This is a genomic window from Pseudomonas sp. R4-84 (assembly GCF_054130985.1).
Window position 1 is genome coordinate 57,672 of record NZ_CP096390.1, and the last position, 115,343, is coordinate 173,014.

Below are 115,343 nucleotides of genomic sequence, written 5' to 3' on the forward strand. Positions count from 1 at the left end.
AGAAGCTCGCCATAAACAGCTGAAACGTCTGGCCACCCATAAAGCTGACCTGAATCGTTTGTTTGCAGGCTTGCCCACGTTCGACACGGCGTTGAAGAATCTGCTGGTCGATTCGATCAGGAAAAAAATCGAGCCGGACAAATTCCGTGGCGCAGCGCGACAGGCGATCGACCCGGACAATTGTTATGTGAATCACTTCACGACAGATTCACTTGGGGCGCGCTCATTGGTTTCTTCGTTGAGTTTCAGCGAAGTCATGATGGACTGTTTGTCCACTGATGAGTCTCCTGTATACGCCCAGGGAAGCGTGGGTTTTTTCACTCGCTCGGACACGGTGCAAGAGACCGACAGCCTATTCGTCGACCCGGTGGATGCGCATATCCTGACGGTCATGACGTCGGCGTTCCATATCGAGAACCCGACAACCAATAACCAGCTGAGGCGTCAGTTTCTTGATGACCTGGCCGCATTTCGCACGAAGGAGACCCTGAGAGACGCGCTCGACCCGGTTATCCCCTCCACCGCGCAAGATGAGTTGGTCCTCAGACTTTCCCAACGATTCCTGTATTTATTGGATTTATACAAAGCCGATCGAGATCCCACTGCACGGCTAACCCATGGGGAGCGGAACCTGCGCAATGACGAGGATCGCCTGCTGAGCATCATCACGACCCACCCTTCAGAGGCGGCCAGGGGAAGTTTGATAAGGAAGGAGCATCTTCCCCATGTATATAAGGTCATGCTTGAAATGGAGGGCGACTTGTCGCAGAAGTGGCCGGCCGCGATGGTGATAAAGCAACGTGATCAGCCGGCTTTATTCCTGTACTCCATGGAGAGGGGGATAGAGCGGTTCGATGAGTTCCGGGAGTTGGTGAATTCGGTAACCCCGGTCTATCAAGGGCAGGAGCGCAAAATCAAAAGTATTGATCAGGCGCTTCCTGAGCATGTTTTCGAGCGGGCAGCCAAAGACCTGCTTGATCTTCAGTACTCGTCGTTACAAGCCGTTCTGAAAGCACCGGAACTTGTGCAGTTCGATTTGGCCCGCTTTGCTCTGGATGCTGAGAAAGCGCTGGAACTTCCGATGCTGGCGCTTGACGGTGTGCTGGTTGCCCGAAGCGAAACCTTGCTCAAAAACAGTCGCCCGGACGCCTACAGAGCCGCGACGGTTGTACACAAACGCATCTATCGCATCTTGGAAGAGCAGGCGCTGACGGCTGAAAGTGAAATTGCCAAAAGACGCGTTCAGACAATATCGGAATTCAGTCGCGAAAAAATCGTCGCCTATCTCCGGGAGCAACTGCACAAGGAGATTGATCCCGATCCAGACCGGACATTGATTACCTTGTTTCAAGGTCGCGCCTGTACGTTGAACGACTCGCGACTGACCAGCTTGACCCAATTGATGATCGACAATACGCGCCCTGCGCAGTACCCGAATGCAATGAAGGAAATCCGGCCGGTCTATCTTGTCGATAAGGACGGCCAACCGATCAGTCACCCGCTGACCCGTCTTTTGATTCTTTTAACGGGGCCTGAGCTTGCCAGGATGGCGACGAGTCTTGATATCGGTGACCGTTACGAGACGTACCTCAAGGAAAAGATGAATGCGCCGGACTATAAGGAGGCCTGGTGGGATGCTTACCTGGCCAATATGTCCCTCAAGGGCTACGAAGCCGTCCTCAAAGGTGATGATGTACTCAAAGAGACCGTGACGGATGTCAGTGTCCATCCAGCACGCACCGAAAAACGGGTTGTTCTCTGGCAGGATGCGGTTATCAAATCATCCAAGGCAAAGGATCGCGAAAGAGTACAGGGAAGGGAGGTACATGTTTACGGTCTGCTGCTGTGCGGGACCGTAGGCGCGGGAGGACAGCACGGCACCTTGGGCAACGCGACCAGTGTCGACGGTGTGCTGATTTTTTCAGATCAGGACGGGCCGACAATACAGGGAACCGTTGGCGTCTATTTTCCGGACAGTCCCGGTGGAGATGATCTGCATGAGTTTGCCAATCTCAATGACGGTGTCGCGGATCTTCTTCAACGGGAGGAATGGCAGGTCTATTTCGCTTCCCGCATCGCCACCAACAATCCTCAAGAACTGAAGCAGATTTTCGGGACGCGAAGCGGTCGACCGTTGGCGCGTGGCTCGTTGATCGGCGGCGATCTGTCTGAAGCGCTCCATGGGGCGCATGTGAGATTTCGAATTGCCCATGCCGATCATCGTTCCAACAGCAACCGCAACATCCTGCACCAAACCATTTTCAACCTGACCGTGATGGCGTTCGAAACGCTCCTGGACGTGGTTTCGTTTCTGGCACCCGCTTACGCCGCGTTGCAGCTGTACTTGATGGTCGCCAAGACCGGCCAAATCCCGCTTCACCTGAACATTGTCAAATATCTGATCCGCTCCGGCATCGCGCCGCGACCTATCGGCGGTGCGATGGGCACCTCACGAAATAGATCGTTTTCCCGGGAGGTATTGGCCCGTCTAAACCAACAGGAAAAACCGATTGGGTTGCCATTGGAACAAGCAATCTACGGCCCCTACGCGGTGAAGGATGCAACGGTTATACGAGGGCTGACCCCGGACGCTGGTGGGTTTTACCGCGTTACCGTTCGGGATGCCGCGACAGGCGTCGTCACCGCTCGCCCAGTGTATGTGCGACAACCGGGGGCAATGGTGCTCCGCGTGCACGACAATACGAAGCTGAACGCAGCCGAGGCGACTTTGGTCGATCCAGTCTCAGGGTCGAGTATCCGCTCCAGTGGTGTGATGAGGAGCACCGTGGCACGCATGCCAGATGGGGAATGGCGTGCGGTCGGGTTCGGCCGCGGAGGTGGCGGGGAACGTCCAACGCGGCAGGGCCCCTCAAGTTCGAGAACGGGTGGCCAGACGCTCGAGGACATGATCTCTGTGCTGGAACAGCCCGGCCAATGGGATTTTCTCCTGATGGATATCGTTCCCGAACTCGTGCCCCATATTCCAGGCTGGCCGCAGAACAGGGGCTTGGTCATCATGGATGTCAGGCCCGGGAGGCTGCCTTCCACCTTGCGGCTCTCGCGCCAGGCAGGCCCTGAACGTTTGTCGAGCAGTCCGGATTACGCCACGGATGTCGTGGTGAGACGGTCGAGCGACAACCACTATGATCTGGTCCAGGCAGATCGTGTCATCACAATTCGAAGCCCCGGTGACTGTTTCTTCTCGGCTGTTACCCAGGGGTTGGACGAACTTGAGGGGAGGGTCGTTTTCACCCCAACAGAGTTGCGCCTGGCGTCGGCAGGATACATTCGCCAAAACCTCGAATCGTTTCGCCACTTGGAGCTTCAGGACACCTCCCGCCCAATGCGGCAACCGGCTGGTCAGAGCGAGGAGGCGGTCGCGAAGGCGAAACAGGTGTTAGCGAAAACGGAGGCCACGCTTGAAAATCTCCTGGGCAGGGAGACCGTGGAAGTTTTAACGAGCCTGATCGCTGGCGCGCGCAACCCATATAAATTGTTTGGATCGCCTCGGCTACATCTGTCGCTGCGTGCAGGCTTGACAGCTGTCGGTGTCTCCTCGTCGGAGCTCTGGAGGCAAATCGAGCAACTGACTCCGGCCCGGCCTTTGTATGGACTGGCAACCTCTTTCATCCCCTACACGCCCGCCGAAAGAAGCGTTGTCGAAGAGCTCCTGGATATGACGCTGGTCAGCAGCGTGGGTGGGAGAACGATCGATCTTCTGGCCAGGGATGGCTATTTTCAGTTGAACCGGGATTCGATTCATATCTTGCTTGAGTACGGCGTCGATATAGACGAGTGGCATAAGTTCTATCCCAAGAACCCGAAAGCATATATTCCGAGCAGCGAGGCGGCTGCCGGGGATGTGCGGGGGCTCCTTAACGGCAGGGAACTGGTACACCCACATCAGTTGGCCGAGATCGCCAATACCCTCAAGGTAAATCGGGGCGAGGGAAGCCTGATCAATGAGTTGATAGAGTTCTTTCGTTATAAAAAAATGGTCGGACGAACCGTCGGCTTGCTTCGAGGTGCGCTTCGCAACAGAAGCAGGTTATTGGCCAGGGCTGAGCGAGTTCTGGTTTCTCGCGTGATCGCAACCAATCTTGGCGGTGCTTTGCCCGTATCTGTATTTTCAAGGTGGATAAGTCATCCGTCCCTCGGTTCAGCGAAGCTGGATTTTATTGCCAGGTATGCCGACACCCGTGCTCAGGAGCTATTGGATACCGGCAATATCGATATCCGGTGGATCCACTTGTTCACGGACAAGACGCTGAGAAATATCGAAATGCATTCAGGATCTCTGGCGGCTTTTATCCGTTTCTTGGAGCCGGCAAGCGCCAGAGATATCGGTATGGCGAGTATCGCCAAGCTGCTAAGCGGCTCTGATGGCGTTCCGTCGAACTCCAGAATCGTTATGCTGCTCGACATCCCTAACTTGTTGGCTAATCTGACCAATAATTTTACCCGCGAGGAGGCCAGGAGTATTTGGAGAGAGTTGATCAGCCCGTACTACAGTGACTTGAATATTTACGACGCGCTTGGGCAGGTTCGCCCATTGAACTCCGAAGCGAATTTCACATCGGCATTGATCAATGCTCTGCAGCAGGATGTGGCACGCGCGCATCAGCTGATTGACAGAGTCTTTGCCGATCCCACGACCTCGGCGCAGGTACTGAATCATCTCTATCGCTTCGACTTTACTGCGAATCGAGCGGAACACAGTCTTTTGATGTTTGCCGAATACGTGGGTTGTTATAACCGGATACCGGACTGGGCATGGCAATACAAAATATATAAAGAGTGATGCAACGATGGCTATCGCAAGGCCACCCGCGATAGCCGTCTGCTCTTGCTCAACGGCAAGCAGCCAAGCTTCGGACCTGCCCGCCTTCGCGTTGATTTTCTTCGCTCAGCCATCGTTCAAATGCCGCTCCGATCGCCGGCCACTCCGAGTCGAGCATCGAATACCACGCGGTGTCGCGATTCTGGCCCTTGACGACCATGTGCTGGCGGAACACCCCCTCAAACGTGAAGCCCAGCCGCTCGGCGGCATATTTGGAGCGGGCGTTGCCGTTGTTGCACTTCCATTCGAGGCGACGGTAGCCAAGGGCGAACGACTCCTTGGCCAACAGATAAACCGCCTCGGTGCTTTTCGGCGATCGCTGCATCGGCGCGCCAAAAGTGACGTGGCCGATCTCGATGCGGCCGTGGGCCGGCACGATGGACATCAGGCTGAGGATCCCTTGCACCTCGCCGCTGGCACGGTCGATCACGCTGAAAAAATACGGGTCGGTGTTGGCTGCATGGTTGTCCAGCCAGGCGTCGAAGTCGCCACGAACCTTGAAGGGACCGTAGGGCAAGTAGTCCCAGAGTTTCGGATCGGCCCCGGGGCCTTCGAGGGCTTGCCAAAGACCCTCGGCATGACGCGCCGGGTCGAGTTTTTCCAGGCGGATGAATCGCCCTTCGAGCAAGCGCGTAGATGGCGCCGAGACACCTTTCCAATCGGTAAGCGGGGTCGACATGCAGTGCTCCTTACAAGGCTTTGCGAAATTGAATGAAGCCTGGGCGTTCGGCGATGCGTTCGTAGAGTTGGATCGCGGTCGCGTTGGTCTCGTGGGTCAGCCAGTGGACCTTGGCACAACCTTCGGCCTTGGCCGTGGCATAGACGAATTCGATCAATTGCCGACCAACACCGGTGCCCCGACTTTGCTCGGTCACCAGCAAGTCCTGCAAGTAGCAGGAGTTCTCTATGCTCCAGTTCGAGCGGTGGTAAATGAAATGCACCAGGCCCACCGCCGTATCGCCGTGCCAGGCGAGGGCGCCGTGGGTTGGTTCGCGATCGTCGAGCAGGCGCTGCCAGGTGCTGTGGGTCACCGCTTCCGGCAGTTCGGTGTTGTAGAACCGTAGGTAAGCCTGCCATAGCGGCAGCCAGGCAGCGTGGTCTTCAGCAGTGACGAGGCGGATCTCGGTGTGGCTCATGTTCACTCCTTGGTGGATGCATCAGGCATAAGGCGTGACAGCGCCTGATCTTGCGGATCGGTGCTCGTGGCGAGACCGTTGCGCACTCCGGCGATATCTTCGGGGCTGCGGTTTTGGCTGAGCTTGCGTTTGCCTTCCAGGCGCTGGATAGGCAGCGAAAAACCAACGATGGCCTTGAGCATCGCTTCGACGTACTCGGCCGGTGCATCATCGAGTTTCCAGGGTTGGGCGCGGCCGGTTTCGTGACGTTCGGTGAGGGCGCCGACTACTTCGCGCAGGCGATGGGCGTCGCTGAAAACTTCGGCTGTGCCATAGGCGTGTACGGCCAGGTAGTTCCAGGTCGGCACCACTTTGCCGTGTTCGGCCTTGCTGGGGTACAGGCCCGGGCTGACGTAGGCATCGGCGCCGGGAAATATCACCAGGGCCTCGGCCCCGGCCTCCAGGTCGCGCCATTGCGGATTGGCCCGGGCCATGTGCCCGCGCAGGCTTCCGTGGGGACCCTGTCGCGTATCCAGCAGCAGCGGCAAGTGGCTGGCCTGTAGGCCGTGTTCACCCTGGGTGACCAGTACGGCCAAGCGGCACTCGTTCATCATTTGATGTAACTGGGGTATGTCTTGGACGGCGAAGGCTTTTGGGTTGTACATGAAAGTTTTTCCTTGGCGAATGCCAGCATCCTAGGCAGGCTATTGGTCTGTTGTAAGAGCCACTCCTGGCCAGTTTGATAGGTCCATTGCTGAGGCTGTGTGAATGAACAACCCCGTGCCGCCGCTGTCGTTCAACCCCGCTGGAATCGAACTGGATCGCCGCCACGGGCTCAGCCGGCAGCTTTATCAGGCATTGCGGGCCCGCGTCCTGGATGGTCGCCTGGCAAGCGGCACGCGTCTGCCAGCTAGCCGCGACCTGGCGGCGGCCTTGTCCATTTCCCGCAACAGCGTGGTGCGTGCGTACGACCAGCTCTATGCCGAAGGTTTTATCGAAGGACGCGTCGGTGACGGAACCTATGTGGCGAATCTGTCCGCAGTGGCGTTGCCGCTGAAGAAATTATCCACAAAAGCATCCACAGGCTTTTCAACAGGCTTATCCACAGGTTTATCCACAGAATGGCTCGATTTACCTGTGGGCCCATCCAGTAAAGTTATCCACAGCGACGCGCTGCTACGTGTCGAAAAGCATCATCTGGCCCAGCCGCCGGCGGGACCACCGCGTGCATTCCGGGTGGGTGTGCCGGCCTTCGACCTGTTCCCTTTTGATGCCTGGGCCAAGCTGAACGGGGCTTTCTGGCGCAAGCCGGATCTTCAACAGCTGTGCTACGGCGATTCTCAAGGAGACGAACGCTTGCGTGGCCTGATTGCGGCTTACCTGCGCAGTTCGAGGGGCCTGCAGTGCACGGCTGAACAAATTGTGATCACCAGCGGCGCGCAGCAGGGCATCAGCCTTTGTGCACAGCTGTTGGTAGATCCCGGTGACGTGGTGGCGGTGGAAAACCCAGGTTATCGCGCAGCGGGGCACGCGTTTGCGGTGGCTGGAGCCGACGTCCGAGGCGTGCCGGTGGACAGCGATGGCTTGGATTGCGCGGCGCTCGCGGCGTTGAGCCATTGTCGGCTGACCTATGTCACGCCCTCCCATCAATACCCGACCGGGGTGGTCATGAGCCTTGCGCGACGGCTGGAGCTGCTGGGTTGGGCCGAACGCAACGACGGCTGGATCGTCGAGGACGATTACGACGGCGAATACCGCTACAGCGGCGCGCCGCTGGCGCCGTTGGCCGCGCTGGATCGCCAGGGCCGGGTACTTTACGTCGGCACCTTCGGCAAGGTGGCGTTCCCGGCCCTGCGCCTGGGTTATCTGGTGTTGCCGCCGGGCCTGGTCGACGCCTTCGCCCGACGGCGCGCCGTGGATGTGCGCCACTCCGAAGTCAGCACCCAGGCCGTGATGGCCGAGTTCATGGCCGCCGGGCATTTCCAGCGACACATCAGGCGCATGCGTCGGGCGGCCCTGGCTCGGCGGGATGCGTTGTTGGCGGGTTGGCCCAAGGCTGTCGCGGGTGTTGGCGCCATGCCCACGGTCGTCGCCGGGCTGCATGTCACGGTACCTGTGGACAGCATCGAGCGTGAACGGGAGCTGATTGCCAAGGCGGCCAGCGTCGGCGTGGAGATCAATGGCCTGAGCGGCTATTGGTTGCCTACCACGCCTGCGCAGGTCCGCGCCGGGCTGGTGCTGGGGTTCGCGGCAGTCCCGCCCGCGGCGATCGGCACGGCGCTGGCGAGCCTGGCTAAGGCCTGGGATGTCTGACGGCCCGCGGCCTGGACATCAATCGCAGGCCAGGCTCGGCTTCATGGCCGTTTCTTTGGAAAGAACACCTGTATGGCCTGATCCACGGCGATTTCGCTGCGGTAACGATCAATCAATTGACGTTGGTTCAATCCATCCAAGGAGATGTCTGCCATGCCTGACTTGACCTGCTCAGGGGTTCTCAGGTGTGCCGAAAGAAACTTGAGGTCGACCCCCCAAAAGGTGGAGTAGTGAAAGTCCGCGAACCATAGCGGCTTGCCGCTTTGCTTGTCCTGAATTTCATACCGGTCGAGGTATCGCTTTCCCGCCGGGGTCTTGATGCGCTTTCGGTTGATTCGTTTAGTCACGTGGATGAGGTTTCGTTCGTTCAGCCAAGTGACGCCGCTCATGTTGGGCGGGCTTCGTTTGATGAGCCCCAGTACGGTCTCGTGCTCCTCGGCGCGTAGCGCCGTCGCTTCGCTCTTGAGCTGTAATCGCAAGGATTCGGCGGAACTCCGTTCTTCTGGCGCAAGTTCGACCGTTTCGTTCCTGGCCCGGTCGAGCGCCTTTTCGATTGCATTGGCGACTGTATCGAACCGGCTCGCATGGGCGCCCATGATCAATGAAATACCGGACGGTGTACGGTCTGGCTGCTGCAGGTCATTTTGGACTTGTGTTTTGAAGGCAGAGAGTCCTTTGATCAGGGCTTTGCCTTTCTTGACGCTGGTTTTCAGGGCGGGGATCGCCGGAGGTTCGTTGGTCTCAATATGGGGGACCCATTCACCGGTTTCTTTGCGGTGGAATAAAGCGATCATTTCACCGGATAACGGATTCCTCACCTCGACCCAACCCGTTTCTTCGTACGAGCTGGACAGGCGAGCCACGCCGCTGACGACTCCCCAGAAGCGGCCTCTGATGAATTTCCTCCTGGAGCGGGGGCGTTCCTCATACACAGTCAGCGATTGTCGTTTATTGCTTCGCTCGTCGAGGGCCTTGGCCAAATGACGCAACGCTCGCTCTTTTGCCTTGGTTATTCGATTACCCAGATGCTTGAGTTGTTGAGTGTTAGCACTGTCCTGATATTCGTTTCCCATGTAGTCCAGGTGCTCTTGGATGGCCGTGAACTGTTCCGTCAGGCTGCCGAGTGCATCGATTTGTTCGTCCAGCCGGATCTTGGTTGTTTCATCGAGCGCCTCGCGCAAGGTTTGGAAGGCCACCATCGCATTGTCGATCAGTCGGTCAATCTCCAGCCAACCTTCGGGCATTGTTTTAACGCTGTCGAGGGTCAGGCAGAGGTGGCGATACATTTCCAATTGAAGAATTCGTAGATCGTCGCTGGTGTAGGAAGGCATTTTTCTGCGGTATTCGCGCACAAACTCAAAGCCTCCGAGCCCGAGTTTCTTGAGCTTGGAAAAGCGTGTCTCAATATATTCCAGACGCTCGATCATGTTGTCACCGAGCTGAATCATGCTGTTGGCAGCATCGACGTGTCGTTGCTCGCGCATTTGGAAGCGAGGGGTAATCATGTCCCTCGCCTGCGCCATGGCGGGCAGAAATTGTTCCCGCAATATGTCCATGTCAGCGAAAGTGAAATTTATTTGCGCGTTCAGGTAACCAAGGCTCACGCGCGGAGCATCCGGCCTCGCCTGGAAGACCGGCCACTCCATCAAAGCGCTCAATGCCCGTTCATAGTTTTGCCGCTGCGTTTGCAGGGAGACTCTATAAGCTTCAGCAAAAATGTTCCTGGTATCGGCCGATGCCCGCTCCATGTTTTGAGCACCGATATTCAGCGCCCATTCGTTATACGTTCTGCTTTCTTCAAATTTATTGAGTTCGGCAAGCAATTCGATGTTGCGGCGTTGTGCCGCGACGACGACTTTCTGCCTGACGCCTTTTGATCCGCTGCCCTTTAATCGCAAGCGACTATCGATTCTCCACTGGTCACGCTCGTCCCGGAGCAAGGGGGGGCCGGAGCATGTGTCCTTGATGATGCTGACCTGCTCGCCCTCGACGCTGACTTCAAAACACTGGCTCGCCAGCTTTGCGTACCACTTCCCATTTTTCGGGTAGAGGCCTTTGAACACGCCTTCGCTCTCGGGTTGCCCGAGATTATCGGGCGCATCGATGCTGAAGCTAGCGAGAAGCCCGGCGTGACTGCCGGATTTACCCATCAAGGCGCCACTGGTATGGATGAACTCGTAGTGCTCTTGTGACAGTTCTTTTTGCACGAGTGGCGAAAGTGTCTCGATGCTTGGTTTGGAAAGTGGTGCCGGCACATTTTGTTTCGGGGCTACTTCAGGCGCTTGTGTTGGTCGTTCGCGGCTGCCGGCTTTAGAGCGATCGATAGCAATATTGACCACGCCTAACGCCACGTTTAACAGCAAATCCACGACGGCCTCCCACTTGGTCTGGTCCTTGCGCTCTCCGTCGTCCTGCGCTAACCGTTCCAAGTCCTCCAGTATCTGCCAGAGCCAGGTCGCGGTGTTCGCCGTGGTGCCGAGATAGGGCAACGCCAGATTGAAAATCAACCACCCCGCCTGTTTGAACGACTCCCAACGGCTCTCGCTGTTGGAAACCGATTGTTTATCGGCGAGTGTCACCAGGGCGTTGGCGTTGGCCTTGAACAACAGCGGCATGAAATCGGCTCCCAAGGATTCGTCGCTTAAGGTGATGGGCCCCGCGTTGGCTAATGATGTGATGGGGGTCGCCACGAACTCCAAAACGGCCCAGGGCGAAGGCAGGGCGCCCGGGAAGACCAGTCGGCTGTAAGTGTCCCGCACCCCATCGGGCAGCCACGCCAGTACCGATTGGCGCAACGTGGCTGACTGCTTGATGGCATAGAGCAAATTGCTGAACGAGGGGAACTGGCACAGCTGCGGTTCGAGTAGAGGGCGGTAGAGCAGACAGGGGCCGGCGCTGGGTGTCTGCGGGCCGATCACAAACATATTGGCCACGATGTCCTCGGAAATACCGAGCTGCAACTCTGGCACGAACGCCAGCTTGCGCAGGACAATGGCTTGCCCATCAACCTTGCGGTCGGCTTCCAGCGGCTCCATCAGCGCCGCGACGTAACGACAGCCGCGATCATCGATATCGCCCAACCCCTTCAATTTACTTTCCAGCGCAAGCAGGGGCAGTTGTATGCGTAGCTGTGAACTGAACAGGCGCTCTCGACGGGACGATTGCGTTGGATCGTCGAGTAGTTTTCGTTTGATCAGCTCTGGATAGACGCGACCGATATCGACCTGGGTAATAAGGCGCTCAAGGTAGTCCACCGTCACCCATTCGGGGAGCTCGGTCCCGTCCACGGACTTCACGGTTTTGTTGCCCTGTGGAAGCGCAATCAGGTTTTGCAAGGCGAGATCGATTAAGTTGAACTCGGTTGTGTCGAACTTGAACGGAACGACAAAGGTCCCCCAGACCACCGGGCTTGTTATCTCGATGACGATTGTTTCCGGTTTCAGAGTCGAAACATCGCTGTGGTCGGATTGCATCTGGGTTTTCAAGGCATTTGACGCGTAGTCCTTGATCGAAGGGATATCGTCCAGGTAAGTTTCGCCGGCGTGGGAACTGCCCAGCGCCGACAGGTTTTTCATGTATTGAGCGAACAACGTCTGGTCGGCTACTGGTGCGTTGCGTAACCAATCGGGTATCTGCTGCTTGAACCACGCCTCGCCTGGTCCGACCGCGATTCCACTGATGGGTATTTCGGGCTCAGCAGCGACAGCGTCCGACTCCGTACGAGGGTTTCCGAGCACCCTGACTTGCACACCAATAAGTCCACAGGCCTTGCTGTCGAAAATGTTTGCGCGCGGTTCATAGAGCCGCCAGCGTATCGCGGTGGTGGGGTGAGAGAGCGATAGATGATCGGTAAGGGACTGGCCCAATGCGTCACGTGTCTCGAACTTCTCATAACCGCTGTACAACGAGTGCGTAAGGATGACCTCCTTGTCATCGATCTGACCGATCAGGACGACCAGCGAGTTCTCGTTCAAGCGAGTGACCTGAGTGTCAGCGACTGCATCGACGTCGACCAGGTACGCGTGGCTTTGGAATTTATCCTTACGGTCTTGCGGGTCGGGGTACAGGTAAAGTTGCCTGGCCATGGCACATTCGTCCGCCGTCCAGCCCTTGAGTTGCCGCACGTCCCAGAATTTGCGCAATGTATTGGACAGCTCATGCCAGCGGGCACCGTAATGACCGAATGGCATGTTCCAGTAAGCCAGTTGTTGTTCCTGGTTGGCCTTCAACATCGCGGGCGCCAGCTCATTGATCAACCTTCCGATTTGCTCGATGCGCACCGGCAAATGCACTTCGGGTTCGGTAATCGGCAGCCGGGTCAGGAAGTGCAAACCCTCAATCAACAAGGTCGGATGTTCCTGGTCGATCTGATCGGCCAGTAAGTTGCTCAGTGACTCATAACGGGTTGGCAACGCTACGATTTCGCCGCCGACGATGTCCCAGGCCGGTTCGGCGAGGACGGTTGTGTAGGGGTCCAGGTCCAAGGACGGATAAAGGTCCTTGAGCGCACCTTGCAGGAGTCCGGCGGCCACTTCCGGGTAGGTGGGGCCTGCAAGCAATTGGTTGAGCAATGCTGCCTTGATGCTTGCGTCGGACGTAGGGCCTGTGTCAGTCGAGTCGAGTGTCATTTGCGTGTCCCTCCTTGAACATGAAAACCCGAAGCCGAACGCTTCGGGTTTTTCATGCTAGGGAGGCACGGACTGGGGCAGGTGGTAACTATGTATAGGCCGACGTATGACCTTGGCGCCGATACGACGTGGTTACTGGCCGGATTTGATTCGCGTCCAGGCTCGCGTGCGTGCGCGCTCGGCATCCCTCGGCAACGGTTGAAGCGTATACAGCGTCGCCATGGCCGCTTCGGTCGGGTACAGGTTGGAGTTGCCGCGGATCGCTGGGTCGACGCTTTCGGTAGCGTCTTTGTTCGGGTTCGGATAACCGACAAAATCACTGATCGGCGCGATCACCTGCGGTTGCAACAAGTAATTGATGAAGGTGTAGGCGTCGTCCGGGTTTTTCGCCCCTTTAGGAATGGCGAGCATGTCGAACCAGATCGGCGCGCCCTCCTTGGGCAGGCGCATGTCCACCGTCACGCCGTTCTTGGCTTCCTTGGCGCGGTTGGCCGCCTGGGAGAAGCTGCCGGAATAACCGACGGCCACGCAGATATCGCCGTTGGCGATATCCGCCATGTATTTGGAGGAGTGGAAATAGGTGATGTAGGGCCGAATCTTCAACAGCAGCGCTTGGGCCTTGGCGTAGTCCGCCGGCTTATTGCTGTTGGGGTCCAGGCCCAGGTGCTGCAAGGCCAGGGGCAGGATTTCCGACGGCGAATCGAGCAAGGCCACGCCGCACTGCTTGAGCTTGCTGATGTTTTCTTCCTTGAAGATCAGGTCCCAGCTGTCCACCGGCGCGTTTTCACCCAGCGCGGCCTTGACCTTGTCCGGGTTGAAGCCGATCAGGATGGTGCCGTACATGTAAGGCACGGCGAATTTGTTGCCTGGGTCGTTGGCCTCGATCAGCTTCATCAGCTTGGGATCGAGGTGGTTCCAATTCGGCAGCTTGCTGCGATCCAAGGGCTGGAACACCCCGGCTTCGATCTGCTTGGCCAGGAACACGTTGGACGGCACCACCACGTCGTAGCCAGCGTTGCCCGTCAGCAGCTTGGCCTCCAGGGCTTCGTTGGTGTCGAAGATGTCGTAGATCAGCTTGACCTGGCTGTTCTGCGCCTTGAAGTCATCCAAGGCCTTGGGCGTGATGTAGTCGAACCAGTTGTAGACGCGCAACGTGCGCTCCTCGGCCTGAGCGGCGCCACACAGCAGCGCGGCGCACAGGGCCGGGGCCATCAATCGCTTGAGTCTGTTCATGCTGTTGTTCCTCATTGGGCGCTTTGGAAACCTTCAAGAACGTTCACGGCATTGATGCCGATTTCTGCCACCGCGTAGCCGCCTTCCATCACGAACAGCGTCGGCTTGCCGAGCGCCGCGATGCGTTTGCCCATCGCCAGGTAGTCCGGGCTGTCGAGCTTGAATTGCGAGATGGGGTCGTCCTTGAACGTGTCCACGCCCAGGGACACGACGATGACGTCGGCGTCGTAGCGATGGACTTCGCCGCAGGCTTGTTCCAGCGCGGCGCTCCAGGTTTCCCAACCCGAGCCCGCCGGCAAAGGGTAGTTGAAGTTAAAGCCCGCGCCGGCACCTTCGCCGCGCTCATCTTCGTAGCCCAGAAAGAATGGGAACTCGGCCTCCGGGTGGCCGTGGATCGACGCGAACAGCACGTCGCTGCGCTCGTAGAAAATCGATTGGGTGCCGTTGCCGTGGTGGTAGTCCACGTCGAGGATCGCAACCTTTTTGTGCCCCTGGTCAAGAAAGGCCTGTGCTGCGATGGCGGCATTGTTGAGGTAGCAATAACCACCCATCAAGTCGCTTGCAGCGTGGTGTCCCGGTGGGCGACACAACGCGAAGGCGCTACGGGCGCCACGCTGGATGTCGGCCTGGGCGGTGAGGGCGACCTGGGCTGCGCTGTACGCCGCTTGCCAGGTACCGGCGGTAATCGGCGCTCCTCCATCAAAGCTGTAATAGCCGAGCTGGCCGTGCAGGCTGGTCGGGATCACCGAGCGCAAGGTGCGGGCCGGCCAGGTGTAGGGCAGCAGGTCACCGTCGCGATTGAACTCGGTCCAACGCTCCCAGGCGCCTTTGAAAAATTCCAGGTACGCCGGGCTGTGGACACGCTGGATCGGCGCGAGGCCGAAGTCCTTCGGCGCCTCCACCGGCCCCAACGCCCGAGCCTTGACCCGCTCCAACACATGGTCGGCCCGGGACGGCATTTCGAAACAGGGCATCAACTGCCCATCCATCAATTCGCAGCGTCCGTGGTGCAGGTGGTGATCGTCTGAGTAGATCGTCAGCATTCTTGTTCTCCGCAGGGCTGATTCGTTGGAACACAGTCTTGCGGCGCGAAGCGTTTCGGAGAACGGCAGGAGAGGCCAAAAGGGGATCGAAATGGCCAAAAGGTTTGACCGTAAATCGCCCCTTGTTGGCGCGGGTGTGAGCCGATTCGGGGCGTGGACGGGTTCGCAGTTTCACAACCCGTGGCGAGGGAGCTTGCTCCCGCTGGGGGGCGAAGCCGCCCCAACCGATCCAACGCGCTTCTATAGTTAATCCGCGTCAGCCGGTTTGCGACGGCTACGCCGCCGAGCGGGAGCAAGCTCCCTCGCCACGGGGATCGTGTTGAAGCCAACTTTCACGCCCTGAACCGACTCGGCGCCACGCCGCTCCAGCGCACGAAGGCATGGCGAAAGCTCGCTGTTTCACTGAAGCCAAGCAGTTCGGCGATCCGGTAGATCGGCAGCTGATCCTCGCAGAGCATCTGCTTGGCCCGCTCGAAGCGCAGTTCATCGAGCAGTTCCTGATAGCTGCAACCCAGGTCCTTGAGGTGCCGGCGCAGGGTGCGCGCCGAGCAGTTCATTTGCTCGGCCAGGCCATCCAGGCCCGGGGCAGCGTCCAGTTGCGCGCCGAGCAGTTGGCGGATTCGTCCCAGCCAGGCTTGGCGGCCGGTGAATTCCGTGTTTTGCCGCCGGCAACGTTCGGCCATGGCTTGATGGGTGATGGGGTCGGCCAGCGGCAAGGGTTGTTCCAGCCAGTGGCGATCGAAGGCGAAGGCGTTGTCGAAGCTGTCGAAGCGCACCGGGCAGTCGAACAGGTAGGCATAGCGCGCCTGGTAGTCCGGCGCCGAGTGTTCGAAGCGCGCCGCGCGCAAGGGCAGCGGGTGACCGAGCAGGTCGTTGCAGATCACCTTCAGCGACACCATGCAGAACTCGGCGTTGAACACCGCCAGGGCCGGGTTCTCCCGGTAGTCGCCGGCGCTGAGCCAGATGTGCTCGCCGTCGTCCTCCAAGGCCAGCTCGAAGAGTGTTCCCAACAGCGCCGGGTAGCGCAACGCCAGGCGCAAAGCGTCACCTAAGGTGGCACTCGTGAGCAGGGCGTATCCCAGCATGCCGTAGGAAGAAACGTGCATGTTACGCCCCAATTCCAAGCCAATGTCGCGCTTGAGGGCCACGGCGTTGGCACAGACCTGCATCTCTTGGTTGGTGGTGATGCGCGTGTCGGCCCGGCTCAAGTCCGCCGTGCTGATGCCGCTGCCGGCCAGCAATGCATCACTGGGCAGGCCATCGTGCTTGAAGGCATCGAGTACCAGAGAGACGGCGTTGAGGGTGGTGAGGTGGGAATGCAACATGGTCCGTTTCCAGCCTGGGGAGACGGGAGACGGAGCAAGTTGTATGCCGGCCCAGGACCGCAAAGCGGCCACTAAACCTTGTGGGAGCGAGCTTGCTCGCGATGACGGTGTGTCAGTCGAGGCAGACGTCGACTGGCTGCCGCTATCGCGAGCAAGCTCGCTCCCACAGGGTTAACAGAGCGTCAGATCAACTCACCACACAGATCCAGCTCAACCAACCGGCGAACCTCATCCACCGGCAACCCCGCGCCAATCAATGCCTGCAACTTGCCGAACGCCGCCTCGCGGGTCATGCCGCCGCCGGACAGCACGCCAACGCCGCGCAAACGGCTGCCGGCTTCGTACACGTCCAGCTCGACGCCGCCTTCATGGCACTGCGTCACCGCCACGACCACCACGCCGCTGTCCCGCGCCCGTGCCAGGCTGGTGAGGAACGCCGGGTTGTCGCTCGGCCCGGTGCCGCTGCCGTAGCACTCCAGCACCAGGCCCTGGATGCCGCTGCCCAGCAGGCCATCGATGATCTCGGCACCGATGCCGGGAAACAGCGGCAGCGCCGCGACATTCGCCAAGTGTTTGGGCTGGTTGTAATTCAGCTGGGTTGGCAGGGAAGCCGCCTTGATGCCCCCGCCCTGACGTTCCAGACGCTTGAACGGATGACGGCCGAAGCTGCGCACTTTCGCGCAACGGGTCGGCGCCAGCAGTTCACCGTGGAAATAAAGGTGTACGCCCGGCGCCAGGCCTTGGCCCAGGGCGACCAGCGCGCCGCTGAGGTTTTCCCAGGCATCGCTGTCGGTCACGCCGGCGGGCAGCATCGAACCGGTGAAGCAGACCCGCGCATGCAGGCCCAGCAACTGGAAGCTCATCGCGGCGGCGCTGTAGGCCAGCGTGTCGGTGCCGTGGAGGATCAGCACGCTGTCGCAGCCTTGCACATCCACGGCATCGACCACCGCTTCGCGCAGTTGCTGCCAGTACGCTGGCGTCATGTTGGCGCTGTCGATCAGCGGCGCCATTTCCCGGAAGCGCCACTGGGGCACGACCAGTTCGGGTTGGCTGTGCAGGTAGTCGCGCATCCGCGCTTCGAAGCCGGATGCCGGGGCGAGGCCGTTGGCGCTGGCTTGCATGCCGATGGTGCCGCCGGTGTAGAGCACCATGACGTGCTGGGCGGCAGGATAGGTCGAGGCATTCATGGGAAGTTCTCCGAGGACGAAAACAGCAGCTTCACTCGCTGCCGCAACATAAGGTCGAGCATGACGCCGACCTTATGTTGTGTCACGCCGGACGCAGGGGATGCGCCCGGTTTTTTTCCAATAGACCGTTGATCAGCGTTGCGCTGCAGCCAGGCTTGCCGGAGCGTTGCCGGAATCGGCGGCAGGCGCCGACGGGCTCGCTGGCCAGGCTTTGCGGTCCAGGTCCAGGTCAGGGAACTTGCTCGAATCGAAGACAGGCACCTTGATGCCGGCCGAGCGCTGGTCGTCGTAGTCGCGCAGGATGCGCATGCCGACTTTGAACAGCAGGAACAGCGCGATCAGGTTCACGAACGCCAGCAGGGTCATGGTGATGTCGGCGAACGCGAACACGGTGCCCAGGTTCTCGATGGCGCCCCAGAAAATCAGTGCCAGGACCAGGGTGCGATACGCCATCAGCGCCTTGCGGTTTTCACCCAGCATGAAGCGCAGGTTGTTTTCGCCCAGGTAGTAGTTGTAGAGGATCGAGGTGAAGACGAACAACGACAGGGCCACGGAGATGAAGACCCGACCCCAGTCACCGACCACGGCCGCCAGGGAGTTCTGGGTCAGGGCAATGCCGTCGCCTTCGAAGCCTGGAGTGTAGAAGCCCGACAACAGGATCAGCAGCGCGGTGCAGGTGCAGATCACGAAGGTATCCAGGAACACGCTGAACGCCTGGACCACGCCTTGGGCGACCGGGTGCTCGACGGACGCAACGGCCGCGACGTTAGGCGCGCTGCCCAGGCCGGCTTCGTTGGCGAATACGCCACGCTTGACGCCCATGACAATGGCGCTGCCAATCAGGCCACCGAAAGCCTGGTCCAGGCCAAAGGCGCTCTTGACGATAGTCGCCAGCATGCCCGGCACGTGTTCGAATTGCAGCACGATCACGTAGAGGGTCACGGCGATATACGCCAGGGTCTTGACCGGTACCAGCAGGTCGGCCACTTTGGCGATACGCTTGATCCCGCCGATGAACACCAGGCCCAGCAATACCGCCAGGCCCAGGCCGGTGTAGGTGGTGTCGAGGCCAAAGGCGTTGTTCAACGAGTGAGTCACGGCGTGGGCTTGCAGGCCGTTGAAGGCGAAGCCAAAGGTGATCAGCAGCAGGAATGCCATGATCATGCCCAACCAGCGCTTCTGCAGGCCGTGCTGGATGTAATAGGACGGGCCGCCACGGTACTGGCCTTCGGAGTCGCAGCGCTTGTAGAGCTGGCCGAGGGAGCATTCGAAGAAGCTGCTGGACATGCCGACCAGCGCGGTCACCCACATCCAGAACACCGCACCCGGACCACCGAGGGTCACGGCGATGCCGACACCGGCGATGTTGCCCGCGCCGACGCGGCCGGCCAGGCTGAGCATCAAGGCCTGGAACGAACTGAGCTGGTCGGTGCTGCTTTTCAGGCTGTCACGGAACACCGCGAACATATGAAAGAAGTGACGGAACTGGACGAAACGCGAGCGGATCGTGAAGTAGCCACCGAGCCCGACAATGAGCGCGATCAGCACTTTCCCTGAGAGGAAGTCGTTGATGACTTCGAGCATGAGTATTCCTCGCTGTTTTTTGTTAAAAGCAAATGCTGGCCATTTGGAAACATCGTGTTACATCCGTCGGCACGCGGCTCGACAGAGGGGGCGATGTTTCGTCCCGGTCCACTTCGCGGGTTTGTTATTAGTTCGGTTTTCGCATGTTTCGAGGCCTCGTTGACGACGACCACCCATGCGAAGAGGGGCGGCACTATACCTATCAGTGCGACGCCCGTCTGCACAGTTGTGGTGCATACGACGAAACGAACCCTTTTATCTCCTGGCCTTTCGGTCAGGTTCCTGAAGGAGCAAGCCGGTTCGCGATGGCTGGCGACGCGGGGTACAACGGCAGCGCGTCGTTGTTTGTCGCGAGCAGGCTTGTTCCTACAAATTTCGCTGGCGCCTCAGTTGACGGTTAAAAAAAAGGGCTTGGGGTACGAGTCCCCAAGCCCTCAAAAGGTGAGAGGTGTCTAGTCCCTCGACCTGGTGAGCGGTGGTGGCGTCGATCAAGCCTTGAGCGGGACCAGACGCGGAGCAATCATGTTTTCCGGGCGCAGGATGTCGTCGAGCATGGCGTCGTCGAGCAAGCCTTCTTCGCGCACCAGCTCCAGCACGCCGCGGCCGCTTTCCAGGGCAACACGGGCGATGCGGGTGGCGTTTTCATAGCCGATGTACGGGTTCAGGGCGGTGACCAGGCCGATCGAGTGCTCGACCAGCTCGCGGCAGCGCGCTTCGTTGGCGGTGATGCCGACGATGCAGTGCTCGCGCAGCATGTCCATGGCCCGTTGCAGCAGGCGGATCGAGTCGAAGATCTTGAAGGCGATCAGCGGCTCCATCACGTTCAGTTGCAGTTGGCCGCCTTCGGCCGCCATGGTCAGGGCCAGGTCGTTGCCGATGATCTGGAATGCCACTTGGTTGACCGCTTCCGGAATCACCGGGTTGACCTTGCCCGGCATGATCGAGCTGCCTGGCTGGCGGGCCGGCAGGTTGATTTCGTTGATGCCGGTGCGTGGGCCGCTGGACAGCAGGCGCAGGTCGTTGCAGATCTTCGAGAGCTTGACCGCGGTGCGCTTGAGCATGCCGGAGAACAGCACGAAGGCGCCCATGTCGGAGGTGGCTTCGATCAGGTCGGCGGCCGGCACCAGCGGCTGGCCGCTGATGGTTGCCAGGCGCTGTACGGCCAGGGCCTGGTAGCGTGGGTCGGCATTGATGCCGGTGCCGATGGCGGTGCCGCCCAGGTTCACTTCGGTCAGCAGCTCGGGCGCCAGGGTCTTCAGGCGCGCCAGGTCTTCGCTCAGGGTGGTGGCGAAGGCACGGAATTCCTGGCCGAGGGTCATCGGCACGGCGTCTTGCAATTGGGTGCGGCCCATTTTCAAGACGTGGCTGAATTCCTCACCCTTGGCGGCAAACGCCTGGATCAGGCTGTCGAGGCTGGCCAGCAACGCGTCGTGGCCCAGCAGCAGACCCAGGCGGATCGCGGTCGGGTAGGCGTCGTTGGTGGACTGCGCCATGTTCACGTCGTTGTTGGGGTGCAGGTACTGGTATTCGCCCTTCTGGTGACCCATGGCCTCCAGCGCGATGTTGGCGATGACTTCGTTTGCATTCATGTTGGTCGACGTGCCGGCGCCGCCCTGGATCATGTCCACCACGAATTCTTCGTGGAAATCTCCGCGGATCAACCGTGCACAAGCTTCGCTGATCGCGGCGTGCTTGGCTTCGCTGAGCTGGCCCAACTCACGGTTGGCGTCAGCGGCGGCTTGCTTGACCATTGCCAGACCGACCACCAGTTTAGGGTAATGCGAGATCGGGACACCGGAGAGACGAAAGTTGTTGATCGCTCGTAGGGTCTGGATGCCGTAATACGCTTGCGCCGGTACTTCGAGTACGCCAAGCAGGTCTTTTTCTGTGCGGAATGATGCAGCGGAGGACATGATGGAAATCATCTCAATAAGGACCCGGTCAGAGCCGGAACGCTGTGAATCCTAGGCTTTCGGAAAAATTTGGGCCAATGCTGTTAAACACTGGCCTATGCATATTCGGCATAATGCCCGTGTGACGCCGACAGTGCGGCGAGCGTGTGACCTGTTTTGGTGCGTCCCTCGGGAGGACGGTAATGAATCTAGAAAGCAAATGGCTCGAGGACTTCAGTGCCTTGGCCGCGACGCGCAGCTTTTCCCAGGCGGCCGAACGCCGCTTCGTGACGCAACCGGCCTTCAGCCGACGGATCCGCAGCCTTGAAGCGGCGCTGGGGCTGACGCTGGTCAACCGGTCGCGCACGCCGATCGAATTGACGGCGGCGGGGCAGTTGTTTCTGGTGACGGCGCGCACGGTGGTCGAGCAGTTGGGCGAAGTGCTGCGGCATCTGCATCATCTCGAAGGCGGGCAGGGAGAAGTCATCCAGGTTGCGGCGGCCCACTCCCTGGCGCTGGGCTTCTTCCCCCGTTGGATCGCTCAACTGCGTAACGAAGGCATGAACATCGCCACGCGGCTGGTCGCCACGAACGTCGGCGATGCCGTGCACGCCTTGCGCGAGGGCGGTTGTGACTTGATGCTGGCTTTTTATGACCCCGATTCAGCCATGCAGATGGATCCAGAGATTTTCCCTTCGTTGCACTTGGGCCAGACCGAGATGTTGCCGGTGTGCGCGGCCGATCCACACGCAAGGCCATTGTTCGACCTCGAAGGCGAAGCCAGCGTGCCGCTGTTGGCCTACAGCGCGGGGGCATTTCTCGGGCGTTCGGTGAACCAATTGCTGCGCCAGCGTGCGCTGCGCTTTACCACGGTGTACGAGACGGCCATGGCCGACAGCCTGAAAAGCATGGCCCTGGAAGGGCTGGGCATCGCCTGGGTGCCTCACCTGAGCGTGCGAAACGAACTGGCCCGGGGCGAGCTGGTGATCTGCGGCGGGGCGCAATGGCATGTCCCGCTGGAGATCCGCCTGTACCGCTGCGCCCTGGTGCGCAAGGCCAATGTGCGGTTGCTGTGGCGCAAGCTCGAGGGTGGGGTGGTGCAGGGTGTCACGGGATCTTGATAGCACTGCAAACCCTGTGGGAGCGAGCCTGCTCGCGATGGCGGACTTGCAGGCAATACTTGCTCGACTGATACACCGCTATCGCGAGCAGGCTCGCTCCCACACAGGGATTTGCAGTGCTGCAACATTGACTTCTAAGTCAATAAAACCACCGCTTCAGCACAAAAGGCAGATGGTCGGCGAAAGTGCGTTTAATCCTTCGTTTTCGGTATACTGCCCGGCCTTCGGTCGGTTCATCCGGCCATCATTCGTACAACAAGCCACGCCGGTTTCCTGCGTGGCTTGTTGTTTTTTGACGCGCCCCAGGGCGCCCAGAGAGAAGAGGCACGACGATGAGTGCACTGGTTGGCGTGATCATGGGCTCCAAGTCCGATTGGTCCACCCTTAGCCACACCGCCGATATGCTGGAAAAGCTCGGCATCCCTTACGAGGTGAAAGTGGTGTCTGCCCACCGTACCCCGGACCTGCTGTTCCAGTACGCCGAAGAAGCCGACGCGCGTGGCATCGAAGTGATCATCGCCGGCGCCGGTGGTGCGGCCCACTTGCCAGGCATGTGTGCGGCCAAGACTCATTTGCCAGTACTGGGCGTGCCGGTGCAGTCCTCGATGCTCTCGGGTGTCGATTCGTTGCTATCGATCGTGCAGATGCCGGCCGGCATTCCGGTCGCTACCCTGGCCATCGGCAAGGCGGGCGCGATCAATGCCGCCCTGCTGTCGGCGAGTATCCTGGGCGCCAAGCATCCCCAATTTCATACCGTGCTGAAAAAATTCCGCGCTGAGCAGACAGACAGCGTCCTGGACAATCCGGACCCACGCATTGCCTGAGGTTGTTGAAGAATGAAGATCGGTGTAATCGGTGGCGGCCAGTTGGGTCGCATGTTGGCCCTGGCGGGTACGCCGCTGGGGATGAACTTCGCTTTCCTGGACCCGGCGCCGGACGCCTGTGCCGCTGCCTTGGGTGAACACCTGCGGGCCGATTATGGCGACCAGGATCACTTGCGCCAATTGGCCGATGAGGTCGACCTGGTGACCTTCGAGTTCGAAAGCGTCCCGGCTGAAACCGTGGCCTTCCTGTCCCAGTTCGTCCCGGTCTACCCGAGCGCCGAAGCCCTGCGTATCGCCCGCGACCGTTGGTTCGAAAAGAACATGTTCAAGGACCTGGGCATCCCGACGCCGGCCTTTGCCGACATCCAGTCCCAGGCTGACCTGGAAGCCGCGGTCGCTTCAATCGGCCTGCCGGCCGTGCTCAAAACCCGTACCCTGGGTTACGACGGCAAGGGCCAGAAAGTCCTGCGCAACCCTGAAGATGTCGCCGGCACCTTTGCCGAGCTGGGCAGCGTCGGCTGCCTGCTGGAAGGTTTCGTGCCGTTCACCGGTGAAGTCTCGCTCATCGCCGTGCGTGCCCGCGACGGTGAAATCCGCTTCTACCCGCTGGTGCACAACACCCACAAGGACGGTATTCTCAAGCTGTCCGTCGCCAGCACCGACCATCCACTGCAAGCCCTGGCCGAAGACTACTCCAGCCGCGTGCTCAAGCAGCTTGACTACGTTGGTGTAATGGCGTTCGAGTTCTTCGAAGTGGACGGCGGCCTCAAGGCCAACGAAATCGCCCCGCGTGTCCACAATTCCGGGCACTGGACCACTGAAGGCGCCGAGTGCAGCCAGTTCGAAAACCACCTGCGGGCGGTCGCTGGGTTGCCGCTGGGGTCGACCGCCAAGGTCGGTGAAAGCGCGATGCTGAATTTCATCGGCAAAGTGCCGGACACCGAAAAAGTCCTGGCAATCGCCGACTGCCACCTGCATCACTATGGCAAGGCTTTCAAAGTGGGGCGCAAGGTTGGCCACGCCAACCTGCGTTGCGCCGACCGTGCCACGCTGGCCCAGCAGATCATCAAGGTCGAAACGCTGATCGCCGAACAATAGTCTGCAACGGCGGTGGAACCATTCATCGGCTAACCTCTCTCATGGCTAAGTGCCAAAACCCGATCAGGGTTTTGGCTTAGCGTTCAATCAGAGGGAAATGCCATGGGAATCATCGGAACCATTTTAATCGGCTTGATCGTTGGCCTGCTCGCACGCTTCCTGAAGCCCGGCGATGACAGCATGGGCTGGATCATGACTATCCTGCTCGGTATCGGCGGTTCGTTGGCGGCCACTTACGGCGGCCAGGCCCTGGGCATCTATCAGGCCGGCGAAGGCGCGGGCTTCATCGGTGCCCTGGTGGGTGCCATCGTGTTGCTGGTGATCTACGGCCTGATCAAAAGAAACTGATCAAACCTGATGAAGCCCTCTCCGCGCGGCGCACGGAGAGGGCTAAACTGCCCGGCGTTTCATTCCATTCATTGCCGAGCCCTTTCATGCGCCGTCTAGTGTTGACCCTTCTTTTGCTGGGCAGTGGCCTGGTCCACGCCGCCGAGCTACCTGAAACCGACTGGCTCGAACTGATGCCCAAGTCGGACCAGAAAGCCCTCGAGGCGATGCCCGAGATCGATCACGACTCTCCTGAAGCCAGTGGCACCTTCACTGAAAAAGGTGGCTTGAAGCAAAGCAAAGGCTTGCCGGCGGTGATGTACTCGACCAAGACCGTGGCGTCGATGAATGACAAGCACCTGCGCATTGGCGGCTATCCGGTTCCTTTGGAGACCGACGCCAAAGGCCGCAGCACGTTGTTTTTCCTGGTGCCTTACCCGGGCGCCTGCATCCACGTTCCCCCGCCGCCGCCCAATCAATTGGTACTGGTGCGCTATCCCAAGGGCGTGAAGCTCGACGACATCTATACGCCGCTGTGGGTCACCGGCACCCTGAAGATCGAGAAGGTCGACAACGACCTGGCGAGCGCGGCGTATGCGCTGGATGCGGAGAAGGTGAGGGTGGTGCAGGAGGCGGATTTGTGACCGGCCGGTTGACCTGACACAGTTCCAATTGTGGGAGCGAGCTTGCTCGCGATGGCGATGCGTCAGTCGACGCGGGTGTTGACTGTCAGTCCGCTATCGCGAGCAAGCTCGCTCCCACAGTAGCCTCGCGGTGTCAGAGCGGCTTGCTGCAAATACTCACGCCAAGGGTATGGCTGGCGTCCGGCAACAACGTCACCGCATCATCCATCACGTTGGCCGTCTCGATGCAAAGCATGCGCTGCCAGCCATCGTCGGCCATGTCGCTAAAGGCCTTGGCGCGCTCGGTCCAGGGGTTCCAGATCACCGCCGAGCGTGATCCGCTAGCGGTCAGTTCTATGCGTCGATTCCAATGGGGGTCGACGATGCTCAGTGTCGGTGGGGTATCGAGATAGATACGGTCGGTTTCACCGACGAAGCGCAGGTCGCCCGCCTGGGTGTGTGTATTCCAGTCGTCCAGCGTCTCGATGTAGTCCAGGCCGTCGACCCCGTCGACCTGTACGTTGCGCACATCGCTGACCGCGAAATAGCTGTGCAGCGCCTGGCTGAGGCTGACGGTCTCGCTGCCTCGGTTATGGCTGGTGAGGCGGATATGCAGTTGCTCATCCATCACGATGGTCAGCGTCAGGTCGACCTGATGGGGCCACCCAGGCAGGCCGTTTTCCGGGTAGGGCAGCACGAATTCGATTTTCAGGCGCTCGCCCACGGCCTCGATGCCTTTCAATTCCCAATCCATCGCTCGCACCAGGCCGTGGGCCGTGGCCGGTTCATTGCTGACGCGCATGGCCTGGATGCTGTCGGGGTTGCGGGTCAGGTTGCCGAACCAGGGCCAGCACACCGGCACACCGGCGCGGATGCTCTTGCCCGCCTTGAACGTAGCCTGGTCATTGAGCCAGATCAGCGGCGGCTGGCCATCCACCTGATAGCTGAGGATATGCGCGCCTTGCTGGGCCACCAGCAACTCGGCCTGACCGTGGCGGATGCGCCAACCGTTCAGTTCATCCAGTTTGACGGCTTCGACATTGGGCGTAGGCATGGGACGCATCTCGTTCAGGAACATGGACTGCAATGGACCGCAAAACGGCCCCCGCGTTTAACGGGCGCGTGGTGGAACCGAGCGAGTGCGGCCACTGCCGTCGATGGCGACGAAGACGAACACCGCTTCGGTGACCTTGCGCCATTCGCTGGACAACGGATCATCGCTCCACACCTCGACCATCATCTGGATCGAGCTGCGGCCGATCTCCAACGCCTGGGTATAGAAGGACAACTGCGCACCCACCGCCACCGGCACCAGGAACGCCATGCGATCAATCGCGACGGTCGCCACGCGGCCGCCCGCCACCTTGCTGGCCATCGCAGTGCCCGCCAGGTCCATCTGAGACACCAGCCAGCCGCCGAAAATGTCGCCGAATCCGTTGGTATCACGGGGAAGCGCGGTGATTTGCAGGGCCAGGTCGCCTTGCGGGATTGGATCTTCTTGTTCGAGCTCTATCATGCCGGGGGTGCCTCTGACCCGTAACTCTGTCTTGTCTTTCAGGTGAATAGCCGTCTTTGTAAAAAACGATTCAGCCCGAACTGCCACGTTCGTCACGTTTTTCGTAAAGGCGCGCCAAAGGGAAACTCTGCGAAACCGGCTGATCTTGTACTACATCACCAACGGCGTTTTCGCACAGCAACCCCTTACAGAGTGTCGCAAGGTTGCGAGTATATCGGGCGATAGACGTCGAGACGACCACTGGGTTCTGATTTTGACTGTCAATTACGCGCCTCTATGTGCTTTTTCGAACAATTTGCTATCGTGCCGAACCTGCCCGGGCTCTCATCAGTGTTGTCGGGCCGAGAACCGACTATAAGAGAAACCCTTGCCATGACCACTGCGCCTTCGAGCACGGCGACGCCCGAACAACCCGCCCGTCCGCTGACCCGTAACGACTACAAGACCCTGTCGCTTTCTGCCCTGGGCGGCGCGCTGGAGTTCTACGATTTCATTATTTTCGTGTTCTTCGCCACCGTGGTCGGCAAGCTGTTCTTCCCCGCTGAAATGCCCGAATGGTTGCGCCTGATGCAAACGTTTGGCATTTTTGCCGCCGGATATCTGGCCCGGCCGCTGGGCGGGATCATCATGGCTCACTTCGGCGACCTGCTGGGGCGCAAGAAAATGTTCACCCTGAGCATTTTCATGATGGCCGTGCCGACCCTGATCATGGGTTTGTTGCCGACCTACGCGCAGATCGGCATGTGGGCGCCGATTCTCTTGTTGCTGATGCGCGTGATCCAGGGGGCGGCGATCGGTGGCGAGGTACCGGGGGCCTGGGTATTCGTTTCCGAGCACGTGCCGGCGCGCCACATCGGCTACGCCTGCGGCACCCTGACCTGCGGCCTGACGGCGGGGATTCTGTTGGGTTCGTTGGTCGCCACCGCCATCAATAGCATTTATACGCCGGTGGAAGTGGCGGATTACGCTTGGCGAATCCCGTTCCTGCTGGGCGGCGTGTTCGGCCTGTTTTCGGTGTACCTGCGTCGCTGGCTGCACGAAACCCCGGTGTTTGCCGAACTGCAATTGCGCAAGGCCTTGGCCGAAGAAGTGCCGTTGCGCGCCGTGCTGCGCGACCATCGTGGAGCCATTGTCATTTCCATGCTGTTGACTTGGCTGCTGTCGGCCGGCGTCATCGTAGTCATCCTGATGACCCCGACGGTGTTGCAGACGGTGCACCACTTCAGCCCGACTACGGCGCTGCAGGCCAATAGCCTGGCAATCGTATTCCTGAGTTTCGGTTGCATTGGCGCCGGTGTATTGGCCGACCGCTTTGGTGCCGGCCGGGTGTTTGTGTTTGGCAGCGGTTTGTTGTTGATCACGTTCTGGACCTTCTATCACAGCCTGTTCACTCACCCTGAGTGGCTGTTCCCGCTCTACGCCTTGAGTGGCTTGCTGGTGGGCACCATCGGCGCAGTGCCCTACGTCATGGTCAATGCTTTCCCGGCCGTGGTGCGCTTCAGTGGGCTATCGTTTTCCTACAACCTGGCCTACGCTATCTTCGGCGGTTTGACGCCAATGATCGTGACCCTGCTGTTGAAAGAAAGCCCGATGGGGCCGGCGTATTACGTCGCGATCATCTGCGGCATCGGGATGGTGATCGGTGGGTATCTTTGGAAGAAAGGCCGCTAAGCGGCGCCGAACAGCCCTGTGGCGAGGGGATAAATCCCTTCGCCACAACATCCTGCAAACCTCAATGCTGGCCTTTCATCCAATTGTCATATTTCAGCCATAGAGTGTTCACACGGCTTCCCAATACTTGGCCGACTTAACACACCTATCTGCTAGGAGTAAGGCATGAAACTGAAGCGTTTGATGGCGGCAATGACCTTTGTCGCTGCTGGCGTTGCGACTGCCAACGCGGTTGCCGCTGTTGACCCTGCGATCCCGAGCTACACCAAGACCACTGGTGTGTCGGGCAACCTGTCCAGCGTCGGCTCCGATACCCTGGCCAACCTGATGACCTTGTGGGCCGAGAACTACAAGAAAGAATACCCGAACGTAAACATCCAGATTCAGGCCGCCGGTTCCTCCACCGCGCCACCCGCACTCACCGAAGGCACCGCCAACCTGGGCCCGATGAGCCGCAAGATGAAAGACAACGAGCTGCAGGCCTTCGAACAGAAATACGGCTACAAGCCAACCGCTATCCCGGTTGCCGTGGACGCCCTGGCCGTGTTCGTGCACAAGGACAACCCGATCAAGCACCTGACCATGGCCCAGGTCGATGCGATCTTCTCCTCGACTCGCCTGTGCGGCGCCAAGGCTGACGTCAAGACCTGGGGCGACCTGGGCGTGACCGGCGACCTGGCCAACAAGCCAGTCCAGCTGTTCGGTCGCAACTCGGTGTCCGGCACCTACGGCTACTTCAAGGAAGAAGCCCTGTGCAAGGGCGACTACAAGCCAAACGTCAACGAGCAGCCGGGTTCGGCTTCGGTTGTGCAGTCGATCAGCAGCTCGCTTAACGGCATCGGCTACTCGGGTATCGGCTACAAGACCGCCAGCGTGAAAACCGTTGCCCTGGCCAAGAAAGAAGGCGGCGAGTTCATCGAAGACACCGAAGAAAACGCCCTGAACGGCAAGTACCCGCTGTCGCGTTTCCTCTACGTCTACGTCAACAAGGCGCCGAACAAGCCTCTGGCCCCGCTGGAAGCCGAGTTCGTGAAGCTGATCCTGTCCAAGCAAGGCCAGGAAGTTGTGGTCAAGGACGGCTACATCCCGGTTCCAGCCAAAGTTGCCGCCAAGGCACTGGCTGACCTGGGCCTGCAGGAAGGCGGCAACGTCGCCAAGCAGTAACACCTGAGCCCGGGCCAACGCCCGGGCTGCGGTGGGAGTGCAGACCACTGCCACCGCCCAATTTTCCCATCCGCTGCCGCTTCTAGCTGGCGGCGGATTTGTTGCGTCACTTCACTGTCATCTTTCTGTCATGCAGGATCGCTAGGGTGTGCGCATGAATGATCTGGCCAACTCCACAATGACTACGACTTCCCCTCCCAAGCGCATTGACTTCAATACGCCTGAGCTGCAACGCAAGCGCCGCATTCGTGCGCTCAAGGATCGCCTGACCCGCTGGTACGTGCTGGTGGGCGGCCTCGCCGTCCTGGCGGCCATTACCCTGATTTTCTTTTTCCTCGCCTACGTGGTGCTGCCCCTGTTCCAGGGCGCGGACCTGACCGCCAAGGATTCGATCACCCCAGCCTGGATGCAAGACGCCGGCAAGCCGCTGATGATCGCCATCGAAGAGCAGAACCAAGTGGCCATGCGGGTCTCCGACAAGGGCCAGGCGCTGTTCTACAACCTCGACAGCGGTGCCGAACTGCGCCGCGTCGACCTGCCGGTTCCGGCCGGCGCCAGTGTGACGTCCATTGGTGAAGACCAGCCCGGCAGCCCATTGGTGGCGATCGGCCTGTCCAACGGCCAGGCCCTGGTGTTCCGCCACACCTATAAAGTCAGTTACCCCGATGGCAAGAAAACCATTTCGCCCGCGATCGAATACCCGTACGGCGAGGCGCCGATCGCGCTGAACGAGCAGGGGGCGGCTTTGGAACACGTCAGCCTGAACGCCACCGATTCGACGCTGCTGCTGGCCGGCTCCAGTGGCGCGCAGCTGTATGTGCTGTCGCTGACCAGCGAAGAAAACATGATGACCGGCGAAATCACCAGCGAGCAGACGCGTATCGACCTGCCGCAGATGACCGAGCCGGTGAAGAACATTTTCGTCGACCCGCGCCAGCAGTGGTTGTACGTGGTCAACGGTCGCGCCCAGGCCGACGTGTTCAGCCTGCGGGAAAAGAGCCTGAACGGTCGCTACAAGCTGCTGGAGAACGCCGATGCCCAAGTCACCGCGGCCGCCCAGTTGGTAGGGGGAATTTCGCTGATCATTGGCGACTCCAAGGGTGGCCTGGCCCAGTGGTTCATGGCTCGCGATCCGGACGGTGAATCGCGCTTCAAACAGATTCGTACTTTCCAGATGGGCAGCGCGCCCATCGTCGAGATCAGCGCCGAGGAACGCCGCAAGGGTTTCGTGGCCCTCGACACCGCCGGCAAGCTCGGCGTGTTCCACAGCACCGCCCACCGCACCTTGCTGGTGGACCAGGTAGTCGACGGCCAAGGTCTGTTCGGCATGTCCCCACGGGCCAACCGCCTGATCGTGGAGCAGGGCGGCAAGCTGCAACCGTTGATGCTGGATAACCCACACCCGGAAGTGTCCTGGAGTGCGTTGTGGAGCAAGGTCTGGTACGAAAACTACGACGAACCCAAATACGTCTGGCAATCGACCGCCGCCAACACCGACTTCGAACCCAAGCTGAGCCTTTCGCCGCTGACCTTCGGCACCTTGAAGGCCGCGTTCTACGCGATGCTGCTGGCCGCGCCGCTGGCGGTTGCCGCCGCGATCTACACTGCCTACTTCATGGCGCCGGGCATGCGCCGCAAGGTCAAACCGGTGATCGAGCTGATGGAAGCGATGCCGACGGTGATCCTCGGCTTCTTCGCCGGCCTGTTTCTGGCGCCGTACGTCGAAGGGCACCTGCCGGGCATCTTCAGCCTGCTGATGTTGCTGCCGATCGGCATCCTCGTCGCCGGCTTCGTCTTCAGCCGCCTGCCGGAGTCCATTCGCCTGCGGGTGCCGGATGGCTGGGAAAGCGCGCTGTTGATCCCTGTGATCCTGTTCGTAGGCTGGCTCTCGCTGTACATGAGCCCGTACCTGGAAGCCTGGTTCTTCGGCGGCGACATGCGCATGTGGATTTCCCATGACCTGGGCATCACCTACGACCAGCGCAACGCCTTGGTGGTGGGCCTGGCGATGGGCTTCGCGGTGATCCCGAACATCTACTCGATTGCCGAAGACGCCGTGTTCAGCGTGCCGCGCGGCCTGACCCTGGGCTCTCTGGCCCTCGGCGCCACGCCGTGGCAGACCATGACTCGCGTGGTGATCCTCACCGCCAGCCCGGGCATCTTCTCGGCGCTGATGATCGGCATGGGTCGCGCGGTGGGCGAGACCATGATCGTGCTGATGGCCACCGGTAACACGCCGGTCATGGAGATGAACCTGTTCGAAGGCCTGCGCACCCTGGCGGCCAACGTGGCGGTTGAAATGCCTGAGTCCGAAGTCGGGGGCAGCCATTACCGCGTGCTGTTCCTGTCGGCCTTGGTGCTGCTGTTGTTCACCTTCGTCATGAACACCCTCGCCGAGCTGATCCGTCAGCGTCTGCGCAAGAAATATTCGTCGCTTTAAGAAAGGTAGAAGTCTGTGAAACAGAACTCCCTGAAAGGATGGTTCAAGAGCGGCGCCCCTGGCGTCTGGATCAGCGGTGGCGCGGTGTCCATCGCGGTCATCATGACCATTGGCCTGCTGGCGGTGATTGCCGTGCGCGGCCTCGGCCACTTCTGGCCGGCGGACCTGATCCACGCCAATTACAACGTGCCGGGCATGCCTGCGCACCTGGTGGTAGGCGAAGTCGTACAGAAAGAAGAAGTGCCTCGCGAGCGCCTGAAAAGTGCTGGCCTGCCGGTGCCGGACGAAGGCCCTGAGTTCATGACCCGTGAATTGGTCAAGGTCGGCAACCGTGACCTCAACGGCACCGACTTCACCTGGATCGTCGGCGACTGGCTGACCAACCAGACCACACCACCGGAGCTGATGGCCCTTGAGCGCCGCGAGTGGGGCAATTTCTACGGCTACCTGGTCAACGTCAAGGAACAAGGCAAGGTCATCGCCGAGGGCGAAGCGGCGTGGCCGCAGTTGCAGGCGCGTATCGAGCGGGTCAACCAATTGGCCGACGAGCTCAAGACCCTGGAAAAAACCGACATCGGCGCGATCAACGCTGGCCTGGAGCGCATCCGCCTGCACGGTCGCAAGCTGGAGCTGGACGGCAAGCTCGACGCCGCCGCCCAGGCCGATCTGGAAAGCGAACGCGCCGAACTCAACGCTCGCTACAAGGACATCGAGGCGCGCCTGGCCGACCTGCATGGCCAGTTCAATCGCGACAGCCTGACGGCCCGCGATGCCAACGGCAAGGAAGTGGAAATCGAAATCGGCAAAGTGGTGCATGCCTACCAGCCAAACGGCATGGGCACGCTCACCAAGCTGGGTTTCTATTTCAGCAAGGTCTGGGAATTCCTCAGCGACGATCCGCGTGAAGCCAATACCGAAGGCGGTATCTTCCCGGCGATTTTCGGCACCGTGATGATGACCCTCATCATGGCAATGATCGTGACGCCGTTCGGCGTGCTGGCGGCGGTTTACCTGCGTGAATACGCGCGCCAGGGGACGATGACCCGTCTGATCCGCATTGCGGTGAACAACCTCGCCGGTGTCCCGGCCATCGTCTACGGCGTGTTCGGCCTGGGCTTCTTCGTCTACGTGCTGGGCGGTTCGGTTGACCGACTGTTCTTCCCCGAAGCCTTGCCGGCGCCGACTTTCGGTACCCCAGGCCTGCTCTGGGCATCGTTGACCCTGGCGTTGCTGGCGGTGCCGGTGGTAATCGTCGCCACCGAAGAAGGTCTTGCAAGGATTCCACGTACCGTGCGCGAAGGCTCTTTGGCCCTCGGCGCGACCAAGGCCGAGACCCTGTGGAAAATCGTCCTGCCGATGGCGAGCCCGGCGATGATGACCGGCATGATCCTCGCGGTAGCCCGTGCCGCTGGCGAAGTTGCGCCGTTGATGTTGGTGGGTGTGGTGAAACTGGCGCCGTCGCTGCCGCTGGATGGCAACTACCCGTACCTGCACCTGGACCAGAAGATCATGCACCTGGGCTTCCATATCTATGACGTCGGCTTCCAGAGCCCGAACGTCGAGGCAGCCCGCCCGCTGGTCTACGCCACCGCGCTGCTGCTGGTGCTGGTGATCGCGATCCTGAACCTGTCGGCGGTGTGGATCCGTAACCACCTGCGTGAAAAGTACAAAGCACTGGATAGTTGATTACACATCGATTTCCTGTGGGAGCGAGCCTGCTCGCGATGGCATCACCTCGGTTCTAAAATCAGACCGAGTCGCCTGAATCGCGAGCAGGCTCGCTCCCACACATACACAGATTGGCCTGGCCACTCATTGGCCAACCGAACCGAATTTGTTAGCACAGGGAGCCTCCCATGCAACACGAAGCACACACACACGGCATCAACATGTCGGCCCTGGGCCGCGACAAGCAGAGCTTGAACCTGGCTCAGGAAACCGTCGCCATCGAAGTGCCCGGCCTGAACCTGTTCTACGGCCAGAAGCAGGCGTTGTACGACGTCAGCCTGAACATCCCGAAACAGCGCGTCACCGCGTTCATCGGCCCGTCGGGCTGCGGCAAGTCGACCTTGCTGCGCACCTTCAACCGCATGAACGACCTGGTGGACGGTTGCCGCGTCGAAGGCGAGATCAACCTCTACGGCAACAACATCTACCGCAAGGGCGAAGACGTGGCCGAGCTGCGCCGCCGCGTTGGCATGGTGTTCCAGAAGCCCAACCCGTTCCCGAAAACCATCTACGAGAACGTGGTCTACGGCCTGCGCATCCAGGGCATCAACAAGAAGCGGGTCCTCGACGAAGCCGTGGAATGGGCCCTCAAGGGCGCGGCGCTGTGGGACGAGGTCAAGGATCGCCTGCACGACTCGGCCCTGGGCCTGTCCGGCGGTCAGCAGCAACGTCTGGTCATCGCCCGCACCATCGCGGTGGAGCCGGAAGTCCTGCTGCTCGACGAACCTTGCTCGGCACTGGACCCGATCTCGACACTGAAGGTCGAGGAGCTGATCTACGAGCTCAAGTCCAAGTTCACCATCGTCATCGTGACCCACAACATGCAGCAGGCGGCGCGTGTGTCCGACTACACCGCGTTCATGTACATGGGCAAGCTGGTGGAGTTCGGTGACACCGATACCTTGTTTACCAATCCGGCCATGAAGCAGACCGAGGACTACATCACAGGTCGCTATGGCTAGCCGTAGAGCCGCAAGCGTCAAGCTGCAAGCGGCAAGTAAAAAGCGATCCGAGTAACGACACACATCAGCTTGCAGCTTGAAGCTTGCAGCTCACAGCTTTTGCGGAGCAAAACCATGATTTCGAAGGAAGGCCTCACTCATCACATTTCCGCGCAATTCAACGCCGAGCTTGAAGAGGTGCGCAGCCACCTGCTGGCGATGGGCGGGCTGGTGGAAAAGCAGGTCAACGACGCGGTGACCGCGCTGATCGAGGCTGATTCCGGCCTGGCCCAGCAGGTGCGCGAGATCGATGACCAGATCAACCAGATGGAACGCAACATCGACGAAGAGTGCCTGCGCATCCTTGCCCGTCGCCAGCCGGCCGCTTCCGACCTGCGTCTGATCATCAGCATCTCCAAGTCGGTGATCGACCTTGAGCGGATCGGCGACGAAGCCACCAAGATCGCCCGTCGTGCCATCCAATTGTGCGAAGAAGGCGAAGCCCCGCGCGGTTACGTCGAGGTTCGCCACATTGGCGACCAGGTGCGCAACATGGTCCGCGACGCGCTGGACGCCTTTGCCCGTTTCGACGCCGACCTGGCGCTGTCGGTGGCGCAGTACGACAAGATCATCGACCGCGAATACAAGACCGCCCTGCGTGAACTGGCGACCTACATGATGGAAGACCCACGCTCTATCTCGCGGGTGTTGAGCATCATCTGGGTGCTGCGTTCCCTGGAGCGTATCGGCGATCATGCGCGCAACATCTCCGAATTGGTCATCTACCTGGTGCGTGGCACCGATGTGCGCCACATGGGGCTCAAGCGGATGAAGGAAGAAGTGGAGGGCACCCCGTCCGAAACCGCTAATGTTCCCGGTGAAACTGACGATAAGTAAGATTGCCAAGAAAAGCGCCCGGCCTTCTGGTCGGGCTTTTTTTTTGCGCTTTTTTTAGTCGAAAGCAGCACCCCGCGAACGAAAAGTCCCGGCGTGACTGAAGCTTTTTGGCAATATGCCATCAGTAAGGCGGTATGCTTGCCGGGATTTTTTAGAGGTGTATCTGGATGAGTAAGGTCAGTGTGTTGGTCGTGGACGATGCTTCGTTCATTCGTGACTTGGTGAAGAAGTGCCTGCGCAACTACTTCCCAGGTATCCGCATCGAAGACGCGGTGAACGGCAAGAAAGCCCAGGCCCTGCTGGCCCGTGAAGCGTTCGACCTGGTGCTGTGCGACTGGGAAATGCCGGAGATGTCCGGCCTGGAACTGTTGACCTGGTGCCGCCAGCAGGACAACCTCAAAGGCATGCCCTTCGTGATGGTGACCAGCCGTGGCGACAAGGAGAACGTGGTCCAGGCCATCCAGGCCGGCGTATCCGGCTACGTCAGCAAGCCTTTCACCAATGAACAGCTGCTGACCAAGGTCAAACAGGCCCTGAACAAGGTTGGCAAGCTCGACACACTCATGAACAGCGCGCCGACCAAGATGAACTCGGCGTTTGGCAATGACTCCCTCAGCGCCCTGACCGGTGGCAAGCCCCCGACGGCGGCTGTTGCGTCGGCCCCCGCCGCCCCTGTGCCCGCCCCAGCTGCTCCAGCCCGTGGTTTGCTCAACAGCCCGCCGGTCAAGGCGCCGGCCGCCACCACTTCGCCGACCAACCGTGGCCAAGGCCAGTTGCGCCTGTCCAGCGGCACCCAGCAATGCGTGATCAAGGCCCTGAGCCTCAAGGAAGCGCTGCTGGTGGTCAAGCGCACCGATACGCTGCCGCAAGTGCTGGAAAGCTCGGTACTGGATATGGAACAGGGCGACAACGCCGAGACCGCTCGTCTGAACGGCTACCTGCACGCCATCGTCGCCCATGAGCAGACGCCCGACAGCGAATGGTTGCAACTGACCTTCCGCTTCGTCGACAAAGACCCGCAGAAACTCGACTACATCTCCCGCCTGATCGCCCGCGGCACCGCCCAGAAGCACTTCGTACCGGGCGCCTGATACGGCGGCGCCCCTCAGTCCGCTTTCGTCGGATCGCCGCCCGGAGCAAGCTCGCTCCCACACTGATCTGTGTTTGTCACAAAATTTGTGTCCGCAGCAGATCCCTTGTGGGAGCGAGCCTGCTCGCGAAGAGGCCATCAGCTCCAACACCGACCGCTGATCCATTTTTGAAACATCTGCCGACTACGCTGGTCCATCCCAGCTGCTAGGCTGCTTTGCAGGCCTTCATTTCGACAGAATTCTTGCCCATGCTCGTGCCGTTGTTGTTCGCCTGTGGTCTCGTCCTGGCCGCCACCCCGGCCCTGGCCATGACCATCTACAAATCCACCGATGCCAATGGCGTGGTTTCCTATAGCGACCGCCCCAGCAAAGGCGCCCAGGTGTTCGTGTTCCGTGATCGGATGGTCGAACGCCTGGAGCGGCAGGTGTTCCTCGATATCAAGAAGCAGAAGGGCGCGGACGCGGTTTACGTGCGCAATGACCTGTATGCGCCCGTCGAGATCGAGCTGAGTTTCGTCGGGTTGCGCAACGTCAGCGGGGCGCCGAGCCGGCCGATTCGTCGGGTGATGCCGGCGCGCAGCAACCTGCGCCTGGCGCTGCTCACCGCCACCCAGCCCGGCAGGCCCCTCGTGTACACCCCAAGGTTCGAATATTCCCTGGGCGACCCGGCAGGCACCGCGCAGGCGTATCGCTACCCGCTGCCCTGGGTCGGCGGGCCGTTTCGATTGAGCCAGGGTGCCAATGGCCAATACAGCCACTACGGTCCCAAGAACCGCTACGCCATGGACATCGCGATGCCCGAGGGCACGCCGATCATCGCGGCGCGGGGCGGCGTGGTGGTCAAGACCGAAAACTCGCAGACCGGACGCGGCACCGACCCTTCCGGCAACTTCGTGCGCGTGCTGCATGACGACGGGACCATGGGTGTCTATCTGCACCTGCAAAAGGGCTCGGTGAGCGTACGGGAAGGGCAGCGGGTGGCGGTCGGTACGCCGTTGGCGCTATCGGGCAACACCGGCAACAGCTCCGGCCCGCACCTGCATTTCGTGGTACAGCGCAATACCGGGTTGGGGCTGGTGTCGATTCCCTACCAGTTCAACCAACCGGTGGGCGACCTGCCCAATTTTGCGGTGGGTAAGCAGTAGGCGTTCGCGGGGGCTTTTCGTGGCGAGGGAGCTTGCTCCCGCTGGGCCGCGACGCGGCCCCAAAAGCGACGACTGCTGCGCCCGAAGCGTCGGACCGGCCGAGCGGGAGCAAGCTCCCTCGCCACAGGAGGCCCGCCGGGACGGTCAATCGAGCATCAACACCTTCGCCAGGATGATCTTGGGCCCCTTCATCTTCTTGATGATGATCCGCAGGCCTTCGACTTCCAGCACTTCTTCCTCTTCCGGCACGCGCTTGAGGGTTTCATAGACCAGCCCGGCCAGGGTCTCGGCTTCGATGTGGTCCAGGTCGATCCCCAACAGGCGTTCGACCTTGAACAACGGCGTGTCGCCGCGCACCAGCAGCTTGCCCGGCTGGTAGGCCAGGATGCCGCGCTCGGCCTTGCGGTGTTCGTCCTGGATGTCGCCCACCAGCACTTCCAGCACGTCTTCCATGGTCAGGTAGCCGATGATGTTGCCATCGGCCTCTTCGACCACGGCGAAGTGCGAGCCGCCCTTGCGGAATTGTTCCAGTAATTGCGACAACGGCATGTGCCGCGACACGCGCTCCAATGGCCGGGTCAGTTCGGCCAGGTTGAACGATTCGGGAATGTGATCCAGGGCCGCCAGTTCCAGCAGCAGGTCCTTGATGTGCAGCAGGCCGACGAACTCCTGGCGCTCGCTGTCGTACACCGGATAACGGCTGAACTTGTGGCGGCGGAACATCGCCAGGATTTCCTTGAGCGGCGCGTTGAACTCCAGCGTCACCAGGTCTTCCCGGGAGTTGGCCCAGTCCACCACTTCCAGCTCGCCCATTTCCACGGCGGAAGCCAGCACGCGCATGCCTTGATCGCTTGGGTCCTGGCCACGGCTGGAGTGCAGGATCAGCTTCAACTCTTCGCGGCTGTAGTGGTGTTCATGATGAGGCCCGGGCTCGCCTTGGCCGGCGATGCGCAGGATGGCGTTGGCGCTGGCATTGAGCAGGTAGATCGCCGGGTACATGGCCCAATAGAACAGGTACAACGGCGCGGCCGTCCACAAGGACAGCAGCTCGGGTTTGCGAATCGCCCAGGATTTGGGCGCCAGCTCGCCGACCACGATGTGCAGGTAGGAAATGATGAAGAACGCAGTGAAGAACGACACGCCCTTGATCACTTCCGGCGACTCGACACCGATCGCGCCCAGCAACGGCTCGAGGATATGGGCGAACGCCGGCTCACCGACCCAGCCCAGGCCCAGGGAGGCGAGGGTAATACCCAGCTGGCAAGCCGACAGGTAGGCGTCGAGCTGGCTATGGACAGTGCGCAGGATATGCCCACGCCAGCCATGCTGCTCGGCGATGGCCTCGACCCGGGTCGAGCGCAGCTTGACCATGGCGAACTCCGCCGCAACGAAAAATCCGTTGAGCAGGACCAGGATCAAAGCAAAGAGAATCATGCCGAATTCGGCGAAGAGCGTAACGAGGGACAAGCCAGGGGAAGGGTCCATGATGGAGTTTTGCAGGTTCCGTAAGTGCGTAAGGTTCGAAATCAGTGCCTGAAAAGGCAGGCATAAGTCAGCCAATGTAGCGGCTGACTTGGCGATTGCCTAGGGGGAAGGGCTGGTCGGCGTCACTCGTCGCGGTTGGGAAGGCGCGCGCGAACCACCTGTGCTGGAGCGAAATGGCAGGTGAAGGTGCTGCCGTGACCGGGCACGCTGCTGATTTCCATGCGTGCACGGTGGCGCAGCAAGACGTGTTTGACGATGGCCAGTCCCAGCCCCGTGCCGCCGGTGTTGGAGTTGCGGCTGGAGTCGACCCGGTAGAAGCGTTCGGTCAAGCGCGGCAGGTGCTTGCTGTCGATGCCGATACCGGAATCGCGCACGCTCAGGTGCGCGCCCTGTTCATCGCCCCACCAGCGGACGTGGATCCGTCCTTGTTCGGGCGTGTACTTGACCGCGTTGAACACCAGGTTGGAAAACGCGCTGCGCAGTTCCGCCTCGCTGCCTTTGAGCTGGACGGCCGGGTCGGCTTCGAGGGTGATGGCCTGTTGCTTGGGGCCGGACAGTTCCTGTGCATCCTCGACGATGATCTGCAGAAGTTCGTCGATGGGTACCGGCTGGTTGTCCGACGGGTAATCGGTGGCTTCCAGTTTCGCCAGCAGCAGCAAATCGTTGAGCAAGGTCTGCATGCGCCCGCCTTGTTGCTGCATCTGCTGCAAGGCCCGGCTCCAGCGCGGGTTCACTTCCTCGACGTTGTCGAGCAAGGTTTCCAGGTAACCGCAGATCACCGTCAGCGGGGTACGCAGCTCGTGGGACACGTTGGCGATGAAATCCTTGCGCATCTGTTCCAGCTGATGGATGCGCGTCACGTCCCGCACCAGCATCAAATGCTCGTTGTTGCCGTAGCGGGTGATGTAGAGCTGGATGCGCAATCGATCGTTGGTGGGCGAAGGGATTTCCAGCGGCTCGGCGTAGTTGTCCTGCTCGAAATATTCCTTGAACCGCGGATGGCGAACCAGGTTGGTCACCGGTTGGCCACTGTCCTGGGGGGTCTTGAGGCCCAGCAGGGTTTCGGCGGCGCGGTTCCACCACTCCAGGTTGCCTTCGCTGTCGAGCATGATCACCGCGTCTTTGAGCGCCGCGGTGGATTCCTGGACGCGGTCGATCACCGCTTGCAGGCGGCCACGAACGCGCTGGTCGCGCCGTTGCAGATGATAGATGCTGTCGAACACCTCGCCCCACAGGCCGTAGCCATCGGGCGGGGCTTCGTCGGGTTGGTGCAGGCGCAGCCACTCATGCAGGCGCAGCAATTGCTTGAGGGTCCAGGCAAGGTAAAGCGCCAGCCCCACGGCCAGGCTCCAGCCGTAATATCCGGTGATCAGGCCGATCAACAGGCATCCGGTAACCAGCAACAACATATGGCGGATGAGGGTGCCATGCCAGTTTTGATTCACGTGAACGCGCGTCCTTGTCAGCTTGTCGGGCGGTAAGGGCTCGTATCAGGCCTTTGTCGAGAAACGATACCCGGTGCCGCGCACGGTTTGTACCAGATTCTCGTAGGCATCGCCGAGGGCCTTGCGCAGGCGCCGGATGTGTACGTCCACGGTGCGTTCCTCGACGTACACGTTGCCGCCCCAGACCTGGTCCAGCAGCTGCCCGCGGGTGTAGGCGCGCTCCTGGTGAGTCATAAAGAATTGCAGCAGGCGGTATTCGGTCGGGCCCATCTCGGCGGGCTTGCCGTCGATGGTCACCCGGTGGCTGATCGGGTCGAGCAGCAGGCCGCCGACTTCGATGGGCGCTTCGCCATCCGTCGGCCCGGCACGACGCAGCACGGCCTTGAGGCGCGCCACCAGTTCCCGAGGGGAAAACGGCTTGGTGATGTAGTCGTCGGCGCCGACTTCCAGGCCCTGGATCTTGTTGTCCTCTTCGCCCTTGGCGGTGAGCATGATGATCGGAATGTCGCCGGTCAGCTCATCGCGCTTGAGGCGCCGCGCCAATTCGATGCCAGACGTGCCGGGCAGCATCCAGTCCAGCAAAATCAGGTCCGGCTTGCGGTCGACGATGATGGCGTGGGCCTGTTGGGAGTTCTCTGCTTCCATGCAGTCATAGCCGGCCATCTCCAACGCAACGGCGATCATCTCGCGAATGGGCGCCTCGTCGTCGACGATCAGAATGCTCCTGCCAACCATGGGTTAATCCTCTTGTCATTTAACTGTCTTGCGCCGCATTAGATAACGGAATTATTGCAGTCGTGTGACAGTTATTTCCTGAGGCGGCAGCAAAGGGGATCCTGGACTACGCTTTGAGTCCGAATCCTGACAACTGCAAAGGAAGGTTTCCATGACGCGCGTGAATGTTTCTCTCAAAGCCCTGCTGATATCTGCTGCCCTGGTTCTGCCTGGACTGGCGATGGCTGCCGAGCCTGCAATGGAGAAGGATGGCATGTTCACTGACCACAAGGGTATGACCCTTTATACCTTTGCCAAGGACTCGGCCGGCAAGTCCGCATGCAATGGCCAGTGCGCGGTTAATTGGCCGCCGCTGATGGCCGAGAAGGGAGATGAATCCAAGGGGGACTGGACCGTGATCAAGCGTGACGATGACTCGATGCAGTGGGCCTACAAGGGTAAACCACTGTACACCTTCGTAATGGACAAGAAGGCCGGAGACATGACTGGCGACGGCAAGATGGACGGTGCATGGAAAGTGGCCAAGACTAAATGACCTTCGGCGTTCAGATTGCGCTTGTGGAGGCTTGCTCCCGCTGGGCCGGTCCGACGCTTCGGGCGAAGCGGCCCCACAATCCAGCGGTCGCTGCGCTACCGAGCGGGAGCAAGCTTCCTTGAACAACATCGAGCCTTCACGCCACATTGACGTCCCGCTCACGGCTTTTTAACCGACGCCGCCGGAAACTGACCGCCTTAGCCCCCGTGGTCTTCCGGTCGCCGCCCCATGCTCAAGTTCCGCCTTCACCCCGTGTCCTGCCTGGTTCTGCTGCTGATGCTCGCCGCCCCCGCAACCCAGGCTGCGGAGACGACGCAGGCGCGGCCTGCCGAATGGGCCCAGCCGGTGGGAAAGCAGTACAACCTCTACCAGATGTCCCCGACGCTATACCGCAGCGCGTTGCCGGATGAAGGCGCCGTCTCCCTGCTAAAAAGACTCGATATCGGCACGGTCATCAACTTCTTGCCCGATTCGGATGCCAGTTGGCTGGCGGCTCCGGGCATCGAGCGGGTTCAATTGCCTTATCGCACCAATCACGTCGACGACAGCGATATTCTAAAGGCCCTTCGAACCATCGAGGATGCCGAGGCTCATGGCCCGGTGCTCATGCATTGCAAGCATGGCTCGGACCGCACCGGCTTAGTGGCCGCCATGTACAGGATTGTCGTCCAGGGCTGGAGCAAGGAGGACGCGCTGGACGAGATGACCGAGGGCGGCTTCGGTGACAGTCACTCTTTCAAGGACGGGGTCCGCTACGTCATGCGGGTTGACGTGGAGAAACTGCGCACGGCATTGAAGAACGGCGATTGCAGCACCAGCGTTTTTGCCCTGTGCTCGCTCAAGAGCTGGGTCAACTCGACGACGACGGCGCATCATCTCGACCCTCAGACGCTTGTTCCTTCCCGTTGATCGGTCGCCTGCAAGAAATCCGCGATGGACTCGGACAGTGGCCGTGAATCGCCGCGTTCCAATATCGTTTCGCGTAGCGCCTTGCCGGTCTTTCGGTCAAACAACCCGTTGCGCTTGAACCGCTTGAATACGGTCTTGGCCAGGGTTCGGGACCAGGCGTAGGCATAAATCCCGGCGTCATAGCCCGTGACCATGTAATCCAGGCCATTGGGCCAGCGTTCGTTCTCGAACGCCGGCAAATGGCCGACTTGCTCGCGGACCTGATCGAACACTTGCTGGGGCGTCCGCCCGTCGCCGTGGCTGCGGTGCAGCTCCATGTCGAATAACGCAGCGCGCAAAAGCCCCGCATCGACCCAACTGGTTTGGGTCTTCAGATACGTCAGCAATCGGTCGGCGACTTCGTTCGGCAACGATGCCCCGGTCTGGTGGTGCTTCGATACTCGGATCAGAAATTGTTTGGAGAAGCACCACCGTTCGAACAGTTCGCCAGCGAATTCGGCGGCGTCCCGACTGAGCTCGATGATGCCCGACACGTCGCGGTATTCGACCCGGCTCAACACATGGTGCAGGCAATGTCCCAATTCGTGAAAAAGCACTCGTAACTGACGATGGTCCAGCAACAGCGGGGTCGCAGCGGAGCCTTGTGGCAACCAGCCGTTCAGCACTGCCACAGGATAACGAGGCCGCCCCTCGGCGGTGATGCGGCGGTTTCGCAGGGTGCTGGTTTGTGGAAAGCCATTCTGGTCCGCGTGTTCGAAAGGGTCGAAATAGAAATAGCCAACGGTTTCGCCTCGCTCGCTGACCTCGAAAAGCCGCACCTGCGGGTGCCAGGTCGTCACGTCCGCACGCTCGATGATATCCACGCCAAACAGGTCCCGGGCGACCAAAAGCAACCTTGCGAACGTCGGCTCCAACGGGAACCAGGCGCTGACGTCCTGTTCCGAAACGCCGGCCGTTTGCCGACGAAGCTGCTGGGCCAGGTAGAGATAATCCCAAGGCTCCACCTTGCTGAAACCTTGCGTCCTGGCGAATGCATCGAGCTGCTTCCTGTCCTCGTCGAACGAGGCTTGGTGCTGTTCGAGCTGCCCGTTGAGAAATGTCAGGACCTCCTCTGGTGACTGTGCTTGCTCCGGCTCGATCGCCATCTGCGCGTAATTCGAATAGCCGAGCAGCGTCGCGAATTCATGGCGATCCTTGAGCAACTGGCGCAGCACTCCGCCGTTGTCGTAAATCCCGGCATGGGGTCCTTGATCCGAAGCGCGCGTGCTGTAGGCGACGTACATTTGCTTGCGCAGGCTGGAGTCGTCGGCATAGCGGGTGACGATGCGAAACGATTCATCGTCAAGTGTCAGCAACCAACCGGACTGGCCCTGTTCGCGCGCTTGCCTGGCCATTTGCTGCTTGAACGCAACGGGCAGCCCGCCCAATGCTGCTTCATCCTGGAAGGACTTGCTCCAGGCCTTGTTTGCCTCATGCAAGTGTTCCAAGAACAGGCTTCGCGCACCCTCCATACGCGCCTTCAAATCTTCCAGGGTTTCCTGCGCGGCGGAGCCCATCCCGTCCCGGTGCCACTGCCGCAGGATTTTTTTCAGCGTTCTTTTCCTGACCGGGGAAAAATGCTCGGCGATCTCACTGTCCGCCAGGCGCTGGTAAAGTTGAAACAATTGGGTATTGCGCAGCAGCGATCGCTGGAAATCATCCAGGCGCTCCTCGCAGTCGAGTGAAGCCCGCGCCCAGGCCTCGCCACTTCTGGTGGATGCCATGCGGTCCAGTACATAGCCGAAGCCTTTCAGTCGCCCATGGATTTCGTCCATCGCCAGCACCAGGTCGTCCCAGGTCGGGAAGGGGGCCTGGGTCTCGATGATCTCGGCGACCTTGGCCCGGCTCTCGGCAAGAATCTGGTCAAGGGCCGGGGAGAAGTGTTCGGCCTGGATCTTCGAAAAGGGCGGCAGGTCGTAAGGCTGCAGCAGGGGGTTATCAGCGTGTTGCATGGGGGCTTCCTGTCAGTCGGACGTGTCAGGTCAGTCTGATCAGGAAAGGGGGCAACCTTGCGGTAACTATGTATCGCTTCCGGGCCGAGCGGCCCGGAAGGTGATGCCGAAGATGTCAGTCGGGTTTTTTCTTCAATTTCGGGTTGGGAAAAAACTGCACCGCCTGGACTTTCGCATCGGGCGTCTTGAGCGCCGATGTGTTGACCCGGGTGCCCAATTCCTTGGGCACCGACAGGCCTTGCTCGTTGAGCGTGTCGGAATAACCGCAGGCCACGCATTCGCGATGGGGCACGCCGTCTTCGTTCCACATCATCAACTTGTCCGGCTCGCTGCACGCGGGGCAGACCGCCCCGGCAATAAAGCGTCGTTTGGTAATCACAGGCCCCTCGCTCATGCTGCCGCGTCCTCGCTCAGGCCGCTATGACGCAAGAGTGCGTCAATCGACGGCTCGCGGCCACGGAAGTCGACGAACAGCACCATTGGCTCCTGGGAGCCGCCGCGCGCCAGGATCGCTTCGCGGAAGGCGCGACCGGTGTCGGCGTTGAGCACACCGTCCTCTTCGAACTTGGAGAACGCATCGGCCGATAGCACTTCCGCCCATTTGTAGCTGTAGTAACCCGCCGCGTAGCCGCCAGCGAAGATGTGCGCAAAACTGTTGGGGAAGCGGTTGTAGGCCGGCGGACGCATCACCGACACCTCGTCGCGCACGCCTTCGAGCACTTCCAATACGTTACGGCCGTCGCCGTGGGTGGCGTGCAGCTCGAAGTCGAACAGCGAGAACTCCAACTGGCGAACCATCATCAGGCCGGACTGGAAATTCTTCGCCGCGAGCATTTTCTCCAGCAGGTCCTGGGGTAGCGGTTCGCCGGTTTCATAATGGCCGGAAATCAGCGCCAGGCCTTCGGGTTCCCAGCACCAGTTTTCCATGAACTGGCTAGGCAGCTCCACGGCGTCCCAAGCCACACCGTTGATGCCGGACACGCCGGCATGTTCGACGCGGGTCAACAGGTGATGCAGGCCATGGCCGAACTCGTGGAACAAGGTGGTGACTTCGTCGTGGGTCAGCAGCGCCGGCTTGCCGCTGTCGGCCGGGGTGAAGTTGCACACCAGGTTGGCGACCGGGCTTTGCAAGACGCCGTCGACGGTGCGGCGGCGATCACGTGCGCCGTCCATCCAGGCGCCGCCACGCTTGTTGGCGCGGGCATAGAGGTCGAAGAAGAACCGGCCGACGTGCTGGCCGTTTTCCTTGATCTCGAACAGGCGCACATCAGGGTGCCAGCTGTCGAAGCCCTTCAGTTCGGCGATCTCGATCCCATAGAGGCGCTGCACAATGGTGAACAGGCCGCTCAGCACCTTATCGATCGGGAAGTAGGCGCGCAGGGCTTCCTGGGCGACGCTGTAGCGCTGCTGGCGGAGTTTCTCGCCATAGAAGCCGCTGTCCCAGCTTTGCAGGTCGGGGCAGCCCTGTTCGGCGGCGAACGCCTTTAATTGCTCCAGGTCCTGGGCGGCAAACGGTTTGCTGCGCTTGGCCAGGTCACGCAGGAAGCTGAGCACCTGGTCGCTGGACTCGGCCATCTTGGTCGCCAGGCTCAACTCGGCGAAATTGGCGAAGCCCAGCAGGTGGGCCAGTTCCTGGCGCAGGTCGAGGATCTGTTCCATCACCGGGCCGTTGTCGTTCTGACCGGCGTTCGGGCCCTGGTCCGAGGCGCGGGTGCAGTAGGCCGCGTAGACTTCTTCGCGCAGGGCGCGGTCTTCGGCGTAGGTCATCACGGCGTAGTAGCTAGGGAATTCCAGGTTGATCAGCCAGCCATCCAGCCCTTTGGCCTGGGCGGCGGCAGCCATTTGCGCCTTGGCCGAGTCGGTCAGGCCGGCGAGGGCGGCCTCGTCCGTGACGTGCTTGGTCCAGGCCTGGGTCGCGTCGAGCAACTGGTTGGAAAAGCGGCTGCCCAGCTCGGACAATTTGCTTTGCACTTCGGCGTAGCGCTTCTGCTGCTCGGGCGGCAGGTCGATGCCCGACAGGCGGAAATCGCGCAGGGAATGTTCCAGGATGGTTTTTTGCGCCACATCGAAACCGGCCGCCTCGGGGCTGTTCGCCAGGGCTTCGAAGGCCTGGAACAGCTCGCGGTTCTGGCCCAGCTCGGTGGAGTAGGCACTGAGCGCCGGCAGGCACGCCTCGTAGGCTTCGCGCAGTTCGGGGCTGTTGCGCACGGCGTTCAGATGGCTCACCGGGCTCCAGGCCGCGCCGAGGCGATCGTTGAGCTCGTCCATCGCCAATACCAGGCCGGCCCAGGTAGGCTGCTTGACTTGGGTCTTGAGGATTTCGGCGATGGCGGCACGGTTGTCAGCCAGGATCTGCTCGATGGCCGGTTGCACGTGTTCGGCGCGGATCGCCGAGAATGGCGGCAGGTCGTAGGGCTGCAAAAGAGGGTTGTTCACGCTCACGGTTGACACCTTCGCTGGAAGAAACATCGGCCCATCTTAATTACAATCGGCGTTCACCGCAGCTAGCAGCGCCTATCACCCGATAAGAGAGAGCCTATCGTGACCCTTCGCACGTACCAGAATCACAGCCCGCGGCTTGCCCGTGGGGCTTTTGTCGACAGCACCGCGGTGGTGATCGGCGACGTCGAAATCGGCGAAGACAGCTCCGTCTGGCCGCTGACGGTCATCCGCGGCGACATGCACCGCATCCGTATTGGCGCGCGCACCAGCGTCCAGGACGGCTGCGTGCTGCACATCACCCACGCCGGCCCGTTCAACCCCGATGGCTTTCCGTTATTGATCGGCGATGACGTGACCATCGCCCACAAAGTCATGCTCCATGGTTGCGCCGTCGGCAGTCGAATTCTGATCGGCATGGGCAGCATCGTCATGGACGGCGCGATGGTCGAGGACGACGTCATCATCGGCGCCGGCAGCCTCGTGCCGCCGGGCAAGCGCCTGGAGAGCGGCTTCCTGTACGTCGGCAGCCCGGTGAAACAGGTCCGCCCGCTGACCGACAAGGAACGCGCATTCTTCACCTACAGCGCGGCGAACTACGTAAAGCTCAAGGACCTGCATCTGGCCGAAGGCTACGACCAGCCCTGAACCGTCCCGCCACTGCCCAGGAATTTTCATGCACTACCAGACTGTACTCTTCGACCTCGACGGCACCCTTACCGACCCCAGGGAAGGCATCACCCGTTCGATCCAGTTCGCCCTGAGCAAACTGGGCATCGACGAACCCGACCTGACCCGCCTCGAACACTTCATCGGCCCGCCTCTGTTGCAGGCTTTCATGCAGTTCTACGGCTTCGATGAAGCGAAAGCCTGGGAGGCGGTGTCTTTCTATCGCGAGCGCTTCAAGGTCACCGGCCTGTACGAAAACCGCGTGTTCGATGGCGTCCTGCCGCTGCTGGAAACCCTCGCCGACCAAAACCGGCAGCTGTACATCGCCACGTCCAAGCCCTGGGTTTTCGCCCGGGAAATTGCCCGCCATTTCGACTTCGCCAAGCACTTCAAGGTGATCTACGGCAGCGAACTGGACGGCACCCGCACAGACAAGGTCGAGCTCATCGCCCATCTCATGGCCGAAGAAAGCCTGGACCCGGCCGCCACCCTGATGATCGGCGATCGCAAACACGACCTGATCGGTGCCCGCAGCAACGGCCTGGACGCGGCAGCAGTGGGGTATGGGTTTGGCAGTTTCGAGGAATTGAGCGCGGAAAACCCGGTGCACCACTTCCAGACGTTGGATGACCTGCACCGGGCATTCCTGCGAACCTGATCAAGACATCGACAAAGCCTGACAGCTTGCCTAGGGCCCGTGGCGAGGGAGCTTGCTCGCGCTGGGCAGCGCAGCGGCCCTAATAATCTTGCGTTCGCTGCGCAACCGAGCGGGAGCAAGCTCGCTCGTCACGGGACCGAGGGCGTCGTTGGGCCGTCCCTCTGGGTGCTACCTAAAAATGAGACTGGCGTCATGGCCTCGAAAACGCTCTCTCCAGGCACCTTGATTGTTGCCATTCATTGCTTGAAGATCTCTCGCTCGTTGATGCCTCCCTCTGCCTGGAAACGACCCGAATCATGACGCTCTACCGCCTCCACGAAGCCGATCTCGACATCCCTGACAGTTGGCAGGACCAGAGCATCAATATCTTCAAGCTGCCTGCCGTTGGCGGTGCCAAGGAAGCCAGTTTCGTCATCAGCCGCGATCCGAGCCGGGGCGATACGCCGTTCAACGACTATGTCGACCAACAACTGGCGAGCGCCGAACAGCAGTTACCGGGTTTCAAGCTGATCAAGCGTTGGGATTTCTTGCTGCACGAGCGCGCCGCAGTGTTGCTTGATTACAGCTGGCAGCGCGAAGGGCGCGAGTTGATGCTGCGCCAGGTGTTTATCGACCGCCAGCCCGTGGGGCTGATTACCACGCTGACGACAACGCCGAACGATCTCGTGTTTCACGAGCCGGCCTGGAAAGCGGCCATGCATTCCTTCAAGGTCTTGCCGGCGACCGCCTGATCATTCCAGGAAGAAGACAACGCAATGGACATGCTGGCTGCTGCGCGCCTTGGCGATGAAATAGCCCACGGTTTTGGTGTCGCCGCGATGGTCGCCGGTGCCGTGGCCGGGGCATTGATCGGCGCGGCGGTGGTGGCGGCCACCGTGGCGACCGGGGGCGTGGCGCTGGCAATCATGGCCGGTTCGATTGCCGCCGGCGGGTTGTCGATGTTCCAGATCCTCAAGGGCCTGAACACCATTTTCAACTTGCCCGAGCCCACGACAGGGGCGTTGATCATGGGCAGTCTCAACGTGCACATCAACCGACGCAATGCCATGCGCGCTGGTGTCGACCTGTCGGCCGGTTGCACGGGGCTGCCGATGAACCATCCGATCTGGCCGTTCCCGGTGCTGATTGCCGAAGGCAGCGCCACGGTCTACATCAATGGGAAACCGGCGGCGCGGTTGCAGAGCAAGATGGTCTGCGGCGCCCACATCAAGACTGGCAGCGCGAATACATTCATCGGCGGGCCGACGGTCTCGGTGGCGTTTGTCCTCGACATCGAAGGCTGGCTGCACACCGGACTTGAAGCATTGGGGTTGGTGGCCATGGGCGCTGCCGCCGTGTTGGCGGCGATGGCCGGGGCGGCGGCTTTTGCCGGGTTCGTGGTCATCGGTGGCGCCATGATGGGCGGCATGGCGCTGCTGGGCGACCTGGGCGACCGCCTCGGCCCCGGTTATCGCGATCTGCTTCAAGGCATCGCCGGCATGGCGCTGCTGGGGCTGGGGCCGAAAATGGCGCGTCTCGGCGCGGGGCCAAAACCGCGTGTCGCGGCCTACAAGCCAGGCACGACCGAGGCCGATATCATGGCGATCCCCAAGGGCAGCCGGCCACCGCCGAGCGACTATCTCGAGGGCCCATACATCGACAAGCACCTCAAGACCTTCGAGGATGAGGGCGGCAGTTTCCTCTTCACCGCCGACGATATTTCCAACCCCAAATACGGGTCGTTCAACCCGAACAAGTTCGTCATGGCGAAGTCGGACCTGAACGCGGTAGTCGCCGAGTACAAAAAAACCGGCGACGTTTCGGTACTGGAATCGGCCTTGGGTTACGATCCGGGATCGCTGGTGGGCAAGGACATCTACATGATGAACCTGGACAAGCCCAAGGTGCTGATGCCGACCGGCAACGAGGGCGGCGTGAACTCCCTATGGCGACCCGGCGGCCTGACCCATCCAGGCGGCATGCGTGAAGCCGTGCTGGACAACGTACCCATCGCCCACGGCAACGACATCAATGCGCTGATGACGACCCGAGACGTAGTGAGAATCCAATGAACAACCCGCAAGACAACGTGCTGCTGTTGGCCCTCGCCAATGATGAATTGGATAAATTCCTGGTGGGCGAGCCGTTCTACTTTCTCGAGGCCAAGAACGACAACGACGAGCCCCAAAACGTAGTCGCGGCGTTCGACCGGTTGATCATGCCCTACTGGCTCCAGACCCATGACCCGAGTTTCCCGGCGCGATTCGTGGCGGGCCTGTTGCGGATGCTGGCGACATATCCAGACCGGACACGGGCGATCTACATCGCTGCCGATTGGGTCTGGTATTACCGTTTCTGCCAGGACAAGCAGCGCCAGCAGCCGCTGGGCCCCTACGGCGATCTGTTCGACGTGGACATGGGCGGCGTCGCCTTGGCCCTCAAGCGCCTGTTGGAAAACCACAAGGCCGAACTGGTGGCCGATACGCGGTGGGCCGGTGCGGCGTGGAACAGCCCGGACGGCATGTGGACGCCCTTGATGCGTTCGGCGGTGATGGTGCGGGACAAGTTGGGCGGGCCGGATTTCGTGCCGGCCAATATCTGAGCCGGCCATTGCCTGGTCAGGACAAAAAGCCGACATCGCAGGTACGAAGCCGCTCTGTAGCGAGGGGTTCACGCCTGCGCATCAAAACGTCAACGAGCCCTTGATCGTCGCCCAGTGCGCTGCCTCGGCATCGCCCAGCTTCTGGGCTTTTACATAGCTCAAGGCAAGCATCTTGCGCGTGCCCGGCAATACCAGCGCCAGTTGATACTGGAAGACCTTCTCGTTGCCCTTGTTGAACTGGCTGCGCAATTCAATGGCTTCGACTTCCTGGTTCGCACCCACGCGCAGGGTGGCGCCCGGCTGGCAGCGCAGGTCCTGGACTTGTTTCTCCAAGCGCTTGAGCTGCTCGTCGAGATTGCTTTGCAAGGTTTCACCCTCGGCCAGCAGGCTGCGGCTGACGATCAGCGACGTGCCCAGTTCAGGGAACTTGAGGATATTGATCGAGGCGTCGAGCAACTCGGCGGGCGGCAGTTGCAGCTGGAATTCGTTGAGGCGGTAAGTCATGGTGCTTGGTTCTCTGAATTAGCCCTTGGGCGCCGGGAACGCGGCGGCGACGTTCGCGTCGATGCTGGCCTTGACGCCCTGGCCGTCCGGCGTGGCGCCGGGGCCGCCGCCATTGTTCAGGTGCAGCACGCCGCCGGTGTTGAATTCGGCATCGCCGCTGGCGTAAAAGCTGATTTGCACGCCGGTCAGGTTGATCTGGCCGCTGGCATTGAGCTCCAGGATGCTTTCACCGCACACCAGGCGCAGGTTCTCGCCCACTTCGATGACGTAGCTCTGGCTGATGCTGTCGGTCTTGCGCTGGCCCACCGACAAAATGTCCTCCTGCTTGACGATGCGCAGGCGGTTGTTGCCGATGGTCACGGTTTCGTTGTGGCCAATGCTTTTGTTGCGGTCGTGGCCCACCGAATGGCTTTCGTCCACCTCGACCACGATGTCCTGGTTGCGCTCGGCGTGGATGTACAACTGCTCGGCGCCTTTCTTGTCTTCCATGCGGATTTCGTTGAAGTTCGCCGGCGTGCCGCCTTTGCTCGAACGGCTCTTCATGCCGCTCTGGGTGGCATTTTCAGGCAGGTCGTAGGGCACGGTCTGCTCGGCGTTGTAGACACGACCGGTGATGATCGGCCGGTCAGGGTCGCCCTCGAGGAAGCTCACGATGACTTCCTGGCCGATGCGCGGAATCTGCATCGAGCCCCAGTTCTTGCCGGCCCAGGACTGCGACACGCGAATCCAGCACGAGCTGTTTTCGTTGGATTGGTCGTGCCGGTCCCAATAGAAGTGCACCTTCACCCGGCCGAACTGATCGGTCCAGATTTCCTCGCCCTTGGGGCCGACCACCAACGCGGTCTGCGGTCCCTTGACGATGGGCCGGTGGGTGATCGCCATCGGCCGGAAGCTCTGTTGGGCGTCGATACAGGTCAGGCTGCTTTCGAACTGTGCCGAAGGCGCGCCGACGCCGCTCTCGCCGCTTTCCTGGGAGATGTAATAGCGGGCGCCGACGATCAGGTATTCGCGGTTCTGGTCCTGTCGGGTGAAGCCGGTGAGGCTGAACAGATGCCCCGACCCCAGGCCCCGGGCGTTGCCCGCCAGCTCGACCTGCTCGTGCTGGGTCTGCAAGGCTTCGATTCGGGTGCGGGCGTAGTGCTCGCCGTCTTCGCTTTGCACGTAGGTGCCCGGGTAATCGAACAGCGGATAGTCGCCGGCAGCGTGCGGGCGGGGCATGGCCGAGCGCACGTCGATGCGCGCGCTGGGGCGCTGGAAATCATAGTCGTTAAGCTCCAGCGAACCCGGCTGGACTTCCTGAGCTAGGTGCCAGTCGTGGATATGGTCGCGCTCGCGCTGCTGCTCGTTCTTCGGGTAGTAAGGCACCGATCCATAGCCGGGCGCCGTGGTGTGGGCGCCGTAGGCGTCGGCCAGCACCAGCACATGACGGCCCTGTTCATGGCGGAAAAAGTAGTAGATGCCTTCCTGTTCCATCAGTCGACTGACGAAATCGAAGCTGGTCTCGCGGTACTGGACGCAGTATTCCCACTCGCGATACGGGCGGCTGAGGGTGTCTTCGAAGTCGGAAAAACCCAGGTCGCGAAACACCTGCTTGATGATCTGCGGGATGGTCAGGTTCTGGAAAATCCGGCAGTCGGAAGTGCGTGTCAGCAGCCACAACCAAGGGCGCAGCGTGGCCTGGTAACTGGCGAATTGGCCCTGGTCGACGTTCTGGCTGAAGCGCGCAACGATGCCGTGGAAATGCCGTTCGCCGCCACCGTCCAGCTGAACGCTCACGCACATCGGTTTGCCGAGCACCTGATTGAGGTCGATGGCGTTGTCCAGCGAGTGCAGCTGCAACTCATAGTTGAACAGCCGCCCCAGCTCTTCGCCGCCGCCCATGTCCTTGAGCAACAACACCTCGGGCCCCAGCGGGCTGGTGATCTTGGCCAGGCGTGAGGCTTGGTTGAATAGCATCGGTGATCTCATGTAAAGGGTAATAACTGACGGAACCGAATAGCCCTTGTGGGAGCGAGCCTGCTCGCGAAAGCGGTGTGTCAGTCAACAAGGATGTCACTGACAGATTGCATTCGCGAGCAGGCTCGCTCCCACAGGGTCGTGCGGTGTTACCTGAAGTCAGGCCGCATCGCTGAAATCGTACTTCAGTTCATTGTCCACCGCGCTGATCCGCACGCCGGCCATGGCCTTGCCTTCGAGCATGCGGGTGAGGAACTCGCGGCTCATGTCCGGCAGCAGGCTGTTGGTCAGGATGGTGTCGATCATGCGCCCGCCGCTTTCGGTTTCGGTGCAACGCGAGACGATCAGGTCGATCACCGCGTCGTCGTAGTCGAAGGCCACTTTATGGGTGCTCTCCACGCGCTTCTTGATGCGGTTGAGTTGCAGGCGGGTGATGGCCTTGAGCATCTCGTCGCTGAGCGGGTAATACGGGATCGTCACCAGGCGACCCAGCAGCGCCGGCGGGAAAATTTCCAGCAGCGGTTGGCGCAGGGCCTTGGCGATCTCTTCAGGCTCGGGCACGTTCTGCGGGTCCTTGCATACCTGGGCGATCAGCTCGGTGCCGGCGTTGGTGGTCAGCAGGATCAGGGTGTTCTTGAAGTCGATCACCCGGCCTTCGCCGTCTTCCATCACGCCCTTGTCGAATACCTGGAAAAAGATCTCATGTACGTCCGGGTGGGCTTTTTCAACCTCGTCCAGCAGCACCACGCTGTACGGTTTGCGCCGCACGGCTTCGGTCAGCACGCCGCCTTCGCCGTAGCCGATGTAGCCCGGTGGCGCGCCCTTGAGGGTGGACACGGTATGGGCTTCCTGGAACTCGCTCATGTTGATGGTGATGACGTTCTGCTCGCCGCCGTACATGGCTTCGGCCAGGGCCAGGGCGGTTTCGGTCTTGCCCACGCCGGAGGTGCCGGCGAGCATGAACACGCCAATCGGCTTGCTCGGGTTGTCGAGGCCGGCGCGGGAGGTCTGGATGCGCTTGGCGATCATCTGCAAGGCATGGTCCTGGCCGATGATGCGTTTTTTCAGGTGCTGGTCGAGGTTGAGCACGGTTTCCAGCTCGTTGCGGGCCATGCGGCCCACCGGGATACCGGTCCAATCGGCAACCACCGAGGCCACGGCCTGATAATCCACGGTCGGCAGGATCAATGGGTTTTCACCTTGCAGGGCGGTCAGGCGCTGTTGCAGGTCCACCAGTTTCTCGCGCAGGGCGTGGCTTTCGTTGTCAGAAGCTTCGCTGCGGTCTTCGCTGTCCACCGCGCCGACGCGCTCGCGCAGGGTGGCGCGGGTTTCCAGCAATTGGTCCACCAGGGTTTTCTCTTCGGCCCAGCGGCTTTCCAGCTCCGCCAGACGCTCACGCTCGGCGCCCAGCAGGCTTTCGCTCTGGGTCTGGCGGCTGCCGATGGCCACGCCGATGGCGTGCTCGCGGGCAATGATTTGCAGCTCGGTTTCCAGCGCTTCGATACGGCGGCGGCTATCGTCCACTTCGGCGGGCACGGCGTGCAGGCTGATGGCGACGCGGGCGCAGGCGGTGTCCAGCAGGCTCACGGATTTATCCGGCAACTGGCGCGCGGGAATGTAGCGGTGGGACAACTTGACCGAGGCTTCCAGGGCTTCGTCGAGGATCTGCACCTGATGGTGTTTTTCCATGGTCGAGGCCACGCCCCGCATCATCAGCAGGGCTTTGTCTTCAGACGGTTCGGCGACTTGCACCACTTGGAAGCGGCGGGTCAGGGCGGGGTCTTTTTCGATGTGCTTCTTGTACTCGGCCCAGGTCGTGGCGGCCACGGTGCGCAAGGTGCCGCGGGCCAGGGCCGGCTTGAGCAGGTTGGCCGCGTCGCCCGTGCCGGCGGCGCCACCGGCACCCACCAGGGTGTGGGCTTCGTCGATGAACAGGATGATCGGCTTGGGCGAGGCCTGGACGTCTTCGATGACCTGGCGCAAGCGTTGCTCGAATTCGCCTTTCATGCTCGCGCCGGCCTGCAACAGGCCCACGTCGAGGCTGCGCAGCTCCACGTCCTTGAGGGACGGCGGCACGTCGCCGGCGACGATGCGCAAGGCAAAGCCTTCGACCACGGCGGTCTTGCCCACGCCGGCTTCACCGGTGAGGATCGGGTTGTTCTGCCGACGGCGCATGAGGATGTCCACCAGTTGGCGGATCTCTTCGTCACGGCCGACGATGGGGTCGAGCTTGCCGCTGCGAGCCTGCTCGGTGAGGTCAACGGTAAAGCGCTTGAGCGCTTCCTGCTTGCCCATGGCGCTAGGGGCCATCGCGCCGCTGGCCTCGCCCGGCACCGCGCCGGCGTTGAAACCGTCGCTGGCGGCCAGGGCGTTTTCCGGCGAGTCGCCAACGTATTCATCGAAGCGTTCGCTCAAGGCTTCAACCTTGACTTTGTCGAACTCCGACGACAGGCCCAGCAGCGCGTGGCGCAGGCTCGGCGTCTTGAGGATGCCCAGCACCAAATAACCGGTGCGCACCTGGCTTTCGCCGAACATCAGGCTGCCGTAGACCCAGCCACGTTCCACGGCTTCTTCAACGTGGGAGGACAGGTCGGTGATTGATGTCGAACCGCGTGGCAAACGATCCAGTGCCTCGGTCAGGTCACGGGCCAGGCGCGCCGGCTCGATGTTGAACTGGCGGATGATGCGGTGCAGGTCCGAGTCCTGCAGTTGCAGCAATTGATGAAACCAGTGGGCCAGCTCCACATAAGGGTTACCGCGCAATTTGCAGAACACGGTGGCGGCTTCGATGGCTTTGTAGGCCACGCTGTTGAGTTTGCCGAACAACGCGGCGCGACTGATTTCACCCATGCTCATGGCTCCTTGAGGTCTGTGAGGTGTTGGCCTGTTCGGCGTAATGCCGGGCCAGTATTAGATCGTTGGCATCTTTTTCAGGTCGTCCCAGCCAGGTGTTGAAGCCCAGGCGGAAACGGCCATTGAGTTGTAGTGGGGGCACTTCGGGCTGTTCCAGCACCAGGTTCAGGTCCCAGTCCAGCTCGTGTCCCAGGTATTCCGCGACCCAGGCCACCAGCTCGTTGAACGGTTGGCTGCCGGGCAGCATGCCCATGTAGTCATCGAGCTTGAGCGGGCCCAGGCGAATGCGGAATTTGTGCTGGCGGTCCCACACGAAACGGCCCAGGCAGAAGTCCACGCCCAACTGATGGGCGCTGACACCGACGCGGCTGCGCTCCGGCAGTTCCAGCCACTGGCCGACGTATTCTTCGATTTCCACCGGCAGGCCGAAATACTCGCTGAGGATCGCCTTCAGGCCGTCCGGATAACGGGTTTGCGCCGAGAGGTGGCCACTGTAGTGCAGCTTCGCCGTGTCGGGGATCAACCCTTGGTTGAGCAGGCTCGGCATGCCCCGGCCGCTGAGTGCCGCCAGGCGCGCCGACCAATAGTCATCGTCCGGGCGATCGTGGCTGACGGTCGGCCGCGCTTCGGCCCAGGCCCGGTAGAACAGACTGAGCAGGCGATGGTGGAACACGTCGAGGAAGCGCTTGCTGGTGCTGTCGCCATTGTTGCGCTGGCGTTCGCGCACGTATTCGGTGATGTGCAGCGGCATCGGGCCGTTGGGGCCGCCGAGGCCGAAGAAGAACTGTTCCAGGCGCGCGGGCGCGCCGTCCACGCCCGGTTGCACCGAGGCCAGGGTCGCCGGGGCGAAGGTACAGTCGGCCTGTTGCCCGAGGCGCAACGGGTCATCGGCCAGGCGCAGGGAATGGCCCAGGCGCGGCAGTTCGGGGGTTTCACATTCGATGCGCCGCAACGCCTGGAAAAAGTCGTATTCCCAGGGTTCCTGGTGCATCGCCTCCAGGGTACTCAAAGGGTCGGACGACGTCCGGGCTTGGCTTTCCATCGCATGATCTCGCCGCGTTCGGTGGTACGGATCACCGTCTCGGTAAAACTGTTGATCGACACGTAGCGTGCCAGGAAGCGCTCCAGTACCGCGCCGAGCAGGAACACCCCGGTGCCGCGAAACGCGTTTTCATCGAATTCCAGGGTGATCTCCAGGCCACGCCCAAAGACGATCGGGCCGGGCATCGGCAGGCGTCGGGTGCACGCCTTGCTGCTGACCTCCCGTAAGCCTTCGATCTGCAATTGCAGCGCGGCGTCGTTGCTGTCGCCGTACAGTCGCAGCAGCTCACGCAGGGCGGCGGCGCCTTGGCCCTGTTCGCTCAACGACAAGTAGTTCAGCGACAACTGGCTGATCAATCGCCAGGCCTTGGCGTCATGGGCATGGCTGGCCCGTGGGCGACTGGGACCTGCCACGCAACGCACCGCGCCCACCGGCGCACTGTCGGCCAGGGTGAAATCGGTCTTGCCGTTGCCCACGCTCATGAACAGCGGCAGGTCGCGGTTGGTGCACAGCGCGGTCACCCCCAGCTGGCGCAAGTCGTGGCGATAGGGCGCTTGCTGGCTGTCCACCAGGCTGACAAAGGTCTCGCTGCCGACGTAGGTCGAGCGCGGGCCGTTGCGGCGCTGGTCGCTGGACAGCACGCGGGGCTCACGGCGTACCGTGTAATAGGCTTTGTCGCGGCCATAGCGGGACGGATCGCGCACGGCATAGAACGGCAGGAACGGTTGCTCCGGCCCGGTGCCGTGGCCGGTCAGCCCCGTCAGCGAATGCACTTCGAAATCCATCGGCCGGGTGCGGTCGGCGATCACGTGATGTTCGTTGACGCGGTCCGACAAGTGAATGCGGTCCAGGCGCTTGGGAAACAGGTTGATCGCCGGGGTGCAGAACGGCAGGAACTGCGAAGCGCCAACGCTGCCTTCCAGGCTCGGATCGTGACGGTCGAACAGCACGATCAATTCCAGCTCCTGGCCTTCGCAACGCTTGACCGCACGGCTGAGCTGGGTGAAGTCGACGAACAGGAAACGATGGGGCAGGGCGAAGTATTCCTGCAACAGGCGATAGCCCTGGAACGCCCGCGACACCACCGGCAATGCGGCCTCGGCGTCATCGAAGCCTTGGGAACGCAATGCATCCTGGGGCAACCGCTCGACCCAATTGCCGCCGGGCTGGCGCGCGTACACCGCGCATGCGTTGCCCAGCAGCTGTTCGTAAAGGCGGAAGGGCTGTTCGTCGGCGCCGCTGAGGTACAGCGGCAGGTTGTCCAGGGCCAGGCTGTTGAACGGCAGCTCGGCGCCGGTGCGCAGGGTCAGGCGCAGGCCGGCCTTGGCTTTCGGTTCGCTGGCGGCCAGGCGCCCGAGCACGGCGGACGGGTTGCCGAAATATTCGGCCTGGCTGACCTGCAACGGCCACAACGTCACCGGGTGAGCGGTGCGGTACTCGCAGCAAGTCTGGGATTCGCGACCCAGGGCGGCGCGCAGTACGGTATCGCGGGGCAGCGGGAAACCGCTGCTCAGCGAGCCTTCGTCCGGGTCGGCCTGCATCTGCACCACGGTCATCGACGGCGTCGGCGCCAGGTAGTGCGGGTAGGCGATTTCCAGCAGGTTGTGGGTGAAGGTCGGGTACTCGGCGTCGAGCTTGAGTTGTACCCGCGCCGTCAGATAGGCGAAGCCTTCCAGCAGGCGCTCGACATACGGGTCGGCGCAGTCCATCCCGGCCAAGGTCAGCCGGCTGGCGATCTTGGGGTATTCCTTGGCGAACTCCGCGGCGCTTTCGCGCACGTGGTGCAGTTCCTGGTTGTACAGCTCCAGCAGGCGCGGGTTCATGGGCGTCTCCGCTGGTCGGCGTTGACGACGCGCACGTGGCCGGTTTCCAGGTCCAGGTCGGTTTGCAGCATCAGGCGCAGCGGCACCGGCTGCGCCCAGAGGTCGCCTTCGATCTCGAAGCTCAGGGCGTTGTGGTTCATCTCGGCCGTCGCCCGGGCTCGCACGCGCAACGTGTGACGCAGGATGCGCGGTTCGAACGTGGCGATGGCCTGATGGATCAAGGTTTCCAGGGCGGCGACGTCGACGTTCGACGCGCTGTTGCCCGCCAGCGCCGGCAGGCCGAAATTCACCACCGACGTGCCCGCCGGCGTGTGCAGCGTGGCATCGCCGTCGAGCAGCGAGGTGGTGTTGAGCAGCCACGCCAGGTCACGCAGCACCGAGGCTTTCAATTGCGTCAGGGAAAGCACGCGCTTGTCGGCGCTTTCCTTGGGGTTGGTCGGATCGTCGTCGGTCAGCCGGTCCAGCAGGGACGGTTGCAAGCGATCGCGGGTGGCGATTTCGGTTACCACGTGAATGGCGCTACGTACATTTTCTGGTCCGCTCCCGGGCCGCAGAATGCATAGATGCTTACCGGAGCTGCTTCAAAGCCCTGCGGCATCTGACGGATAGCCTGCATCTTGGTGATGCAATCGCGACTGGGCGCGGGCATTTGCTCGCTACGCCAAACCGCAAATATCGGTACTTCGTTGAACTTCTCCACGCGCAGCTGCTGCTTGTCCAACATAAAGCTGCAGGGCCATTCCATATCCAATTGCATGCGGCTCTGGTCGGATTTGAGCAGTGCGCACTGGCCTTGATCGTCAATCAGGCTAAGTGCTTGCCCAACGAAAACAGCTCGGGTTGCCGTCGTCTCGGTATGTTCGGCACATGCGCTCAGGCAAACCAGATTCATCGCCAGGCAAGCAGCGAGCAGGTGCTTTTTCATCATGTCAGCTCCCAGAACCAGACAGCCTTGGACCTGTAGAAGAGATCACCGGTTTGAGTCACGCCCCGGTTCCATAGATCGATGTGATCGCCGGTGCGGTTTTCCTCGGTCTGGCCCTGTTGCCGATAACAGTCTTTGAAGAATATCAACCCGGTCTTGCTCATCAACTTCTGCCGGTCGGCGGCGCTATTGCTGAGGATGGTAGGACGCCCCAGATGGTGCTTCCACAACCAGTTCGCCAACGATTCGGCGCCCCTGGCGTGTTCGTGGGCACACTTGGGTTCGGTGTAGGTGAATTTATTGACTTTGATAGTCTTCTCGGCATTGAGCGTCACGCTCATGCGTATGGCGCACTGGTTGGCCCACGGACCGTCGCAAGGCTTTGCATCGGGATGGGTTATCCGCAAATCGGAATACGCTTTCCACAAATTGATAAACGCAGGCTTGGCCATGACTCAGACACCGGGCAGGAAAGGATGGGATGCGAGCAAGCACCAAACACCCCCGGCGCGTGGCGCCAGGGGCGTGTTCGATTACACCTTGACGTTCTGACGGATGTTCCAGCCGAACTTGACCGGGCCGCCTTCCTTGGTGCCGTCGGCTTTCTGCGGCTGGTAGTCCACCAGCACCTTGGCGAAGTTCAGGGTGACGTTTTCGGTCAAGCGATCATCGCCGCCCGAGCCGCCGGTGCTCAGGGAAGTGATCAGCACTTCTTCCAGGTTGATGATCATGTACTCGACCTGGTTTTCGCCGCCGGCCTTGCGCACGGTCAGCTTGACCTTGTCGACGTGCTTGCCGCTGGCGCAGTGCATCATCAGGTTCGGTGAAGCCTTGTCGACGTACTTGGTCAGAGACAGGTCCTGGATGCTCACCTTGCCCGCGCCACCGCCACTGCCCACGTGCATGTTACCGGTCTGGGACATGCCCCAGCTCCAGTTCAGGACGTCGATCTCGTCCTTGTGGACCTTGTCCATGGACTCGCCCTTGATGTCGCCGATCTTGATGAAAATATCAACAGCCATGTTTTCTCCCTGTGTGGTCTCTACCACGTTGTTTGGTTGACGCTGACCTTGCGAAATCTGTTTTGCCGAGCGGAACTAAGGTGATCTCCAAACTGCTGAAGATCCCTTGTGGGAGCGAGCCTGCTCGCGATGGCGGCGGATCAGGCAACGCAGGTGGCGACTGATCCACTGCCATCGCGAGCAGGCTCGCTCCCACATGTTCTATTGCGTACGTTCAGTGGGTTTTTAAGCGCCCTTGGCCGAAGGCAGTTTCGATACCAGGCGCAGCGACACGGTCAGCCCTTCGAGCTGGTAGTGCGGACGCAGGTAGAACTTGGAGTTGTAGTACCCCGGGTTGCCTTCGACTTCTTCGACGATCACTTCGGCGGCAGCAAGCGGGTGCTGGGCCTTGGTGGTCTCGGTGGAGTGCGCCGGATCACCGTCGACGTAGTTCAGGATCCAGTCCTGCAACCAGCGCTGCATTTCGTCCTTCTCTTTGAAGGAGCCGATCTTGTCGCGCACGATGCACTTGAGGTAGTGGGCGAAACGGCAGGTGGCGAACAGGTACGGCAGGCGCGCGGCCAGGTTGGCGTTGGCGGTGGCGTCCGGGTCGTCGTATTCGGCCGGTTTCTGCAGGGACTGGGCGCCGATGAACGCGGCGAAGTCGGTGTTTTTCTTGTGCAGCAGCGGCATGAAACCGTTCTTCGCCAGTTCCGCTTCACGGCGGTCCGAGATAGCGATTTCAGTCGGGCACTTCATGTCCACGCCACCGTCGTCGGTCGGGAACGTGTGGGCCGGCAGGTTTTCCACTTCACCGCCCGACTCCACGCCACGGATGCGCGAGCACCAGCCGAAGTGTTTGAAGGAACGGTTGATGTTCACCGCCATCGCGTAGGCAGCGTTGGCCCAGGTGTACTTGGAGCTGTCGGCGCCGTCGGTGTTTTCTTCGAAGGCGAAGGCTTCCACCGGGTCGGTCTTGGCGCCGTACGGCAAGCGCGCCAGGAAGCGCGGCATGGTCAGGCCGATGTAGCGCGAGTCTTCCGACTCACGCAGCGAACGCCAGCCGGCGTATTCCGGCGTGGTAAAGATCTTGGTCAGGTCGCGCGGGTTCGACAGTTCCTGCCAGGAGCCCATGCCCATCACGGTTGGCGAGGCAGCGGCAATGAACGGCGCGTGCATCGCGGCGCAGACTTTCGACAGTTCGCCCAGCAGTTCCACGTCCGGTGGCGACTGGTCGAAGTAGTAGTCGCCCACCAGGCAGCCGTAAGGCTCGCCGCCGAACTGGCCATATTCTTCTTCGTACATCTTCTTGAAGATCGGGCTCTGGTCCCACGCGGTGCCCTTGAATTTCTTCAGGGTCTTGTGCAGGTCAGGCTTGGAGATGTTGAGCACGCGGATCTTGAGCTGCTCATCGGTCTCGGTGTTGTTGACCAGGTAGTGCAGGCCACGCCAGGCGCTTTCCAATTGCTGGAAATCCGGGTGGTGGATGACCTGGTTGACCTGGGCGGTGAGCTTGGCGTCGATGGCGGCGATGATCGACTCGATCGACTTGATGGCGTCGTTGGACACCAGGTCGGTCTGCGCCAGGGCCTGTTCGGCCAGGGTGCGCACGGCGGTCTCGACGGCTTCGCGGGCACGTTCGGTCTTGGGTTTGAATTCTTGCAGCAGCAGCGAGGCGAACTCGCTGGTTTCTTCGGTGGCGCCCAGGTTCTGGGGCTGATTGTCGCGTACCAAATCGTTCATGATTGTTAGTCCTTAAGCCTTGGGCTCTGCGTCGGCGGGCTTCGGCGCGCTCGCCAGGGCCTGCAACAGCGCTGGGTCCTTGATCGCCTTCATGATGATTTCCTCGGCGCCGGTCTTGCCGTCCATGTAGGTCAGCAGGTTGGCCAATTGGGTACGCGCTTCGAGCAGCTTGTTCAGCGAGTCGATCTTGCGCGCCACGGCTGCCGGGCTGAAGTCGTCCATGCTTTCGAAGGTCAGGTCCAGGCTGAGGTTGCCTTCGCCGGTCAATTCGTTAGGCACATGGAACGCCACGCGCGGCTGCATGGCCTTGAGGCGCGAGTCGAAATTGTCGACGTCGATCTCGAGGAACTTGCGATCGGCCACCGGTGCCAGAGGCTCGGCGGGCTTGCCGGCGAGGTCGGCCATTACCCCCATGACGAAGGGCAACTGGACCTTTTTCTCGGCGCCGTAGAGCTCGACGTCGTACTCGATCTGCACTCGAGGCGCGCGGTTGCGCGCGATGAATTTCTGAGAACTTTGCTTCGCCACGTTGCTGCTCCTGGTCGCTTGAGCGACGGTGTTGGCGTCATCGGGAGGTACCTATGACGTGACTGCGTGATCCGCTCGCTTTTTATTCGCTTTCCGGGCCGCGCAGGTTTTCAAATTGACTCATGCCGTCGGGAATCAGATTGCGCACGATCGCCGCGAAGTCGGCGTGCACCAGATTCTTCGCCCGATTCAACAGCACCGGCAGCGGGCTGGAGGGCTCATGGCGGGTGTAGTACGCCAGGATCCGGTCCAGGCTGCGCAGCACGTCGTCACGGTTGTTGATTTCCCCCGGGACGGTACTGCGGGGCGCGCCTGGTGAGCTGGTGTATTCGACGGGTGCGGTGTCGTCGGTTTCGACAGGATCGGCAAGGTCGCTGTCGCCGCTCTGCGGGGCGAACTGACCGAGAATCTGCAACGCCATTTTCAGCGGCTGCTTCAAAGGGCCGAGGTCCACGCCTTGGGCGGAACCGACCTGGTCGCTGACCTGCTGTTCGATGGATTCGGCGGCGCTGCGGGCTTCCAGCAGGGCGGCACGGATGACTTCCAGCTGCTCGGGGTCGCTGTCGAGCAGGGCGCCGGCGAGCTGTTCGGCGCCGAGACTTTCATCGGGGAAACTTTGCAAGCCGCTGGCATTGGCGGCGGCGCGCAGGCTGACGGCGCCGAACGTTCGCGAGCGGGCCAGGATGCTCTCGCGCAACAGGCGAATGGTGACGTCCGACGTCAGGCCGGCGAGGGCATTGATGCGCACGGTGGGGTCGTTGTCGTCATCGGCGTCCAGGCGCGGGTGCAGGTCGGCCCAGTATTGCTTGAGCAACTCGCTGATCAGCGTCAATGCGCGGGCGAGGCCGGGAATGCCTTCCAGGGCCAGGGAGCTCTGCAACAGGAAATGAGTGATGCGCAGGTCTTTGCTGCGCTGCAACAGGTCCAGGCTCTGCTGCTGGATGCTGCGCCATTCAGGGGGTTCGGCGGGCAGGATCGAATCGCCCATGCTGCGTTCGGGCTGGCCTCGGGAATCACGTTCCAGGCGCAAGAAATCCGCGTCATATTCCAGGTCTTCACCGCAAGGCGAATTCGCGGAAACGGCGGCGAGCAGCAAAGGCACATCCACTTGGATCGATCTCCCTATCACCCGCTGAAGAAGTCGGGCAGTGCACACGCAAGTTTCGGATGAAACTTCACATGTTCCTTGAGGATAATGGCGCTATAAAAGCGAGGTGATCTTAAAGTGCCATCATGTATATTCAAGAAGTTGTGCATTTTTGGTGTAGTACTTATCCGTTGTCAAGGTAAGCTATTTCGCCGATGTGACAGTTGTGAGGTGCTTAACAACCCGCGCGACTCGTAGGTCGAAGCAGGCACTGGAACAGGTTTTTTTGTCACGCAAGCCGGTTAAGATCAGCGATCATGCTGGCAAAAAGCCGTTCCGGTCGCAGGCAAGGATCCCATGTCGCATCGACGGGGCCCGTTCTTATGTATCGCCAGCGACAAGAAGTATTCAGCAAGGAGGCGAGATGCCGCTGTGTTTGACTATCACTAGTTATCACAAGATTACCCCCGGACAATGTTCTGAAAAGACCTTGGGTCAGGGTGTGATGGCAATTGGCCGTAGTTCCGATAATGATTGGGTTTTGCCGGATCCGGAACGCCTGGTCTCGGGCAAGCATTGCGTTATCCAATACAAGGACGGGCGTTATTACTTGACCGACAACAGCACTAACGGTGTGGAGTTGGTCAAGGCCGGTATTCGCCTGCGCAAAGGCAATAGCGAGCCGTTGCAGGACGGCGAGATCATCCGCATTGGCGATTATGAGATCCAGGCGCGGGTCGACTTCGACCTGCCGATGACCGACAGCAATCCGTTCGCCGAAGCCCCCAGCAGTTTCGAAGCCTTGATGGGCCGTCAGAGCGCATCCGTGAATACGCCTTCGCCGATGCCCGTCGCCATGCCGGCCCACTTCCAGGGCGTATCGTCCATGGACACACTGCCGGACCTGTTCGACTTCCTCACCCCGCCCAGCGTCCCGCCGGCCACCCAGCCGGATCATGTGCCGGCCGAGCAGCACGATTTCCGTGCGCCTACGCCGATCCCCCGCCCGAACCCCCCGCCTGTGGCTGAGCCGGTGTTCGAGCCAGCGGCGGGAACGCCGGCCCCGGTCATTCCGGCAGACTGGGATCTGTTCAGCGACAAGCCAGCGCCCGTGGCACCGATTCCCGTTGCGCCGCTGCCCGAGCCGGTTCCCGTACCGGCAATCCCTGTGGTTGAGGTCGTTGCGCCGATTGAATCCGCGCCGCGACCAGAAGCGCCCGTCAGCCGCGTCGAACCGACGACCTCCCCGGTGCAAACCTCTCAACCCGACCTGCTCCAGGCTTTCCTGCGCGGCGCCGGGCTGGATCAGTTGCGCCTGGACAAGGCCAACGCCGAGGCGCAGATGGAGAGCATCGGGCGCAGTTATCGCTTGATGGTCGAAGGGCTGATCGATGTACTGCGCGCCCGCAGCAGCCTCAAGGGTGAGTTCCGCATCCAGCAGACGATGATCCAGCCGGTGGAAAACAACCCGCTGAAGTTCGCCCCCAATGTCGATGAAGCCCTGCTGTTGCTGTTGCGCCATGGCAACCAGGCATTCATGGCCCCGGACGTGGCGGTGCGTGACAGTTTCGATGATCTGCGCGCCCACCAGTTGGCGGTCATGGCCGGCGTGGAAGCGGCGATCAAGCATTTGCTGGCGCGCTTCGAGCCGGCGCAACTGGAAGAACGCATGGCCAAGCCTGGTGGACTTTCAGGCATTTTCAGCGGCTCGCGACAGGCCCAGTACTGGCAGCAATTCACCGAGCTCTACAGCAACATTTCCCGGGAAGCCCAAGAGGATTTCCAGGACCTGTTCGGTCGTGAGTTCAGCCGCGCTTACGAAGAGCACAGCACACGACAGCGACGCCGTTGAGCGGCGCCGCCTTAACGATACTGATCAAGACAACAACGGATAGCTCAAACGTCATTGAGGACGCAGGATGATCCCCAGGTTTTTACTCGCAGTCGCCGTAGCGCTTCTGCTGACGGCGTGCGCCAAGGATGCGGCCCAACCCCAGCCCGAAGAAGCTGAGGCCGACACCGCCGCCGTCGAGCTGCACTTCCATTCCATCGCCGGGCTCAACCCCGGTGCCTCCGGCCAGCCAGCGCCGGTGCGGGTGCGTATTTTTGAACTGAAGAATGCGGCCACTTTTGGCCGCGCCGATTATTTCGCCTTGGCCGAGCGGGCCCAGGCGACGCTCGGTGCGGACCTGATCGACCAGGACGAAGTGCTGATCCAGCCGGACCAGCAATTGAGCCTGAAACGTGAGCTCGACCCGGCCACTCGGCACATCGGAATACTGGTGGGCTATCGCGAGTTGGACCAGTCGCTATGGCGCACGGTGATGAATGTACCGGCGCGCGAATACACCGAATACCAGATCAGCCTCGACGTGCGCGCCGTGCGCAGCGCCATCGTCGTTCCCCCATCCAGCCCTGCCCAATAAGGAATCGGAGCCCCCATGTCCTGGAACAATCGCGTGGTCTGGTCGGAAGGCATGTTCATTGGAACGCAGCACTTCCAGCAGCATGACCGTTACCTGGAAAACCTCATCGACGCCCGCAGCCGCCCCTTGTCGGCCGGTGCCTGGGGTTTTTCCGAATTGCTGATCGACCAGGGCCTGCTGGCCCAGGGCAAGCTGGCCATCCTCTCGGCGCGGGGCCTGCTGCCGGACGGCACGCCGTTCAACATTCCCCAGGATGATTTGGCGCCGACCCCACTGAACATCGACGACAACCTGCGCGATGGCGTGGTGTACCTGGCGTTGCCGCTCAAGCGCGCCGGTGCCCGCGACACCGTGGACGAAGGTGAAGACCTCGGTGCTGCGCGTTATGTCAGCCAGGTGTGTGAAGTGCGCGACGACAACGCGCCGTTCGAAAACCGCGCGCCGGTGGCCGTGGGTTCCCGGGCGTTGCGCTTGTTGACCGAACAGGATGGCATCGGCGACTACGCCGCGATTGGCGTGGTGCGCATCAAGGAAAAACGCGCCGACCGGGCCCTGGTCCTCGACGACAGCTACATTCCACCGCTGCTGGATGTGGCGGCTTCCAAGCCACTGGCGGCGTTTCGCAGCGAACTGCTGGGCCTGCTGCATCAACGCGGTGAAGCCTTGGCCGGGCGGGTGGTGGCCTCGGGGGCCGGTGGCGCCTCGGAGATCGCTGATTTCATGCTGCTGCAACTGGTCAACCGCGCCCAGCCGCTGATCCAGCACCTGAGCCAGTTGACGCCGCTGCACCCCGAGCGCTTCTACAGCGAACTGGTCAGCCTGGCGGGAGAATTCTCGACCTTTACCGCGTCAGCACGGCGGCCGCAGCCCTATCCGCAGTACCAGCACGATGACCTGGCGCTCAGCTACGCGCCGGTGATGCAGGCCTTGCGTGAGGCCCTGTCGATGTTGATCGACAGCAAGGCCACGCCGATCCCGATTGTTGAAAAAGCCTACGGCATTCACGTGGCGATGCTGGCCGACAAGACCCTGCTCGACAGCGCCAGTTTCATCCTGGTGGTACGCGCCGACGTGCCCGCCGAAACCCTGCGCGGCCGCTTCGGCCAGCAGAGCAAGGTAGGCTCGGTGGAGCACATCCGCGACCTGGTCAACCTGCAATTGCCGGGCATCGGCCTGCTGCCGTTGCCGGTAGCGCCACGCCAACTGCCGTACCACGCCGGTTCCACCTATTACGAGCTCGACCGGGGCAGCGATCACTGGCAGCAGTTGAGCAACTCCGGCGGCTTTGCGTTCCACATCGCCGGCCAGTTCCCGGGGCTGAACCTGGCGTTCTGGGCGATCCGAGGATAAACCGCGATGAGCAACGACGATCGTACCCAGTTCATGCCGACGCCCGGTGGCCGCGGCGCGGATCCGTTCCGTCCGGACCCGGCACGCCAACAGCCGACGCCCGCGCCGTTGTCGATGCCGGCCGCGCCGGTCCTGACCGGCAAGGCCCAGGGCCTCAACCCGTTGGAAAGCGCCGCCGGCCCGTTGCTGGCCCTGCTGACGCGCTTGCGCAACACCATCGCCCACCCGGCGCCGGCCAGCTTGCGCGCGCAACTGTTGGCCTACCTGCGCCAGTTCGAAGAGCGCGCCGAGGCCGCCGGCGTGGTGCGCAACGACGTGTTGCTGGCCCGCTACGCCTTGTGTACCGCCCTGGATGAAGCGGTGTTGAGCACCCCATGGGGTGGCACCAGCGATTGGGGCAAGCAAAGCCTTTTGATCACCGTGCATAACGAAGCCTGGGGCGGCGAGAAGGTGTTCCAGTTGCTGGAGCACTGCCTGCAAAGCCCGCGCGAGCGCTTGTATCTGCTGGAGCTTTTGTACCTGTGCATGTGCCTCGGGTTCGAAGGCCGTTATCGGGTAATGAACGACGGCCGCAGTCAATTGGAGGCGTTGCGCGAGCGTACCGCGGGCGTCATTCGCAGCGCTCGTGGCGACTACGAGCGCGAGCTGTCGCCGCACTGGCGCGGTGTCACCGTGGCCCGTGATCGCCTGGCGCAATTCATGCCGCCGTGGATCGCCCTGGCCATCGGCGCGGCGCTGCTGCTGGCGCTGCTGTTCGGCCTGCGCATGAAGCTGGCCTCCGACGCCGAGCCGGTGTTCAAGAACATCCACTTCCTCGGTGAAATCCCGGTGCAGACCATCGACCGTCCCGTGGTCCAGCCCAAAGTGATCGAGCGCCCACGCCTGGCTGGTTTCCTCGCCGATGAAATCCGCTCCGGCAAGGTGGCCGTGGAAGACGCCGTCGATCGCTCGGTGGTGACCATCCGTGGCGATGAACTGTTCGCCTCCGGCAGCGCCAGCATCAAAGACGATTTCCAACCGCTGATGCTGCGCATCGCTGACGCGGTGCGCAAGGTCAAGGGCCAGGTGCTGGTGACTGGCCACAGCGACAATCGCCCGATCGCCACCCTGAGATTCCCGTCCAACTGGGCCTTGTCCGAGGCGCGTGCCCGGTCGGTGCTGGACATTCTTTCGGCCAAGACCGGCCAACCCGAGCGCTTCAGCGCCGAGGGCCGCAGCGACACCGAGCCGCTGGCGTCCAACGCCACGACCGAGGGGCGCGCGCGCAATCGACGGGTTGAAATCACAGTGTTGGCGGAGGGGGTCGAGTGAAGGCGTTTTTCAGTTTCATGATCCGCTGGGTCATTCCATTGCTGGGCCTGATCGCCCTCAGCCTGATCATCTGGTTCGTTGGCCCGCTGCTCGATTGGCTGGTGCCTGAAGGCCGCCGCTGGGCGTTGATCATTCTGGTGTTCGCAGTGTGGATCGCCTACCGGGTGTTGCGCATTATCCAGGCTCGGCGCCAAGCCGCCGAAGTGATGCGCAGCCTGGCCGCGCAGACGCCGCCGGACCCCACCAGCATCGCCACCGCCGAGGAACTCGAAACCCTGCGCCAGCGCATGGACGAAGCCTTGGCGTTGCTCAAGAAAGCCAAACTCGGCGGTGACGAGCGGCGCAACCTCTACGAGCTGCCGTGGTACGTGATCATCGGCCCGCCCGGTTCCGGCAAGACCACCGCGCTGGTCAACTCCGGCCTGCATTTCCCGTTGGCCGCGCAGCTCGGCGCCGGTGCGGTGCGCGGCGTCGGCGGTACGCGCAATTGCGACTGGTGGTTCACCGACCAGGCCGTGCTGCTCGACACCGCTGGCCGCTACACCACCCAGGACAGTGACGCGGCCGTCGACAAGGCAGCATGGCTGGGCTTCCTCGGCCTGCTGAAAAAACAACGGGCACGTCGCCCCATCGACGGCGCGTTCATCGCCATCAGCCTCTCGGACCTGCTGCTGGGCAGCGACGCCGAACGCGCGGCCCACGCCGCGGCGATTCGCTTGCGGATCCAGGAGTTGTACACCCAACTGGGCGTGCGTTTCCCGGTCTACCTCATGCTCACCAAGCTCGACCTGGTGCCAGGCTTCATGGAGTACTTCGATAGCCTCAGCAAGGAAGAACGCGCCCAGGTCTGGGGCATGACCTTCGCCCTGGACGATGGCAAGAGCAACGACAGTCCGTTGGCGCACCTGCAAAGCGAATTCGCCCTGTTGGAACAGCGCCTGAACGACCGCTTGGTCGAGCGCTTGCAACAAGAGCGCGACCCGGCGCGGCGCGACCTGATCTACGGCTTCGCGCAGCAGTTCGGTGCGTTGAAGGATTGCCTGCAAAGCTTCCTCGACGGCGTTTTCAAACCCAACGCCTTTGAAGAGCGGGTATTGCTGCGCGGTGTGTACTTCACCAGCGGCACCCAGGAAGGCAGCCCGATCGATCGTCTGATCGGCTCCATGGCCCAGAGCATGAACCTGGACCGCCAGCACCTGGCGCGCCAGACCGGCACCGGACGCAGCTACTTCATCGAAAAACTGTTCAGCGCCGTGGCGTTTGCCGAGCGCGGGCTGGTGGGGGTGGACCCGAAAGTCGAGCGCCGGCGCAAGTGGATCGCTCGTGGCGTGCTCGCGTCAACCGTCGTGCTGGTGTTGGTGGTCAGTACGTTGTGGTGGGTCAGCTATCGCGCCAACCAGGCCTACATCGCCCAGGTCGACCAGAAGGTCGCGCCGCTGGGCCAGACCGTGCAGAACCTCAGCCCGGCCCAGCGCGACGTGCTTGCGGTGTTGCCGCTGCTCAACGCCGTGAAACACCTGGCCGACGACGCCCCCGATTGGGCTGAAGGTTTGGGCCTCTATCAGGGCGACATGCTGGAAGCCGAGTCTGGTAGCGTCTACCGCAAGCTGTTGATCGCGGTGTTCGCGCCACGCCTGCTGACGCGCATCGAAGAGCAACTGCACAGCGGCGGCAATTCGGACTTCCTCTACGAAGGCTTGAAGGCCTATCTGATGCTCGCCGATAACGAGCATTACGACGCCGACTTCATCAAGGCCTGGATCGCTTTGGATTGGGATCGCAGCTTGCCACGGGACTTGCCAGCCGAGCAGCGCCAAGCCCTGACCGGACATTTGCAGGCACTGTTCGAACGGCGTCCGCCGACCGCGCGCCTGGACCCACGGCTGATCGAAGACCTGCGCCGCCAGTTGCAACAGTTGCCGGTGGCCCAGCGCGTCTACGACCGCATCAAGCGCCAGAAGCTGCCAGAAGGCATTCCGGACTTCCGCATCAACGAAGCCGCCGGGCGTGACGCTGCGCTGGTGTTCAGCCGCAAGAGCGGCAAGCCGTTGGGCGAACCGTTGAGTGGGTTCTTCACGGTCAAAGGGTATCGCCAGGGCTTTTTGCTCAGCAGCCTGAGCCAGACTGGCACCTTGGCTGAAGAGCAATGGGTGCTGGGCCATGAAGAGGCCGACCAACAGAACGTCGCCAGCCTGGCCGCCGATGTGCGTCGCCTGTATTTCCAGGACTACATGCGCCAATGGGACGCCCTGCTGGCCGACATCGACTTCGTGCCGATCACCAGCGTGGCCCAGGCCGCCGATGTGCTGCGGGTGATTTCCGGCCCGACCTCGCCGCTGAAAAAACTGCTAGTGGCAGTGGCAAAGGAAACCGACCTGCAACAGGATGAGCGCCTGCTGGCCGCCCAAGGCGCGCCGGTGGAGGGCAGCGTGGACAAGCTCAAGGAGCGCCTCGGCAGCCTGCTCGGCCAGGAACAGGCGACGTCAAACGCGCCGACGGCGAGCGATGATCCGATCACCGCGCATTTCGCCGAGCTCAACAGCATCGTCAACAAGAACGAAGGCGAACCGGCGGCCATCGACGGCCTGTTGTCCGACATGAACGCGCTGTACGTGCAAGTCAGCGCCATGGTCGGTGCCAGCGGCGATGCCTTGCTCGGCGAGGCCAAGAACCAGGCGTCGGCCGCCGCTACCCGGGTGAGCCTCAACGCCGAACGCCAGCCGCCACTTGTGCAGGGCTTGGTCAAGTCAGTGGTCAATTCCACCACCAACACCATGATGGGCGGGGTGCGCAATCAACTGAACGCGGCCTGGACCAGCGAAGTGGTGAACATCTACCGCCAGTCCCTGGCCGGGCGTTACCCGATGTCGCCAGGCAGTGCGCGGGACGCGACCCTGGATGACTTCGGCCAGTTCTTCGGCGTCGGCGGGGTGATGGACAACTACTTCCGCAAGTACCTGCAACCGTACGTGGATACCTCGACGCAAACCTGGCGCTGGCAGCCGGGCGCGGCGCAGAAGCTCGGGATTTCTCCTGGCGTGTTGCAGACCTTCCAGCGCGCGGCGACCATCCGCGATGCGTTTTTTCCGCTCCGGCGGCACCCAGCCGATGGTGCGCTTCGAGCTCAAGCCGGTGGCGATGGATTCGACTATCACCCAGTTCCTGCTCGACCTCGACGGTCAGCAGCTGAGCTACGACCACGGCCCGAGCCGCCCGACCGCGCTGCAGTGGCCGAACCCCGGCAGCATCGGCGTGGTGCGGATTTCGATCATGCCACCTTCCTCCAGCGGTCGTTCCGGTATCACCCTGGATGGGCCATGGGCCTGGTTCCGCCTGCTGGAACAATCGGACCTGACCGCCGGCAATTCGCCGGATCGCTTCAACCTGCGCCTGCGGGTCGATGGCGCAAGCGCCTCTTATGAGCTGCGGGCCAACAGTGCTTTCAACCCGTTCAAGAGCCGCGTGCTCAGCGGCTTCAGCCTGCCGGAGCGTCTATGAGTACGCCGGGCTTCTATGGAAAGTTGGCCAGCCGCGGGGATTTCGTCAGCCGAGGCTTGCCCCAGAGTTTTATCAAACCGTGGGACTCCTGGCTGGCGGCGGGTTTGCTCGCCAGCCAGAGCAGCCTCGGCGAGCGTTGGTTGGACGCCTATCTCGTCAGCCCGCTATGGCGCTTCATGGTCGCGCCCGGCGTGTGCGGCCCGGACGCTGCCGTCGGGGTGGTGATGCCCAGCATCGACCGGGTCGGGCGCTATTTCCCGCTGACCGTCGCGGTATTGATGGACGCGGAGGCGGACCCAGCCTCGGTGGTCGGTGGCGCGGACGACTGGTTCGAGCGAGTGGAGAACCTGTTGCTGAGCACATTGAGCGTGGAAGCCAGTTTCGAAGCGTTCAGCGAAGAGCTTGAAACCCTTGGCAGCCCAATGTGCCGGCCGCGCACCTTGAGCAGTCGCTTCGCCAGCCTGCATCGTTTCGATGCCACCGATCCGCAGCGAAGGATGAGCGCCCTGGCCGAGTCGGCCTGTGAAGGCGCAAGCCTGTGGTGGGGCCTGGGTTCGGAGCGCATCGCGCCCGGTTTGATGCGCTGCCAGGGATTACCGGCGGCGGCTGATTTTGCGCAATTTTTGCTCGGCCAAGAAGGTGTTGTGTAGATGCGTCCAAGTGCCGGAAAAGCAATCAAGTCTGCAAGCAAGAGCCACGTCGGCATGGTCCGCCAGGTCAACGAAGATGCCTGCCTGGACATGCCTGAAAACGGCCTGTGGGTGGTCGCCGATGGCATGGGCGGGCACGCGGCGGGCGACTACGTCAGCAGCCTGATCATCGACAGCCTGCGCAGCATTGCCGTGGGCCGTTCCCTGGATGAATACATCGCGGCACTGCAAAGCGACCTGTTGCGGGTGAACGCCGCCGTGCGCGAAGAAACCGCCAACCGTGGCGTGACCATGATGGGCAGCACCGTGGTGGTACTGGCCGCCCGCGACCTGCGCGGCATGTGCCTGTGGGCCGGTGACAGCCGGTTGTATCGCCTGCGCGATGGCGTGCTCGAAAGCATTTCCCGGGACCACAGCTACGTCCAGGACTTGCAAGACAGCGGCCTGCTCAGCGAAGCCGAAGCCCGCGTGCATCCACGCGCCAACATCGTCACCCGCGCCATCGGCGTCGAGGCGCAACTGAACCTGGCGCTGGCCGAATTGCTGCTGGTGCCCGGCGACAGCTACCTACTGTGCAGCGACGGCCTGACCAAGACCGTCGAGGACGAGGAAATCCGTGAAGTATTGAGCCACGACGAGCCCGGCGAGATCGCCAGTAGCCTGGTGTCCCTGGGCCTGATGCGCGGCGCGCCGGACAACATCACCGTGGTCGTCGTGAAGGTGCCGTCATGAGCTTGACCCTTAACCTTGTCATCCCCGGTTACGACATCGACGGCGAGATCGGCGAAGGCGCGATGGCCAGCGTGTACCTGGCGACCCAGCGTTCGCTGGAGCGCAAGGTGGCATTGAAAGTCATGGCGGCAGCCCTGGCCGCCGACCCGACGTTCTGCGAGCGTTTCCTGCGCGAAGGCAAGACCCTGGCGCGCTTGTCCCACCCGCACACGGTCACCATCCATGACATCGGCAACGTCGGTGAGCTGTATTACATGGCGATGGAATACCTGCCCAACGGCACGCTCAAGGAACGCATCGCCGCGGGCCTGACGCCGGAGCAGGGCCTGACCTACATTCGCCAGATCGCCTCGGCCCTTGGGTATGCCCACGGCTTGGGGTTGGTCCACCGCGACGTGAAGCCGGCCAACATCCTCTTTCGCGCCGACGGCACGGCGGTGCTGTCGGACTTCGGCATCGCCAAATCCCTGGACGACCGCACCCAGTTCACCCAAGCCGGTTTCGCCGTTGGCACACCGAGCTACATGAGCCCGGAACAGGCCCGTGGGCAAGACATCGACGGTCGCGCCGACCTGTACGCCTTGGGCGTGGTGCTCTATGAAATCCTCGTCGGCAAGTTGCCGTACACCGGCAACGATGCACTGTCCACGGCCCTGGCGCACCTGACCGAGCCCTTGCCGGAACTGCCGGTGCACCATGGCCGTTACCAGGACGTGCTGCGCAAGTTGCTGGCGAAGGATCCGGCGGAGCGTTTCCCGGATGCGGCGGCGCTGCTGCGGGCGCTGGATAACTTGCCGGAGCAATCGTCGGAAGCGACGCTGATCCGGCCGTTGTCGTTTGAACTGCCGCTCGTGCCGCCTGCGGTGGATGACCTGGCGGGCTTGACGCCCATGTCCATCGACATTCCCAGCGGCCCGGCTTACTCGCCGCCACAACCCAAGCCTGTGCCACCGCCGCTCAAGCCAACAGCGCAATCCACGGTTTCGGAGCAACGCAAGGGTCCGGTGTTTGCCCTCGCGGCTGTTGCGGTGGCCGTGGCGTTGGCGCTGGGTGGCGCGGGTTATTGGTGGTTGTCTGGCAATGACGGCAAAGAGATGAAAACGCCGATTGCCAAGACGACCTCGGCCAAGCCCCCGGAAGTCACCCCGCCGAAAGCCCCTGACGTACCTGCGGTCAAGCCGCCCGTGGCGACCGATGCCGATGGCGGCCAGCGTCCGCTGCTGATGGCTGGCAAGAAGACCCTGTTCCAGCGCGTGCTCAGCAAACCGGGGGCCAAGTTGGCCGCCGAGCCTGGCGCTGCGCCGGGCAAGGCGTTGCCGGCGTTCACCGTGCTGTACGTCTACCAGCGCAAGGACGTGGACGGCAGCGCCTGGGTGCGCGTCGGCGCCGCCACCGACGGGCGCAGCGACGGCTGGTTGCCCGCCGCTCAGGTCAGCGATTGGAAACAGAGCCTGGTGCTCAAGTTCACCGAGCGCTCCGGCCGTGCGCCGGTGATGTTCCTGCGTCAGCCCGGCGAAGTGGAGAAGCTACTGGCCAACCCGGCCGCCGCCAAAAACGCGTTGCTCAAAGCTCAGCAGAACCCCCAGGACGATCAGCAAGTGCTGGCTCTGGAGCCGGCCGCCAGCGCCGTGCCGCAGAATCAGTTCTATCTGCTGCCAATCTTCGATTCCCGCGAGAGCTTCGACGATAACGGACAACCGGTGCAGTTGCTGAACGTGGCGTCCATCGACCCTGGCACCGCCCAAAAGGCTGCGACCAACACGCCGGTCACCGCCGCCAACGCCGACGCGTTCCGTACCGCCGTGGTGCTGGTGGTGGACACCACCGTGTCCATGCAGCCCTACATCGATCAGGTCCGTGACGTGGTGCATCAATTGCAGACTCGCATCGGCGAACGTGGCGAGCTTGATAGCGTCAGTTTCGGCATGGTGGGTTTTCGCAGCAGCATCAAGAAAACCCCAGGCCTGGAATACACCGCCAAGACCTTGATCACCTTGGAACAGGGCCGCGACCCGCAACGCTTCCTGGAGATGGCGCGGCAGGTCAAGGCATCTACCGTGTCGAGCCATTCGTTTAATGAAGATGCGTTTGCCGGTGTCATGGAGGCGGTGGAAGGGATGGACTGGTCCGGCTACGGCGGGCGCCTGATCCTGCTCGTCACCGACGCCGGTGCGCTGCGCAAGAACGACCCATTTGCCGCCACACAAATGAACGAGGCCGAAGTGCGCCAGGCGGCATTGGGCAAGCAAATCAAGATATACGCCCTGCACCTGCTCAGCGACGCCGGCAAGAAAACACACGCCGGCGCACAGTCCCAGTACCGCACACTGACTGCCGACGCCAACCCGCAAATCGGTGACCTGTACATTGCGGTGCCGGGTGCCGACGTACGTAAGTTCGGTGATCGGGTCGACGAAATCGGCTCGGTGTTCGCCGACCTCGTCCACCAGGTGCGCAGCAACAAGCCGCAAAGCGTGCCGCTGCTCAGCGCCGCGCCGAGCCTGGCCGACAAATCGGCAGCGGTCGGCTACGCGATGCACATGGACTTCCTGGGGCGCAAAGCCGCCAGCCAGGCGCCGCAATTGGTCAGCGCCTGGACCGCCGACCGCGACCTGACCAACCCGGCGCTGCCGGCATTCCAGGTCTGCGTGATGCTGACCAAGCTGCAACTCAACGACCTGCAGCAATCGCTGAAACTCATCGTCGACGCGGCCCGCAAAACCCAGAGCTCGCCCAAGGATTTCTTCCAGGAAATCGCCAGCGCCAGCGCCTATATGAGCCGCGACCCATCGGCCCTGCGCAAAGGCGGCAACCTCGCCACGGGTGGGATTCTCGGCGAGTACCTGGAAGGGCTGCCGTACCGCAGCAAATCGCTGAACATGACCCAGGATTTGTGGCTGTCGTTGAGCGTGGCCGAGCAGGAGGATTTCATCGACGAGCTGGAATCAAAGATCCGCCTCTACGAAACCTTCCACAACGACCTCGCCAATTGGGTGCGCTTCGGCGATGCCGAGCCGGGCGACGCCTTGTACCGCGTTCCGTTGTCGACGCTGCCGTGATGCTGAACCTGAGCGCGGTGCACAAGAGCCGGGGCGCCGGTGGCCAACGCTACAGCCTGGTGATTCCACGGCTGCAACTGCGCGCCGGTGAACAGCTGGCGGTGGTCGGTCCCAGCGGCTGCGGCAAGAGCACCTTGCTGGACTTGCTGGCGCTGGTGCTGGCGCCGGATCAGGCGGGGCAGTTCGACTTCACGCCGGCCAACGCGCCGCTGGACATCGCCAAACTGTGGCGCACGTCGCAACAAGGCACCTTGGCTGAGTTGCGCAGCCGCCACCTGGGCTATGTTCTGCAAACCGGTGGCCTGCTGGGCTTCCTGGACGTACGCGGCAACATCGCGTTGTCGCGCAAACTGCTGGGCTTGAAGGATGACGGCAGCGTGAAGCGCCTGGCCGGACAATTGGACATTGCCGATCAACTGGACAAGAAACCCGCGGATCTTTCCGTCGGCCAGCGCCAGCGGGTCAGTTGCGCCCGCGCCTTGGCCCATGGCCCGCGCCTGCTGCTGGCCGACGAACCGACCGCCGCCCTCGACCCGCTGAACGCCGAGCGCGTCATGCAGTTGCTGGTCACCCAGGCCCGCGAGCAGGGTGTCTGCTGTGTGGTCGCCACCCATGACGAGGCGCTGGCCCGCGCCAGCGGCTTGCAACTGCGACGCATCAGTTGCCGCCGCGATGCCGACGGCGGCGTCACCGCTACGCTCGGGGAGGCCTGCTGATGCGCGGCGCGCTGGTGGCTTCCCTGGCCTGGCAGGATTACCGCAACGACGCTTGGCTGTCGGCGTGTTCGGTGCTGGCGTTGGTGGCCGTGGTGGCGCCGTTGCTGGTGCTGTTCGGCCTGAAGTTCGGCCTGGTCAGCAGCCTGACCGAGCGCCTGGAACGTGACCCGGCTACCCGGGAAATCATCCCGTTGGGCGGTGGCCGTTTCAGTGCCGCCTTCGTCGAGCAATTGGGACAGCGCAGCGACGTCGCCTTCGCCTTGCCGCGCACCCGACAGATCGCGGCCACGGCGGATCTGAGCAGCGAGGCTGCCGCCGTCACGGTCGAGATGATTCCCACGGACGCTGGCGACCCTTTGTTCGATCGCCTGCCGGTGCCGCAGGGCTTGGATCAAGTGGTGCTCAGCCAGACCGCCGCCGAGAAACTCGGCGCCAAGGCCGGTGATTGGTTGCAGGCCGGTTTCGGCCGGCAAGTGGCCGGTCGCAGCGAGGCGCAGCGCACTCGCGTGCAGGTGATGCATGTGCTGCCACTGGAAGCCTTCGCCCGGGACGGCCTGTTTGCCCCGCTGGCGTTGCTGGAGGCCGCCGAGGATTACCGCGACGGCCGTGCCGTGCCCGCGTTCGGCTGGCCGGGCGATGCAGTGGGCGAGGTTGGGCAGCGGGTCTATCCGGCGTTCCGCCTGTACGCGCGCAACCTTGGTGATGTCGAGCCGCTGCGCCAGTACTTCGCCGCGCAGAACCTGTTGGTGTCGACCCAGGCCCAGACCATCGCACAGGTGCAATCGTTGAGCCGCAACCTGTCGATCGTGTTCTGGATCATCGCCGGGTTGGCGTTGGCCGGCGGGTTCGCAGCGATTTTTGCCGGGGCCCTGGCAGCGGTGGAGCGCAAGCGTCGGGAGCTGTCGGTGCTGCGCCTGCTGGGCGTGTCCACGGCGGCGCTGTTGTTGTTCGTGGTGTTGCAGGCGCTCTACAGCGCCACGTTTGCGGCCCTGCTGAGCGCCGGGTTGTATGGCCTGGCGCAGTCGGGGCTCAATTATTTATTTGCGCAGATGCCCGGCGAGTACGCCAGCCATCTGCTGGTGCGTCATTACACCTTGGCCCTGGTGGCCGTGCTCGGCATCAGCGCCGTCGCGGCGGCGTGTGGCGGCTGGCGGGTGGCGCGCATCCAGGCATGTGAAGGAATTCGCGATGTATAAGTTATTGGGCGCCGCCGTGGCGCTGAGCCTGGCCGGTCTGGTCTGTGCCGATGAAGGCACAGACAAGCTGGACAACCCCAAGCCATTGCCCGACGACGTCAGCCTGCCGCTGCCGTGTGAAGGGCAAATGGTGTTTCGCTACGTCTACATTCTTGCCCAAGGGACCCTGGACGACCGCGAGATCAGCCTCGGCTACCCGTTCAGCGAAGGCGAGGCCGGCTACCAGCAGTCGTTCATTTCCGGCTATCGGCGCGACTTCATCAATGGCCAGTTCACCCTCAAGGATTTGCCCAAGGATTGGAACAAGACCATCACGCCGTTGATGCCCAAGACCGACGCCAAGACGCCGCTCAAGCCGATGCTGTACTTCATCGGCAAATACGAAGTCACCGCTCGCCAGTACGCTCAGGTCATGGCCCAGGCGCAATCCCTGGCCAGCGGCGAGCCGGCGCCGGCCTGCGAAGCCTTGCAAGCCGAGTTGCCCCAGGGTATGGCCGGGCGCTTGCCGAAGGTGAAACTGTCGAAATTCGAGGCCGAGCGCTTTGCGGCGGTGTACAGCGCCTGGCTGATGAAATACCACAAGGACCTGCTGCCAGTGAGCGGTCGCGGCGCATCCGCCGAAGACGGCGGCCTGGGCTTCGTGCGCCTGCCCACCGAAGTGGAGTGGGAATTCGCCGCCCGAGGTGGGCAAGCTGTGAGCCGTCAGGACCTGGAAGGGCGCTTGTTCCCCCGGCGCCTTGAAGGCAGTGAAAGCGACGGGCCGCTGGCCGATTGGGCAGTGTTCAACCAAGTCGCCGGCGGCACGGGCCAAGCGGCGCGTTTGATGCCCATCGGCACCAAGTTGCCGAACCCCATCGGCCTGTTCGACGTGGTGGGCAACGCCGCCGAAATGGTCCAGGAATCATTCCAACTGGTGCACGCCGGTCGCCGTCAGGGCGCCTATGGCGGCTTCGTGGTCAAGGGCGGCAACTACCTGGAAGGCGAGGGCACGTTGTTCACTGGCATGCGCCGCGAGTACCCGTTGTTCGCCGCGGACGGCACCGAGCAAAACAACGAAACCACCGGTTTCCGTGTGGCTGTCGGCGCGTTGTCGGCGCCGCGTTCGCGCTACAAGGAACTGTTCGCCCAGTGGCAGAAAGAAGGCCGGCTCGCGTCCCTGACCGACGCCATCGACGACGCTGAAGACCCGACCAAGCGCCTGGACAGCATCATCGCCGCCAGCGCCGACCCGCGCCTTCAAGCGGAGTTGGGCCTGGTCAACGAAGAGCTCAAGCGCAACGTCTCGCTCATCGCCCAACAGCGCGAGGAAGCGGCGGGCAACCTGATCCAGTCTTCGGCCCTGGTGGCCGAGACCATCAACAACTACAACATTCGCCTGACCAACCTGCAGAACAGTCGGCAGGCGGCCCTGGATGCCAAGGACGACGCCAGCGCCACGCTGTTTGCCACGGCCATTGAAAATGGTCGCAGTGCGCTGGACGGCGCGGTGGCGATCTACATCGACAACCTGGCGACCGGCACGCGCTACACCGATGCCGTGATCCAGGCGCAATTCCAGCGCATCAAGGAAGAGCTTGAGCGCAAACCGGTACTGGGCAAGAGCCTGGTGGCGCGTGCAACGTTATTCGTTCGCCATGTCGGGGATTATCGTCAGCAGAAACGAGCCGACCCGGCGGCGATATTGAAGCAATTGCTCGCATCGAGCGCTCAGCGGTCTTGAGTGTTCGTTGTCAGCGAGCTTGGAAGGGACTCAGGCGGCGATGGGGCCGTGCTGAGCTGGTCAAAACTTAAACGAGAACACAACTATGCTTTTCTCCCGTAAACCTTTTGCTTCGGTTTCCAAGCGTCATTTGCTGATGGTTGCTGTGGGCTTCAGCACCGTACTGACTGGCTGCGCTTCGTCGCCGACGTCCAAGGTCGCTTCGAGCACCAAGGTCGAGTACTACCCCAACTGCTACGAGCCGGTACAGCACCTGCGCTCCACCGAAGGGAACATGACCAAGTCGGTCGTCACCGGCGCAGCCGTCGGTGCCGTCGGTGGTGCGCTGCTGGGCGCCTTGACCGCCGACAAGGAAGACCGTGGCCGTAACGCCGCCATCGGTGCCGCGGGCGGCGCCTTGGCCGGTGGCGCTACCGGTTACTACACCGAGCGCCAGAAGCAGATCGCCGATGACAACATGCGCATCGCCTCCTACGCCGCCGACGTCAGCAAGAGCGCTTCGGACATCGACCGCAGCACCGCCTACGCCAAGGCGTCGCAACAGTGCTACCAGAACGCGTTCAGCAAACTGGTCGCCGACCGCAAGGCCAAGACCGTCAACGACACCGAAGGCCGCAAGCGCCTGGCGGAAATCGTTGCCGGCCTGAAAGAATCCAATGACCTGATCGTCGCGGTGAACGGCAAGGCTTCCGAAGACCTGAACAACTACACCCAGGCCTACGAGAAGGACCTGCAGCAAGTGGGTGTGCAGCGTACTGACGTGGTGACCGTGGCCACTGCTGACACCACGCAGGTTGTGGCGGCGCAGACCAGCACCAAGACCAAGAAGAAAGTGACGCCGGCGAAGAAGAAAGAACTGCCAGCCGTGCCGAAAGAAGCGGTCGCTACCGAGAAGACCCTGCAGACCGCCAAGGCCAAGCAGGATGAAAGCAAACAGGTTGCCAGCGCGGGTACCACCCAGGTCAACAGCATGTGCAAAAACCCGGACCTGGGCGACTGGGCACCGGTGCCTTGCCCGAATGTTTGATTGATGGCGGCTGATCACTTCCCTTGAGTGATCACCGCTGCAAAGCTGTGGGAGCGAGCAGGCTTGCTCCCACAGTTGTTCTGGGTACATATCCGTTGCTGCGGTAACGGCTGCTTAGGGTTTCGCCCTTACGGCGACTCACTTTTTTTTTTCAGACACCAAAAAAGTAAGCAAAAAAGGCTTGGCCCCACCACTCGGTGCCTCGCCTAGGCTCGGCATGCCCTCACTCCACAATGCCTGCGTTCGGCCATCGTGGTTAACGGGGCCTGACAGATCAAAAGCCGAGCCGAGGCGGCCTTGAAGCCGACCTGGCTCTCGGTGGGACCGCGTTTCCCCTGTGGGAGCGAGCTTGCTCGCGAAGGCGGCCGTTCAGCTTGCATCGATAGCGACTGATCGACCGCTTTCGCGAGCAAGCTCGCTCCCACATTTGTTTTGTGGTGACTGAAATATTTGCGACAACCCCGATCCCTTGTGGGAGCGAGCCTGCTCGCGAAGGCGTCGGTTCAGCTTGCCACTATGTCCGTCCTATCCCTTGGCTGCAGACGCCGCCACCCCCTTCGTCTCCAAATGATCCAGCGCGCGCTCAACCAACAACTGAACCCCATCAGCCATTCGACTGATCGCCAGGGCTACACAGCGGCGTGATTCGTCGATGTCGTCGGCCAGGTCGGCGGCGATTTTTGCGGTGACGAATAGAGGTTAGCCGCGCTCGGTTGCCCTGCCTAGTTCATGAACAGCCCGGCGTTTTGAAGGAAATCTCCGACGAGTCTGAAGGCCATGGAATGCCGCTTCTAAACATGACTTGGCAGTCATCGTGCGCAAAATGCGGGCGATCTTCCTTAAACCGGATTCGATGATGGCGTTCCGCTGGGGAAACGATAAACTGCGCCAGCCGTTCATTTTTCTCACGAGGCTGTGCCGATGAAATTTCGTTTCCTGTTGTGGATGCTGGGGTGGTTGATGGGCAAGGCCAGCCGCAGCAATCCAGCCTTCCAACAACAGCTGGGCGACAAGGAGCTGGTGTTCCAACTGCAAACCCTGGACGGCAAGATCGCTCGGTATTTCACCGTGAAGAACCAGCGCATCACCAGCCAGTCGGGTGTTTATGCAACGCCGGCCTTCGCCATCGCCTTCAAGGACGCAGGCTATGGCTTCGCCACGATGCAGGCGAAGAACAAGCAACTGGCGTTCATGACCGGGATCCAGGACAAGTCGATCCAGATCAAGGGTAATCCGGCGCTGGTGATCTGGTTTCAGGGGTTGATGAAGTACTTGAAGCCGAGGAAGGCCAAGAAGGCTTAGTCAAGAACCCCCGGGGCGAGGGAGCTTGCTCCCGCTGGGCTGCGAAGCGGCCCCAAAAAGGTTGATGCGATATTCCAGGCAGACCGCGTCGGCAGGTTTTACGACTGCTGCGCAGCCGAGCGGGAGCAAGCTCCCTCGCCACAACAGCCCTCTGCCGCTGCAATCAATGGCTGAACTGCGAAGCCAATTCCCGCAGTAGCACCTCGGCTTCAAGCACCTTGCTCACCACATCATTGGCCTTTTCCCGAGTCAGCCCAACGCGTTCGAGCAGGGCATCGGGGATGTCCTCATCCGGTCCGGAGCCGATGCTGCGTGAGCGCAGCAGGCGTACGGCCAGGCACACCAGGTTCGGGTAGGCGGCGTATTCACCGTCGTAGTGGGGGTCGTGCTGGAAGCGCAGGGCGGTGGCCAGTTCGTCGGGCATGTCCCAGTAGCGCATCAGCCAGGCGCCGATCTGCTCGCGGCTGATGCCCAGTAGGTGTTGCTCCACATAGCTGTGGCACAGGTGCGGGTTGACTTCCAGGTGCCGGCAGATCAAGGAGAAATGCGGCGGGAAGACGTGGGCCAGCAGCAGGTAGCCAAAGTTGTGCAGCAAGCCCGACAGGTAGGTCAGGCCGCCCTCCGGGCGCTGGGCGCGTGGCATGGCGCGGGTCAGGCCTTCGATGACGGCGGCGGTGTAGATCGATTGCTGCCAGTACGGCGTGGTGTGTTGCGGGTGGTCCTTGGGCAGGCTCAGGGTCTTGCCCAGGGCCAGGCCCAGCGCCAGGTTGATCACCAGGTCGAAGCCCAGCACCCGGACGATGGCGTCTTCCACCGAGCGGATCTTGCCCGGCGATGCGTAATACGGCGATGCGGCCCAGCTCACCACTTGGGCGGCCAGTGCGGGGTCGGTTTCGACCACGCCGGTGATGTCGTCGATGGTGGCGTCAGGGTCGACCCGCAGCTTGATGATTTTTTGCGCGGTTTCGGCCAGCGGCGGGATCTCGATGGTCTCTTCCAGCCGTTGCTGGATACGCCGGGCGGTGAATGCCTGGACGGCTTGGGTGATTTCCTTGCGGTCGTCATCCGGGCGGTCCAGGTTCGGGGAGATATTGCCCAAGGGTTCGCCAAACGTCGCGGCGCTGGCCTTGGTGAGCATGGTCTTGAAGGCTTCGCTGGTGACTTCCAGCAGCAGCCCCGGCTCGCCTGAGTTGATCAGCAGCTTGGGCTCGCGCAGCAAGCCTTCTTCGTACAGGCATGGCGAGCTGGTCAGCGCGGGTAGGCCCGGCAGCAGGCTTAGGCTGTGCTTGCCCAGCATGCGCTCCAGGCGCTCGGTCGGCACCGCCGTGAGTTTACGGCCAGTGAGTTCGGCCAGACGGTTGAGGTCCAGCAACTGATTTTGTGGAAACAGGACCATGAGCGCGCCGACGGCATCGTGCAGCAGCACGGCTTGCACTTTGCGAGCAGGATTCAGGCCCGGTCGCTCGATGATTTCGTCGAAGGCGATGCCCAGTTTTTCGAGCAATTGCCGAATAACAGACGGAGCGTGCGGGGTTACGGGGACGAGGGCAGCTTCGGTCATGGTCGGTGTCCGTATTCTACAAGTGGGTCAGTATAACCAGCTTGTCCAGAAGGCGCGTCCAGAAAACTGAGCGCGTGCTCACACTTGGCCGTATTGCTGCCCATGGCGCAGCCAGCGATCCAGCAGCGGGCTCACATGGTCGGGCCAGCGCTCCAGCAGCGCCTGGGCAGCGTCGCGAACCGCCGGGAGCAGGTCGGCGTCGCGCATCAGGTCGGCCACCTTGAATTGAAGCAGACCGGTCTGGCGCGTGCCGAGCATTTCGCCTGGGCCGCGCAGTTCGAGGTCTTTTTCGGCGATCACGAAACCATCATTGGTTTCGCGCATGATCCCCAGGCGCTGGCGCCCGATCTGTGACAGCGGCGGGTGATACAGCAGCACGCAATGGCTGGCGGCACTGCCCCGGCCGACCCGGCCGCGCAGCTGGTGCAACTGCGCCAGGCCCAGGCGCTCGGGGTTTTCGATGATCATCAAGCTGGCGTTGGGAACATCGACGCCGACCTCGATCACGGTGGTGGCGACCAGCAGTTGCAGGACGCCGGCCTTGAACTCGGCCATGACCGCCGCTTTTTCGGCAGGCTTCATGCGGCCGTGGATCAGCCCGACTTTCAACTCGCCGAGGGCGGCGGTGAGGTCTTCAAAAGTAGTCTCGGCTGCCTGGCAGGTCAGCTCTTCCGACTCTTCGATCAGGGTGCACACCCAATAGGCTTGCCGGCCTTCGGCGCAGGCGCTGCGTACGCGCTCGATCACTTCGACCCGCCGGGTGTCGGTGACCAGCACGGTATTGACCGGCGTGCGACCGGGAGGCAGTTCGTCGAGGATCGAGGTGTCGAGGTCGGCGTAGGCGCTCATCGCCAGGGTCCGTGGGATCGGCGTCGCGGTCATGATCAACTGGTGCGGGCACATGCGCCCGCCGACGCCTTTCTGCCGCAGGGCCAGGCGCTGTTGGACGCCGAAGCGGTGTTGTTCGTCGATGATCACCAGGGCCAGGTTCTTGAACAGCACTTCGTCCTGGAACAGAGCGTGGGTGCCGACCACCATCGGCGCGCCCTCGGCGATTTGCGCGAGGGCGGCGGCGCGGTTCTTGCCCTTGAGCTTGCCGGCCAGCCAGGCGACTTCGATGCCCAGGGGTTCGAGCCAGCGCTGGAAGGTGATGAAATGTTGCTCGGCCAGGATCTCCGTGGGCGCCATCAAGGCCACTTGATAACCGGCTTCCAACGCTTGCAGCGCGGCGAGGGCGGCGACCACGGTCTTGCCGGCGCCGACGTCGCCCTGGATCAGCCGCAGCATCGGCTCTGGCTGGCTCAGGTCGTAGGCGATTTCGTTGCCGACCCGCTGCTGCGCGCCGGTGGGGGTAAAACCGAGATTGGCCAGGTAACGGGCCGGCAGCTTCGTCGCCTTGGGCATGGCCGGCGCGCGCAGCGAGCGCAGGCTTTCGCGCAGGCGTTGCTGGGACAGTTGATGGGTCAGCAGTTCTTCAAAGGCAAGGCGATGCTGGGCCCAGTGATGTCCGAGAGCGAGCTCTTCCACATCTGCATCGGCGGGCGGGTGATGCAGATAGCGAATCGCGTCGGCCAGTGGCGCGAGCTGATAGTCCCGGGCCAACTCCTTGGGCAGCCAGTCCGGCAGGCTGGTGGGGCCGAGCATTGTCAGGGTCTGCTGGCAGAGTTGGCGCAGGCGCTGTTGGGTCAGGCCTTCGGTAAGCGGGTAGACCGGCGTCAGGGTTTCCGCGACGGGCGGCGGTTCGTCGCCGGTGATGGCGCGGTATTCCGGGTGATAGATCTCCAGCCCCGAGGCTCCGGGCCGCGCCTCGCCGTAGCAGCGCACGCGGGTGCCACGCTTGAGGCCTTCCTTTTGCGCATTGCTGAAATGATAGAAACGCAGACTGAGCCCGCCGGTGCCGTCCTGCAGGCGCACCACCAGGCTGCGACGCCGGCCCATGACCACGTCGGCGCCGCTGACGGTGCCTTCCACCACTGCATCCTGCCCAGGCCGCAAATGGCCGATGGGCACCACGCGGGTGCGATCCTGATAACGCAGCGGCAGGTGGAACAGCACGTCCTGGAGGGTTTCCAGGCCGACCTTGGCCAACTTTTCGGCCATGGCTTCACCGACACCCTTGAGTGCCGTGACCGGCACTTTCGACAGCTCAGTCATGGCAGCGGCTTACTTGGCGGTGGGCGGCTTGGACACGGAACACAGGCGGATCGAGTCGGCGAGGATCTCGATGGCCTTGGGTCGCGGGAAGCTGGCGCGCCAGGCAATGGCAACGGTGCGGAACGGCACGGGCGCGGTCAATGGGCGGACTTCGATCACGCCGGGAGAGTAGTGGTGGCTGTCCACCGCCGACAGCGGCAGGATGGAAATGCCCAGGCCGGAAGCAACCATGTGGCGAATGGTTTCCAGAGAGCTGGATTCCACCGTGGTGTGCTTGGCACCTTCGCTGCCCTTGGTCAGCGTCGGGCAGGCTTCCAGCACCTGGTCGCGGAAGCAGTGGCCTTCGCCCAGCAACAACAGGCTCTTGTCGTTGAGCAGACCGGCGTCGATGGTTTTTTTCTGGGTCCAGGGGTGCTGGGCCGGCATCAGGACGTAGAACGGCTCGTCGTAGAGCGGCAGGGTCAGGACATCGGCTTCGTTGAACGGCAGGGCGATGATGATTGCGTCCAGCTCGCCGTTGCGCAGCTTGTCGCGCAGCACGTGGGTGAAGTTTTCTTCGATGTACAACGGCATCTGCGGGGCGACCCGGTGCAGTTGTGGAATCAGGTGCGGGAACAGGTACGGGCCGACGGTGTAGATCGCGCCGACTTTCAATGGGGCGGTCAGCTGGTTCTTGCCGGCCTGGGCCAACTCGCGAATGCCCTGGGCCTGTTCCAGGACCTTTTGCGCCTGGGCCACGATGCCTTCACCGACCGGGGTCAGGCGCACCGCGCTTTTGCTGCGCTCGAAAATAAGCACACCGAGTTCGTCTTCAAGCTTTTTCACACCCACCGACAGTGTCGGCTGGCTGACATGGCAACGCTCGGCCGCATGGCCGAAATGCTGCTCTTGGGCGAGGGTCACGATGTAGCGTAATTCTGTGAGGGTCATGGCGAAACGTCCGTGAAGTTGCGAGCCAAGCATACCGGCTGCAATCGATAGACGCACGTTATCAGACTGGAGGCGCGCGGCGACACTGTCGAATGTCTGTGTGGTCGTTGCCGGATATGAAAAAAGGCATCTCTCGATGCCTTTGTTTGATTGTGGCGAGGGAGCTTGCTCCCGCTGGCCTGCGCGGCAGGCCCCGGTTCGGTGGATGCGACCAGCCTGATGCATCGCGTTCACCGGTTTGGGGCCGCTTCGCGGCCCAGCGGGAGCAAGCTCCCTCGCCACCAGGTTCACCCTGTCATCGGGTGTTTGGGTTAGCGCCGGCGCTTGTCGATGGAGTACAGGAACGGCGCTGTCAGCTCGACCGTGCCGTTGGTCAGCAGGTCGGCCGGTGGCTTGGGCAGCGGTTGGGCGCGACGGATCATGTCCAGGGTGGCCCGGTCCAGATCGGCGTTGCCTGACTTGCCCACCAGTTCGAAGGACAACACGTTGCCTTCGGCATCCACCACGAACCGCAGGCGGTTCATGCCTTCCTTGCCGCGTGCCTGGGCGCTGGCCGGGTACTTCTTGTATTTGCCCAGGTGCGCCAGCAGTGTGCCTTGCCAGCTCGCCTTGGCCGCCATTTGCGCGGGCGACGGGCCTGGGGCCGGTTGTGCGGACTTTTCGGTCGGCGCCTGGGTGGGCTGAGTGTCGGCGGGCTTTTGCTCCGACGGCGTTTCCTTCGGCGGCTCCGGTTTTTTCTCCACCGGCTTGGGCTTGGGCGGCTGGGGCTTCGGCTTGGGCTTGACCGGCTTGGGCACGGCGATTTCCGCCTTCGGTGCTTCGGCCAGTTTTGGCAATGGCAGCTCTTCCACCGGCTCCGGAGGCGTCGGCGGTGTGACGACTTTCGGCGGTGCAGGCGGTGGCGGGGCAGGAACCGGCGCCAGCTCGACCATCATCGCCTGGGGCGGCAATTCGAGGGGCGGACGCGTCGTCCAGTTCAGCGCCAGCGCGATGGCAAGCGCGTGAACGCCCAGCACCACGGCGAGGCTACCGCTGTAACGCGTCAGTTTTTGGCGCGTCGTGATCATTTCTTCGGCGCCGTCTCGAGTCCGACCAGGCCGACCTTCAAGTAACCGGCGCCGCGCAGGGCGTCCATCACGCTCATCAGGTCGCCATAGTCCACGCCTTTGTCGGCCTGGAAGAAGATCGTCGTGTCTTTCTTGCCCTGGGTCTTGGCATCGAGGGTCGGGCCGAGGCTCTCGACCTTGATTTCCTCTTCGCCCAGGAACAGGCGCTGGTCCGCCTTGACGCTCAGGAACACCGGTTTCTCGGGCCGTGGCGACGGCTTGGCCGTGGACGCGGGAAGGTCAACCTTGATGTCCACGGTGGCGAGCGGGGCGGCCACCATGAAGATGATCAACAGCACCAGCATCACGTCGATGAACGGCGTGACGTTGATTTCGTGGTTCTCGGCCAGATCGTCGTCTGCGCCTTCTTTCAAATGCAGGCCCATGGCCGATTACCCCACTTTCACCATGTGTGGTTGCGAGCCACGTTCGGGCGGCAGGTGATCGAGGTCGCGACTGACCAGCAACAGGACTTCGGCCGAAGCGTCGGAAACCTGGGCCTTGTAACCGGCGATGGAGCGGGCGAAGACGTTGTAGATAACTACCGCCGGGATGGCCGCGACCAGGCCCAATGCGGTCGCCAGCAAGGCCTCGGCGATACCGGGGGCAACGACGGCAAGGTTGGTGGTCTGGGTCTTGGCGATGCCGATGAAGCTGTTCATGATCCCCCACACGGTGCCGAACAGGCCGACGAACGGCGCAGTGGAACCGATGGTGGCGAGTACGCCGGTGCCGCTGCTCATGTTGCGACCGCAGGCCGCGACCAGGCGCTCGAGGCGAAAGCTCACGCGCTCCTTGATGCCCTCCTTCTCGCGGCTGTTGGCCGACAGGCGCATTTCTTCGAGCGCATCGTGGACCAGCAGGTTGGCGAGTGTGCCTTCCTTGCCGGCGGTGGCACTGGCTTCCTTGAGAGTGGTGGCTTTTTTCAGCGCGGCGATTTCACCCCGCAGGCGACGCTTGGCGCCAAGCAGTTCAAAGCCCTTGGTGATCCAGATCGTCCAAGTGATGATCGAGGCGATGGCCAGGCCGATCATCACGGCTTTGACGACCACGTCGGCATTTTTGTACATGCCCCACGGCGACAGGTCGTGGGCCATGCCCAGGGTATTGTCGGCTTCGAGCACTTGAGGCGCCTCGGCCTCGACGGCCTGGCTCGGATCGGCGGCCACGGGCGTTGCAGCAGGTGCGGCCGGGTCCGCCGGTGCCTGGGTGGCAGCAGGCGTGGTGGCGGGGGTCGATGCGGGCGTCTGCGCATCAGCGAAGGCGGCGCTCGGCGCCAGCATCAGACTGAGCAGCAAGGCTGCCACGGCGCCCCAGGCGCGGGGTCGGTTGGTTGGCGAAGCGGAAGAGAAAGAACGTGTCATGCTGGCCGGACCTGAGAATAAAAGAAGGTTGATGTTCTTCCAGGCCTCGTGAGGCCGAGAACAAAAGTGGCGAGCATTATTGCAAGTAATTCTTGTTAACAAAAGTAATACAGTAACTTTTTTTGCTTCATGGCTAGCCGCTCGTCCAGTGCGAAGGCTAGTCTGCGGCTTTCCCAGAGGAGTTCTTGATGTCCGCGCCTTCTGTTTTGATCGCCGGTTGTGGCGATATAGGCGGCCGCCTGGCGAGCCAGCTCGTGGCCGAACATTGGCGGGTCCATGGCTTGCGGCGTACGGTTTCGAACCTGCCGGCCGGGGTTGTCGGTGTCGCGGGGGACCTGTTCAGTGCGCAGTGTCCCGTCGACTGGCCTGTGGGGTCGTTGGATTATCTGGTGTACAGCGCCGCCGCTACCGATCATGACGAGGCGGGCTATCGTGCCGCTTATGTCGAAGGGTTACAGCATGTGTTGGGCTGGCTGGAACAGCACGGCCAGCGGCCCAAACGATTGCTCTTTGTGTCCAGCAGCAGCGTGTATGGACAGCAGGGCGGGGAGTGGGTGGACGAAAGCTCGCCCACCGAGGCGGGCGGTTATTCCGGGCGAGTGATGCTGGAAGCCGAGCAGGTGGCACTCGACAGCGGCATCCCGGCCAGTCGCATACGCCTGACCGGCATCTACGGACCGGGGCGGGAATGGCTGCTGAGCCAGGTGCGCCAAGGCTATCGCGTGGTGATCGACCCGCCGCTCTATGCCAACCGCATCCACGCCGACGATGCCGCCGGCCTGCTGGCGTTTCTGCTGAAAGCTGATCATCAGGGCAAGACGCTGGAAGACTGCTACATCGGCGTCGATGACACCCCCGCGCCGCTGGCCGAGGTGGTGGGTTGGTTGCGTGACTACATGGGCATTACCGAATGGGCCGACGACGCCAGCGTGCGCCGCGCCGGCAGCAAGCGCTGCAGCAACGCCCGGGCCAAGGCGTTGGGCTGGACGCCGCGTTATCCGAGCTTTCGCGAGGGGTATGCGGCGATTCTGGAAGGTCGTTGCTGATTCGCCTGACAGCCCCAAACCAACTGTGTGAGCGAGCTTGCTCGCGATGAGGCGCTAACAGTCAACATCAAGGTTGACCGTTACACCGCCATCGCGAGCAAGCTCGTTCCCACAGGGGGCACACCGGGTTACTGCTTTTCAAGCACCCATTTGCGATCACCCGGCGTGAACGACGGCATTTCATCCGCCAGCGCCGCGTTCACGGTCTGGAAGATTTCCAGTTTCTTGCCGTCGCGGGAAAAAATCCAAGTGTTGCCCTGACCGTTCTGTTGCAGCCAGATGTTGTCGTTGCCACCGCTCATGGAGGCGCAGTCGCCAGCCAGGCACAAGGCGTAGCGATCAGTGCCCGGCAAGCCGCTGACTTGACCATCGGGCTGGAATTGCACGGTGGCGCCCTGGCCAGGACCTTCGGCAATGTTCCAGATGCCGCCGAGATAAGCCGAATACAGGGCGCGCTCGAAACTGGCGCCAATCGGCGCGCCTTCCGGTACCTGTACTTGGGCGCGGTCGAACACTTGCTGTGGTTCGTTTTCGGTGGCGGCCTGGCTCAACTGGTCGCCGTCGCGCTTGAGTTCGCTGGCCGAGCTGCCGTAGAAGTCGACTTTCCAGGCGCCGTCTTCTTCGCCCAGCAACTTGCCTTCGACATTCTCAAAACCATTGGTGTAACGCGCCTGGCCAGCCCGGGTGTTGACGTCCCATTCCAGGTTCGGGCCATAGGCCTGCAATGCTTCGCGAAGCGGGCCGCCTTTGGCGGCAGCGTCGATGGCGGCCTGGTTGATCCAGGTGCCGCTGATGTCACGGTCTGCAGGGTCGCTGGCGCAGCCGCCCAGGAGCAGGGCGAGCAGGGAGAAAGCAAGCGCTTTGCGCATGGTGGAATCCTTTCAGAACGAAAACGGCGCAGCGGGAAAGGCTGCGCCGGGCGTTTTACTCGATGACCAGGATGGCATCCATCTCGACCTGGGCGCCTTTTGGCAAGGCGGCCACGCCAATGGCAGCGCGGGCAGGGTAAGGCTGGTCGAAATACTTGCCCATGATCTCGTTGACCTTGGCGAAGTGGCTCAGGTCGGTGAGGAAGATGTTGAGCTTGACGATGTCCTTGAACGAGCCGCCGGCAGCTTCGGCCACGGCTTTCAGGTTCTCGAACACTTGCACGGTCTGGGCTTCGAAGCCCTCGACCAGCTCCATGGTTTTCGGGTCCAGCGGGATTTGCCCCGACATGTAAACGGTGTTGCCCGCCTTGATCGCCTGGGAATAAGTACCGATGGCGGCCGGGGCCTTGTCGCTGGAGATAACGGTCTTGGTCATTCATGACTCCTTGTAATGAGGGCGAGTGAGACGCTATGCGCGCATGCGAGTGATGCGGATGACCCCTGTCAGGGCGCGCAGTTTCTTGATCACGCGGGCCAGGTGTACGCGGTCGTGCACGCTGACCACCAGTTGGACGACGCTGATGCGACCGTCGCGTTCGTCCATGCTGATTTTCTCGATGTTGCCGTCGGCGGCGTTGACGCTGCTGGCCAGCAGTGCGATCAGGCCGCGCTGGTGCTCCAGCTCGACGCGCAGTTCGACATTGAATTCGCCGGTGACATCCTTGGCCCACGAAAGCTGGATGCATTTTTCCGGGTTGTGGCGGATTTCGCTGATATTGCGGCAGTTGTCCAGGTGCACCACCATCCCTTTGCCGGCGGACAGATGGCCGACAATCGGATCGCCAGGAATCGGCGTACAACACTTGGCGTAACTGAGGACCAGGCCTTCGGTGCCGCGAATCGCCAGCGGACCTTCAGGGCTCGGCAATTGTTCGCCTTCGCCGAGCAGTCGGCGGGCGACGACGTAGGCCATGCGATTGCCCAAACCGATGTCCTCGAGCAGATCTTCGATCAATTCGAGACGGTATTCGTGGAGCATGACCTGTACGCGCTCGGCCGGGATCTTGTCCAGGGAACTGTCGAAGCCGTTCAGTACCTTGTTCAGCAGGCGTTCGCCCAGGCTGATGGACTCGGAGCGACGTTGCAGCTTCAGCGCATGGCGGATATGCGTGCGGGCCTTGCCGGTGACCACAAAGTTGAGCCACGCCGGGTTGGGGCGCGCGCCGGGGGCGCTGACGATTTCCACAGTGGAGCCGCTTTGCAGCGGTTCGGACAACGGTGCCAGGCGACGATTGATGCGACAGGCAATGCAGCTGTTGCCGACGTCGGTGTGCACGGCGTAGGCGAAATCCACCGCTGTGGACCCTTTGGGCAGCTCCATGATCCGGCCCTTGGGCGTGAAGACGTAGACCTCGTCCGGGAACAGGTCGATCTTCACGCTCTCGATGAATTCCAGGGAATTGCCGGCCCGTTGCTGCATTTCCAGCACGCCCTTGACCCACTGCCGCGCGCGGGCGTGAGTGCTCTTGGGTTGCTCGTCGCCGCTGGATTTGTACAACCAATGGGCGGCGATGCCGTTGTTGGCCATCTCTTCCATTTCACGGGTGCGGATCTGGATTTCGATCGGTACGCCGTGCATGCCGAACAGCGTGGTGTGCAGCGACTGGTAACCGTTGGCCTTGGGAATCGCGATGTAATCCTTGAAGCGCCCAGGCAGCGGTTTGTACAAATTATGGACAGCACCCAGCACGCGGTAGCAGGTATCGACCTTGTCGACGATGATCCGGAACGCATAGACGTCCATGATTTCGTTGAAGGCCCGGCGCTTGCCGCGCATTTTCTTGTAGATGCCGTACAGGTGTTTCTGCCGCCCGCTGACTTCGCCTTCGATGCCATCGATGGCCAGACAGTGGCTCAGGGACTCTTCGATCTTGTTGACGATTTCCTTGCGATTGCCCCGGGCGCGCTTGACGGCCTGGTTGATGCGCGCCGAACGCATCGGGTGCATCGCCTTGAAACCCAGGTCCTCGAACTCGATGCGAATTGCGTGCATGCCCAGGCGATTGGCGATGGGTGCGTAGATTTCGAGGGTTTCCTTGGCGATTCGCCGGCGTTTCTCGCCGGACAGCACTTCCAGCGTGCGCATGTTGTGCAGGCGGTCGGCGAGCTTGACCAGGATCACGCGGATATCGCGGGCCATGGCCATGGCCATTTTCTGGAAGTTTTCGGCCTGGGCCTCGGCCTTGGTTTCGAAGTTCATCTGGGTCAGCTTGCTGACCCCGTCGACCAGTTCGGCCACGGTTTCGCCGAACTGCGCTTGCAGCGCTTCCTTGGCAATGCCGGTGTCTTCGATCACGTCATGGAGCATGGCCGCCATCAGGCTCTGATGGTCCATGTGCATGTCGGCAAGGATATTCGCCACCGCGAGCGGGTGCGTGACGTACGCCTCGCCGCTGCGGCGGCGCTGGCCGTCGTGGGCTTGTTCGGCGTAGAAATAGGCTCGGCGGACCAGGTTGACCTGGTCCGTGCCGAGGTAGGCCGATAAGCGATCGGCGAGGGCGTCTATGCTCGGCATGATAGTGACTCCTGCCGTCTGCTGTGACCCCGCGCCGTGCTACGTCGACCAGGCATAGGCTTAGACCGCCTCGTTGGACTCGTCCTCGAACGCTGCGAACAGCGGTTCGTCTTCAACGATTTCAGCGTTGGCGATGAACTCGTAGCTCATCAGGCCTTCGGCGATTTCACGCAGCGCTACCACGGTAGGCTTGTCGTTTTCCCACTGGACCAATGGCTCTTTGCCGCCAGTGGCCAGTTGACGGGCACGCTTGGTAGAGAGCATGACCAGCTCAAAGCGGTTTTCCACGTGTTCTAGGCAGTCTTCAACGGTTACGCGGGCCATGGTATTCCTCGGAGCGAATGCAATATGCGCGCTGCCCGGTTGGGCGAGCGGACTCAACAGTTTAAAAAAACACCAGCGTTTAGGGAAGCGCTGATTTTTTGATCAAACCCCTCGGCGCGCTGCGAGTACCAATGTAAAGCCGTCGCAGCGGTTTTGGGAAGGGCTGTTCAGCCCAGCAGTTCGGCCAAAAGCTTGCCGAAACGTTGCTGCTGGCGCTTCTGTTGCAGCTGGCTGGCGCGGAAAATCGCCTTCAGGTCGTCCAGCGCGTGGGCAAAATCGTCATTGATGATCAGATAATCGTAATCGACGTAATGGCTCATTTCGCTGACCGCTTCACGCATCCGGCCTTCGATGATTTCATCGCTGTCCTGGCCGCGGTTGGTCAGGCGTTGGCGCAAGGCTTGCTGGCTCGGCGGCAGGATGAAGATGGAGCGGGCCTGGGGCATCAGCTTGCGAACTTGTTCAGCGCCTTGCCAGTCGATCTCCAGGATCAGGTCGTGGCCTTCATCGAGGGTTTGCTGGAGGTAGCTCTGCGAAGTGCCGTAGAGGTTGCCGAAGACTTCGGCGCGCTCGAGGAAATCGCCGTGCTCGGCCATCCTCACGAACTCTTCACGGTCAACGAAGTGATAGTTCACGCCATTCACTTCGCCCGGGCGCATGGCGCGGGTGGTGTGCGAGACCGAGACGCGGATCTGCGGCTCGGCATCGATCAATGCCTTGACCAGGCTGGTCTTGCCAGCGCCCGAGGGCGCGGAAATGATGTAGAGAGTGCCGGTGCTGTGGGTCATGTCGGGTTAGCCTTACTCAATGTTCTGCACTTGTTCGCGCATTTGCTCGATCAACACCTTGAGGTTGACCGCCGCCTGCGTGCTGCGCGGGTCGAAGGCTTTGGAGCCCAGTGTATTGGCTTCGCGGTTGAGCTCCTGCATCAGGAAGTCGAGGCGGCGACCGGCCGCGCCGCTGGATTTGAGCACCCGGCGAACTTCGATGATGTGGGTGCTCAGGCGATCCAGTTCTTCGGCCACGTCGCTTTTTTGCGCGAGCATGACCATTTCCTGTTCCAGGCGCTGCGGGTCCAGCTCGGCCTTCATGTCGGCGAAGCGGTCGAGGACTTTCTGGCGTTGGGTGGCGAGCATTTGCGGGACCAGTTCGCGCAGGGTGACGACATCTTCTTCAATAGAGGTCAGGCGCTCGTTGATCAGACGGGCCAGCTCCGCGCCTTCACGCTCGCGACCCGCCTTGAGTTCCTTCAGCCCTTGAGTGAAGAGTGCCAGCGCCTCGGCATTCAGCGCTTGGGGATCGCTCGCATCGCCGACCAGTACGCCTGGCCAGGCCAGTATTTCCAGCGGATTGAGGGCGGCGGGGTTTTTGATCAAGCCTGCGACTGTTTCTGCGGCCGCGACCAGTTGCGCAGCGCGTTCGCGATCGACCTGCAGCGTCTTGCCACTGCTTTCTTCGGTGAAGCGCAGGGTGCATTCCAACTTGCCCCGGGACAAGCCCTGGCGCAGCGCTTCGCGCACACTGCCTTCCAGGTCGCGGAAGGATTCGGGCAGGCGCAGATGCGGCTCCAGGTAGCGGCTGTTGACCGAGCGCAATTCCCAGCTCAGCGTGCCTTGGGCGCCGGCCTTTTCGACTCGGGCGAAGGCGGTCATGCTGTGCACCATGGGGATTCCTCGCAATGCAAGCCGGCCACAATCGGTCGTCGTGGGGCCTGGGGTCTGTGGGTTGATGCTGAAGGACAGCAAAGGCGCAGGATTGTAGCGCAGTGCGACGCAAGCGCCCAAACAGCTCCGGTAACAAAGCGCTGCAGCCCGTCGGCCGGGGCTTTGAGCGCGTTCGCCCGTCGCGTTGGATTTTTAGACCTGCCTTATGGCAGCGCACGGCTTTATAATGCCCAGCAGTTTTCCGTCCCCTGTACAGGTGTTCCCTATGAAACGTCCAAGTGGTCGCGCTGCCGATCAGCTTCGCTCGATCCGCATTACCCGCAACTACACCAAACACGCCGAGGGATCTGTACTGGTCGAATTCGGTGATACCAAGGTCATCTGCACCGTCAGCGTCGAAAACGGCGTGCCTCGCTTCCTGAAGGGCCAGGGGCAAGGCTGGTTGACCGCCGAATACGGCATGCTGCCGCGCGCCACCGGCGAGCGGAACCAGCGCGAGGCCAGCCGTGGCAAGCAGGGCGGCCGGACCCTGGAAATCCAGCGATTGATCGGCCGTTCCCTGCGCGCTGCGCTGGACATGTCCAAGCTTGGTGATGTGACGCTGTATGTCGATTGCGATGTGATCCAGGCTGACGGCGGCACCCGCACCGCTTCCATCACCGGCGCGATGGTTGCGTTGGTCGACGCCTTGAAAGTGATCAAGAAACGCGGTGGCCTCAAGGGCGGTGACCCGCTCAAGCAAATGATCGCCGCGGTGTCGGTGGGCATGTACCAGGGCGAGCCGGTGCTGGACCTGGACTACCTCGAAGACTCCGCCGCCGAGACCGACCTGAACGTGGTCATGACCAGCGCTGGAGGCTTCATCGAAGTCCAGGGCACTGCCGAAGGCGCGCCGTTCCAGCCGCAAGAATTGAACGCTATGCTGGAGCTGGCGAAGAAAGGCATGACCGAAATCTTCGAATTGCAAAAGGCCGCGTTGGCCGACTGATTGTTGTGCGCTTCAGACAAGGAGAATGCCATGAGTGATGAGCAAGTCCTGTTGCCCCAACCGAGCAAAGAAGCGCGGCAATGGGCAATGTTTTGTCACCTGTCTGCACTGTTGGGAATTTTCATTCCGTTCGGTTCGCTGATCGGGCCGCTGGTCATCTGGCAGCTCAAGCGTGAGTCCGACCCGTTCATCGATGCCCAGGGCAAGGAGGCGCTGAACTTCCAAATCACTGTGGCGATCGCTGCGGCGATCAGCTTGTTGCTGATGATCGTGGTGATCGGTTTCTTCCTGTTTGGCCTGGTCGCCATCGGTGCGCTGGTGCTGACCATTATTGGCGGTGTGAAAGCCAATGAGGGGCAGCCGTACCGATATCCCTTTACCTGGCGGTTGGTTAAATAGCGAACAGCGCTGCGATATAAAAATGCCCCGGTTATCGGGGCATTTTTATTAGGGGTGCGAAACTTGGTGTTTCTATAAAAAACAATCGGAAAAGTCTGATAACGCTTCGTAGAAATGGATTCTTGCTTGATGTGATTCCATCACTGATGGAAGTATCGAAACAAGAAGTTAAGAACTCAGAGATTGATGTCACAAAACCGTTCATAGCAACAGCCGTCGTGTTCAGCGGCGCATGGTCTCTTGTAGGTATATTGCCGCTCTTAAACTTTTAGTCACAACTGAGCGATGCTCGCGTGGCCCATATGCTTGGCATCGATAGTCTTCGGTTGATAGAGTCGCTCCAAGCAATATTCTCCGTGAAATATTTCGATATATTCAAGCCATTGAAGGCGTTTGAATTAAAGACCAATCAGTGTTGAGCATTCAACCTGCTCAAGTGGCGTGTCCAGGTAAAAAGTTCGCCCTTGAATAGATACAGAAAAGATGGATATTCATGTTTCAGCTCGATTTCTACGGCACGCTTGTCGCCGCCTCCCTGGTACTTTTACTGGGACGTGGGCTTGTGGGCCGTGTTGGTTTTCTGCGTGTCTACAATATCCCCGAGCCTGTAGCAGGCGGGCTGGTAGTGGCTTTGGTTCTTTTGGCTTTGCGCGCACTTGATATTGAAGTCCGGTTTGATACTTCGTTGCAAACGCCATTGATGCTGGCTTTTTTCGCCACGATCGGCCTGAGTGCGGATTTCGCCAGCCTGAGAAGAGGCGGGCGCGTGGTGGGGATTTTCCTGTTGGCGGTGACCGGCTTGCTGGTGGTCCAGAACGCCATGGGCATCGGGCTGGCAAAAGCGCTGGGGCTCGACCCCTTGATGGGATTGCTGACCGGCTCGATTAGCTTGGCGGGCGGCCATGGAACAGGCGCAGCGTGGGGAACGGTGTTCAGTGAGAAATACGGCCTGGCTCCCGCTTCCGAACTCGCGATGGCTTCTGCGACGTTTGGCTTGGTGTTGGGCGGTTTGATCGGTGGTCCGGTTGCTCGCCTGCTCATCAAGCGTGTCCAAGTGCCCGGTTGCCTTGAGTCGCAAAACCCTCGCGCGCCCAAGGGGTTCGAGCAGCCGAACGAAGAACGCTCGATCACGCCGTTCTCGTTCATCGAGACACTTGCTCTTATCGCTGTCAGCCTGTTGGCTGGCACGCTCCTGAACGGGCAGCTCCACGGTACTGCATTCGAGTTGCCGACGTTCGTTTGCGTCCTGTTCGTGGGGGTAATCTTGCGCAACGGTCTTTCGGCGCTTGGCTTGTATCAGGTTTTCGAGCGTGAAGTGTCTGTGCTTGGCAACGTCAGCTTGTCGCTGTTCCTGGCGATCGCCCTCATGTCGCTCAAGTTGTGGGACCTGGCGTCACTGGCCTTGCCAATCTTCATCATTTTGGCAGTCCAGACGTTGATCATGGCTTTGTTTGCGATTTTCGTGACGTTCAGGCTGATGGGTAGCCACTACGACGCCGCGGTCCTGGCGGCAGGGCATTGCGGTTTCGGGCTGGGGGCTACGCCGACGGCGATTGCCAACATGCAGGCCGTGACCCAGCGCTACGGACCCTCGCAGATAGCGTTTCTGGTGGTACCCATGGTGGGAGCGTTCTTCATCGATATCGTCAACGTCATCGTCATCAAGCTGTACCTTGCCCTGCCGTTATTTGCTGCGGCTTGAAGCCTGAAGCGGATACATGCTCCAAAAAAATACCCGTATCTCGCGATACGGGTATTTTTTATGACCGGTCGGCCTGAAGCAGCTCGTCCATACGCTTAGATCGTCAGCGTCCAATCGTAGTCCACGATCAGCGGCGCGTGCTGCGAGAACCGTGGCTGGCGCGGCAGGCGGGCGCTGCGTACGAAGCGGCGCAGCCCAGGCGTCAGCAACTGGTAGTCGAAACGCCAGCCGAGATTGAGCATCTCGGCCTGCTCGTTGTCCGGCCACCAGCTGTACTGGTCGCCTTCGCGGCTGACTTCACGCAGGGCGTCGACATAGCCCATGTTGCCAATGATCTCGTCCATCCAGGCCCGTTCCGGCGCCAGGAAACCAGGAGATTGCTGGCTGTCGCGCCAGTTCTTGATATCCAGCTTCTGTTGCGCCACGTACAGCGAGCCACAATAAATGTACTCGCGACGTTTGCGCCGCTGTTTATCAAGGTAACGGGCGAAGTCGTCCATCAACTTGAATTTCTGATTCAAATCTTCATCGCCGTTCTGCCCCGAAGGGAGCAGTAAGGTCGCGATGCTGACCTTGTCGAAATCGGCTTGCAGGTAGCGCCCGTAGCGGTCCGCCGTCTCGAAACCGAGACCGTTGATGACAGCCTTCGGTTGCAGCCGCGAGTACAAAGCCACGCCACCCTGGGCGGGGACTTCGGCATCGCAGGCATAAAGGAAGTAACCATCCAGTTGGAAGGCTGCATCGTCCAGTTCAAAGGCGGAGGCGCGGGTGTCCTGCAGGCAGATGACGTCGGCATTCTGTGCTTGCAGCCAACTGAGCAAACCACGCTCCACTGCAGCCTGAATACCATTGACGTTCACACTGATGATCCGCATAAATGGCCCCAAAAATCACGTGCGTGTATGATACACGCCGTGTACCTATTTAGCTAAATCCGCGGTATTTGAGGCTTTTTTTCATGCAGGCGTATCAGCGCGATTTCATTCGCTTTGCCATCGATCGCGGTGTTCTGCGCTTCGGTGAGTTCACTCTCAAGTCCGGGCGCACCAGTCCGTACTTCTTCAACGCCGGCCTGTTCAACAGCGGCACCGCCCTGGCGCAGTTGGGTCGGTTCTATGCCGCGGCCATCGTCGAGAGCGGCATCCCGTTCGACGTATTGTTCGGGCCCGCCTACAAAGGCATCCCGCTGGCCGCCACCACCGCCGTCGCCCTGGCCGAACACCATGGCCGCGACCTGCCCTGGTGCTTCAACCGCAAGGAAGCCAAGGCCCATGGCGAGGGCGGTAGCCTTGTCGGCGCGCCGCTGACCGGTGAAGTGCTTATCATCGATGACGTCATCACCGCCGGCACCGCCATTCGCGAAGTGATGCAGATCATCGCCTCGCAAGAAGGCGCCAAGGCCGCCGGCGTGCTGATCGCCCTGAACCGCCAAGAGCGCGGCAACGGTGAGCTGTCGGCAATTCAGGAAGTTGAGCGCGACTTCGGCATCCCGGTGATCAGCATTGTCTCGCTGAACCAGGTGCTGGAATTCTTGGCCGATGATCCGCAGCTCAAGCAGCATCTGCCGGCGGTTGAGGCTTATCGGGCGCAGTTTGGCGTTTGAATCGTTTTTGATCTCGTGGCGAGGGAGCAAGCTCCCTCGCCACAGAAGCTCATGTGAAAGTTAAATAAAAATGACCCCGCTCAACCAGGTTGAGCGGGGTCTTTTTTTTGCAGGTATCGCTTAAGGACGCTTGCGATTGCTGATCAACGTACCCACGCCGGTATCGGTGAAGATCTCCAGCAGGATCGCATTCGGCACGCGACCGTCGATGATCAGCGAGCTGCCAACACCGCCCTGTACCGCTTCCAGCGCGCAACGAATCTTCGGCAGCATGCCGCCGTAGATGGTGCCGTCGGCGATCAAGTCGTCGACTTGCTGGGTCGACAAGCCGGTCAGGACCTTGCCGGTCTTGTCCATCAGGCCGGCAATATTGGTGAGCAGCATCAGCTTCTCGGCCTTCAGCGCCTCGGCGACCTTGCCGGCCACCAGGTCGGCGTTGATGTTGTACGACTCACCGTTGGCGCCCACGCCGATTGGCGCGATGACCGGGATGAAGTCGCCCTTGACCAGCAAATTCAGCAGGTCGGTGTTGATGCCGACCACTTCGCCCACCTGGCCGATGTCGATGATTTCCGGCTGGGTCATCTCCGGGGTCTGGCGCGTAACGGTGAGCTTCTTCGCGCGGATCAGCTCGGCGTCCTTGCCGGTCAGGCCGATGGCGCTGCCGCCGTGACGGTTGATCAGGTTGACGATGTCCTTGTTGACCTGGCCGCCGAGCACCATTTCCACTACATCCATGGTCTGTGCGTCAGTGACGCGCATGCCGTCGATGAAATGGCTCTCGATGGAGAGGCGCTTGAGCAGGTCGCCGATCTGCGGGCCACCACCGTGCACCACCACCGGGTTGATGCCCACGGCCTTCATCAGCACGATGTCGCGGGCAAAGCCGGTTTTCAGCTCCTCGCTTTCCATCGCGTTGCCGCCGTACTTGATCACCAGGGTCTTGCCGACATAGCGTCGGATATAAGGCAACGCTTCGGACAGGACCTTGGCGGTGTTGGCGGCGGCTTCGCGTTCGAGGGTCATTCAGGGCTCCGGTGGTGATTCAAAAATCAGAACGGTAGTTGGAGATCGGGTGCAACACGTTTGAGTTGGGTGTGGAACACGTCCTTGATGCGCTGCAGTTCGGCCTCGTTGTCGGCCTCGAAGCGCAGCACCAGCACCGGCGTGGTGTTGGAGGCGCGAACCAGGCCCCAGCCTTGTGGGTAGTCGACCCGCACACCGTCGATGGTGGTCAGTTCGGCGCCTTCGCCCCACTGGGCATCGTGCAGTGCATCAATGATGCTGAATTTGCTCTCTTCGGTCACATGGATATTTATTTCCGGCGTAGAAATATCGTTCGGGAAGGTTGCGAACAGTTCTTCCGCAGTGGATTTTTCCTTGCTCAGAATCTCCAGCAGGCGTGCCGCGCTGTAGATGCCGTCATCAAAACCGAACCAACGCTCCTTGAAGAAGATGTGGCCGCTCATTTCGCCGGCCAGCAGGGCACCGCTCTGTTTCATTTTCTTTTTGATCAACGAATGGCCGGTTTTCCACATCAGCGGACGGCCGCCGTATTCCTTGATCAGCGGCACCAGGCGACGGGTGCATTTCACGTCGAAGATGATTTCCGCATCGGGGTTGCGTGCCACGACGTCCTTGGCGAACAGCATCAGCAGGCGGTCCGGGAACACGACGCTACCGGTCTCGGTCACCACGCCCACGCGGTCGCCGTCGCCGTCGAAGGCCAGGCCCAGGTCGGCATTGGTTTCCTTGACCTTGGCGATCAGGTCTTGCAGGTTTTCCAGCTTGCCCGGGTCCGGGTGGTGGTTCGGGAAGTTGCCGTCGACTTCGCAGAACAGCGGGATAACTTCGCAGTTCAGGGCTTCGATCAGTTGAGGGGCGATCACGCCAGCCGCGCCGTTGCCGCAATCGACCACCACTTTCAGGCGGCGAGCGAGCTTCACGTCCTTGACGATCTCATCGTTGTAGCGCGGGAGGATGTCGACCTTGGTCACGCTGCCCTGGCCGCTGCTCAAGTCATTGGTCTTGAGGCGGGTGTGCAGGGCCTGGATCTGCTCGTTGGCGAGGGTGTCGCCGGCGATGACGATCTTGAAGCCGTTGTAGTTCGACGGGTTGTGGCTGCCGGTGAGCATCACGCCGGATTTACCAGCCAGCACGTTGGCGGCGTAGTACAGCGCCGGTGTAGGCACCAGGCCGACGTCGCTGACATGGCAACCACTGTCGGCAATGCCCTTGATCAGTTGCTCGACCAGTTCCGGGCCGGACAAACGACCATCGCGGCCGACGTTCACGTTCGGTTCGCCCTGGGCCAGGCTCTGGGAACCAATGGCGCGGCCAATCCAGTAAGCGGTTTCAGCCGTCAGGGTTTCCGGCACGACGCCACGGATGTCGTAGGCGCGGAAGATACTGTCAGGAAAGATCGGGGCGATTGCGGCTGGGGTGTTCATGGGCGGGCGCTCTATCAGGAAAGTGACTGGACACGCCGACAGGGGCGTCGGCAGGCTCAAGCTGAAGGGTATGACGGCGTTTTTGGCAGAGAGTTCGCGGTGGGAGCGTGCCATGAGACAGCGGTATCCCGGTCTGAACCGTCTAAAACCTTGATTCCCGGTGGGAAACCTTGTCGCCAGCCGTTGCGCATTTTTCGTCCTGAAACAGAAGCTTAATAAAGCAGCCAGGCAAGGTGCCCGGCTGCAACGCAGTATCAATGACTGCCGGAATGCCCGAAGCCGCCGGCGCCACGTTGGCTTTCATCGAATTCCTGGACCAGTTCGAAGTGGGCCTGGACCACTGGCACCAGCACAAGCTGAGCGATGCGTTCGCCCACTGCGATGTTAAAAGCGGTCTGGCCACGGTTCCAGCAGGACACCATCAGTTCGCCCTGGTAGTCCGAATCGATCAGCCCGACCAGGTTGCCCAGCACGATGCCGTGCTTATGGCCCAGGCCCGAGCGTGGCAGGATCAGCGCGGCAAGGCCCGGGTCACCGATATAGACCGACAGGCCGGTCGGAATCAGCAGGGTCTGGCCCGGCTCCAGGACGGTGTCCTGCTTGAGCATGGCCCGCAGGTCGAGGCCGGCGGAGCCCGGTGTGGCGTACTGCGGCAATGGAAATTCGTTGCCGATGCGTGGGTCGAGGATCTTGGCTTGTAGAGCGTGCATTGAAATTAAACCTGGTTCAGCCGTTCGGCGATGAAAGTGATCAGTTGGCGGGCGATCTTGCCCTTGCTGGTCTGGGCGAAAAGCGTGGCGTGCAACTGGCGGTCGATCACGCTGCAGGCGTTTTCCTCGCTGTTGAACCCAATGCTCGGGTTGGCGACGTCGTTGGCGACGATCAGGTCCAGATTCTTGTCCTTGAGCTTGCGCGCGGCGTAATCGAGGAGGTGTTCGGTCTCGGCGGCGAAACCCACGCTGAACGGACGGTCGGGGCGGGTGGCGATGGTGGCCAGAATGTCAGGATTGCGCACCATTTGCAGGAGCAGGCCGTCGCCGCTCGTAGGGTCTTTCTTCAATTTTTGCGGGGCGACGACTTCAGGCCGGTAGTCCGCCACTGCCGCCGAGGCGATGAAGAGGTCGCACGGGATGGCCGCTTCGCAGGCGGCAAGCATGTCCCGGGCGCTGACGACGTCGATGCGCGTAACCCGGTCTGGGGTCGGCAGGTGCACGGGGCCGGTAATCAGCGTCACCCGGGCGCCAGCCTCTACGGCGGCTTCGGCCAGGGCGAAGCCCATTTTCCCTGAGCTGTGGTTGGTGATGTAGCGCACCGGGTCGATGTTTTCCTGGGTCGGCCCGGCGGTGATCAATACGTGCTTGCCCGTCAGGGCTTCGCGCTTGAAGCAGTCGGCGGCGCATTGGGCCAGGTCGGTGGCTTCTAGCATGCGGCCCATCCCGACATCGCCGCAGGCCTGGCTGCCGGAAGCTGGACCGAAGACTTTCAGGTTGCGACTTTCAAGGAGTTCCAGATTGGCCTGGGTGGCCGGGTCGCGCCACATGGCCTGGTTCATGGCCGGTGCCACGGCGACCACCGCGTCGGTGGCGAGCACCAGGGTGGTCAACAGGTCATTGGCGATGCCCTGGGCCAGGCGGGCGATGAGGTCGGCCGTGGCCGGGGCGATCAACACCAGGTCGGCCCACTTGGCCAGTTCGATATGGCCCATGGCGGCTTCAGCCGCCGGGTCGAGCAGATCCAGGTGGACCGGGTGGCCGGACAGGGCCTGCATGGTCAGCGGCGTGATGAATTCACTGCCGCCACGGGTCATGACGACCCGCACTTCCGCGCCCTGGTCGATAAGCCTGCGAACCAGCTCGGCGCTCTTGTAGGCGGCAATGCCGCCGCCGACGCCCAGAACGATGCGTTTCCGATACAGCCGCTGCATAGGCCTGCCTTTCGATTTCAGTGGTCAGCGCAGAGCGAAACCCTTGGCGTGAGCTGCCTGGGTGAAAATCGCCTGCAAAAAAGATGGGCTAAGATATCACAGCGTCCGCTATGGAACAGCGGCGCCCACTATCAGGGAGATGCCATGAGTATTCGGGATTGGCCCGTGGCCGAGCGGCCGCGGGAAAGGTTACTGGCGTCGGGAGCGGAGAGTCTTTCGGACGCCGAGTTGCTGGCGATTTTCTTGCGCACGGGAGTGGCGGGCAGAAGCGCGGTGGATCTGGCGCGACACCTATTGAGTCAATTTGGCTGCCTGCGCGCGCTGCTTGAAGCGGACCAGGTTACGTTCAGCAGTCAGATGGGCCTGGGCCCGGCGAAATTCGCACAGTTACGGGCAGTTCTCGAAATGGGCCGGCGACATCTGGCAGAGCGGATGCGGCAAAAATCAATGCTTGAGGATCCGCAGGCTGTTCGTGACTATCTGAAGTCAATGCTGCGCCACGAGCCTCATGAGGTTTTTGGTTGTCTGTTCCTTGATTCACGGCACCAGGTGCTGGCGTTTGAAGCACTGTTTCGCGGCTCGATCGCCACGGCCACCGTTCACCCTCGGCAAGTGGTCAAGCGGGCCCTGGCCCACAATTGCGCTGCCGTGATCCTGTGCCACAACCACCCCTCCGGCAACACCGAGCCCAGCCAGGCCGACCGAATGCTCACCGAGCGGCTTCAGGAGGCGCTGGAGCTGATCGATGTGCGGGTGCTCGATCATTTCATCGTTGGCGATGGGGAGCCACTGTCCATGGCGGAGTATGGGTGGATGTAGGTTCGATCTGACGAACAAGACCCTTTGTGGGAGCGAGCTTGCTCGCGATAGCGGTTGCTCAGTCAGCATTGATGTGTCTGATGCGCGGCTATCGCGAGCAAGCTCGCTCCCACAGGGGGGCTGTGGGGCTGGGGTTACTTGAAGCTGACCTTGGAGTAATCCTGGCGCCCAAACGGGCTCACCGCATACCCCTGCACATCCTTGCGGGTCAATGCGAAGGCGGTCGGGTGCGCCAACGGCAACCAAAGGGCCTGCTGCTGGATCTGAGCCTGTGCCTGTTCGTAGAGCTTGGTGCGGACACCTTGCTCGCCAGTGGTCTTGCCAGCACTGATCAGCTTGTCCAGGTCCGGGTTGCAATAACGGGCAAAGTTGGTGCCGGACTTGACCGCCGCGCAGGAAAATTGCGGCGTGAGGAAATTGTCCGGATCGCCGTTATCACCGGCCCAGCCCATGAACAGCAGGTCATGCTCGCCAGCCTTGGCGCGGCGGATCAGCTCGCCCCATTCGATCACGCGGATTTCCGCCTGGATGCCGATTTCCGCCAGGTCCGATTGCAGCAGTTGGGCGCCAAGGCTCGGGTTGGGGTTGAGCAGGCTGCCGGAAGGGCGAGTCCAGATGGTGGTCTTGAAGCCCTCTTTCAACCCGGCCTTGGCCAGCAGGTCCCGAGCTTTGGCCGGATCATGGGCATAGCCGGGCAGGTTTTTGGCGTAGCTCCAGGTGTTTGGGGGGTAAGGACCGTTGGCCGCTTCGGCGGTGCCTTCGAAAACGGTCTTGAGGTAGCTGGGCTTGTCAAACGCGAGATTGATAGCCTGACGGACTTCAGGTTTGTCCAAGGGGGGATGCTGGCTATTAATCGCCAGGAAGGCGGTCATGAAGGCGTCAGTCTGTTCCACTTTCAACGTAGGCTCTTGCTTGGCGGCCTGTACGTCCAACGGCTTGGGCGACAACGCGATCTGGCATTCATTGCGCCGCAGTTTCTGCAGGCGAACGTTGGCGTCCGGGGTGATGGCGAAAATCAGGGGGTCGACCTGAGGTTTGCCGCCAAAGTATTCGCTGTTGGCCTTGTAGCGGATCGAGGCGTCTTTCTGGAAACGGCTGAAAATGAACGGGCCGGTGCCAATGGGCTGGCTGTTGAGTTGTTCCGGCTTGCCGGCCTTCAGCAACTGGTCTGCGTATTCGGCTGAATAGATTGACGCAAAGCCCATGCTCAGCGTCGCCAGGAAGGTCGAGTCGGCATGGTCCAGTGTGAATCGCACCGTTAGCGGGTCCAGGGCGTCGATTTTTGTGATCAGCGACGGCAATTGCATGGATTGAGCGTGTGGGAAGCCACTCTGCGCCACTTTATGCCAAGGGTTGGCGGGATCCAGCATGCGGTCGAAGCTGAACTTGACGTCTTCGGCGGTCAAGTCGCGGTGCGGTGTGAAATAGTCGGTGTGGTGGAACTTGACCCGATGACGCAGCTTGAACACATAGGTCAGTCCATCGGGCGACACTTCCCAGCTGTCGGCCAGGCTCGGGACCACTTTCCCGCTGGCCGTATCGAAGTCCACCAGGCGGTTCATCAGCACGTCGGCCGAAGCATTGGTGGTGGTCAACGAGTTGTATTGAACGACATCGAACCCTTCCGGGCTGGCCTCGGTACATACGCTCAGGGCGGCGGCCTGGGCCAGCGGGCTGATCAGCAGAGGGGCGAGCATCAGTGGTAGGGCAGCGAGGCGCATGATTTGATTTCCTGTGCAGGTCGGAGGCCCATCTGCGAGTGCAGTCTGGAAAAGGTCTACCCTAGTGGGCTCGCCTGCAAATGACTATCCCCATTTTGCATTTTCCGGCACTCTTTCCTGCGCTTCGCAGGAGGTGCCCTGGGTTGGAACCCGGCATCGATTGAAAAAAACCTGCGCGCCGCGACGAGCGGTAAGGCCATCGCCGGCCCTTGCCCCAGCCGCCCGGGGCTGCCGATTGATGATTTCCAACGAAGACAAATCACACCGGCTGTTGTTGTGCTGGGGTCTTTCTGGTATAAAGCAGCGCTCTTTTCTAGGGGCCCGGTTCCTTCACTGTAGGTGTAGCCGGTAAGACCCTTAAAGAAACGCGGCGCCTGGCGCCAAATGACTGAGAGATTAAGCGGCCAACCCATGCCGGGTTGGGCATGTGGTTTTAGAGGGCTGAGGCATGTCGAGAGTCTGTCAAGTTACCGGTAAGGGTCCGGTGACTGGGAATAACATTTCCCACGCAAACAACAAAACCCGTCGTCGTTTCCTGCCGAACCTGCAGCATCACCGCTTCTGGGTTGAAGAAGAGAAACGTTTTGTACGTCTGCGCGTATCTGCCAAGGGCATGCGCATCATCGACAAGCGTGGCATCAGTGTCGTGCTGGCCGAACTTCGTCGCGATGGCAAGGTTTAAGGGAGCTAATCATGCGTGAATTGATTCGTTTGATCTCGAGCGCCGGTACTGGTCACTTCTACACTACCGACAAGAACAAGCGTACTACCCCGGACAAAATCGAGATCAAGAAATATGATCCGGTTGTTCGCAAGCACGTGATCTACAAGGAAGGCAAAATCAAGTAATTGATTTTTCCTTCTTTACGAAAAAGGCCCGTATCGCGAGATACGGGCCTTTTTTGTTAACGGTGTCTTGTCTGTCAGGGCGCCCTCGCGAGCAAGCCCAGACAGCACAAAGCCCTCAGGCCTTCTGCTCGAACACCACATAAATCTTGCGGCAAGGCTCCAGCACTTCCCAGGTGCCCTTGAACCCGGCCGGAATCACGAAGCGATCGCCCGCCCGAAGTGTCTTGGCATTGCCTCCGGCATCCCGCAGCACCGATACGCCCTGAACGATTTCGCAGTATTCGTGTTCCGTATAGTTGACCGTCCACTGGCCGACCGCACCTTCCCAGACCCCAGCATTCATCTGGCCGCATGGGCTGTTGTAATGATTGAACACCGCCTGTTCAGGATCACCCTTGAGTATTTTGGTGGGGTCCGGGCGATAGCGTTCGGGGGTAGTGTTAGCCTGGCTGAAATCGACGATGTCCTGAATATGCATGCAAAGTGATCCCCGGAGATAGCGTGGAAGGCCTCGAGTCTATGTTTATTAAAACGAACATCGCAAGGCCGTTTGCCAGCGTTATGTCAAATATATTGAAACATTAGCAGCGGCTGGTTTAGGGTGGCGGATGTTCCGTGCCGATAACAGCGCCGAAAACGGGCTGGCCGGGCAGAATTCTTGAGCGCTGCGGGTGCCGCGGCGTTCCTACCCAATAAGAGGAGGACACTCGCATGACCACCCTGACTCGTGCCGACTGGGAACAGCGTGCCCGCGACCTGAAGATCGAAGGCCGCGCTTTCATCAACGGCGAATACACCGATGCGGTGTCCGGCGAAACCTTCGATTGCCTCAGCCCGGTCGATGGCCGCCTGCTGGGCAAGGTCGCCAGCTGTGACGTGGCCGATGCCCAGCGCGCCGTCGAAAATGCTCGCGCCACGTTCGATTCCGGCGTCTGGTCGCGCCTGGCGCCGAGCAAGCGCAAAGCCGCCATGATTCGCTTCGCCGGGCTGCTCAAGCAGAACGCCGAGGAGCTGGCCCTGCTGGAAACCCTGGACATGGGCAAGCCGATCAGCGATTCGCTGAATATCGACGTGCCCGGGGCCGCCCAGGCGCTGAGCTGGAGCGGTGAAGCCATCGACAAGATCTACGACGAAGTGGCCGCGACGCCCCACGATCAGTTAGGCCTGGTGACCCGCGAACCCGTCGGCGTGGTCGGCGCCATCGTGCCGTGGAACTTCCCGCTGATGATGGCTTGCTGGAAGCTCGGCCCTGCGTTGTCCACCGGTAACTCCGTGGTGCTGAAACCATCGGAAAAATCCCCGCTGACCGCGATCCGTATCGCCGCCCTGGCAATTGAGGCGGGTATTCCCAAAGGTGTGCTGAACGTTCTGCCGGGCTACGGCCATACCGTTGGCAAGGCGCTGGCCTTGCACATGGATGTCGATACGCTGGTATTCACCGGCTCGACCCGGATCGCCAAGCAACTGATGGTCTATTCCGGAGAATCCAACATGAAGCGCGTCTGGCTGGAAGCCGGCGGCAAGAGCCCGAACATCGTGTTTGCCGATGCCCCGGACCTACAAGCCGCCGCCGAATCCGCCGCCAGTGCCATTGCCTTCAACCAGGGCGAAGTCTGCACCGCCGGCTCGCGCCTGCTGGTGGAGCGTTCCATCAAGGACACCTTCCTGCCGCTGGTGATCGAGGCCCTCAAGGGCTGGAAGCCTGGCAACCCGCTGGACCCGGCCGCCAATGTCGGTGCCCTGGTCGATACCCAGCAGATGAATACCGTGTTGTCCTACATCGAGGCCGGTCACAGCGACGGCGCCACGCTGGTGGCGGGCGGCAAGCGGATCCTCGAAGAGACCGGCGGCACTTACGTTGAACCGACGATCTTCGATGGCGTGAGCAACGCAATGAAGATCGCCCAGGAAGAAATCTTCGGCCCGGTATTGTCCGTCATCGCCTTCGACAGCGCCGAAGAAGCCATCCAGATCGCCAACGACACGCCATACGGCTTGGCTGCCGCGGTGTGGACCAAGGACATCTCCAAGGCCCACCTGACCGCCAAGGCGCTGCGCGCCGGCAGCGTCTGGGTCAACCAGTACGACGGCGGTGACATGACCGCGCCGTTCGGTGGCTTCAAGCAGTCGGGTAACGGCCGGGACAAGTCGTTGCATGCGTTCGACAAATACACCGAGCTGAAGGCGACCTGGATCAAGCTCTGATGAAATGACGGCTCCGGATCCGGTTCGGGCCCTCAAGTAGCGCTAGTCCCCTGTGGGAGCGAGCTTGCTCGCGATCAGCGGTATGACAGTCGACGACATCGTTGAATGTCGCGCCGCCATCGCGAGCAAGCTCGCTCCTACAGGTTTTTCTGGCGTTCAGAAATCATCATTCCAGCCCAGCCACAGTGGCGAGGGAGCTTGCTCCCGCTGGGTTGCGAAGCGGCCCCAGCTTTTACGACTGCTTCGCAGCCGAGCGGGAGCAAGCTCCCTCGCCACGGGGTAGCGTCGTCGCTGATCGCTGATATTCCGCGTTCTGTGACCTCTGTGTGGGAGCGAGCTCGCGATAGCGGTGTGACAGTCGGCAAATATGATGAATGTATGACCGCCATCGCGAGCAAGCTCGCTCCCGCATTGGTTTTGAGTGATTGCGACAGGAGCAGGGAAATGCGTTGGGCGACTTATTTCGCCGTGTTGGCGTCTGTCCTGAGTGTCGGCCTGGCCCTGGGCGTGAGCATGCCGCTGGTGTCGCTGCGCCTGGAGGGCTGGGGTTACGGTTCGTTCGCCATCGGCGTTATGGCCGCCATGCCGGCCGTTGGGGTGCTGGTCGGGGCCAAGGTATCGAGCCGACTGGCGGCGCGCTTCGGCACGGCGGCATTGATGCGCCTGTGCCTTTGGGGCGGGGCGCTGTCCATCGGGTTGCTGGCGCTGTTGCCCAGTTATCCGGTGTGGTTGCTGCTGCGGCTGTTGATCGGCGTGGTCCTGACGCTGGTGTTCATCCTTGGCGAGAGCTGGATCAATCAATTGGTCGTCGAACAATGGCGCGGCCGGTTGGTCGCGCTGTACGGCAGCAGCTATGCGTTGAGCCAACTGTCCGGTCCGTTGCTGCTCGGCGCCCTTGGGACCGACCACGACTATGGCTTCTGGGTGGGCGTCGGCCTGCTGCTGGTCTCGCCCTTATTGTTGCTTGGCCGTAGCGGGGCGCCCAGCAGTGAAGCCAGCAGTGTCACCTTCAAGGATCTCTGGGGCTTTTGCCGGGGCTTGCCGGCGATTGGCTGGGCCGTGTCGTTGTTCGCCGCCTTTGAAGCCATGATCCTGACGTTACTGCCCGTCTATTGCTTGCGCCAGGGCTTCAGCGCCGATGTCGCGCTGGCGATGGTCAGCACAGTGGTGGTCGGCGATGCCTTGCTGCAATTGCCCATCGGTGCCCTGGCCGATCGCCTTTCGCGTCGCTCGCTGTTCACTGGCTGCGCGGTGGTCTTGATGTTGTCCAGCCTGGCAGTGCCGCTGCTGATCGACACGCTCTTCATCTGGCCGCTGTGGGTGCTGTTTGGTGCCAGCGCGGGAGGGCTGTTCACCTTGTCGCTGATTTTGATCGGCGAGCGTTATCGCGACGATGCGTTGGTCCGGGCCAACGCTCATATTGCCCAGCTTTGGGGCATTGGATGCCTGGTTGGACCTTTGTTGGCGGGGGCGGGCAGCCAATGGATCAGCGGGCACGCGCTGCCCCTGTTCATGGCTGCGGGGGCGTTCGGGTTGGTGATTCTGTTGTTGCGACAAGGCGCGTTCGGAGCGACACAGCCCGCCTGAAGATAGAAGAGGCCGGCGACGAGGGAGCTTGCTCCCTCGCCACAAAGGCGGATTGCCAGAAAAGCAGTCAACCCTCAGAGCATGCTCTCAAGCCCGATCGTCGTGGCGAACCAGGCATTGAACCGGCGCCACCAACTGCCTGGCTCGCGATCCAAGTCGTGTAGCTTGCCGTTGTCTTCGGTGGTCCATACCATCCTTCCCTCTTCAAGCCGGGCTTGATAACTCAGGGTCGGCGCCATCCCCTGTAACGCCAGCTCGCGCACCTGGTCGGCAAGCTCCGGGCTGTCCACCAGGACACCGACCTCGGTGTTCCACAGGACCGAACGCGGGTCGAAGTTGAACGAGCCGATGAAGGACTTCTGCCGGTCGAAGATGATCGCCTTGCTGTGCAGGCTGGAGTCCGACTCGCCGTAGGACTTGCTATAGAACAGATGTGGGCTGCTGCCATTGTCGCCCGGCTGTCGTCGCAGTTCGAACAGGCGCACGCCGTGCTGCAACAGGGCCTTGCGATACGGCGCGTAGCCGCCGTGAACAGCGGGCACATCAGTGGCTTCCAAGGAGTTGGTCAGCAGGCTCACCGACACGCCGGCATCGGCGCGACTGGTCAGGTACACCAGGCCCGGCTGGCCGGGGACGAAGTAGGCCGAGATCATGATCAATTCCTTGCTCACTCCGGTCAGCTCCGGCCCCAGTTGCGTTGTCAGCAGCAATTGGGGGTCAGGCTCATCCCTTGACAATACTTTACTCGGCGCGTCCCACAATGCCTGGTTCCAGGCCCAGATCAATTGACTGCGCCAGGTGTCCAGGCGTGGCTGGGTCTTGTAGGTGGTCAGCTGCTGATACAGCGCCTGGTTTTCCTTGTGCGTCTGATCAAGGGACGCTTGCAGGCGCAAGCGGCTGTCGGCCAAGTCTTGGGCGGTGGGCCGATGGGCCATGAACTGCTCGATGGGCTTGCTCAGGGCGCTGTTCCAATACTGGTCGAAGCTATGTCCCAGCTGCTCGGCCACCGGCCCGACACCGAGCAGGTCAATGTCGGTGAAATTCAGGTTGGGTTCGGCATCGAAATACTCATCCCCCAGGTTTCGGCCCCCGACGATCGCCATGCTGTTGTCCGCCAGCCAAAGCTTGTTGTGCATCCTTCGATGCTGCAACGACAGGTTGAACAGCCGCCCGAGGCCGCGAGTCACGCCGGTGGCGCGGCCAAGATGCAAAGGGTTGAACAGGCGGATCTGGACGTTGGGGTGGGCGGCGAGCGTCGCGATGGTCTCCTCTTGCCCGTCGCTGGTGGTGTCATCCAGCAAGATGCGCACGCGCACGCCCCGGTCGGCGGCCTTGAGCAACTCGTCCACCAGCATTCGCGTGCTGATCCCGTCATGGACGATGTAGTACTGCAAGTCCAGGCTGCTTTGAGCGTTGCGGATCAATTCGGCCCGGGCGGTGAACGCCTCGGAGCTGTCCGACAGTAGACGAAAGCCCGAGCGGCCCTCGTGAAGAGCGGCTTGGGCCTGGACTGAGCGACCGAAGGTCGAATGCTCCGCCGCTAGCGCCTGGCTGGGCTCGCGAGTGATATCCAGGCTCGCGCAGCCGCAGAGAGTCGTGGCGAGCAACAGAGCGAAAGTCAGGGGAACGTGGGGTTTCAAGTCGAATCATCCCGGGTCGTTGCGAAGGAGTATGGCACGGCTTTTTGATCCGTCATGCCTGCGAGATGCGATGCCCCTTGGCTGTGGGACACCGCCTCCAAGGCCAAGAGAGCCACGCGTTTTGCTGAAAAACATGGCGCGTCGAGGAGCCTTTTCCTACAGAAAAATCCCATCTGGTAGGCAACGATACGCAGGCATTGCTGCCGGTGGCTGGTTTCCTT

General features: G+C 61.6%; 93 protein-coding genes and 3 pseudogenes (1 of these 96 only partly in view). 45 read left to right on the plus strand and 51 right to left on the minus strand.

All coding sequences use genetic code 11. The features are described from left to right. On the plus strand, positions 1 to 4,801 hold the 3' portion of the coding sequence (locus tag M1D68_RS00245; protein WP_457968901.1) for a dermonecrotic toxin domain-containing protein. The gene continues 497 nt to the left of window position 1, outside the view; only the last 4,801 of its 5,298 coding nucleotides appear in the window; its start codon lies off the left edge, out of view; its stop codon occupies positions 4,799 to 4,801. Between the two features lie 49 nt (positions 4,802 to 4,850). Here M1D68_RS00245 and M1D68_RS00250 read toward each other — a convergent pair whose 3' ends face one another. From M1D68_RS00250 to M1D68_RS00260, 3 genes are read right to left on the minus strand one after another with little or no spacing between them, the layout of a single operon-like run. Next, positions 4,851 to 5,519, minus strand: a complete 669-nt coding sequence (locus M1D68_RS00250) for a GNAT family N-acetyltransferase (protein ID WP_420766112.1) — start codon at positions 5,517 to 5,519, stop codon at positions 4,851 to 4,853. A gap of 10 nt (positions 5,520 to 5,529) precedes the next feature. Further along, on the minus strand, positions 5,530 to 5,976 hold the full coding sequence (locus tag M1D68_RS00255; protein WP_457968903.1) for an N-acetyltransferase family protein: 447 nt from the start codon (positions 5,974 to 5,976) through the stop codon (positions 5,530 to 5,532). A 2-nt stretch (positions 5,977 to 5,978) separates the two neighbouring features. After that, positions 5,979 to 6,620 (minus strand): FMN-binding negative transcriptional regulator, encoded by a 642-nt coding sequence (locus M1D68_RS00260; protein WP_420766114.1) that lies wholly within the window; start codon positions 6,618 to 6,620, stop codon positions 5,979 to 5,981. A gap of 103 nt (positions 6,621 to 6,723) precedes the next feature. Between M1D68_RS00260 and pdxR the strand changes: the two genes are divergently transcribed. After that, a complete protein-coding gene (gene pdxR / locus M1D68_RS00265; RefSeq protein WP_457968905.1) occupies positions 6,724 to 8,268 on the plus strand; it encodes a MocR-like pyridoxine biosynthesis transcription factor PdxR in 1,545 nt (514 codons plus the stop codon). A gap of 41 nt (positions 8,269 to 8,309) precedes the next feature. On the opposite strand, the gene M1D68_RS00270 is transcribed toward pdxR, so the two are convergent. From M1D68_RS00270 to aspA, 7 genes are all read right to left on the minus strand, one after another. Beyond that, positions 8,310 to 12,896: a dermonecrotic toxin domain-containing protein gene (locus M1D68_RS00270; protein ID WP_457968907.1), complete on the minus strand. Its 4,587-nt coding sequence runs from the start codon at positions 12,894 to 12,896 to the stop codon at positions 8,310 to 8,312. 132 nt (positions 12,897 to 13,028) lie between these two features. Then, positions 13,029 to 14,129, minus strand: a complete 1,101-nt coding sequence (locus tag M1D68_RS00275; protein ID WP_434561574.1) for a polyamine ABC transporter substrate-binding protein — start codon at positions 14,127 to 14,129, stop codon at positions 13,029 to 13,031. 11 nt (positions 14,130 to 14,140) lie between these two features. Further along, positions 14,141 to 15,172: a histone deacetylase family protein gene (locus M1D68_RS00280; protein ID WP_457968909.1), complete on the minus strand. Its 1,032-nt coding sequence runs from the start codon at positions 15,170 to 15,172 to the stop codon at positions 14,141 to 14,143. Between the two features lie 332 nt (positions 15,173 to 15,504). Then, entirely contained in the window at positions 15,505 to 16,497 is a 993-nt protein-coding gene (locus tag M1D68_RS00285; protein ID WP_457968911.1) for an AraC family transcriptional regulator, read from the minus strand. Positions 16,498 to 16,679: 182 nt separating this feature from the next. Further along, positions 16,680 to 17,684: an asparaginase gene (locus tag M1D68_RS00290; protein ID WP_434561578.1), complete on the minus strand. Its 1,005-nt coding sequence runs from the start codon at positions 17,682 to 17,684 to the stop codon at positions 16,680 to 16,682. A 132-nt stretch (positions 17,685 to 17,816) separates the two neighbouring features. Continuing rightward, positions 17,817 to 19,268 (minus strand): alanine/glycine:cation symporter family protein, encoded by a 1,452-nt coding sequence (locus M1D68_RS00295; RefSeq protein ID WP_434608791.1) that lies wholly within the window; start codon positions 19,266 to 19,268, stop codon positions 17,817 to 17,819. A 488-nt stretch (positions 19,269 to 19,756) separates the two neighbouring features. After that, the gene (aspA, locus tag M1D68_RS00300; RefSeq protein ID WP_030139110.1) at positions 19,757 to 21,181 is read right to left on the minus strand and encodes an aspartate ammonia-lyase; all 1,425 of its coding nucleotides are present in this window, start codon (positions 21,179 to 21,181) and stop codon (positions 19,757 to 19,759) included. Between the two features lie 182 nt (positions 21,182 to 21,363). Here aspA and M1D68_RS00305 point away from each other — a divergent pair, with 182 nt between their 5' ends. From M1D68_RS00305 to M1D68_RS00325, 5 genes are all read left to right on the plus strand, one after another. Then, a complete protein-coding gene (locus M1D68_RS00305) occupies positions 21,364 to 22,281 on the plus strand; it encodes a LysR substrate-binding domain-containing protein (RefSeq protein ID WP_420767105.1) in 918 nt (305 codons plus the stop codon). A gap of 332 nt (positions 22,282 to 22,613) precedes the next feature. Next, positions 22,614 to 23,105, plus strand: coding sequence for a 5-(carboxyamino)imidazole ribonucleotide mutase (gene purE / locus M1D68_RS00310; protein WP_420767106.1), 492 nt, complete (start codon positions 22,614 to 22,616; stop codon positions 23,103 to 23,105). Positions 23,106 to 23,117: 12 nt separating this feature from the next. Then, positions 23,118 to 24,203, plus strand: coding sequence for a 5-(carboxyamino)imidazole ribonucleotide synthase (locus tag M1D68_RS00315; RefSeq protein WP_420767107.1), 1,086 nt, complete (start codon positions 23,118 to 23,120; stop codon positions 24,201 to 24,203). Positions 24,204 to 24,305: 102 nt separating this feature from the next. Continuing rightward, positions 24,306 to 24,551, plus strand: coding sequence for a GlsB/YeaQ/YmgE family stress response membrane protein (locus tag M1D68_RS00320; RefSeq protein ID WP_186611365.1), 246 nt, complete (start codon positions 24,306 to 24,308; stop codon positions 24,549 to 24,551). Positions 24,552 to 24,637: 86 nt separating this feature from the next. Then, a complete protein-coding gene (locus M1D68_RS00325) occupies positions 24,638 to 25,174 on the plus strand; it encodes a DUF3299 domain-containing protein (RefSeq protein WP_457968914.1) in 537 nt (178 codons plus the stop codon). Positions 25,175 to 25,307: 133 nt separating this feature from the next. Here the strand turns inward: M1D68_RS00325 and M1D68_RS00330 are convergent, their stop codons facing one another. Both M1D68_RS00330 and M1D68_RS00335 read right to left on the minus strand, forming a co-directional pair. Next, positions 25,308 to 26,207, minus strand: a complete 900-nt coding sequence (locus tag M1D68_RS00330; RefSeq protein ID WP_420767108.1) for a D-hexose-6-phosphate mutarotase — start codon at positions 26,205 to 26,207, stop codon at positions 25,308 to 25,310. A gap of 57 nt (positions 26,208 to 26,264) precedes the next feature. After that, positions 26,265 to 26,669, minus strand: coding sequence for an acyl-CoA thioesterase (locus M1D68_RS00335; RefSeq protein WP_030139126.1), 405 nt, complete (start codon positions 26,667 to 26,669; stop codon positions 26,265 to 26,267). Between the two features lie 372 nt (positions 26,670 to 27,041). Between M1D68_RS00335 and M1D68_RS00340 the strand changes: the two genes are divergently transcribed. The 8 genes from M1D68_RS00340 (at position 27,042) to M1D68_RS00375 (ending at position 37,746) form a co-directional block, all read left to right on the plus strand. Next, a complete protein-coding gene (locus M1D68_RS00340; RefSeq protein WP_457968917.1) occupies positions 27,042 to 28,340 on the plus strand; it encodes an MFS transporter in 1,299 nt (432 codons plus the stop codon). A gap of 165 nt (positions 28,341 to 28,505) precedes the next feature. Then, on the plus strand, positions 28,506 to 29,504 hold the full coding sequence (locus tag M1D68_RS00345; RefSeq protein ID WP_053127032.1) for a phosphate ABC transporter substrate-binding protein PstS: 999 nt from the start codon (positions 28,506 to 28,508) through the stop codon (positions 29,502 to 29,504). A 406-nt stretch (positions 29,505 to 29,910) separates the two neighbouring features. Next, positions 29,911 to 31,944: an ABC transporter permease subunit gene (locus M1D68_RS00350; protein ID WP_434611693.1), complete on the plus strand. Its 2,034-nt coding sequence runs from the start codon at positions 29,911 to 29,913 to the stop codon at positions 31,942 to 31,944. A 15-nt stretch (positions 31,945 to 31,959) separates the two neighbouring features. Continuing rightward, positions 31,960 to 33,630, plus strand: coding sequence for a phosphate ABC transporter permease PstA (gene pstA, locus M1D68_RS00355; protein WP_420767112.1), 1,671 nt, complete (start codon positions 31,960 to 31,962; stop codon positions 33,628 to 33,630). Between the two features lie 170 nt (positions 33,631 to 33,800). Continuing rightward, positions 33,801 to 34,634: a phosphate ABC transporter ATP-binding protein PstB gene (pstB, locus tag M1D68_RS00360; RefSeq protein ID WP_420767113.1), complete on the plus strand. Its 834-nt coding sequence runs from the start codon at positions 33,801 to 33,803 to the stop codon at positions 34,632 to 34,634. A gap of 114 nt (positions 34,635 to 34,748) precedes the next feature. Further along, positions 34,749 to 35,510, plus strand: a complete 762-nt coding sequence (gene phoU, locus M1D68_RS00365; RefSeq protein WP_030139132.1) for a phosphate signaling complex protein PhoU — start codon at positions 34,749 to 34,751, stop codon at positions 35,508 to 35,510. A 167-nt stretch (positions 35,511 to 35,677) separates the two neighbouring features. Next, on the plus strand, positions 35,678 to 36,601 hold the full coding sequence (locus M1D68_RS00370) for a response regulator (protein WP_420767114.1): 924 nt from the start codon (positions 35,678 to 35,680) through the stop codon (positions 36,599 to 36,601). 248 nt (positions 36,602 to 36,849) lie between these two features. Beyond that, positions 36,850 to 37,746: a peptidoglycan DD-metalloendopeptidase family protein gene (locus tag M1D68_RS00375; protein WP_457968920.1), complete on the plus strand. Its 897-nt coding sequence runs from the start codon at positions 36,850 to 36,852 to the stop codon at positions 37,744 to 37,746. Positions 37,747 to 37,890: 144 nt separating this feature from the next. Here M1D68_RS00375 and M1D68_RS00380 read toward each other — a convergent pair whose 3' ends face one another. From M1D68_RS00380 to phoB, 3 genes are all read right to left on the minus strand, one after another. Further along, entirely contained in the window at positions 37,891 to 39,231 is a 1,341-nt protein-coding gene (locus M1D68_RS00380; protein WP_420767116.1) for a hemolysin family protein, read from the minus strand. Between the two features lie 122 nt (positions 39,232 to 39,353). Continuing rightward, entirely contained in the window at positions 39,354 to 40,640 is a 1,287-nt protein-coding gene (gene phoR, locus M1D68_RS00385; RefSeq protein ID WP_420767174.1) for a phosphate regulon sensor histidine kinase PhoR, read from the minus strand. A gap of 81 nt (positions 40,641 to 40,721) precedes the next feature. Further along, positions 40,722 to 41,411, minus strand: a complete 690-nt coding sequence (gene phoB / locus M1D68_RS00390; RefSeq protein WP_003177195.1) for a phosphate regulon transcriptional regulator PhoB — start codon at positions 41,409 to 41,411, stop codon at positions 40,722 to 40,724. Between the two features lie 151 nt (positions 41,412 to 41,562). On the opposite strand from phoB, the gene M1D68_RS00395 reads away from it, so the two are divergent. Both M1D68_RS00395 and M1D68_RS00400 read left to right on the plus strand, forming a co-directional pair. Beyond that, entirely contained in the window at positions 41,563 to 41,946 is a 384-nt protein-coding gene (locus M1D68_RS00395; protein WP_434608800.1) for a COG4315 family predicted lipoprotein, read from the plus strand. Positions 41,947 to 42,174: 228 nt separating this feature from the next. Further along, a complete protein-coding gene (locus M1D68_RS00400) occupies positions 42,175 to 42,855 on the plus strand; it encodes a dual specificity protein phosphatase family protein (protein WP_420767118.1) in 681 nt (226 codons plus the stop codon). Here the strand turns inward: M1D68_RS00400 and M1D68_RS00405 are convergent. The 3 genes from M1D68_RS00405 to prlC all read right to left on the minus strand — a co-directional run bounded on the left by M1D68_RS00405 (position 42,831) and on the right by prlC (position 47,288). Further along, on the minus strand, positions 42,831 to 44,846 hold the full coding sequence (locus M1D68_RS00405) for a M3 family metallopeptidase (protein WP_457968923.1): 2,016 nt from the start codon (positions 44,844 to 44,846) through the stop codon (positions 42,831 to 42,833). The two genes, M1D68_RS00400 and M1D68_RS00405, sit on opposite strands and share 25 nt — an antisense overlap. A gap of 115 nt (positions 44,847 to 44,961) precedes the next feature. Further along, the gene (locus tag M1D68_RS00410) at positions 44,962 to 45,240 is read right to left on the minus strand and encodes a YheV family putative zinc ribbon protein (RefSeq protein WP_420767120.1); all 279 of its coding nucleotides are present in this window, start codon (positions 45,238 to 45,240) and stop codon (positions 44,962 to 44,964) included. Beyond that, positions 45,237 to 47,288, minus strand: a complete 2,052-nt coding sequence (gene prlC / locus M1D68_RS00415) for an oligopeptidase A (protein ID WP_434649638.1) — start codon at positions 47,286 to 47,288, stop codon at positions 45,237 to 45,239. The genes M1D68_RS00410 and prlC overlap by 4 nt, the downstream gene beginning before the upstream one ends. Positions 47,289 to 47,387: 99 nt before the next feature. On the opposite strand from prlC, the gene M1D68_RS00420 reads away from it, so the two are divergent. The 5 genes from M1D68_RS00420 (at position 47,388) to M1D68_RS00440 (ending at position 51,193) form a co-directional block, all read left to right on the plus strand. Then, positions 47,388 to 47,933: a gamma carbonic anhydrase family protein gene (locus M1D68_RS00420; RefSeq protein WP_457968925.1), complete on the plus strand. Its 546-nt coding sequence runs from the start codon at positions 47,388 to 47,390 to the stop codon at positions 47,931 to 47,933. Between the two features lie 28 nt (positions 47,934 to 47,961). Further along, positions 47,962 to 48,612, plus strand: coding sequence for an HAD family hydrolase (locus M1D68_RS00425; RefSeq protein ID WP_457968927.1), 651 nt, complete (start codon positions 47,962 to 47,964; stop codon positions 48,610 to 48,612). A 296-nt stretch (positions 48,613 to 48,908) separates the two neighbouring features. Further along, on the plus strand, positions 48,909 to 49,343 hold the full coding sequence (locus M1D68_RS00430; protein ID WP_420767124.1) for a DcrB-related protein: 435 nt from the start codon (positions 48,909 to 48,911) through the stop codon (positions 49,341 to 49,343). Positions 49,344 to 49,367: 24 nt separating this feature from the next. Continuing rightward, entirely contained in the window at positions 49,368 to 50,663 is a 1,296-nt protein-coding gene (locus M1D68_RS00435; protein ID WP_457968929.1) for a PAAR domain-containing protein, read from the plus strand. Next, on the plus strand, positions 50,660 to 51,193 hold the full coding sequence (locus M1D68_RS00440) for a hypothetical protein (protein WP_420767126.1): 534 nt from the start codon (positions 50,660 to 50,662) through the stop codon (positions 51,191 to 51,193). The genes M1D68_RS00435 and M1D68_RS00440 overlap by 4 nt, the downstream gene beginning before the upstream one ends. A gap of 81 nt (positions 51,194 to 51,274) precedes the next feature. Here the strand turns inward: M1D68_RS00440 and M1D68_RS00445 are convergent, their stop codons facing one another. The 12 genes from M1D68_RS00445 to tssA all read right to left on the minus strand — a co-directional run bounded on the left by M1D68_RS00445 (position 51,275) and on the right by tssA (position 64,676). After that, positions 51,275 to 51,697, minus strand: coding sequence for a DcrB-related protein (locus M1D68_RS00445; RefSeq protein WP_434561590.1), 423 nt, complete (start codon positions 51,695 to 51,697; stop codon positions 51,275 to 51,277). An 18-nt stretch (positions 51,698 to 51,715) separates the two neighbouring features. Further along, positions 51,716 to 53,653: a type VI secretion system Vgr family protein gene (locus tag M1D68_RS00450; protein ID WP_420767128.1), complete on the minus strand. Its 1,938-nt coding sequence runs from the start codon at positions 53,651 to 53,653 to the stop codon at positions 51,716 to 51,718. A gap of 159 nt (positions 53,654 to 53,812) precedes the next feature. Beyond that, positions 53,813 to 56,503 (minus strand): type VI secretion system ATPase TssH, encoded by a 2,691-nt coding sequence (tssH, locus tag M1D68_RS00455; RefSeq protein ID WP_457968931.1) that lies wholly within the window; start codon positions 56,501 to 56,503, stop codon positions 53,813 to 53,815. Then, complete coding sequence (gene tssG, locus M1D68_RS00460) at positions 56,496 to 57,548, minus strand: type VI secretion system baseplate subunit TssG (RefSeq protein WP_434561594.1); 1,053 nt, start codon at positions 57,546 to 57,548, stop codon at positions 56,496 to 56,498. Before tssG ends, tssH begins: the two co-directional genes overlap by 8 nt. Beyond that, positions 57,512 to 59,371, minus strand: coding sequence for a type VI secretion system baseplate subunit TssF (gene tssF / locus M1D68_RS00465; RefSeq protein WP_457968933.1), 1,860 nt, complete (start codon positions 59,369 to 59,371; stop codon positions 57,512 to 57,514). The genes tssG and tssF overlap by 37 nt, the downstream gene beginning before the upstream one ends. Beyond that, positions 59,368 to 59,880, minus strand: coding sequence for a type VI secretion system baseplate subunit TssE (gene tssE, locus M1D68_RS00470; protein WP_420767132.1), 513 nt, complete (start codon positions 59,878 to 59,880; stop codon positions 59,368 to 59,370). Before tssE ends, tssF begins: the two co-directional genes overlap by 4 nt. Further along, positions 59,874 to 60,299, minus strand: coding sequence for a hypothetical protein (locus M1D68_RS00475; RefSeq protein ID WP_457968935.1), 426 nt, complete (start codon positions 60,297 to 60,299; stop codon positions 59,874 to 59,876). The genes tssE and M1D68_RS00475 overlap by 7 nt, the downstream gene beginning before the upstream one ends. After that, on the minus strand, positions 60,296 to 60,748 hold the full coding sequence (locus tag M1D68_RS00480; RefSeq protein ID WP_420767134.1) for a T6SS effector amidase Tae4 family protein: 453 nt from the start codon (positions 60,746 to 60,748) through the stop codon (positions 60,296 to 60,298). Before M1D68_RS00480 ends, M1D68_RS00475 begins: the two co-directional genes overlap by 4 nt. 81 nt (positions 60,749 to 60,829) lie before the next feature. Further along, positions 60,830 to 61,318: an Hcp family type VI secretion system effector gene (locus M1D68_RS00485; protein WP_420767135.1), complete on the minus strand. Its 489-nt coding sequence runs from the start codon at positions 61,316 to 61,318 to the stop codon at positions 60,830 to 60,832. A 225-nt stretch (positions 61,319 to 61,543) separates the two neighbouring features. Further along, positions 61,544 to 63,040: a type VI secretion system contractile sheath large subunit gene (gene tssC, locus M1D68_RS00490; RefSeq protein ID WP_030138240.1), complete on the minus strand. Its 1,497-nt coding sequence runs from the start codon at positions 63,038 to 63,040 to the stop codon at positions 61,544 to 61,546. A gap of 12 nt (positions 63,041 to 63,052) precedes the next feature. Then, on the minus strand, positions 63,053 to 63,568 hold the full coding sequence (tssB, locus tag M1D68_RS00495; protein ID WP_186633609.1) for a type VI secretion system contractile sheath small subunit: 516 nt from the start codon (positions 63,566 to 63,568) through the stop codon (positions 63,053 to 63,055). An 82-nt stretch (positions 63,569 to 63,650) separates the two neighbouring features. Continuing rightward, complete coding sequence (gene tssA / locus M1D68_RS00500; RefSeq protein ID WP_457968939.1) at positions 63,651 to 64,676, minus strand: type VI secretion system protein TssA; 1,026 nt, start codon at positions 64,674 to 64,676, stop codon at positions 63,651 to 63,653. 403 nt (positions 64,677 to 65,079) lie between these two features. Between tssA and tagH the strand changes: the two genes are divergently transcribed. The 12 genes and pseudogenes from tagH to tagQ all read left to right on the plus strand — a co-directional run bounded on the left by tagH (position 65,080) and on the right by tagQ (position 82,340). Beyond that, on the plus strand, positions 65,080 to 66,507 hold the full coding sequence (tagH, locus tag M1D68_RS00505; RefSeq protein ID WP_457968941.1) for a type VI secretion system-associated FHA domain protein TagH: 1,428 nt from the start codon (positions 65,080 to 65,082) through the stop codon (positions 66,505 to 66,507). Between the two features lie 67 nt (positions 66,508 to 66,574). Then, a complete protein-coding gene (gene tssJ, locus M1D68_RS00510) occupies positions 66,575 to 67,081 on the plus strand; it encodes a type VI secretion system lipoprotein TssJ (protein WP_457968943.1) in 507 nt (168 codons plus the stop codon). 15 nt (positions 67,082 to 67,096) lie between these two features. Beyond that, positions 67,097 to 68,431, plus strand: coding sequence for a type VI secretion system baseplate subunit TssK (gene tssK / locus M1D68_RS00515; RefSeq protein ID WP_420767139.1), 1,335 nt, complete (start codon positions 67,097 to 67,099; stop codon positions 68,429 to 68,431). 6 nt (positions 68,432 to 68,437) lie between these two features. Then, entirely contained in the window at positions 68,438 to 69,742 is a 1,305-nt protein-coding gene (locus tag M1D68_RS00520; protein ID WP_420767140.1) for a DotU family type VI secretion system protein, read from the plus strand. Further along, a pseudogene (gene tssM / locus M1D68_RS00525) lies at positions 69,739 to 73,240 on the plus strand (type VI secretion system membrane subunit TssM). The gene M1D68_RS00520 and the pseudogene tssM overlap by 4 nt, the downstream one beginning before the upstream one ends. Beyond that, the gene (gene tagF / locus M1D68_RS00530; RefSeq protein WP_457968945.1) at positions 73,237 to 73,890 is read left to right on the plus strand and encodes a type VI secretion system-associated protein TagF; all 654 of its coding nucleotides are present in this window, start codon (positions 73,237 to 73,239) and stop codon (positions 73,888 to 73,890) included. The pseudogene tssM and the gene tagF overlap by 4 nt, the downstream one beginning before the upstream one ends. Then, entirely contained in the window at positions 73,891 to 74,622 is a 732-nt protein-coding gene (locus M1D68_RS00535; protein ID WP_434561609.1) for a PP2C family protein-serine/threonine phosphatase, read from the plus strand. It abuts the gene before it with no gap. Then, positions 74,619 to 77,681, plus strand: a complete 3,063-nt coding sequence (locus M1D68_RS00540) for a serine/threonine-protein kinase (RefSeq protein WP_457968947.1) — start codon at positions 74,619 to 74,621, stop codon at positions 77,679 to 77,681. Before M1D68_RS00535 ends, M1D68_RS00540 begins: the two co-directional genes overlap by 4 nt. After that, a complete protein-coding gene (locus M1D68_RS00545; RefSeq protein ID WP_434564174.1) occupies positions 77,681 to 78,397 on the plus strand; it encodes an ABC transporter ATP-binding protein in 717 nt (238 codons plus the stop codon). The genes M1D68_RS00540 and M1D68_RS00545 overlap by 1 nt, the downstream gene beginning before the upstream one ends. Next, positions 78,397 to 79,593 (plus strand): ABC transporter permease, encoded by a 1,197-nt coding sequence (locus M1D68_RS00550; RefSeq protein WP_457968949.1) that lies wholly within the window; start codon positions 78,397 to 78,399, stop codon positions 79,591 to 79,593. Before M1D68_RS00545 ends, M1D68_RS00550 begins: the two co-directional genes overlap by 1 nt. After that, a complete protein-coding gene (locus M1D68_RS00555) occupies positions 79,586 to 81,313 on the plus strand; it encodes a formylglycine-generating enzyme family protein (RefSeq protein WP_434561615.1) in 1,728 nt (575 codons plus the stop codon). The genes M1D68_RS00550 and M1D68_RS00555 overlap by 8 nt, the downstream gene beginning before the upstream one ends. Positions 81,314 to 81,398: 85 nt before the next feature. Further along, positions 81,399 to 82,340: a type VI secretion system-associated lipoprotein TagQ gene (gene tagQ, locus M1D68_RS00560; RefSeq protein ID WP_420767147.1), complete on the plus strand. Its 942-nt coding sequence runs from the start codon at positions 81,399 to 81,401 to the stop codon at positions 82,338 to 82,340. A 525-nt stretch (positions 82,341 to 82,865) separates the two neighbouring features. Here the strand turns inward: tagQ and M1D68_RS00565 are convergent. After that, positions 82,866 to 83,021, minus strand: a pseudogene (locus M1D68_RS00565) (DUF6124 family protein); the annotation flags it as partial. Positions 83,022 to 83,261: 240 nt separating this feature from the next. Between M1D68_RS00565 and M1D68_RS00570 the strand changes: the two are divergent. Continuing rightward, a complete protein-coding gene (locus tag M1D68_RS00570; protein ID WP_445571142.1) occupies positions 83,262 to 83,642 on the plus strand; it encodes a helicase in 381 nt (126 codons plus the stop codon). 163 nt (positions 83,643 to 83,805) lie between these two features. Here the strand turns inward: M1D68_RS00570 and M1D68_RS00575 are convergent, their stop codons facing one another. The 6 genes from M1D68_RS00575 to exbB form a co-directional block, all read right to left on the minus strand. Beyond that, positions 83,806 to 85,203 (minus strand): aminoacyl-tRNA deacylase and HDOD domain-containing protein, encoded by a 1,398-nt coding sequence (locus tag M1D68_RS00575; RefSeq protein ID WP_420767150.1) that lies wholly within the window; start codon positions 85,201 to 85,203, stop codon positions 83,806 to 83,808. A gap of 78 nt (positions 85,204 to 85,281) precedes the next feature. Continuing rightward, positions 85,282 to 87,357, minus strand: coding sequence for an ATP-dependent DNA helicase RecG (recG, locus tag M1D68_RS00580; RefSeq protein ID WP_457968951.1), 2,076 nt, complete (start codon positions 87,355 to 87,357; stop codon positions 85,282 to 85,284). A gap of 9 nt (positions 87,358 to 87,366) precedes the next feature. Next, positions 87,367 to 88,287 carry a LysR substrate-binding domain-containing protein gene (locus tag M1D68_RS00585; protein WP_457968953.1) on the minus strand — a complete coding sequence of 307 codons (921 nt, stop codon included), beginning with the start codon at positions 88,285 to 88,287 and terminating at the stop codon, positions 87,367 to 87,369. Positions 88,288 to 88,598: 311 nt separating this feature from the next. Further along, a complete protein-coding gene (locus M1D68_RS00590; protein ID WP_434561619.1) occupies positions 88,599 to 89,354 on the minus strand; it encodes an energy transducer TonB family protein in 756 nt (251 codons plus the stop codon). Beyond that, positions 89,351 to 89,779 (minus strand): TonB system transport protein ExbD, encoded by a 429-nt coding sequence (exbD, locus tag M1D68_RS00595; protein WP_030142181.1) that lies wholly within the window; start codon positions 89,777 to 89,779, stop codon positions 89,351 to 89,353. Before exbD ends, M1D68_RS00590 begins: the two co-directional genes overlap by 4 nt. A 6-nt stretch (positions 89,780 to 89,785) precedes the next feature. After that, positions 89,786 to 90,757, minus strand: coding sequence for a tonB-system energizer ExbB (exbB, locus tag M1D68_RS00600; RefSeq protein WP_457968954.1), 972 nt, complete (start codon positions 90,755 to 90,757; stop codon positions 89,786 to 89,788). Between the two features lie 188 nt (positions 90,758 to 90,945). Between exbB and M1D68_RS00605 the strand changes: the two genes are divergently transcribed. Then, positions 90,946 to 91,803 carry an SDR family oxidoreductase gene (locus M1D68_RS00605; RefSeq protein ID WP_457968956.1) on the plus strand — a complete coding sequence of 286 codons (858 nt, stop codon included), beginning with the start codon at positions 90,946 to 90,948 and terminating at the stop codon, positions 91,801 to 91,803. A gap of 128 nt (positions 91,804 to 91,931) precedes the next feature. Here the strand turns inward: M1D68_RS00605 and M1D68_RS00610 are convergent, their stop codons facing one another. The 6 genes from M1D68_RS00610 to M1D68_RS00635 form a co-directional block, all read right to left on the minus strand. Then, positions 91,932 to 92,672, minus strand: a complete 741-nt coding sequence (locus M1D68_RS00610; protein ID WP_434561625.1) for a hypothetical protein — start codon at positions 92,670 to 92,672, stop codon at positions 91,932 to 91,934. 55 nt (positions 92,673 to 92,727) lie between these two features. Continuing rightward, the gene (locus M1D68_RS00615; RefSeq protein WP_030142177.1) at positions 92,728 to 93,108 is read right to left on the minus strand and encodes a RidA family protein; all 381 of its coding nucleotides are present in this window, start codon (positions 93,106 to 93,108) and stop codon (positions 92,728 to 92,730) included. A gap of 33 nt (positions 93,109 to 93,141) precedes the next feature. After that, positions 93,142 to 95,247 (minus strand): bifunctional GTP diphosphokinase/guanosine-3',5'-bis pyrophosphate 3'-pyrophosphohydrolase, encoded by a 2,106-nt coding sequence (gene spoT, locus M1D68_RS00620; protein ID WP_030142176.1) that lies wholly within the window; start codon positions 95,245 to 95,247, stop codon positions 93,142 to 93,144. A 60-nt stretch (positions 95,248 to 95,307) separates the two neighbouring features. After that, positions 95,308 to 95,571, minus strand: a complete 264-nt coding sequence (gene rpoZ / locus M1D68_RS00625) for a DNA-directed RNA polymerase subunit omega (protein ID WP_003177259.1) — start codon at positions 95,569 to 95,571, stop codon at positions 95,308 to 95,310. A 167-nt stretch (positions 95,572 to 95,738) separates the two neighbouring features. Beyond that, positions 95,739 to 96,359 carry a guanylate kinase gene (gmk, locus tag M1D68_RS00630; protein WP_047735756.1) on the minus strand — a complete coding sequence of 207 codons (621 nt, stop codon included), beginning with the start codon at positions 96,357 to 96,359 and terminating at the stop codon, positions 95,739 to 95,741. Positions 96,360 to 96,371: 12 nt separating this feature from the next. Further along, positions 96,372 to 97,235: a YicC/YloC family endoribonuclease gene (locus M1D68_RS00635; protein ID WP_457968958.1), complete on the minus strand. Its 864-nt coding sequence runs from the start codon at positions 97,233 to 97,235 to the stop codon at positions 96,372 to 96,374. Positions 97,236 to 97,500: 265 nt separating this feature from the next. Between M1D68_RS00635 and rph the strand changes: the two genes are divergently transcribed. The 3 genes from rph to gltS all read left to right on the plus strand — a co-directional run bounded on the left by rph (position 97,501) and on the right by gltS (position 100,324). After that, positions 97,501 to 98,223 carry a ribonuclease PH gene (rph, locus tag M1D68_RS00640; RefSeq protein ID WP_434561629.1) on the plus strand — a complete coding sequence of 241 codons (723 nt, stop codon included), beginning with the start codon at positions 97,501 to 97,503 and terminating at the stop codon, positions 98,221 to 98,223. 30 nt (positions 98,224 to 98,253) lie between these two features. Next, the gene (locus M1D68_RS00645) at positions 98,254 to 98,622 is read left to right on the plus strand and encodes a DUF4870 domain-containing protein (protein WP_186615200.1); all 369 of its coding nucleotides are present in this window, start codon (positions 98,254 to 98,256) and stop codon (positions 98,620 to 98,622) included. A gap of 493 nt (positions 98,623 to 99,115) precedes the next feature. Continuing rightward, on the plus strand, positions 99,116 to 100,324 hold the full coding sequence (gene gltS, locus M1D68_RS00650) for a sodium/glutamate symporter (protein ID WP_457968960.1): 1,209 nt from the start codon (positions 99,116 to 99,118) through the stop codon (positions 100,322 to 100,324). A 95-nt stretch (positions 100,325 to 100,419) separates the two neighbouring features. On the opposite strand, the gene M1D68_RS00655 is transcribed toward gltS, so the two are convergent. Further along, entirely contained in the window at positions 100,420 to 101,199 is a 780-nt protein-coding gene (locus M1D68_RS00655) for an exodeoxyribonuclease III (protein ID WP_013694557.1), read from the minus strand. Positions 101,200 to 101,282: 83 nt separating this feature from the next. On the opposite strand from M1D68_RS00655, the gene pyrE reads away from it, so the two are divergent. Beyond that, a complete protein-coding gene (gene pyrE, locus M1D68_RS00660) occupies positions 101,283 to 101,927 on the plus strand; it encodes an orotate phosphoribosyltransferase (protein ID WP_434570908.1) in 645 nt (214 codons plus the stop codon). A 120-nt stretch (positions 101,928 to 102,047) separates the two neighbouring features. Here pyrE and argB read toward each other — a convergent pair whose 3' ends face one another. From argB to coaBC, 4 genes and pseudogenes are all read right to left on the minus strand, one after another. Continuing rightward, entirely contained in the window at positions 102,048 to 102,953 is a 906-nt protein-coding gene (gene argB, locus M1D68_RS00665) for an acetylglutamate kinase (protein WP_030138216.1), read from the minus strand. Between the two features lie 26 nt (positions 102,954 to 102,979). Beyond that, positions 102,980 to 104,395, minus strand: a pseudogene (locus M1D68_RS00670) (phosphomannomutase/phosphoglucomutase); the annotation flags it as partial. A gap of 236 nt (positions 104,396 to 104,631) precedes the next feature. After that, positions 104,632 to 105,087 carry a dUTP diphosphatase gene (gene dut, locus M1D68_RS00675; protein WP_030138214.1) on the minus strand — a complete coding sequence of 152 codons (456 nt, stop codon included), beginning with the start codon at positions 105,085 to 105,087 and terminating at the stop codon, positions 104,632 to 104,634. A gap of 5 nt (positions 105,088 to 105,092) precedes the next feature. After that, positions 105,093 to 106,301: a bifunctional phosphopantothenoylcysteine decarboxylase/phosphopantothenate--cysteine ligase CoaBC gene (gene coaBC, locus M1D68_RS00680; protein ID WP_420767159.1), complete on the minus strand. Its 1,209-nt coding sequence runs from the start codon at positions 106,299 to 106,301 to the stop codon at positions 105,093 to 105,095. A 144-nt stretch (positions 106,302 to 106,445) separates the two neighbouring features. Here coaBC and radC point away from each other — a divergent pair, with 144 nt between their 5' ends. Then, entirely contained in the window at positions 106,446 to 107,120 is a 675-nt protein-coding gene (gene radC, locus M1D68_RS00685) for a RadC family protein (protein WP_420767176.1), read from the plus strand. A 134-nt stretch (positions 107,121 to 107,254) separates the two neighbouring features. Here the strand turns inward: radC and M1D68_RS00690 are convergent, their stop codons facing one another. Further along, the gene (locus M1D68_RS00690; RefSeq protein ID WP_457968961.1) at positions 107,255 to 108,841 is read right to left on the minus strand and encodes an ABC transporter substrate-binding protein; all 1,587 of its coding nucleotides are present in this window, start codon (positions 108,839 to 108,841) and stop codon (positions 107,255 to 107,257) included. Between the two features lie 448 nt (positions 108,842 to 109,289). Between M1D68_RS00690 and rpmB the strand changes: the two genes are divergently transcribed. Both rpmB and rpmG read left to right on the plus strand, forming a co-directional pair. Beyond that, a complete protein-coding gene (rpmB, locus tag M1D68_RS00695; RefSeq protein WP_003177273.1) occupies positions 109,290 to 109,523 on the plus strand; it encodes a 50S ribosomal protein L28 in 234 nt (77 codons plus the stop codon). A gap of 11 nt (positions 109,524 to 109,534) precedes the next feature. Further along, positions 109,535 to 109,690 (plus strand): 50S ribosomal protein L33, encoded by a 156-nt coding sequence (gene rpmG / locus M1D68_RS00700; protein WP_003177274.1) that lies wholly within the window; start codon positions 109,535 to 109,537, stop codon positions 109,688 to 109,690. A 115-nt stretch (positions 109,691 to 109,805) separates the two neighbouring features. On the opposite strand, the gene M1D68_RS00705 is transcribed toward rpmG, so the two are convergent. Further along, complete coding sequence (locus M1D68_RS00705; RefSeq protein ID WP_457968963.1) at positions 109,806 to 110,168, minus strand: cupin domain-containing protein; 363 nt, start codon at positions 110,166 to 110,168, stop codon at positions 109,806 to 109,808. Between the two features lie 233 nt (positions 110,169 to 110,401). On the opposite strand from M1D68_RS00705, the gene M1D68_RS00710 reads away from it, so the two are divergent. Beyond that, the gene (locus M1D68_RS00710; RefSeq protein ID WP_457968965.1) at positions 110,402 to 111,895 is read left to right on the plus strand and encodes an aldehyde dehydrogenase; all 1,494 of its coding nucleotides are present in this window, start codon (positions 110,402 to 110,404) and stop codon (positions 111,893 to 111,895) included. A 444-nt stretch (positions 111,896 to 112,339) separates the two neighbouring features. After that, positions 112,340 to 113,482 (plus strand): MFS transporter, encoded by a 1,143-nt coding sequence (locus M1D68_RS00715; RefSeq protein ID WP_420767163.1) that lies wholly within the window; start codon positions 112,340 to 112,342, stop codon positions 113,480 to 113,482. Positions 113,483 to 113,556: 74 nt separating this feature from the next. On the opposite strand, the gene M1D68_RS00720 is transcribed toward M1D68_RS00715, so the two are convergent. Beyond that, on the minus strand, positions 113,557 to 115,122 hold the full coding sequence (locus M1D68_RS00720; RefSeq protein ID WP_457968967.1) for a phospholipase D family protein: 1,566 nt from the start codon (positions 115,120 to 115,122) through the stop codon (positions 113,557 to 113,559). Positions 115,123 to 115,343: the final 221 nt, after the last annotated feature.

Bases quoted from the DNA above. Each gene is read 5' to 3' on its own strand.
- tagF (WP_457968945.1), top strand. From the start codon at position 73,237: ATGAGTACGCCGGGCTTCTATGGAAAGTTGGCCAGCCGCGGGGATTTC.
- pdxR (WP_457968905.1), top strand. From the start codon at position 6,724: ATGAACAACCCCGTGCCGCCGCTGTCGTTCAACCCCGCTGGAATCGAA.
- spoT (WP_030142176.1), bottom strand. From the start codon at position 95,247: ATGCCGAGCATAGACGCCCTCGCCGATCGCTTATCGGCCTACCTCGGC.
- M1D68_RS00260 (WP_420766114.1), bottom strand. From the start codon at position 6,620: ATGTACAACCCAAAAGCCTTCGCCGTCCAAGACATACCCCAGTTACAT.
- M1D68_RS00570 (WP_445571142.1), top strand. From the start codon at position 83,262: ATGAAATTTCGTTTCCTGTTGTGGATGCTGGGGTGGTTGATGGGCAAG.
- M1D68_RS00520 (WP_420767140.1), top strand. From the start codon at position 68,438: ATGAGCAACGACGATCGTACCCAGTTCATGCCGACGCCCGGTGGCCGC.
- M1D68_RS00715 (WP_420767163.1), top strand. From the start codon at position 112,340: ATGCGTTGGGCGACTTATTTCGCCGTGTTGGCGTCTGTCCTGAGTGTC.
- M1D68_RS00370 (WP_420767114.1), top strand. From the start codon at position 35,678: ATGAGTAAGGTCAGTGTGTTGGTCGTGGACGATGCTTCGTTCATTCGT.
- argB (WP_030138216.1), bottom strand. From the start codon at position 102,953: ATGACCCTCGAACGCGAAGCCGCCGCCAACACCGCCAAGGTCCTGTCC.
- M1D68_RS00540 (WP_457968947.1), top strand. From the start codon at position 74,619: ATGAGCTTGACCCTTAACCTTGTCATCCCCGGTTACGACATCGACGGC.
- M1D68_RS00430 (WP_420767124.1), top strand. From the start codon at position 48,909: ATGACGCTCTACCGCCTCCACGAAGCCGATCTCGACATCCCTGACAGT.
- M1D68_RS00250 (WP_420766112.1), bottom strand. From the start codon at position 5,519: ATGTCGACCCCGCTTACCGATTGGAAAGGTGTCTCGGCGCCATCTACG.
- rpoZ (WP_003177259.1), bottom strand. From the start codon at position 95,571: ATGGCCCGCGTAACCGTTGAAGACTGCCTAGAACACGTGGAAAACCGC.
- M1D68_RS00330 (WP_420767108.1), bottom strand. From the start codon at position 26,207: ATGCCTACGCCCAATGTCGAAGCCGTCAAACTGGATGAACTGAACGGT.
- M1D68_RS00375 (WP_457968920.1), top strand. From the start codon at position 36,850: ATGCTCGTGCCGTTGTTGTTCGCCTGTGGTCTCGTCCTGGCCGCCACC.
- M1D68_RS00425 (WP_457968927.1), top strand. From the start codon at position 47,962: ATGCACTACCAGACTGTACTCTTCGACCTCGACGGCACCCTTACCGAC.
- M1D68_RS00690 (WP_457968961.1), bottom strand. From the start codon at position 108,841: ATGCGCCTCGCTGCCCTACCACTGATGCTCGCCCCTCTGCTGATCAGC.
- M1D68_RS00405 (WP_457968923.1), bottom strand. From the start codon at position 44,846: ATGCAACACGCTGATAACCCCCTGCTGCAGCCTTACGACCTGCCGCCC.
- M1D68_RS00535 (WP_434561609.1), top strand. From the start codon at position 73,891: ATGCGTCCAAGTGCCGGAAAAGCAATCAAGTCTGCAAGCAAGAGCCAC.
- M1D68_RS00645 (WP_186615200.1), top strand. From the start codon at position 98,254: ATGAGTGATGAGCAAGTCCTGTTGCCCCAACCGAGCAAAGAAGCGCGG.
- tssK (WP_420767139.1), top strand. From the start codon at position 67,097: ATGTCCTGGAACAATCGCGTGGTCTGGTCGGAAGGCATGTTCATTGGA.
- tssG (WP_434561594.1), bottom strand. From the start codon at position 57,548: ATGGAAAGCCAAGCCCGGACGTCGTCCGACCCTTTGAGTACCCTGGAG.
- M1D68_RS00345 (WP_053127032.1), top strand. From the start codon at position 28,506: ATGAAACTGAAGCGTTTGATGGCGGCAATGACCTTTGTCGCTGCTGGC.
- M1D68_RS00275 (WP_434561574.1), bottom strand. From the start codon at position 14,129: ATGAACAGACTCAAGCGATTGATGGCCCCGGCCCTGTGCGCCGCGCTG.
- exbB (WP_457968954.1), bottom strand. From the start codon at position 90,757: ATGACACGTTCTTTCTCTTCCGCTTCGCCAACCAACCGACCCCGCGCC.
- M1D68_RS00710 (WP_457968965.1), top strand. From the start codon at position 110,402: ATGACCACCCTGACTCGTGCCGACTGGGAACAGCGTGCCCGCGACCTG.
- M1D68_RS00545 (WP_434564174.1), top strand. From the start codon at position 77,681: ATGCTGAACCTGAGCGCGGTGCACAAGAGCCGGGGCGCCGGTGGCCAA.
- M1D68_RS00445 (WP_434561590.1), bottom strand. From the start codon at position 51,697: ATGACTTACCGCCTCAACGAATTCCAGCTGCAACTGCCGCCCGCCGAG.
- M1D68_RS00270 (WP_457968907.1), bottom strand. From the start codon at position 12,896: ATGACACTCGACTCGACTGACACAGGCCCTACGTCCGACGCAAGCATC.
- tagH (WP_457968941.1), top strand. From the start codon at position 65,080: ATGCCGCTGTGTTTGACTATCACTAGTTATCACAAGATTACCCCCGGA.
- exbD (WP_030142181.1), bottom strand. From the start codon at position 89,779: ATGGGCCTGCATTTGAAAGAAGGCGCAGACGACGATCTGGCCGAGAAC.
- M1D68_RS00550 (WP_457968949.1), top strand. From the start codon at position 78,397: ATGCGCGGCGCGCTGGTGGCTTCCCTGGCCTGGCAGGATTACCGCAAC.
- gmk (WP_047735756.1), bottom strand. From the start codon at position 96,359: ATGACCCACAGCACCGGCACTCTCTACATCATTTCCGCGCCCTCGGGC.
- M1D68_RS00655 (WP_013694557.1), bottom strand. From the start codon at position 101,199: ATGCGGATCATCAGTGTGAACGTCAATGGTATTCAGGCTGCAGTGGAG.
- phoR (WP_420767174.1), bottom strand. From the start codon at position 40,640: ATGTTGTTGCTGGTTACCGGATGCCTGTTGATCGGCCTGATCACCGGA.
- M1D68_RS00555 (WP_434561615.1), top strand. From the start codon at position 79,586: ATGTATAAGTTATTGGGCGCCGCCGTGGCGCTGAGCCTGGCCGGTCTG.
- rph (WP_434561629.1), top strand. From the start codon at position 97,501: ATGAAACGTCCAAGTGGTCGCGCTGCCGATCAGCTTCGCTCGATCCGC.
- purE (WP_420767106.1), top strand. From the start codon at position 22,614: ATGAGTGCACTGGTTGGCGTGATCATGGGCTCCAAGTCCGATTGGTCC.
- tssH (WP_457968931.1), bottom strand. From the start codon at position 56,503: ATGGGTGAAATCAGTCGCGCCGCGTTGTTCGGCAAACTCAACAGCGTG.
- M1D68_RS00295 (WP_434608791.1), bottom strand. From the start codon at position 19,268: ATGCTCGAAGTCATCAACGACTTCCTCTCAGGGAAAGTGCTGATCGCG.
- M1D68_RS00290 (WP_434561578.1), bottom strand. From the start codon at position 17,684: ATGAATGCCTCGACCTATCCTGCCGCCCAGCACGTCATGGTGCTCTAC.
- M1D68_RS00325 (WP_457968914.1), top strand. From the start codon at position 24,638: ATGCGCCGTCTAGTGTTGACCCTTCTTTTGCTGGGCAGTGGCCTGGTC.
- M1D68_RS00610 (WP_434561625.1), bottom strand. From the start codon at position 92,672: ATGCGCAAAGCGCTTGCTTTCTCCCTGCTCGCCCTGCTCCTGGGCGGC.
- pstB (WP_420767113.1), top strand. From the start codon at position 33,801: ATGCAACACGAAGCACACACACACGGCATCAACATGTCGGCCCTGGGC.
- M1D68_RS00635 (WP_457968958.1), bottom strand. From the start codon at position 97,235: ATGGTGCACAGCATGACCGCCTTCGCCCGAGTCGAAAAGGCCGGCGCC.
- M1D68_RS00705 (WP_457968963.1), bottom strand. From the start codon at position 110,168: ATGCATATTCAGGACATCGTCGATTTCAGCCAGGCTAACACTACCCCC.
- M1D68_RS00450 (WP_420767128.1), bottom strand. From the start codon at position 53,653: ATGCTATTCAACCAAGCCTCACGCCTGGCCAAGATCACCAGCCCGCTG.
- coaBC (WP_420767159.1), bottom strand. From the start codon at position 106,301: ATGCAGCGGCTGTATCGGAAACGCATCGTTCTGGGCGTCGGCGGCGGC.
- M1D68_RS00395 (WP_434608800.1), top strand. From the start codon at position 41,563: ATGACGCGCGTGAATGTTTCTCTCAAAGCCCTGCTGATATCTGCTGCC.
- M1D68_RS00615 (WP_030142177.1), bottom strand. From the start codon at position 93,108: ATGACCAAGACCGTTATCTCCAGCGACAAGGCCCCGGCCGCCATCGGT.
- M1D68_RS00485 (WP_420767135.1), bottom strand. From the start codon at position 61,318: ATGGCTGTTGATATTTTCATCAAGATCGGCGACATCAAGGGCGAGTCC.
- tssC (WP_030138240.1), bottom strand. From the start codon at position 63,040: ATGAACGATTTGGTACGCGACAATCAGCCCCAGAACCTGGGCGCCACC.
- tssJ (WP_457968943.1), top strand. From the start codon at position 66,575: ATGATCCCCAGGTTTTTACTCGCAGTCGCCGTAGCGCTTCTGCTGACG.
- radC (WP_420767176.1), top strand. From the start codon at position 106,446: ATGAGTATTCGGGATTGGCCCGTGGCCGAGCGGCCGCGGGAAAGGTTA.
- gltS (WP_457968960.1), top strand. From the start codon at position 99,116: ATGTTTCAGCTCGATTTCTACGGCACGCTTGTCGCCGCCTCCCTGGTA.
- phoB (WP_003177195.1), bottom strand. From the start codon at position 41,411: ATGGTTGGCAGGAGCATTCTGATCGTCGACGACGAGGCGCCCATTCGC.
- M1D68_RS00585 (WP_457968953.1), bottom strand. From the start codon at position 88,287: ATGACCCTCACAGAATTACGCTACATCGTGACCCTCGCCCAAGAGCAG.
- M1D68_RS00440 (WP_420767126.1), top strand. From the start codon at position 50,660: ATGAACAACCCGCAAGACAACGTGCTGCTGTTGGCCCTCGCCAATGAT.
- M1D68_RS00605 (WP_457968956.1), top strand. From the start codon at position 90,946: ATGTCCGCGCCTTCTGTTTTGATCGCCGGTTGTGGCGATATAGGCGGC.
- rpmB (WP_003177273.1), top strand. From the start codon at position 109,290: ATGTCGAGAGTCTGTCAAGTTACCGGTAAGGGTCCGGTGACTGGGAAT.
- rpmG (WP_003177274.1), top strand. From the start codon at position 109,535: ATGCGTGAATTGATTCGTTTGATCTCGAGCGCCGGTACTGGTCACTTC.
- M1D68_RS00335 (WP_030139126.1), bottom strand. From the start codon at position 26,669: ATGATAGAGCTCGAACAAGAAGATCCAATCCCGCAAGGCGACCTGGCC.
- M1D68_RS00410 (WP_420767120.1), bottom strand. From the start codon at position 45,240: ATGAGCGAGGGGCCTGTGATTACCAAACGACGCTTTATTGCCGGGGCG.
- M1D68_RS00320 (WP_186611365.1), top strand. From the start codon at position 24,306: ATGGGAATCATCGGAACCATTTTAATCGGCTTGATCGTTGGCCTGCTC.
- recG (WP_457968951.1), bottom strand. From the start codon at position 87,357: ATGACTGAGCTGTCGAAAGTGCCGGTCACGGCACTCAAGGGTGTCGGT.
- M1D68_RS00380 (WP_420767116.1), bottom strand. From the start codon at position 39,231: ATGGACCCTTCCCCTGGCTTGTCCCTCGTTACGCTCTTCGCCGAATTC.
- M1D68_RS00315 (WP_420767107.1), top strand. From the start codon at position 23,118: ATGAAGATCGGTGTAATCGGTGGCGGCCAGTTGGGTCGCATGTTGGCC.
- tagQ (WP_420767147.1), top strand. From the start codon at position 81,399: ATGCTTTTCTCCCGTAAACCTTTTGCTTCGGTTTCCAAGCGTCATTTG.
- M1D68_RS00475 (WP_457968935.1), bottom strand. From the start codon at position 60,299: ATGATGAAAAAGCACCTGCTCGCTGCTTGCCTGGCGATGAATCTGGTT.
- phoU (WP_030139132.1), top strand. From the start codon at position 34,749: ATGATTTCGAAGGAAGGCCTCACTCATCACATTTCCGCGCAATTCAAC.
- M1D68_RS00280 (WP_457968909.1), bottom strand. From the start codon at position 15,172: ATGCTGACGATCTACTCAGACGATCACCACCTGCACCACGGACGCTGC.
- M1D68_RS00305 (WP_420767105.1), top strand. From the start codon at position 21,364: ATGAATCTAGAAAGCAAATGGCTCGAGGACTTCAGTGCCTTGGCCGCG.
- M1D68_RS00340 (WP_457968917.1), top strand. From the start codon at position 27,042: ATGACCACTGCGCCTTCGAGCACGGCGACGCCCGAACAACCCGCCCGT.
- dut (WP_030138214.1), bottom strand. From the start codon at position 105,087: ATGCACGCTCTACAAGCCAAGATCCTCGACCCACGCATCGGCAACGAA.
- M1D68_RS00575 (WP_420767150.1), bottom strand. From the start codon at position 85,203: ATGACCGAAGCTGCCCTCGTCCCCGTAACCCCGCACGCTCCGTCTGTT.
- M1D68_RS00435 (WP_457968929.1), top strand. From the start codon at position 49,368: ATGGACATGCTGGCTGCTGCGCGCCTTGGCGATGAAATAGCCCACGGT.
- M1D68_RS00255 (WP_457968903.1), bottom strand. From the start codon at position 5,976: ATGAGCCACACCGAGATCCGCCTCGTCACTGCTGAAGACCACGCTGCC.
- pyrE (WP_434570908.1), top strand. From the start codon at position 101,283: ATGCAGGCGTATCAGCGCGATTTCATTCGCTTTGCCATCGATCGCGGT.
- M1D68_RS00285 (WP_457968911.1), bottom strand. From the start codon at position 16,497: ATGTTGCATTCCCACCTCACCACCCTCAACGCCGTCTCTCTGGTACTC.
- M1D68_RS00590 (WP_434561619.1), bottom strand. From the start codon at position 89,354: ATGATCACGACGCGCCAAAAACTGACGCGTTACAGCGGTAGCCTCGCC.
- tssF (WP_457968933.1), bottom strand. From the start codon at position 59,371: ATGAACCCGCGCCTGCTGGAGCTGTACAACCAGGAACTGCACCACGTG.
- M1D68_RS00350 (WP_434611693.1), top strand. From the start codon at position 29,911: ATGCAAGACGCCGGCAAGCCGCTGATGATCGCCATCGAAGAGCAGAAC.
- M1D68_RS00400 (WP_420767118.1), top strand. From the start codon at position 42,175: ATGCTCAAGTTCCGCCTTCACCCCGTGTCCTGCCTGGTTCTGCTGCTG.
- M1D68_RS00480 (WP_420767134.1), bottom strand. From the start codon at position 60,748: ATGGCCAAGCCTGCGTTTATCAATTTGTGGAAAGCGTATTCCGATTTG.
- aspA (WP_030139110.1), bottom strand. From the start codon at position 21,181: ATGTCCTCCGCTGCATCATTCCGCACAGAAAAAGACCTGCTTGGCGTA.